Below are 115,343 nucleotides of genomic sequence, written 5' to 3'. Positions count from 1 at the left end.
GACTTGATGATGTAAGAAAGGAAGTAAAAGAAGTTATAGGGCTTGAATCTGTAAAACAGTATGTTTTAAGTCTTGAAGATAATTTAAAAATCCAAAAAATACGTGAAAATGCTGGATTTAAGGCTGCAAATATTTCAATGCATATGATATTTACTGGGAATCCTGGGACAGGTAAAACTACAATTGCACGTATAGTTGCAAAATATCTAAAGGCACTTGGTGTGTTATCGCAAGGACAATTAAGAGAAGTCACCAGGGCAGATCTTGTTGGGCAATATGTGGGACATACAGCAAAATTAACTAATGACGCTATAAAATCTGCGTTAGGTGGAGTTTTATTTATTGATGAAGCCTATGCACTTTGTAGAGATAAGCATGATGCTTTTGGACTTGAGGCAATAGATACATTGGTTAAAGGTATTGAAGATAACAGAGATGATTTAGTTGTAATTTTAGCTGGATATAAAGATGAAATGGGAGAGTTTTTAAAAACTAATTCAGGTTTAAAATCGCGTTTTCCAAATCTAATTGATTTTGAGGATTATACATCTGAAGAAATGTATGAAATTTCGCTTATTACAGCAAAATCAAAGGGCTATAAAGTATCAGAAGATTGCAAAGATCCACTTATAAAATTATTTGATAAGAAACAAATTAAAGGCAGAAATGATAGTGGAAATGGTCGTCTTGTTAGAAATGTTATAGAAAGTGCTATACTTAATCAATCCAAACGTCTATTAGTTGATGAGACTGCAGCAATGGACTTATTAACCTATGATGATTTTAAATTTGAAGAAACAGGGAATTTTGATTTGGAAGCAAGTCTTTCTAAGATTATTGGTCTTGAAAATGTTAAGGATTTTGTTAGAACTCAATATAAGTTATTAATTGCACAAGAAAAACGTAGAAAAGTAGGAATGATGATAGATGCATCACAGGCTCTAAATATGATTTTTAGTGGTAACCCGGGAACAGGGAAAACAACAATAGCAAGAATTGTTGCAGAGATGTTCAAGGAAATGGGACTTTTAAAATCTGGTCATTTAATAGAAACTGATCGCAGTGGCCTAGTAGCTGAGTATGTAGGGCAGACAGCTAAGAAAACTGAAGAAGTATTTAGGTCTGCTTTAGGAGGCATTTTATTTATTGATGAAGCATATGCATTAGCTAATGATGGTGGAAGCTTTGGAAAGGAAGCAATAGATACACTAGTTAAACTTATAGAAGATAGTAGAGGAGAAATAATTGTTATTCTTGCTGGTTATAAGAAAGAAATGTCAGACTTCTTAAAGAGTAATTCTGGACTTGAATCAAGATTTCCTCTTATGATTGATTTTCCAGATTATAGTGCAGATGATTTATTTGAAATAAGTTTAAAGATGATTAAGGATAAAGGCTTTGTATTAGATGATAGAGCCAATATACTTATGAAAGAACAAATCTCTCAATTGCATAAACAATCCAATGCACATTCTGGAAATGGACGTATGGTGAGAAATTATATTGAAGAAATAATGAGAAAACAATCATCTAGAATTGCAATGAATGATGTGTCAGTAGCTGAGATGAATATAATTATAAGTGATGATATAGAAGTTAAAAATAAATCAGTGGATAACTTCAATTTAGAGAATCAATTATCTAAAATAATAGGTCTTGAAGAAGTTAAAGATTATATACGTGGTTTAAGTGCAAGGCTTAGAATGCAAAATGAACGTAAAAAACTTGGACTTCCTGTTGATAGTAAACAGACTCTTCATATGATTTTTAAGGGGAACCCTGGAACTGGAAAGACTATGATGGCAAGAACAGTAGCTGAAGTTTTGTATAATATGGGTGTAATTAAAACAAGTAAACTTGTAGAAATAGATAGAGCTGGACTTGTTGCAGGTTATGTGGGACAAACAGCAATTAAAACAAGGGAAAAAATTATGGAAGCAATGGATGGTGTATTGTTTATTGATGAAGCATATTCATTATCTCAAGGTGGAGATAACGATTTTGGAAAAGAAGCAATAGATACATTAATAAAGCTTATGGATGATTATAGAGATAGACTAGTTGTAATATTAGCTGGATATAGTGATGATATGGATAAATTCCTTTTTATAAATGCCGGATTGAAATCAAGGTTTCCTAATATAATAAAATTTGAAGATTATTCTGGAGAGCAATTAGTAGAGATAGCTGAAATGTTATTTGAAGATAATGGATATGAAATTCATTCATCAGCTAAAAACAAGCTTAAAGATATATTTGATGCAGTAAGGCTTGAACCTCAATTTGGAAATGGGCGTTATGTGAGAAATCTGTATGAAAAAGCAGTGAATAATCAAGCAGTGCGCTTAAGTTCAGATATGGATTTAACAAAAGAAGAATTGATTACAATAGTTGATACTGATATAGAAAGGGTGTGATTTAGGTGAAATCTTTAAAAAAAATTTTAGGAAATACTGTAGCTGCTGTTTATTTTGTTTTTCCAATGTCTTTGGTATTACTTCTGTTAATTTTTATGCCCATTGCTTTTTTAATGGATATTAGCGCTGTAAGAGGTTCTGGATTTGCTGGACCGAATTCAAGTGCTGCATTTATAGGTTTTGGAGGATTATTTATTGGTTTATCTTTACTTATTCCACCACTTAGGAAAATGTATAGAGTATTTCCTTGGTTATATTCATTTACAAAGATTTTCTATGTAAATCTAATAATTCTTTGTATTGGAGAGTCAATATTAAACTTTGGATATGAGGTACAGAGCAATGCTCGTCATATTACCTTTTTTATTTTGATGATAGTACAATTATTTATTTGTAGAATAGGAATGTGTATTTATTTTAAGTTAAAGCCAGTAAAGCATATTGAAGAGAGGTAAATTTATGAGTAATGAACAACAGAATTTTAAAAATAACATTAAAAAGGATATTAAAACTCATTTAAATACGAATTATGATACAGATGAACAGTCAAATAGTTTTAGAAATCAGTCAGATGAGGAACAACTTGATGTTAACGATAAGGAAAATATCAGATTTGAAGACACAGAAAGAGAAGTTAATGAGAAAGCTAACAGAAAACAAATTGATAAGCCTCTTAAAATCTTTGGAATAATATGTATTGCTGTTTTTATAATTGCAATTACGTTATCAGGTACTTCAAAAGTAGATACTTCTGAATCTGCACAAAATGCATTAAAAAATGGAGCATCTACAACTGTTTCAGCAGGAACTATTTTATTATCAAAAGATGAAAATGCTGGACCTAAAGATTACACAATCACACATAAATCTGATGAGGAGGATACTAAAATTTGGGTATGGGATTATGCAGCAGAAGATGGAGACTATGTACAAGTACTTGTAAATGGTGCTCCAATAGGAGATGCTTTTATGATTAAGCATAAACCTAAAGAGATTAGTGTTTCATCGGTAGGTAAAGTTCAAATAAAAGGAATAAAAGATGGCGGCGGTGGCATAACTTATGCTGTTAGGTATGATATTAATGAAACAAGTTATTTTAATGGAACTCCTGAAGGGGAATCAAATACTTATACGTTAACTAATAAGTAGATAGATTCTAATTTTTAAAGTAATTGAATCGTTTCTAGCTGATTAGACAGTTGAAAAATTAATTAAATGAGATAAAACTTATTGGTGGATTTTAAAGGTCACGCTTCGCTTCAACCATTAAAACTCTGGAAAGAAATATCGTGGCTTAACTATCTTTCTATTAATTGACAAGGTATTTATTATAAGTTATAATAATTTAAAAATTAATGAAAAAATTATTTGTATAACCTCAAGAATATGGTTTGAGGGTTTCTACCAGGAACCGTAAAATCCTGATTACAAAGAAAATTGATGTGTCTTTTTTCTTTGCAATCAGGATTTTTTTATTTTACACAAAATTAAATTAGAAATTTATGGAAGGAGATTATTTTATGAAAATTGATATGAATTTATTAAAAAAAAGAATTAGGGTAGCTAATAAAGAGATAAAGGCAGATACTGTTGTGAAAAATGGGAAAATATTAAATGTTTTTACTGGAGAAATTACAGAAGGTGATATAGCTATTGTAGATGGAATTATAGCAGGTATTGGTAAGTATGATGGAAAAGAAAGTATAGATGCACAGGATAAAGTTATAGTTCCTGGGTTCATTGATGGCCATATGCATATAGAAAGTACAATGTTAACACCACATGAATTATCAAAGGTTCTTGTTCAACATGGTGTTACTACAGTAATGGCAGATCCTCATGAACTTGCAAATGTTGCAGGTACAGAGGGGATTGATTTTATGCTAAATGCATCAGAAGAATTGCCAATAGATGTGTTTATTATGCTTCCTTCATGTGTTCCAGCAACTTCTTTTGAAAATAGTGGAGCAAAACTTGATGCAGAAGATTTACAACCTTTTTATAAACATCCAAGGGTATTAGGACTTGCAGAATTTATGGATTATTCATCAATAGTGAACTTAAATGAAGAGATGTTACAGAAAATTATCAATGCTCATTCAAATGGAAGTATTATAGATGGACATGCTACAGGACTTAGTAAAGAAGAATTAAATGTATATGTATCAGCAGGAATTTATGCAGATCATGAATGTGCAAATGTAAAGGAAGCAAAGGAACGTTTAGAATTAGGTATGTATTTAATGATTAGGGAAGGAACAGCAGCTAAAGAATTAAAAAAACTAATTAAAGTTGTTACTCCAATAAATTCAAGGAGATGTATGCTAGTCACAGATGATAAGTTACTTGATGATTTGATTGCTGAAGGTAGCGTAGATCATAATGTTAGACTTGCAATAAAAGAAGGATTAGATCCAGTTACAGCAATTCAAATGGTAACAATTAATGCAGCAGAATTTTTTGGACTTCGTAGTTTTGGAGCAATTGCACCAGGATATCAAGCAGATTTATTAGTATTAGATGAATTACAGAATATTTCAATAAATAAGGTTTTAAAAAATGGAAAATGTGTTGTAGATAATGGGAAAATAAAGAAAGAAGCGTTTAAACTAAAGGATAATAGTAAAGAATTAGCTTTAAATTTACCTAAAATAAATATGAAAGAATTAAAAAAAGATGATTTTAAAATACAGTTAACGTCTGATTTATGCAATATAATAGAAATAGTTCCTAATAGTTTAATAACATATCATAGAGTTGAAAAAGTTGATATAGATAAAGGGGATTTTAGCACATCCATTTTTAATGATCAATTAAAGATGGCAGTAATAGAAAGACATCATCAAACTGGAAATATTGGACTTGGAATTGTCAAAGGATTTGGTATAAAAAATGGTGCAATTGCAACAACAGTAGCTCATGATTCACATAATATTGTTGTTGTTGGAACATCTGATGAAGAAATGTTTTTGGCAGTTAATCATCTTAAAAAGATGAATGGAGGAATTGCAATTGTTTCAGGCAAAGAAGTTATAGCATCACTACCTCTCTCAATAGGAGGATTAATATCTGAGAATAGTTATTTAGATGTTCAAAAGCAACTTAATAGTTTAAATCAAGCTTTAAGTGTAATAGGATTTGAAGGAGATTTTAATCCTTTTTTAACTTTATCATTTTTAACCCTTCCAGTTATCCCAGAAATTAAGTTAACAGATACGGGGTTGTTTGAATTTAAAACATTTTCTCATATAAAAGTTCAGGTTTAAAATTTTTTTACACTAGAATTATGATTTAATGAACATGTTAATTATTTCCTGAAAAATAACAAATAATATAATGAAATTCATAATATGAGAATGAAGATAAAAAATAATGATAAAAAATAGTGGATTTTACATGTCGCTTTTTACTTTTAGCATGAAACCTACGAAAATCTAGAATTTCGTAGGTTTTTAAATTTGCAATAATTTAGGCAAATATTCTATAATTTATAATGAACATAAAGTAATTTAATTAATAAGAATCTGTTAAATCCTACTGATGTAAAGGAAGTGTTATAAGAAATTGCATCTAAACTAATATAGGAATTTTACTAAGGTATTTAAGTAATACATACACAGATTCTGCAAGGGAGAGATTATGAATAAAATTAAGTTTAGAAATTTTATAAAAAAGATATTAGTATCATTATTGATGATTTTTGCAGTTAATGGATCAACCAGTGCATTTGCAAGAGCTGGAGGAGGTGGACATTCAAGTTCATCTCATAGTAGTTCATCAAGCAGCAGTTCTTCAGGAGGTGGTAATTTATTTGAACTTATAGGTATTTTTATTGTATTGCTTTGTATTTTTTCAGCTGTAAAATTTGTTTTTAAATTAATATTAGATAAAAGGAAAGCTAAAAGTATTTCAGTAATAAAGGAATTATCTCAAAATGATAATAATTGGAATTATAATAATATGGAGAAAGATATTGAAGAAGCTTTTTATAAAGTACAAGCTGCGTGGATGGAAAGAAATCAAGAGTTAGCAAGAGAATATATGAGTGATAAATTGTATAATAAACATAAATTAGAAACTAAAGAGATGAGAATTAAAAAAGAAATAAATATTCTTGAAGACATGACATTATTAAGTGATGCTCCTATTGGACTACAAGATTTTAAAGGTATTGATAAAGACTATATATGGGTTCATATTAGGGCAAAATCAAAGGATTATACAGTTGATGAAAAAACCAGTAAAGTAGTAGAAGGGGAAGCTCATAAGATTGTTCATTTTGAAGAATATTGGAAATTTATAAGAAATGAATATAGATGGGTATTAGATGAGATAAGGCAAACAGATGATATAAGAACTTTAAAGTTCTTTAAAATAAAAGTTGATAATTAGAAAATTTAATGATTAATTTAAAAGGTATGAAGGCAGTATAAGGGATATCTTTTATAGTTTTATGAGCTATTTTAACTTTATTAAAGAAGCATCTTTACATATAATATTCAATACATATATAATTTTAAATCTCTTACACTTATAAACGTAGTATAATTATGATTATAAGTGTGAGAGATTTTTTAGGAGGTACTATTTTGGAAAAGGAAGAAGTTGAATTTTTACCATCAGGACTCGTAAGTTGTTTATTAGATGACAGAGAAGTAAGTATATTAAAAATATCTCCTGAAAAGTTAACTATTCGTGTAACTGAGGAAATAGAAAAGATAGCTTATATAAAAGTAGCATTTTATATATTTGATGAATTTAGATACGAGGAAGTAATAATAAAAGACTACAGTATTATAGAAAAAAGTGAAATGAATTTTAGTTTAACATATGTTTTTTCTATTAAATCACAAGAATATGTACATAATGTAAGAAATATTTTTAAAAATTATTCAAGATATGTTGTGTTAAAAGCTTTTGGAGACGAAAACGAATTTTCAAAAGAAATGGTTGGGTATCCAGCAGAATTAGATTATGAATTTTATGAGTATTATTTAGAGCAAAAAAAGGATTGGATGACAGAATTAGATTATACAACTTGGAATGAAAATATTATTAATAAAGTAGAATTAGCTATTACTTTAGATAATTATATTTTATATAAAAACTATATGGACAAGGATATCAAGAATTTTAAGGATGATTATTTAAAGGGAAATTTTTTAGATAATTATAAGTTGTTTCAAAAAGATATTACAAGGCTTTATATTGGAAATCAATTTTGTCACAATTTATTTCCAGACATGAATTTATTAAAGAATATGCTTAAAAAAGGTAAAGAAGAAAAGCTTCAGATAACATTATGTTTTACATATATGAGAGAAAATTATATAGAAAAAACAAAAGATATTATAAATGAAGTATATAATTGGTGTGATGAAAATAATATGAAAATAGAGATCATAATAAATGATTTTGGAATGATAAAATTGGTTGAAGATAAAACAGATTATTTTAATTTATCACTAGGAGTTTTATTAAATAAGAGAAAGAAAGATCCAAGATATATTTATAAGAATGGATATATGGAGAATAAGGAACTTATATCAAAAAATAGCCTTGATAGTTCAATTTTTAATAAATTTCTTAAAGACTGTAATATTGAACGATATGAATATGAAAATTGTGGGTATAAAATTTCTATTGCAGAAGGATGCCATAGTATGCATATTCCTTTTTATCAAACAAATACATCACAATATTGTCCACTATATGCAATGTGTAAAACAATGGATAGAGGAAATCAAAAGCTTGTTGATGGCTGTCCAAATTATTGTAATGATTATGTATTTATGTATCCAAAACATTTAAAAATGATTGGAAGATATAATTCTTTATTTGGATTTGATGATACCTTACTTAAAAGTTCAAAAAAGTTAGAGCAATATATAAATAGTGGTATAGATAGAATAGTCTTAAATTTTATATGAATATAAGGTACAATTAAGAAAATAATAGACAAGCACTCAGGTCTATTATTTTCTTTCATTTACTTAGGAGGAAAATACAATGAAGATAGTAGCAGGATTAGGATGTATTGATGATTATATAACATTGGTAAAAGCAGGAGCAGATGAAGTATTTTGTGGGTATGTTCCTTATGAATGGAATAAAAAATATGGCAACCTGTTTCCTTTAAATAGAAGAGAAGTGCTTTATTATAATATTCAGATAAGTTCTTTTGAGGATATGAAAATACTAAGAAAAATGGTTGATGTATATAAGGTTCCTGTAAGTATAACTTTTAATTATTTATATTACCTAGAAGAACAATATGAAATGATAGCTAAAATAATAAAAGATTTAATACATATCGGTTTTAATGATTTTATTATAGCAGATATTGCACTTATATTATATTTGAAAGAAAATAATATAAAATGTTCTATACATTTAAGTGGAGAATGTGCTGAATTAAATAGTCTTTCTATTGATTTTTTTAATAAACTAAATCTATCCCGTTACATATTTCATAGAAAAAATTCAATTGAAGATATGAAATCATGTATAAGTAATAATACAGTAAAAAATCTAGAGTATGAAGCATTTATTTTAAATGAGAGATGTCATTATACTGGTGCTTTTTGCAATTCTCTACATTGTGATGAGATGATACATTTATGTAAAATTCCATATTATTTATCAAAAGTGAGTAAAGATATAGATAATTTCAAGGAAGTTGATAGGAAACTTGAAACTTATTATAAAGAGTTGGATGAGAAAGAGAATGAAGAATTTTATTTGAAAAACGAATATGATATAGAAAATGAAGATGAAACTGAAGATTTATATATTCTTGGAGGGACAGGCTGCGGATTATGTTCTTTAAAAAGATTAAAAGAATCTGGTGTTACGCATTTAAAAGTAGTTGGAAGAGGGAATTCTATTAATAATATGGAAAAGGATGTGCAAAACCTAAAAAAAGCTATAAATATGTTAGATAATATTAAGGATAATAAGGTTTATAAAGAAAGCGTAAAAGATAAGTTATTTAATGGTAAATGTAGTGGTGAATGCTACTATTTTTAAATCTAATGAAAAAAATATAAACATTTTTTTGAGAATAATATTATATATTTGCAAGTATTATTAATATACAATATAATGATTGAAGTTATATAAGTATTTAATAGTTTTTAGAAATTTATATAATTTTAAAATGGTGAGAGAATATATGAAGAGAAGAAATCTATATTAATAGGAGAGGGTTTCATGGAAGAAATTATTAATTTTGAATCTATTCTGATAATTTCAGTATTAGCATTTATAACACCATTATTGATTAATTCATTTAAAAAAGTAAAGATACCTTTTGTGGTTGGAGAAATATTTGTTGGACTTATCTTTGGAAAGAGCTTTCTTAATTTAGTACATGAAGATGTATGGATTATCTTTCTTTCTAATTTAGGCTTAGCTTATTTGATGTTTCTTAGTGGATTGGAGATAGATTTCAATCAATTTAAATCAGATGAAAATGGTAATAAAACAATAAAGACCTTATTAGTATGTTTTGCTATGCTTATAATTTCATTGGTTGTATCTTTTGGAATATCAGTTTATTTTGTTAGAGTTGGAATAATAAAAGATGTATTTTTTTCTACTTTTCTTTTAACAGCGACAGCACCAGGACTATTAGTTCCTTTACTTAAGGAAAGAAATTTACTTGATTCTGATTATGGTCAAACATTATTGATTTTTTCATTATTGTGTGAATTTGTATGTTTAATTGCAATGACAATTTTATCAACAATAATAGATTCAGGTCTTAGTTATAAGAACTTTTTATTTACGATATTAATTGCACTTGCTTACTTAATATATACTCTTATAAAGAAATCAATAAAAAAGCTTAGCTTTAGTATTGAAAATTTTAAAGGGCTTCACATAGAAGTAAGGGCTGCTTTTGCTTTGATTATTATTTTAGTTTCTGTATCTCATGCTTTAGGAGCAGAAATTATAATGGGATCTTTTTTAGCTGGGGTAATATTTTCACTTATTTCAGGATATAAGCGTGAAGATTTAAAAGAAAAATTAGATATAATAGGATATGGGTTTTTGATACCAATATTTTTTATACAATTGGGTGTAAATCTAGATATAAAAACAATGTTTAATAATATTAAAATGTTAGAATTTATACCATTATTACTTATAGCATTTTATGTAGTAAAATCTGTTGCTTCATTGTTATTATCTTTTTTATTTGGAACCAATAAAGCAGTAAGTGGTGGATTTATACTTTCAAGTCAATTAAGTTTGATGATAGTTGGATTACAAATTGCTCATTCTTTAAATATAATAAGTGATTCAGTGTATACCTTATTTATAGTAACTACCATAATATCTTGTTTTATATTCCCTATTTTATTTGACAAGATTTTTAAATATGATGGAATTGTAATAAAGAAATCATCTGCTTTAGATAAAATATGTATAAGGGAAAAAGTTTTAACGAACTCTGATTTATTTGATAAACCTCTTAAAGAAATTAAGTTTCCACCAAGTTGTAGAATAGTTATGATAATGAGAGGCTTTGAAGAGATTCTTCCAAATGGAGAAACTATATTAAAAAAAGGGGATATTCTTCTTTTAGCTGGAATTAAGGCTAATGAAGAAGAAATGGTAGATATGGTTACAAACTAACATAACTTATATAAAAAATATCAATAAAATTTATATAAATAATTTTGTTGATTTTTTTATGATAGAAACACCTTTCTTTTGTAAATTGTGTATGTAAACCAATTATATAAAAGAAAGGTGATTTTTTATATTTTAAAATGAGATTTGTAAAAAATAATTATTTTTATCAATAATTCATTAGTGATAAAAATGTTATGAATACAATATTATATCTATAACATTTATATTAAATTATATAGTATAATTTTTCTGTGTTCTTTAATACTATAAAGCTATTATTTGCAGTAGTTATGTCTAGATTTGTTATTTTATTATTTGATTTTCTTAATTTATAATTAAATTGATATAATATTAAATATTACTTTAACATATAATTGCATTTACAAGTAACAGTATGCATTTATGAATATTTCTACAATCTAATTTTCTAGCTTTAACTGCTTCAACGTAAGGGGTTACAAAAATTCTATTACTTCTAAATAACTCACAAGTATTTATACAATTAATTTCCTTAGGAAGAACTATAAATAAACTTTTCATATTTTCAAAATAGGCAACATGAACACTTTGAGTTTTTTCATCTGCTACATAAGTTATTTTTTCTTTAATATTTAATTCAATAATTAACTTATATCCAGCTAATCTTTGACCTTCATTAGAATATCCTTCTTCTGTTTCAATTAATTTCATACTTACTATTTTGGGATCTACTACTACATTCAATATTCTTTCAATATTTGGTTTTTCAGATATAATTGTTAATATTTCGTTTATTATTTCTTCTTTAAAATATTTTACCTGTGATGGCAATAGTTTTTGATTGATATTAGTTTGTACTTTGCATCTCATAATTTCAGCTCCTTATTATATATCAGCTATTAGTAGAATAGTTATATTGTTGTAAATACACTTATTATCTAATTGATCTGAAAATATATCTTCAATTAATATACTTGGATTTATTTTAATATTAGGATTAAAGTCTGATGGTAAAACTAAATAGTTACAGAAAGGAAAACAAAAATGTGCAGTATGAACTGTTTGAGTTGGCTCACATGCTATATATTTTACCTTGATTTTTATATCTCCACAAACTAATAATTTATAACCTGTCATAATTTGACCTTCTATAGATGAACCAATTGGTGTATTAACTATTTCATAATCTGTCACCAACCCTTTAACTGATACTGTATTTATTTGTTCCATATCTGGTTTTTGGTTTGGAATACATACTATCTGCTCTATATTAATTTGATTAAAGTTTTTCTTATTTTTTATTGGACATTTTTCTATTCCGATATATTCAATAAGTCCTCTTTTAACATTTTTCATAAAGCACCTCCTAATTTTTCATAGTATTAATATATGCGTTAATAAAAAATTGGTTAAATATATAATGTTGTTAAACTTAAAAGATTAATTTAAATTAGTAGTTTTGGTAGATTTCAAAAGATGAGAGTCTATTTATAGGTATTTGAATTTAAAATTTATATTATAGATGAATAGTTATAGAAATAATTTATATTAACTATCAGTTAAATTTGAATAATATATAACCAAAAATGAATTTTAGAATAATATAGATTAGAGTCTTTTTTAGGAAAAAAAAGTCTATGTAAAGAATTAAATAAGATTTTATTAAACATTATAGCATTAACAATTCTAAAATATCAAATGCAACTGTTTAAAGAAATTAACCGGGTTGATATGGCAAGTTAATACATTCTAATAGATTCTAATAGATTCTAAATTAATGTTTATATTGATACTGTAAAAAATATAAGTTAGATTGTAGCAGAATTTAGAAGTTTTTAATGCTATTTGTAAATGTTAAAATTTATTATTAAAGGAGTGATTAATATATGGCTGCAACTATTACTGGAAGAGTCTTTGATGACTTAAACCATAATGGTGTATATGATCCAGGTGAGCCTGGAATACCTAGTGCCTATGTAGTTTTGAGAAATCCTAATGGTGTATGTACAACAGTCCAAACTAATGTATCTGGTATATATACTTTTACAAATATTAATATAGCTGGAACTTATACTATCTATGAAACAGCTATAAATCCTGGAGCTACATGTCCACCAACAACTTTTGGCCAACCAGCAGGATTTACCAATTCAAGTACCTTTAGAACTGATACAGTTACTGTAACTGCAACCAATATAACAAATAATCAAACCGTAACTGCAGCAAATTTTGGTCATGATAATCCAGATACCTTTATTTGTTCAGCAATTGGATATCAAGTTGCTACCCCAGGTCCAGGTCTTAATAGCCAATTTTTAAAAATTAATTTAGTAACAGGTGATGTAACTCTTATAGACTCAAATATTGGATATAATATTAATGCTATTGGATATAATTCTTTAGACAATATGATATATGGTATTGATATTAATACTGAACATCTTTTAAGAGTGGCAGAAGATGGTACTGTAACTGATTTTGGAGTTGTTCCTAATTTGCCATCAAATCCAGCTAATTTTATTGTAGGAGATATAGATAATGATGGTCATCTATTTGTATATAATACTACAAATGACAGGTATTATGTAATTGATGTAGATCAAAATTCATCTACATTTGGTCAATTACTTGATCCTCAAAATGGCTATATAGTAGATACATCACCTTATGGAAATACACTTCAATCCTCTGTTACTATAGCAGACTGGGCATGGAATTTAAATGATGGTTATTTGTATTCAATAGATTATACAACTACTAATCCTGAAGTGATAAGAATAGATCCAACTACTGGTAGCGTAACAACTTTTACAACAACAGGTTTACCAACAAGTACTGCTGCATATGGAGCTATGTTTATGGATGCTAGTGGTACTTTATATGCTATCAATAATGATACAGGAGTTATTTATCGTATAACTTTTTCTGGTACTAATGCCACTGCTGAAACTTTTTCACAAACTGTTTCATCAAGTGGTAATGACGGAGCTATGTGTGCTAATGCTTTAGTTGAAATAGATTTTGGTGATGCACCTGACCCAACTGCTGGAAATGGTCCGGATGATTATTCAACACTACTTGCAAATAATGGTCCTAGACATCAAATACTGAATGGTTTAGTTTTAGGAACACAAGTAACAAGTGAGATTAATGCATATGCAAATACAACTACTGATGCAACAGGAGATGATATTCCACAAAATATTCAAGATGATGGTTTAGCAGTTCCTCTTCCTGACTTATTAACAATTAATACAAATTATTCCTTAACTGTAACAGTTACAAATCCTATAAATACGGGAGCTTCTGCTAATTTATATGCTTGGATAGATTTTAATCAAGATGGTATATTTGAAGGGAATGAAGCTGCTTCTGTTCAAGTAATTCCAACTTCTGCATCTACTCAACAGGTAGTTTTAAACTTTACTGTACCTGCTGGTATAACACCAGATCATACTTTTGTAAGACTAAGACTTACAACTGATAATTTAGTAAATGGTAATGCTGCAGATCCAACATTATTAGATACAAGAAGCATAGGCCCAGCAAATGATGGAGAGGTTGAAGATTACTATCTAGTAATAAGAGATCCCCTTGTTGAAATAAATAAATCAGTAGATAAAGCTTTTGCAAATGTTGGTGAAGTTTTAACTTATACTGTAACTATTAGAAATCCGGAAACAGTAGCTCTTAATAATGTATTATTTACCGATCCAATTCCTTCAGGAACAACTTATAATGATAATTTATCAGTCAGTACAGGATATACAGGCACTGATCCTCAAAGTGGCTTAACTATAACTACAATAAATCCAGGTCAAACTGTAACTATTAGTTGGGAAGTCAAGATAGGGGATGTGCTTCCAACTCCAAATCCTATTCCAAACACTGGAACAGCATCCATAGATGGTGGAGTTCCAATACAAAGTAACACTGTTTTTACAGCTGTTCTTGAAAATACTAAATCAGTAGATAAGGATTTTGCAAATGTTGGAGATATTTTAACTTATACTGCTACTATTACTAATCCTGGAACTGATCCAGTTAATAATGTATTCTTCCAAGATCCAATTCCAGCTGGAACAACTTATAATGATAACTTATCAGTAAGTACAGGTTATACCGGAACAGATCCTCAAACAGGACTAACTATAACTACAATAAATCCTGGAGAAACTGTAACTATAATATGGCAAGTTACAGTGGTAGACACTTCTGCAAATCCAATAACTAATATAGCTGAAATAACAGTACCTGGAGGAACTCCAACACCAACTCCACCTGTAGAAACAACAGTCCTTGAAAATACTAAATCAGTAGATAAAAGTTTTGCAAATGCTGGTGAAACTCTAACCTATACTGTAACTATTACTAACCCTGGAATTGGGGCAGTAAATAATGTATTTTTCCAAGATCCAATTCCAGCTGGAACAACTTATAATAATAATCTATCTGTAAGTACAGGTTATACAGGAACAGACCCTCAAACAGGACTTACAATAACAACTATAAATCCAGGTGAGACTGTAACTATATCTTGGCAAGTTATAGTTATCGATACTTCTGTAAATCCAATAATCAATATAGGTGAAATAACAGTACCAGGTGGGACACCATCACCAACACCCCCAGCAGAAACAACAGTAATTGAGATCTTAAAAGCAGTTGATAAAACTGTTGCAAATGTAGGTGAAGTAATAACTTATACTGTAAGTATAACCAATCCTGGTTCAACTGCAGTAAGTAATGTATTCTTCCAAGATCCAATTCCAGCTGGAACAACTTATAATGATAATCTATCCGTAAGTACAGGCTATACAGGAACAGATCCTCAAACAGGACTCACAATTACAACTATAAATTCTGGTCAAACTATAACTATATCTTGGCAAGTTAAAATAGGGGATGTGCTTCCAACTCCTAATCCTATTCCAAACACAGGAACTGTAACTATTCCTAATGGAACTCCAACTGACACAAATACTGTTTATACAGCTGTCCTTGAAAATACTAAATCAGTAGATAAGGATTTTGCAAATGTTGGTGAAGTTCTAACTTATACTGTTACTATTAATAACCCTGGAACTCAGGCAGTTAATAATGTGTACTTTATAGATGATGTACCTCAAGGAACTATTTATAATAATAATTTATCAGTAAGTACAGGTTATACAGGAACAGATCCTCAAAGTGGACTTACAATTACTACAATAAACCCTGGTGAAACTGTAACTATAACATGGCAAGTCACAGTTGTAGATACTTCTGCAAATCCAATAACCAATATAGGTGAAATAACAGTACCAGGAGGAACTCCAACTCCAACACCTCCAGCAACCACAACAGTTCTTGAAATTGCTAAAGCAGTTAATAAAGTTTTTGCAAATATAGGTGAAGTAATAACTTATACTGCCACTATTACTAATTCTGGAACTGAGGCAGTTAATAATGTGTTATTTACAGATCCAATTCCAGCTGGAACAACTTACAATGATAATTTGTCAGTAAATGTACCATATACTGGATTAAATCCTCAAACAGGAATTACAATTACTACAATAAATCCAGGTCAAACTGTAACTATTAGTTGGCAAGTTAAAATAGGAAATACTGTACCTAATCCTAATCCTATTCAAAACACAGGAACTGTAACGATTCCTAATGGAACACCAACTCAAACAAATACTGTTTATACAACTGTTCTCGAAAATACTAAATCAGTTGATAAATCATCTGCAGTTGTTGGTGAAGTATTAACTTATACTGTTACTATTACTAATCCTGGAACTGAAGCAATTAATAATGTATTATTTACTGATCCATTACCAACAGGAACTATTTACAACAATAACTTATCAGTAAGTACTGCATATACAGGAACAGATCCACAAACAGGACTTACAATTACTACAATAAATCCAGGTGAAACTGTAACTATAACATGGGAAGTTAAGATAGTAGATGCTACAGTAAATCCAATAACAAACATTGCTGAAATAACAGTGCCGGGAGGAACTCCAACTCCAACCCCACCTGTAGAAACAACAGCTCTTGAAATTGCTAAAACAGTTAATAAGTCTTATGCTGACTTAGGGGATATCATAACTTATACAGTTACAATTAAAAATTCAGGAACTGCGGCAGTTAATAATGTACTATTTACAGACTCTATTCCAAATGGTACAACTTATAATAATAATTTATCAGTAAATACTGCATATACAGGAACAGATCCACAAACAGGACTTACTATAACTACAATAAATCCAGGTCAAACTGTAATTATATCTTGGGATGTAAAAGTAGGAGATGAAATTCCAGATCCTAACCCAATAACTAATGTAGCCATAGTAACAGTACCAGGAGGAACTCCAATACCAACACCAGAAATACCAACAGAAATTAATAATGCTGATTTAGTATCACCAGGAAACTTCGTTAAATCAACAAATTTAGATTATGCAGATCTTGGAGATGAAATAACTTATACCTTAACAGTAACTAATACAGGAAATACTACAGCAAATAATGTTATTATAAATGATCCTATTCCAAATGGTACTTCATATGTTAATGGTAGCTTAGTAGCAAATGTTTCAGTTACAGGAGTTCCGGCTACAGGAATAAATGTAACTAATGGTATTGCACCAGGACAAACTGTTACGTTAAGCTACAAAGTGAAAGTAGATGAAATACCAAATCCAAATCCAATACCAAATACAGCAAGTATAAGCTACACTTATACAGTAGATCCAAATAATCCAAATGGAGCTAGTGGTGGTGGAAATACTAATACTGTATATACAGAAGTTAGACATGGCGAAATACCACCTGAAGAGGCAATAAAAACTGTAGATAGAAATCCAACAACTCCAGGTGATATTATAACTTATACTATTACAGCTAAAAATACTGGAAATGTTCCTGTTACTGATGTAATAGTTAAAGATGTAGTTCCTCAAGGAACAACTTTCGTAGCTGGTTCAGTAGTGGTAAATGGTTTATCTAAACCATCAGAAGACCCTAATATAGGAATCAATGTAGGAACTATAGATGCTGGAGATACTGCTATAATATCATTTGAAGTTTTAGTAGGAGATACTGCTCCAAATATATTAACTAATACTGCAGATATAGAATATTCATATACAGTAGATCCAGATAAACCACCAATAGATAATATTATTCCTACACCACCGGTTAATACTACGGTTTTAAAATCAAGTATTAAATTAGAAAAAGTTGCTGATAGAACGGGCGCAATAGTTGGAGATATAGTAAGATACTCTATTTTCGTTACAAATGATGGTGAAATTGATCTTGACAATATAATAGTCACAGACCCACTATCACCATCGCTACAATATTCAAACAATCTAACTATCAATGGTTTACCTTCTAATCAAAGCATTTTAACTGGAGTAAATATAGGCTCCTTAGTTATTGGTGCTGGAGCTACTATAGCCTTTGATGCTAAGATAATTTCTATTCCTGCTGATAAAACTATTAACAACACTGCTTCTGCAAAATTTAATTATACTGTATCAGGAGAAATTTTTAATGGAACTGATATAAGTAATGAAGAAACTGTTAGAGTTTATAATCCTGAATTAACTATGACCAAGGTGTCAAATAATCCTACTGTTAAAGTTGGTGACATCTTCCAATATACTATTACAGCAGAAAATACTGGTGATATTATTATAAATAATGTAATTGTTAAAGATGATTTACCACCTGAATTCAATGTTGTTCAAATCACTGTTAATGGTGCCGTTATTAATGGAAATATTGAAGCTGGCATAAATATAGGTAACCTTGCAATTGGTGAAAGCGTAGATATTGTTTTAACAATACAAGTGTTGGCTGATTTAACTAATACCTTCAAAAATGTTGCTATTGGTACTGGTACAAGTACAACAGATCCAAATAAACCACCAGTAATAGTCGAGGGAGAAGGAGAAGATCCTGGTGTTACAGTTTATAATCCTAAACTTGAATTAGTAAAATTAGTAGATAAACCTTATGTAATAGTTGGAGATACTGTAACTTATACAATAATTGCTAAGAATACAGGTGATATTATTTTAGGTAACGTAGAGTTAGATCCGATAATAATTTATGATTTATTAAGTCCTAGCTTAGAATTCGTTTCTGGTTCAGTTACTGTTGATGGTATACCTGATCCATTATCTGGAATAGTAACTGGTGTAAATATTGGTGTATTAAATGTTGGTGAAAGTAAAACTATAACTTTTAAAGCAAAGGTTATTTCTGCTGATATTTCACCAATAGAAAATACTGCTCAAGCAACATTTGGGTATCAAATACCTGGCGATGACCCAGAAACTGGTAATTCAACTAGCGATACAGTTCAAGTTGTTCCAGAAATAGCTAGACTTGAAATATTAAAGCAAGCTAATACAAACTTTGTAGTTATCGATGATGTAATAAATTATACCATAACTATAAAAAACACAGGAACGTTAGATGCTTACAATGTAATTTTTACAGATGTATTGTCTCCAGAAGTTGAATTAATTGATGGTTCATTCAAAGTAAATGGGATTAGGATAAATAATGTAGATTTAAGCAAAGGTATAAATATTGGAACAATTAAATCAGGTGAACAATCAATAGTGGAATATTCAGTTAAAGTTATAGCTAATAACTGTGAGCTTAAAATTATAAATTCTGTAACTGCTAAATTCCAATATAAATTGCCAAATGGAATTACTGGTATTGTTACTACGGATCCTTCTACTGTTGTTGTGAATCTTGGTATTAGCAACTTTAAACAATTATCTATAGAAAAAAATATAATAATTCCATCACAAAAACCAGATATAGAAGAGATTAATAAAGTAGATGGTGATATAGATATAATTAAATGTTATGTAATAGAAACTCCGATTTTAAAATCAAATGAAGGACAAATTTTGACAGGCTATAAGTTGATAATTCATGGTATTTTAAATGAAGTTATTGAGTATACAGCAGTAAATTGTGAGCAATCAGTTCATTCAGCGCATTATTCAATGCCATTTAGTACCTTTATAGTTCTTCCAGAAAATTATTGTCCTGGTAATGAAGATATAACCACTGAAATTGAGGATATTTACTTTAATCGCTTAAATTCACGCACACTATTTACTAATGCAACTATTTTAATAAAGATAATAGGATGTTGTTGTAAATAATTAAAATTAAGGTTGGTTCAAATTTTTGAACCAGCCTTATAATTATTTTTAAAATAAATTCTCCAAATATAATGTAAAAATACTTAAATACTTACAACCTTTTGGGGATATTTTTATTCGATTAATTAAAACGATAGTTGCCCCTATTGTATTTTCATCACTTGTTGTTGGTGTTGCCGGTGTAGGTGATGCAATGTTTTGGGTAACAAATCAAATTATGAAACTTGATCCATTAGGGGTGTTTGGTTTAATAGGTGTAACAGTTTCTAAATTTGGACTAGCTTCATTAATTCCGTTAGGAAAGTTAGTTATTACTGAATCTCAAGGGCCTTTTATTATTTTTTGAATATGTATAAAATTTAATCATTGCTATAAAATCTTAAAAATATGAATAATAGTCAAAGAGATGTTTATAATAACTTAGATTATAAATATATTTATAGGGATGATGATTATGGAAATTTTAGAAAAGTTATATTCATATGTATTTAAAAAAATATTAAAAACTGTAAATCCAATAAAAAAGAAAATAATAAAGGCTGAATGTATAGTTCATAAATTCATAAATACTCAATCTTTAATAGTATTAAAAAATGATGGACATATAGAGGCTTATAAACTTATGAAATCTTATATAAGCAATATTAATGAGGGAGTAGTTTGGGCTGATCAGGATTTAAAAAGCAGTAATCATTTTTATAATCCTGATATAAATAAAGGGTTATATGGTAATAGTGATGCAAAAAAGGAATGTATATCTTACTATATTAGGGCGTTAAATGAATATTTCCATGGTAATATTAAGGGTTCAATGTTTTATTTAGGTGCTGCTTGTCATTTAATTCAAGATTTGACTGTTCCTCAGCATGCTAATGTTAAATTATTAAATAATCATAAAAGTTATGAGAATTGGGTAATTAAAACTCATAGACATTATGATGATTTTAAAATTAAAAAAGGAGGAATATATTTTAAATCTTTAAAACATTATATTGATTTTAATAGTAAGAAGGCCATAAATATATACAGAAAACATTCTAATATGCAAAATAAACAAGTTAGATTTTATATAATTACTTCAAAGGTTCTAACAATGGCTCAAGCTACTACTGCTGGGTTGATGTTTAAATTCTATAAGGATACACAAAAAATTAATTTTTTTATAGTTAAAGACCATAAAAATCACTTTGAAAATTTATTAAGTAAATTGCTATAGTAAAATAAAAAATTTATTGATTTTGTTAATGTAAATTTAATGGAATGATTTTTTTTTTTTAATACATAATAAAACTAGAAACTAAATTATCTCTAAGTAGAGGATATTGATTCGAAAATTTTACAATTTGATATAAATATATTTACTATTAATAAAAGAAATATATTTATTTTAGTTTGACCTATTAGATAAATATCAGAATAATTAAAAATAAACTAAGGAGAATAATATGGGTGTATTAAAAAAAATATTAACAAGCATAACAGCTTTAATTATTATTTTAGTTATATTAGTAGGTAACAGTAAAAAAGTTATAAGTGTTACTAAAGACTCTTCAGCAAGACAGCTAGTTAATGTAGCTTTAATTGCAAAAGATCTTGCTAATGATGATTATCTTATATATATTTGTGAAGATTTTAAAGAAATTGAAAAAAAAAATCAAGGTAAGGTTAAATTCACCTGTTATGATTCAAAATCTAATTTGGCAATAGAAAATGAAATTATTGATAGAGTAGTTAAAGAAGGTGTTGACCTTATCTTATTAGATGCAACTGACACAAAATATTTACAAGAAACTATTAATAAAATTAAAATATATAATATTCCGGTAATAGTATTTAATAGAGAACCACTTACAATGGAGCCCATTAAATCTTATGCAAAAGCCTTATATATAGGAACAGATTCAAAACAATCTGGAATAATGCAAGGAAAAATACTTATTGATGCATGGAATGCTAATAAAGATTTAATTGATAGAAACAAAGATGATATAATGCAATATATTATGTTGCAAGGTGAACGTCATAATAGGGTACCACTTGAAAGAACAAAATATTCTATTTTAACAATTGAAGAAGCAGGAATAAAAACTGAAGAACTTGCATTGGTAGTTGGTCAATGGGATTTGGAATTAGCTAAAAATGAAATTAAGTCGTTACTTTTAAGATATGGTAATAAAATTGAAGTTATAATTGCAAATGATGATACGATGGCACTAGGAGCAATTGAAGCATTGCAAGAATTTGGATATAATAACGGCGATAAAACAAAAACAATTCCAGTTGTGGGAGTTGATGGAGTACCAAAAGCTAGAGAATTGATAGAGGAAGGAATTATGTTAGGTTCTGTTGTTCATGATCCAATGGATTTGGTTCAGGCTCTTTATAGCGTAGGTATGAATTTAGTTAATAATAAAAATCCAATTGAAGGCACTGAATATAAACTTGATGATACAGGAGTGGCAATTTATATTCCTTTTAGAGGTTACATAGATAACATTAACGGGTATGTAGAAGATAAAGAGTATACAATAAAATAAATATATGTAAAATATAAAAAATAAAAAAGGAAAACAAAATTTTTAGATTACTTCATATCATATGTTATTACAAGTGTTGATTATAAAGAAATCATATAAATTGAGTTAGAATATTTTTAAAATTAATACAAATCTTAAGATTAATGACTAAAATTAAACGATATATTGGAGGATGTTAATGAATAATTTGAAAAAAATAGTAATTTCTGTTATGCTTTCTATTATCCTTGTTTTATCAATAGTATGTTTTAATTTTAATGTATTTGCTAATTCAAATTTTAATACAGAAAAACCAGTTAAGATAGGTGTATTTTTAAGTGATTTAGAAAATATGTATGTTTCTTTAGTTAAACAAGATTTAGAACGTATAGAAAAGGAAAATAAGGATAAAGTTAAATTTACTTTTTTTGATGCAAAATATAATCAAAGTATACAAAATGAAAATATTGAAAAAGCTATTACAGAAGAATATGATCTTTTTATAATAAATTTAATTACTAATAACTTAAGTGATGTAGAAAATACTTTAATTAAAATTATGAAAAATAATATTCCCTTAATTTTAAGTCCAGGTCCATCTAAAGAAATAATAAATTTCCTTAAACCATATAAGCGATTTGTGATTGTTGGAGCAGATTATAAGCAAGCTGGTATCATAGAGGGAAAAATACTTGTTAATGAATGGAATTCTAATAAAGAGCTTATAGATAAAAATAATGATAATATATTGCAGTATATTATGTTAAAAGTTGGAACTGATAGTCCTTTAACATATTTGAGAAGCAAATACTCTGTTTTAACAATTAATGAGGCTGGAATAAAAACAGAAGAACTTGCATCTTCTAACTGTGAAGGGAAAGAAAATTGTGCTAAACTTTCTATTGAATCTCTATTTCTTAAATATGGTAATAGAATTGAAGCTATAATTTCTAATAATGATGATATGGCAGTAGGTGCTGTCAAAGCTTTACAAAAGTATGGATATAATAAAGGAAATAAATCAAAAACAATTCCAGTTGTGGGAATTAACGGAATTCCAGAGGCTAAAGATTTAATTGAAAAAGGGTTTATGACAGGGACTGTTATTTTAGAACCTCAAGATTTTGCAGAAGCTCTTTATTTTATTGGAATGAATTTAGCTTCTGATAGAGATCCTCTTGAAAATACAAACTATAAATTTGATGATACAGGATTTACAGTTAATTTAGATTATAAGGAATATATAAATGATAAAAAATAAATATCAAATTTGATAATAAAATACTTAAATATGTAGATTAAAGAGTTCGTTATTTGTATATTAAAGCCCATAAAAATCTAAAATTAAGATTTTTATGGGCTTATATTATTAATTTTTTTACATAAATAGCAACTTATTTTATATTTGCTTATTTAAAGTTACTTCTCAAAATGTGCATGAGTATAGTTTTTTATTTTATTCACGGATTCATAATGCAATATTAACAAAGTTTAAAAAAATTTATTTATATTTAAAAAGTAATTTTTATAAAACTACCTTCTTTCATAATAATATCCATATTATCAACAGCTATTTTGCGAATATTTTCTAAAGGATTTCCATTAATGACTAGAAGATCAGCAAATTTACCTTTTTCTAAAGTACCTGTAATCTCTCCTACATTAAGCATCTGAGCACCAACTTTAGTGGCAGCCATTATTGTATCCATAGGTGAAATGTTAGCTTTTTCAACAAATGAATACATTTCACCAATAGCAGTTGTACCATATGGTGTTAAACTTGAACAGAATGAATCAGAACCAATAGTTAAGCCTATTCCTTTAGATTTAGCTTTTCTAAGGTTGGCATAAATACGGTTTAGTTCTTTTTCAGCAACAGTATCACCTGAATATTGGTCATGTATCTCTTGTATATATGGTGGAGCATATGTCTTAAACCATTCATTAAGAAATTGAATAGTAGGGCAAAAATATATCCCCTTTTCTGCCATTATATCTAAACATTCATCGTTAAGTGTTTGTCCATGAATAATGAGATGAACACCAGCTTTAGCAGAATCAAGTGCTCCGCCATATCCTTCTGCATGTGACCATACAGGTATACCTACCATATTACATTCATCAACAACAGCTTGGATTTCTTCAAATGTATAGTGTTGATCAAGTTTTTTATCCCAACGCCAGATTCCACCACCTGTTGACCAAATTTTTATGGCATCAGGATTTTCTCTTAATCTTCTTCTAACAGCTTTACGAAGTTCCCAAGGACCGTCAATACGTTCAGCCCATGGATGTGATTGTTCATTATACCATAGAGGAACTTTATGTGAATCACCATGTCCACAAGTACGTGCAAAACCTAATCCAGTAGCGACTACACGAGGTCCTTGCATAATTCCCTTTTCAATCATATTACGGATGTGTAAACCTGAACGTGAAATTTCACCGACAGTAGTTAAACCATGTTCAAGACATTCATGAGCTTGTTGAACTGCAACGACTGTTTTTTGAATAGGATCTTCTAAAATCCAATCAGAATCATCATCAGTAAGATTACCAGAAAAATGTAAATGACTATCTATAAGACCCGGCATAATTGTTTTTCCTGATATGTTAATCTTTCTGTAATCTTCTTCAAAATCTTTTTTAGGACCAGCATATTTTATTTTCTTATCAACTATTAATACCAATGAGTCTTTAACAGGCTCCTTTCCAGTGCCATCAATAAGTAAACCACCTATAAAAGCAATTTTCTTCATGTATATAATCCTCCTTAATATATTATAAGTTTTCTTGCTCTCAAATTTCTTCTGTATAGAAGTAAGAAGTAAGAAGTAAGATCAAATTTATCTGTTCATAATAAATTTACTAATAAGTAATTTTAATAAACTATATTATTAATTATTAAAAATTTCTTAATAGAATTTATATTATTTACATTAAGCATTTTTATTTTTTTTACTTATATTTGTAAGTGTAGTAAGAATTAATCCTATTATGAGCCAGCCAATGACGATAACCCATTCTTGTGTTTTAAGAGCAGCAGGGCTTGAAGGTATAATCATTAAACCGATTATGATAGATCCTGCTAAACAAGCAGCAGAAATCCCAAATTTTCCACCAGGAACTTTATAAGGTCTTTTCAAATTAGGTTCTGTTTTGCGCATTCTAAGACAGGCAAAACTTACCATTGTACAAGAAAAAATAAATGCAAGTGCAGAAACATTAGTAAGTGGAACAAGCATATTCTTACCAAGGAAAGGTCCAACTAAAGTAAGAATTGCTAAAATAATGTTTGATGTAACAGGAGTACCACTTTTAGCATCTACTTTTGCAAATGATTTTGGAAGCTGATTTTTACGTCCCATAGCAAGCATTATACGAGAAGTAGCACCATAGAATGAATTCATAGGTCCCATAGGTCCTAAAGTAGCAATACAAAGCATGATGACATATAAAATTATATTGATATCTTTAAGACAAGAGAGAGCAGGAACAGTGTGTTTAACAAAATCATCCCATGGAAGAATAGTTCCAAATGAGTAAATACAAACCATATAAAAAATACCTGATGCAAGTAATGCTATAGAAATGACTTTACCAAATTTCTTCCAATTGAGTCCTTCAGCTGCTTCTTCAGCTTGTTGAGGAATAGTATCAAATCCTGCATAGAAGAATGGTGTCATAACTAAGACACTAAGAATACCTGAAAATATACTAGTAGCGGTTGTAGATGAACTTGTGGCATCTACTTGTCTGAAAATCGGATTCAAGTGAGAAGGACTACCTTTAAAAATAGAAATTCCCATAGCAAGTATCATACCTGCGAGTAAAGCCTTTGTTAAAAAGCCTTGTAATTTTGCTGCAGAAGAAGCACCTTTAAAGTTCAATAAAATAACATAAGCTGCAAAACAAAGCGAAATTAATGTTGGAAAAAGGTAAACGTCAGCACCTAGTATTGAGTAAAGCTTTACACTGCGTAGAAATGGGAAAAATTCTCCAAACATTTCAGATATTAAAGTAGAGATAGCAATTGCCTCCCAAGGACAAAGAATACCATTCCCTAATGAAAGGAACCAACCTGTAATATAAGACATTTTAGAACCAAAAGTTCTATCTACATATTCAACTATACCTCCAGAAATAGGAATAGCAGAGGTAAGTTCTCCAAATACAGCTCCAATAGGTAAAAGGAAAATTGAACCAATAATAAATGCAATCATAGCAGCTATAGGGCCACCACCGATAATCATCCAATCGCCTACTAGTAAAACCCATCCTGTACCAATAATAGCACCAAATCCAATAGTGAAAAAATTCCAAAGGGATAGAGTTTTTTTCATGTTTGTTTTTGGTATATTTGTTTGAGTTGAGTTTGAATTTTTCTTAGTAACCATTTAATAGCACCCCCTTAATATATTAATATATTATAGAATTGTGAAAAAATGTAAAAAGGTATTCGAAATATTTGATTTATATATTATTTGAAATAAAATATCAGATAGATTGTAAATATTTAAATAAAATATTAATTTGTTAATAATATAGAAAGTTAAAAAATTTTTGGTAGTTATTTAAAAATAAAAGTGTAAATTAAAAAATAATTCTTAGGGTAAAAAGAAATTATTGTTTATGATATAATACAGATACATTAAATACTTATTTAAGATATATAAGTTTCAATAAAGTTTGTTCATTAATATAAATCTTAGAATATTTATAAATGTTATTATTAACTAATTTAGTAAAAAATTTATGTAGAAAAATTTATGATATATATGATTTTAACTAGATATTACTAATTAATGTAATAATTCAATTAGAACATATATATTTTAAAGATAAGTTTATTAATAAGGGAGTAATTTTAATATGAAAAAGAATGATAAAATATATAATGCTTATGTCCAAATATTAAAAGAAGAATTAGTTCCAGCAATGGGATGTACAGAACCAATTGCGATAGCTTATGCAGGAGCTAAGGCGAGAGAAGTTTTAGGTGAAATTCCTGAAAAATGTAAAATAGAGGTAAGCGGTAACATTATTAAAAATGTGAAAAGTGTCATTGTACCAAATACAAATGGATTAAAAGGAATAGAAGCAGCATTAGCAGCAGGAATTGCAGTTGGTAATGAAGGAGCAGTTTTAGAAGTACTTGCAAATGTGAATGATAAAGATAAGCCTAAAATAAAAGATTATATGCTAAATCATGAAATAAAGGTAAGTCCAAGCAATAAAAATGTGACATTTTATATTAGTGTAACACTTTATAGCAAATCATCTTATGTTAATTTAATAATTGAAAATTATCATACAAATATTGTCTTTATTGAAAAAGATGAAAAAATAATCTTTAAATCAGGTATTGAAAAAGAGAATTCAGCTGGTATTACGGATAGAAGTCTTTTAAATGTTAAAGATATTGTTGAGTTTGCAGATATAGTATGTATTGATGATATAAAAGGTACAATAGTTCGTCAAATTGAATATAATATGGCTATTTCAAAAGAGGGACTTACAGGTAATTGGGGAGCTCAAATAGGAAAAATTTTATTAAAGACATATGGTAATGATATAAAAATTAGAGCTAAAGCTGCTGCAGCTGCTGGTTCTGATGCTCGTATGAGTGGTTGTGAACTTCCAGTAATAATTGTATCAGGAAGTGGAAATCAAGGAATGACAGCATCAATTCCTGTAATTGAATATGCAAAAGAGTTTAATGCTAGTGATGAAAAGTTATATCGTTCACTTGTAGTATCAAATCTTATAACCATTCATCAAAAAACTGGAATAGGTAGATTATCTGCTTTTTGTGGAGCAGTTAGTGCAGGGTGTGGAGCTGGAGCCGGAATAGCATATTTAAATGGGGGTGACAATAAAATTGTATCACATACTATTGTAAATGCGCTTGCAATTGTATCAGGAATTATATGCGATGGAGCAAAATCTTCTTGTGCAGCTAAAATTGCAACAGCAGTTGACGCAGGGATTTTTGGATATAATATGTATTTAAATGGTCAAGAGTTTTATAGTGGAGATGGTATTGTTGCTAAAGGTGTTGATAATACAATTGATAATGTAGGAAGAATGGCACGTGAAGGCATGAAAGAAACAGATAAAGAGATATTAAAAATAATGGTTGGAGAATAATTATTTTTAAAGGAGTTATTAAATGAAATATTATTTAGCACCAATGGAAGGAATCACTGGATACATATATAGAAACTCTTATAAAAAATTTTTTGATAATATTGATAAATATTTTACACCTTTTATTGTTACAAACAAAAGTAAAAGCCTTAAAACTAAAGAATTAAGAGATGTTTTACCTGAAAATAATAAAGGAATAAATATAGTACCTCAAATACTTACTAATGATTCGAAAGGCTTTATTATGACTTCTAGAAAATTACAACAATTAGGTTATAACGAGGTGAATTTAAATTTAGGATGTCCAGCAGGTACAGTTGTTTCTAAAAATAGAGGATCAGGATTTTTAGCTAAAAGAGAAGAACTTGATAAATTTTTAGAAGAAATATTTAAAATTGATGATATGAAAATTTCTATAAAAACTAGAATAGGAAAAGATAGTCCAGAAGAATTTTATGAGTTATTAAAATTATATAATAAATATCCTATAGAAGAATTAATAATTCATCCTAGAACACAAAAAGATTTTTATGGAAATAAACCTAATTTAGAGGTATTTAAAGATGCATTATCTTTAAGTAGTAATCCAATATGTTATAATGGTGATATTTTTACAGTTGATGATTATAATAAATTAATAAAAACTTTTCCAGAAGTAAAAACAGTTATGATAGGAAGAGGTATATTAGCTAACCCATGGTTAATGTATGAGATAAAAAATAAGACTGGTTTAGATAAAAAAGTGTTAAAAGATTTTCATGATGAAATTTTTAATAACTATAGAGAATTATTTAATGAAGATAGAAATGCAATATTTAGAATGAAAGAATTATGGGGATATATGATTTACATATTTTCAGATAATAAAAAATATGCTAAAAAAATAAAGAAGGCACAAAAGTTAAATGATTATAATGAGGCCGTATTAAGTTTATTTGAAGAGCAGGAAACCATAAAGGGTGCAGGGTTATTTTATAATGAATATTAACTTAACTAAGGTTATCTTTTATTAAATAAATATGTTTAAAAAGATTAAGACAATATAATTTTATATTATTTTACACTCAAAATAAATTGAATTAATTGGATTAATATGGTAAAATGGCAAAAAATATGTTTTAATATATTAATTTTAAATAAAGTTTCAATACTAATTATAGGCTTTAGTGTTATTACAGAGATCTTTTTTTATAAAAAGTAAATAAAAAGTTATAAATGTATTAATTTAATGAGAACTAAAAATTAAAGGGAGTGTATGAGAATGAAATTAGCCTTTTTAATAATCGATATGCAAAAAGGTTGTCGTGATTTTTGCAAATGTCAAAGAGAATTTGATGAAACAGTAGAGTATATAAATGAGGCGGCAAGTATTTTTAGAGAAAAAGGATATCCTGTTGTTAGAGTATCAGATATAGAAGTTGATGGAGGTCCTGGTTCAGAAAATTTTGAATTTGTTGATTCTATTGTTACAGATGAAAATGATATTATTATTTATAAAGAATATAACAATGCGTTTTTTAATACAAAACTTCATGACAAGCTTCAAGAACTTGGAGTTGAATTTGTTGTTATAAGTGGGTTTGCAGCAGAGTACTGTTTATTATTTTCTTATAATGGAGCAAAAGAAATGGGTTATGGTGTATCATTACTTCAAAATGGGGTGGCAGGTATTGACTATGAGGAAGTTAAAAAAATGCAACTTATAAGACCAGTAGTAAGTCTTGAGGCATTAGAATATTTATTAAAGTAAAATATTTATAGGAAATATGAAAATATAAAAAGCTATGGAGACTGTTTATATTTTTTGAATTTTTAAGAAAGTTTTAGATTTTAAAATAGGTTGCAACTAATAAAAATTATAATATAAAAAATATATTATTTATTTTTTATGAAATGATATTCTTATAGAATTTTTATTATATTATTTTAAAAAACTTAAACTATGTTTTAAAATGAAGTACATGATTTAAAACATAAAATCATAACATTAAGTTTAATACAACTATTGAATTTACTTATGATTAACGCATAAAATATTAAATTTTAATAACACTAAATTAGAATATTTTTTTTATTAATACAAATGCTAAGATTAATAATTGTAATTAAACATGTATCTTGGAGGAGTTAAATGAACATTTTAAAAAAAATATTAATAGTTATTATGATTCCAATTATAATAACAACGCTACCAATAGAAGTTTTAAAAACTAATGTATTTGCTAATTCAAATTTTAATAAAGATACACCAATTAATATAGCTGTATTTTTAGATAATTCTAATGCTATGTATATTTCTTTACTTAAACAAAATTTAGAACGTATAGAAAATGAAAACAAAGATAAAGTTAAATTTACTTTTTTTGATGCAAAAGATAATCAAAGTGTACAAAACGAGAGTATTGAAAAAGCTCTTACAGAGGATTATGATCTTTTTATTATAAATTTAATTAGTCAAAATTTAGATGAGGTAGAAAGTACTTTAGTCAAAGTTATGAAGAAAAATATTCCTTTTATTTTAAATCCAGATCCTACTGAAGAAATAATAAATTTTGTTAAGCCATATAAACGATTTGTGGTTATTGGAGCAGATTTTAAAGAATCTGGTATTATGGAAGGGAATATATTGGCTAAGGAATGGAATTCTAATAAAAAGTATATAGATAAAAATAATGATAATGTATTGCAATATATTATGTTAAAAGGAAGGATTGGGAGTGATTTAACAGCTTTAAGAACAAAATATTCTATTTCAGCACTTAACGAGGCAGGAATAAAAACAGAAGAGCTTTCTTCATCGAATTGTGAATGGATGCAAGATTGTGCTAAAAGTTCTATTGAATCTTTATTCCTTAAATATGGTAATAGGATAGAAGCTATAATTGCTAATAATGATGCTATGGCAGTAGGTGCTGTTGAAGCTTTACAAAAATATGGATATAATAAAGGAAATAAAGCAAAAACAATCCCGGTTGTTGGGATTGATGGAATGCCAGCTGCTAAAGATTTAATTGAAAAAGGGTTTATGACAGGTACAGTTGTTTTAGATCCTAAAGATCTTGCAGAATTACTTTATTCTGTTGGAATGAATTTAGCATCTAGCAGACCACCTCTTGAAAATACAAATTATAAATTTGATAATACAGGATATACAATTCATTTGAATTATCAGGAATATATAAAGTGATTAAAACAACTGTTTAGATAAAAAGTCTAAATAGTTGTTTTTTATTATACTTTTTACACATGAAGATTTAAATATTATGAAAGTAATTTTATATTAGTACCTAAGAATGTAATTTATTTAGCTACAAAGTCATTTATAAAACAATTTTACAGAAGGATTTTATATGTGAAACTTATTAATACAAATATAAAGATTTAAGTTGTATATCCTGTTTTTTGAAATCACATTTTTATAAAGTATAAGGTATGGATAGTGCTAATAAGAAATCTATAGGATATTAAAGTTTATGAATACTGATTATGCTGTAAATTTAGCTATAGATGGTTTAAAAAATAAAAAACTTAAATATGGGATTTATTGACTGGGAAATGTTAGCGTGATATTCTAGTTGTATAGAATACTAAAGAAAATCATTATATTAGAGTAAAAGGGGCTAAAATGAGATACTAGAAGAAAGGAAAAATTTTTATGAAGAAAAGAAAGTCACTAATTTTAATTTCAACATTATTAATACTCTCTATTATATTAGCAGGTTGCGGACAAGCATCTAAACCTACTACTGCAAATAATGAAAAGAATAAGTCTTTGTTGATTTATTGTGCCGCAGGTTTAAAAAAGCCAATGGATGAAATAGGTAAAAATTTTGAAGAACAAAATGGTGTTAAGGTTGAATTGACTTATGCTAATGCATCAGATCTTATAGGTCAAATGGAGATTTCACATAAAGGAGATATTTGTGTATTGCCTTCAAATAAAGACTATGAAATGGCAAATAAAAAAGAATTAACATTGGATAAAAAAGATTTAACATATCATATACCTGCAATTGCTGTACCTAAAGGAAATCCACTTAATATAAAAAATTTACAAGATTTTTCAAAGTCTGGAGTTAGAGTTATTTTAGGAGATCCTCAAGCATCACCATTAGGAAAATTGGCTATGAAATTATTTGCCAAAGTTGGTATTCAAGATGAGGTAAAACCTAATGTTGTTTCCACAGTTTCTACTGTAAATGAAATAGTAACTTATCTTTCTATGAAAAAAGCAGATGCTTCAATTGTTTGGGAAGATAATGCTCTTAATGCATCTAAAGATATAGATTGCGTTCAAATACCAAAGGAACAAAATTCGATTGAAAAAGTAAATATAAGCACTCTGAAAAGCTGTGAAGATAAGGAATTATGTCAAAAATTTATTGATTTTACTAACTCAGATGAAGGAAAGGCTATATTTACAAAAAACAATTTAAAACCTGTTGAAGAATAGGTGTATTGTAATTGTTTACTTTATAGTAGTATTGAGGGCCAACTAATGAGAATTAATAAAAATTTTAAAGATATTTTTTTTAAAACGTCTATATGTATATTTCTATTTGTCTTTATATTATTTATAATTTTTGCAATATTTGGAGTATTAATAAGAGGCATTCCTAATTTAATAGAAAGCCTCTTAGACAAAGAAATTCAGTTTGCAATTAAGTTAAGTTTTTTTACATCAACTATATCAACAATTATCTGTTTGATATTTTCTATACCTATATCATATGGATTGGCTAGATTTAACTTTTGGGGTAAAAAAATTATAAATGCAATAGTACAAATGCCAATTTCAATTCCACCAATTGCATCAGGAATAGCTCTTTTACTGCTATTTACTACAAAACCTATAGAAAATATCATTACTAAATTAGGAATAGATCCTGTTTTTTCTATATATGGAATAATAGTAGCTCATTTTTTTATTAATACTCCATATATGATAAGAATTTTAAAAGTAACTTTTGAAAGTATTAATCCTAAGTTAGAATTTGTTGCTAGAACACTTGGTTATAGCAGTTGTGAATCATTCTTTAAGGTAACGCTTCCTTTAGCTAGAAATGGATTGATTTCAGGAGTTATAATTGTATGGACTAGCGCATTGGGCGAATTTGGTACTGCACTTATGCTTGCAGGAGCTATTCGTATGAAAACAGAGACCTTACCAGCAGCAATATTTTTAAATCTGTCTGGTGGAGAATTAGATAAAGCTTTAGCAGCAGCAACAATATTAATAATTATGTCTATAGTCTGCTTGTCTGTTTTTCAATTGTTTGAAAAGAGAAATATAGAAAATATTAAATAATACGTAAAAGGAGCTATTTCATGCTTAAATTAGAGCATATTTATAAAAAACTTGGTAATTTTACAATTAAGGATATAAGCTTTGAAGTAAAAGAAGGAGAATATTTTGTTATATTAGGACCAACAGGATCAGGTAAGACTATAATTTTAGAAACAATAGCAGGAATTTATAATCTGGATAAAGGAAGTATATACATAAATAATAAAAATTTAAGTAATGTTCCGCCAGAGCATAGAAATATAGGATTTGTATATCAAGATTATTTGTTATTTCCTCATTTATCTGTAAGAGAAAACATCCTTTTTAGTTCTAAAGTAAAGAAGATGTCTAAAAGTAGTGCAGAGCAAGCTTTACTTGCTATATGTGAAATGCTTAATATAGAGCATTTATTAAATAGAAATACATCTGTGTTAAGTGGAGGAGAACAACAACGTGTTGCTTTTGCAAGAGCTATTATTACTTCTCCACAAATATTATTATTGGATGAAGTTAGTAGTGCACTTGATCCTTGTACTAAAGAAGTTTTTCAACAAAATCTAAAAACGTTGCATAAAAATCTAAATACTACAACTATTCATGTGACTCATGATTTTAATGAGGCTTTGTATTTAGCAGATAGAATAGCAGTTATGAATAATGGAGAGATTCATCAAATTGGAACTCCAGAGGAAATATTTAAACATCCTGCATCAGAATTTATAGCTAAATTTACTGGATTTAGTAATTTATTTAAATGTAAAGTAAATGATGGAAGAGCGATTTTATCAAATGGAATGAAGTTTGTTGTTAAAAACAATAAAGTAGTTAATGAGGGGTTAGCAGCAGTACGTGGTGAAAATGTTGTTCTGTTTTTAAACTCTAAAACCAAAAGTTTTGAGAATAAATTTAAAGGTAGAATTGTTGAAGTTATTAATCAAGGTTTTATAAAGAAAGTTATAATTGATATAGGAATTGAATTGAATTCTTTTGTAACAGAAAAATGTATTGAAGATTTAGAGCTAAATCCAGGAAAAGAAGTGTATGTAGGAATTAAAGATAGTGATATACAAATTTTATAATAAAATTATGGAGGCAATTATATGAAAGAAACAGAATTTTATAATACTTTATTTAATAAATTTATAAATATAGTTAATGATAACGATTTTTTAAATGATGAAGTTAAAGTAAAAGGAAAGGCTTTAAAGCCAGAGGAAGCTATAGGAAATCCAGAAAGAAAAGATTTTCCTATTATAAAGGGAAAGGAAAAATTGCTTGAGGCAGATTTTAGAGGACAAAAAGGTCAAGCTTTTACAGATATGCCTAATAATTTTGAAGGAACTTTAAAACAAATTGTTGAAATGCCTTTAAAAACTAATTTTGATACTGCTGTATACATTGCAACTTTAAATGCTGTATGCAGATATTTGAACTTAATAGACAAAACAATTCATTGTAAGGATGGAGAACCGGAACTATGTGCATTGGAGTTTGTTGATTATATTAAAAATAAGTATGATAATCCTAAAATAGCAATGATAGGATATCAACCTGCAATATTAGAAAATCTTTCTAAAAATTTTCCAGTTAGGATTGTGGATTTGGCTTCAGATACTATAGGTAAGATTAAATATGGGGTATTAGTTGAAGACGGAAATAAATCTACAGAAGATTTGTTGAATTGGTGCGATATAGTAGTTGCTACAGGTAGCACAATAGCAAATAAAACAATAACAAATTTTTTAATAGATAAGCCTACTATTTTTTTTGGCACAACTCTTGCAGGAGCAGCAGCTTTAATGAAGCTTGAAAGATTTTGTTCATGTTCAAAATAATAGATAAACTATTAATAAATACGGTATATGATTTGATGTAGTTATCTTTAGTGTGTAAATTAAATATTTAAGTTTAAATATAGCTAGAAAATTTATTTTTTAGTTATATTTTTTTTAGGTAAATTATTGATTTAAAGATTTTATATAGTTAAGAAATAATAATTTTACTCAAAATTTAATAATGATTAACATAAATAGATTTATCAAATTAACGTTTATAAATTTATAATTATTAAGGATAACATAATTATAAATGGTAAAAATAATTTATAAGAGGTGAGATAAATGAGTACAAAATATAAAAATACTAAAAAGAAAATGGCATCTTTAGGTCTCAAAAAGACTGAAAACGGAGATTATACGTATATAGATGTTAATGATAAAAATTCAGAATTTAAACCAGTAAGAAAAAGTCAAAATAAAAGTTAGATATGAAGTTTTATTAAAAAAATTTATATTATTTATTATGAATATAAAGAAAAATTTAATATAAATAAATTTATGATAATTAAGAAAAGATAATATGAGCTTGTAGAGTATTACATCTGCAATGAAACTCATAACAATACAGAAATGTATTGTTATGGGTTTTTATTTGTTTAATTAGAATATTTTTATTAATAACTCAGGATAATAATATAAAAATTGCACCTTTAAATAATGCAAAAATGTTACTAAAATATGATTAATAGTATAAAATTGCACTATTAATCGTGAAGACATTTAATATTTTAATAGTGCAAAGATTATATTAATATGTAATCAAGGAAGTGATTTTAATGATCTTAACTGAAAGACAAAAGTTGATTCTTCAAAGATTGTTGCTTTCTAAAAAAAGTATAACAGCCAAGAAGTTATCAGAAGAATTTGATGTATCTTTAAGAACTATAAGATATGATTTAGAAGATATAGAATATTGGATAAATCAAAATGGTGCAATAATTGAAAAAATACCTAGAGTAGGAATTGTAATTTCACAAAAAGAAAAAGCTTTAGAGGCGTTAAGCAAAATGAATTTAGGTGATAATATCATATTATCTACAGATGATAGAAAGATAATATTAATTAGCAAATTAGTTTATTCAGGTGGAATAATTACTTCTGAACAATTAGCAGATTTGATTTTTGTATCAAGAAGTACAGTACTTAGCACTATAAAGGATATAAATGAAGAACTTTTAGATCACTCTATTTCAATAGAAGGTAAGCCGCATCATGGTTTTAAATTATCAGGAGAAGAAGGAGCTATAAGATTATATATAAGAGAGGTTTTAATTCCATTAATAATAAAAGTATATGGAAAAAAAATATTTCAAACATCTTTTAATATTTTTGACACTAGTGAATGTGAAAGAATAGACCAAGTAATTGAGCATATAAAAGATGAATTCAATATAAGAATCGATACATCAGAAGAACTTAAATTAAAACTTATGATATTATCATTTGTAAAAAGAATTAGACTTTTTAAAAGTATAGAAAAATATAAAGAAGATGTAACAAGGTACAAAACTACTAAAATTTATAAGCAAGCCACAAAAATATATATGAAAATTCAAAGTCTTTTTAACATTCCATATGTGGAAGAAGAAATAGCATATTTTTCACACTTACTTCTCTCAGAAAATATATTTTTAATAACCATAGAAAAAACAGGGATAGATGAAGAAAAGTTAAATGTAGTATCTCAAAGAATAGTTGAATTTGTCTATGAACATTTGAATATAAAAGAAAATGAGTTAGAAACATTAAATTCAGAGATAATTAATCATTTGAGGCTTACAATAAAGAGATATGATTTAAATATAATAAGTAAAAATCCTATATTAGAACAAATTAAAGCAAAGTATGGAGAGGTATTTGAAATTGCAAGAAAAACAGCACAAATATTTAAAGATGAATATTTATTTGAATTAAGTGAAGATGAGATTGGATTTATTACTATGTATTTTGTGAAATCTTTAGAAAAAAGCAAAATATATGTAAAAAAGAATATAGTAGTAGTTTGTAATACTTCTAGAGGTACATCAAAGTTATTAGCTACAAGAATAAAAAATAACATTCCAGAAATCAACATAAAAGATATAGTTTCTATAATAAATATTGAAAAAGATAAAGAATTATTAGAAGATGTAGATTTAATAATAAGTACTATAAAAACTGATAAATTAGATAAGCCAACAATAACAGTTAGTCCAATAATAACTATGTATGAACTTTCAAAGATTAGAGATTTTCTTTATCTTGAAAATGAATATATAGAAGATGTATATAAAGAAGAAAAATATATAGACGAAGCACTTACAAAGATAATGCTAAAATATATACCTAAAAAACATGTTAATGAATTTTATAAGGAAATAAAAAATCTTGGAGGCTTTATATCAAATAAAAGATTAGACATAAAGGAAGATAACGTTTATGAATTTTCAGAATTTATGGGGCTGATATTAGTAGAATTTGGAGAGTTATTTCAAAAGATTTTTCCACATGGATTAGATGAAGAGGAGTTTAAACGAGTTTATGGTATATTAATTCATTTAATGATGGCTATTCCAAGATGGCAAAGAGGAGAGTTTACTGAAGAAAAACAATTAAAACATTATGAAAAGCAATATAAAACATTGTTTAGAACTATAGAAGAAACATTTAAAAACATACAAGAAAAATATAACTTAAAGATTAGTAAAACAGAAGTTGTATCCATACTAAGATATTTAAATTAGAAAGGAGAGTTAAAATGAATAAGCTGCTTATAAAAGGAGGGCGTTTATTAAGTTCTAAAAATGGATATTCATTTGATAAACTAGATATATTAATTGAAAATGGAATAATAAAAGTTATTGGAAATGATTTAGAAGAAAATGGGATAGAAATATTAAAGCTTAATGGAGAAATAATAGCTCCAGGTTTTATTGATATACATACTCATTGTTATAAAGGAAAGTCACCTATAGGGACAGAAGCAGATTTGTTAGGAATAGAAAGAGGATCTACTACAATATTTGATGCTGGAACATCTGGTCCGTTAAATTATATGGATTTTAAAGAAAATGTTATAAATAAAGTAAAAACAAAAGTATTTACTTGTTTAAATATATCAGATTACGGGTTGGATACACTAAATGAACTATCTAATTTAGAATCTATAAATGAAGAAAGAGTATTAAAAGTTGTAAATGAAAATAGAGACAATATAAAAGCAATTAAAGTAAGAGCGAGTGCTTCAGTAGTAGGCAAAAATGGATTAAAACCAATAGCTATTGGAAAAGAAATAGCTAGAAAGGTCCAATTGCCATTAGTAGTGCATATGGGGAATTATCCTCCAAGTGCTAGTGAAGTTTTAAATTTATTGGATAAAAATGATATAGTTACTCATTCATATCATGGTAAAAAAAATGGTTTATTTAAAGATGATGGAACATTAAAGGATGAAGTTATAGAAGCTAAAAAAAGAGGAGTAAAATTTGATGTTGGACATGGAAGTGCAAGTTTTAATATAAAAATTTTTAAAAAAGCTTTAAAAAATAATTTGATTCCAGATTTTATAAGTACTGATTTGTATCACACTAATATGGTTGAGCCAGTAGGAAGCATTTTAAATGTAATAAACAAGTTAATTAGTGCTGGATTAACTTTAGAAGAGTGTATACAAAAAGTTACATCAGATGTGGCTGATTTTTTTAACCTTGAAGGGATAGGAGAGTTAAAAGAAGGATATATAGCTGATCTTACAATTTTTAATATTAAACCATGTGATGAAATAGTAAAAGATTCAGAAGAAAATGAACAAAAAATTTTAGTGAAACTTGAACTAGGGTATGTGGTGCATACAGGAGGCAATGGGAGTGGAATACTTAAATTTAATAAAAAATAATCTTAAAATAGATGGAAATAAATTAAAAGATATAGAAAAAGATATAGAACATGTTAATAGTGTCTTAGTAAAATATAATATAAATTTTGAAGATCATTTTGCTATAAGTTTTTGGAATCATATTATTAGTTTTATAGATAGAGCTAAGAATAATGAGTTTGTAGATGTATTAGGAGAAGATATGGTGAGTGAATTATCAGAAGACGCAATAAAAATAGCTATAGAGCTTTTTTCAGATATATTTACTCGATATGGAAGAGAACAAAATCTATCAGAGATTTATTTAGTATCAATACATATACAAGTTGCAAAACAAAATTTATAAGAAAATAAAACTATAAATAATTAATAATTTTAAGGAGGAGTTTATAATGAAAAATCAAGTTGTAGTAGTAATTGGTCACAGATTAGGAAAAGGTCAAAAAGTAGCAGCTGGAGTAGAAAAAGCAGGTGGAAAAGCTATAGTTATACCAGGGATGGCGGCAGACATGAAGCTTGGTGATGCTATGAAGGAAAATAATGCTACTATAGGAATAAGTTTTTGTGGATCTGGTGGAGCAGGAGCTTTGATGGCAGCAAATAAATATGGATATAAGGCAAAACATCATTTACGTTCAGTAGAAGCAGGAGTAACAGCTTTAAAAGAAGGAAATACTGTATTAGGGTTTGGATTTATGGATGTAGAAGAACTAGGAGAAAAATTGGTAAAAGCATATATAGATTTAAATGAGAGGTAGAAAAGTTATGGAAACCAAAAGTGTTATGTTTCAGAAAGAAATTGATATAACTTTATCAAGTAAAGGTAAGAGTAAAGCGGATGCAATGGGTAAGATATTCTCAATATTAAGAAAAGAAGTATACAATCATGTAAACGGTATAGTGATACACATGGAACCAATAGATGTTTTTATAGAAGAATTTAAATCAAAAAAAATAAAAGAAAAATTTATGTTCATATTTATGCCAAGAGAAAAGGAAGAAGTTAAAGTAAGAGCAACAATTAGAATAAATGTAAAATATGTAGATTTTTAATCGGGAGGGATTAATATGTTTTTGATAATTATTAAATCGCTTATTATTGGGACATTGGGTGGAGCAGCTATAACAGCAGGAGCAGCAAGAATGTTCCATGCACCAGAGTCACAAGGATTAGGAGCATTTAGAACCTTAGGAGAATTAAATGCATGTAATGGAGATCCTATAGCACATTTTTCATTTGGACTAGGTTTTTTATTTAATTCTGCTGCATCAACAGTAGCATCAGGAGCATTAACTCAAGATGTATTTCATAGAATAATACCTAATTTTTCGGCAGCTATATTGTTATTAAAAAATAAAAACATAGAAGAAACATTACATAATCCTAAAAAAATGATGTTTGCTGGAGCAGGTGTAGGAGCACTAGTTGTAACATTATTAAATACTATATCATCAATAATACCTATGAAATTATCAACAATAGCTAAAGAAGTATTAACGCCAGCAGCTAATTTAATGATAAATCCAATAATGCCAGCGATATTTTGGTTAGCAGCATTAGATTCAGGAAAAACTACAGGAATATGGGCTACTATATTAGGTGGAGTATCGCATATGGTTACTGGAAATGGTACTCCGGGAATTGTATTAGGTATATTAGTTGGTCAAACTGTTGAAGAAAATGGATATAAGAATAGAACATCTCAAGTGTTAATAGTAATAGTTGTAATAATGTTCTTAGCGATAGCTTATTTTAGAGGATTTACTAAGAAATTAGGTTTACCATTTTAATATTAAAAAGTAAAGGAGAGAATTTATTATGGAAAATAAGAAAAAAGATAAATTATTATTATTTTTACTTAAAGATCTTTCGTTCCCTTTAATAGTTGGTATAGCATGTGCAGCTATATTTGCAGGAACTCATATGTATGTTATACATCATACTGGGGCATTTAATGAAATATTTGTAGTTCAAATGTTAGATGAGGGCTTAAATGGTGGAGATTATGCAGCAGCAGCAGGTTTTGCTACAGGTTTTTTGTTGGCTAGAATACTTGAAGGACCATTGGTTGGAATTTTAGATATAGGGGGATCACTTTTAACAGGTGTTGGTATTGGTATACCAGCTATGATGTTAGCCGCAGGTGTTGAAAGTCCAATTAATAGTTTTCCATTAGCATTAGCAACAGGTTTAGTAATTGGATTAGTAATTGGAGCTTTAATAATAATAATAAGAAAAATAATGCCAAATGGAATAGCAGCGGGTGGAACAGGGATTATGATGGGAGCAGGTAATGCTACTGGACGATATTTAGGGCCATTAATAATTCTTTCAGCCATACAATATTCAATACCTACGGGAATAGGAGCATTTGTTGGAGGAGCTATATTTTATAAATTTGAAAGACCAATAGCAGGTGGAGCAATAATTGGTGCAATGCTAGCAGGTGGATTGTTCTTATAATATTAGAAGAAGGTGAAATTTATGAACTGTTATGAAGATATAGGATTAAAAAGAGTAATAAATGCGTCAGGAAGAATGACAGCATTGGGAGTATCTACATTAAGTGATGAAGTAGCAGAAGCTACAAAAAATGGAGGTCAAAATTATGTTGTAATTGATTCTTTGATTGATAAAGCTGGAAAAATAATATCAAGTTATACAAAAGCAGAAGATTCTTGTGTAACATCATCTGCATCAGCAGCAATAGCTTTATCTATAGCAGGTTTAATAACTAAAGGAAAACTTTCATTAATAGAAAAACTTCCAGATACTACTGGATTAAAAAATGAAGTTATAATTCAAAAAGGACATGCTGTAAATTATGGAGCACCTATAACGACCATGATCAGACTTGGAGGAGGGAAACCGGTAGAAGTTGGTTACTCTAATCAAGTATTTAAAGAACATATCGAGGAAGCTATAAATGAAAATACAGTAGCACTTATGTACGTAAAATCTCATCACTGTGTTCAAAAATCAATGGTAACTTTAAATGAGATGATAGAAATAGCTCATAAAAATAATTTACCTATATTAGTGGATGCTGCAGCAGAAGAGGATATAACAAAATATTATAAATTAGGAGCAGATTTAGTAGTATACAGTGGAGCTAAAGCTATAGAAGCAACAACCTCAGGTTTTGTTACTGGGAAAAAAGAGTATATTGCTTATGCAAAAGCTCAGTATAAAGGCATAGGTAGAGCCATGAAGGTGGGAAAAGAAAATATAATGGGATTACTTAAGGCTTTGGAGATTTATGTAAATAAAGATAAGGAAAGAGAATTAGAATCTCAAAAAGAAATAGTTAATTATTTAGTTAAAGAAATAAATAATATTAATGGGCTTGAAGCACAGGTTACTGTAGATGAGGCTGGGCGAATAATCTATAGAGCAGAAGTTAAAGTTAAAGAAGAAATATTAGGAATAAATGCGTCTAAAGTGATGAAAATGCTTAATGAAGGAAATCCATCAATTCATGGAAGAAAGCACAAAGTAAATTTAGGATATATAACATTTGATCCTAGACCTATGATAGATGGTGATAAAGAAATAATTGTAAAAAAATTAAAAGAAATAGTAGAGGAGAAATAGATATGGCAGGACAAAAAATTAATTTTTATAATGGTAAAGTAGCAATAAATGTTTTAGCAAAGGATATAGATAATGCTAAAGAGATAGTACAAGCAATTGATGGACATGTAGCAGTTGGAGTACTTTCAAAACAATTTAATAATGCAGAAGAAGGCATAGTAGAAGTAAATAAATGGCTTAAAGAAATACCAACAGTTTCAGTAGGGCTTGGGGCAGGAGATCCAATGCAATGGGAAAAAGCTGCTAAAATAGCTGCAGCAACAGATGCTGGACATGTTAATGAAGTTTTTACAGGAGCTCCAGTAGCTGTGGGAATGCTTAGGGCAAACAATGCTAAAAATACAATGGTTAATTCACTTATATCACCAACTGGAATAGTAGGGAAAGTTAAAATTTCAACAGGTCCAGTAAGTCAAAATGGAGAAGCAGCTATAGTAGATGTTGAAACAGCTGTATTAATGTTAAAAGATATGGGTGTTCATGCAGTTAAATTCTTTCCAATGGGTGGATTAAAAAGTATAGAGGAGTTAAAAGTAGTGGCAAAGGCTTGTGCAAAACATGATTTACCATCATTAGAACCAACAGGAGGAATTGATTTAAATAACTTTAAAGAAATATTAAAAGTTTGTTTAGATGCTGGGTGTAAGAGAGTAATGCCTCATGTTTACAATTCAATAATTGACAAAGAAACAGGAAAAACAAGAGTTGAAGATGTAAAGCAAATTTACGAAATTATAAAAGAATTAGTTTAAAAGCTTACTAAAAAACTTAATATAAATTTTTATTTTATTTAAAAAGTAAGTTAACTTTAGAACCCCGCTAAGTAGTATAGCTTAAAAAGCTATCATAGTATCTACTTAGCGGGGTGATTTTTTTCAAATGTATTGATACATTTGAAATTTATTCAAGTAAATTATTGATTAAAAAAGACAAAACGTTTAAATATAAGCATAATGTTTATAAAAACATAATAAAATCAATGAATTATTAAGAAAACTATAAAAAATATGTTAAATATAAAATAAATACAAATTTACATGATAACCTCTAAATAGTAAAGTATAGAACGTTAATGAATTATGTGGAAAATATATATAAAGGAGTCGAGAATGGGTTTATTTAAGCAAAAGAATAAAAATAATTTTAAGAAGAAAGCAATATTTAAGTCAGTTGAAAGTAAATTTATGGTCATTGTTGGAGCTATATTAATAATTAGTTCAATAATTACTAATAGTATAATTTTAAAGTTTATGGAAAATAAACAATATAAACAAATATTAGCTAATTTTGAATCACAAGTAAGAGGAATGTCAACATCAATTGATTATTTATTAAAGAGTGAATCGGTAGAACTTAACGGATATCTTTATGATAAAAAGTTTATTGATTTTGCTAAAGTTGATATAAATGAGCTAAAAAATAGAAAGGATGATTTAGTTAATCTTCAAAATACATTAAATAATATATTCATAAAAAATATTAAAGATACCCATATTGAAAATGAATATTTAATCAATAAAGATGGGATAATCATTGCTGCTGCAAATGAAAAAGGATTATTATTAGATGTATCAAGTAGAGACTATTTTATCAACATAAAAAATGGAGAGGATACATATATTTCCGATATAATTAAATCAAATGAAACAGGAAATTGTATTAATGTTATAGCTAGAAGAATGTATGATGAAAATGGTAATTTTAATGGATTAATATGTAGGGATATTATTGCAGATGTATATAAACCTATATTAAGTGAATACAACAATGGAAGATATAATGTGTTTTTAACGGACTCAAATGGAAATATTATATACGATAAAGATAAAGAGTTAATTGGAAATAGAACAATATTATATGATTTAGATAATAATTTAAACCAAAAAACTAATGAAATTAATACAATTAGTTATAAATATGAAGGAGAAGATAAAATTGCTTTAAGTACAACAATTTCAAGTGTTGGTTGGCATGTTTATTCAGCAGGATATATAAAAGATATGTCTGCTCCAGTAAAAATAGCTTCTAATTATGCTAAAATTATATTAATAGTAGTACTAATAATATCATTAATAATTACTTATTATTTATCAAAGAAGTTTACTAATCCTATAAAAAAATTAACAGGGCATATGGATGTTGTTTCAAATGGAGATTTGAGTGTTAGAATTAAAGATATTTGTACAGGAGATGAAACAGAACAATTAGCTGATAAAATTAATTCAACTACTAAAAAATTATCAACTATAATAGGAAATGTTCATGATTCTGTAGTTATTGTTAATGAACAATCACAAAAATTATTTGTAATTAGTGAAGATGTTTCAGCTTCAAATATTGAAATAACTCAAGCGATGAACGGTATATCTGATAAAATATGTAATGTAGCTCAACAGGTAGAAGAGTGTAGAATACAAACTTTAGATTTAGATAATGCGATAAATAATCTTGAAGAAAAGAACAAGTCTATGATTATTCAAAATAACGAAGTAATAAATTCACTTAATGAAAATGAAAAAAAGGTATCTTCTTTAGTTGATTTAAAACAAGAATCAATTTATAGTTTTAATGAATTAAAAAATATTATGAAAAAGTTATTTGATGAAATAAATAATATATCTAACTTTTTAGAACTTATTAGTAATATTGCAAAACAAACTAATCTTTTATCACTGAATGCAGCAATTGAAGCAGCAAGGGCAGGAGAAGCAGGAAAAGGATTTGCAGTTGTTTCAAATGAAATAAAAAATTTATCCAATGAAACACAACAAGCTACAGAAAATATTTTTTCAATTATAGAAAATATTAATTCTTTAGTTAATACAACTAGAAGTACTTTAAATAATACAGAAGAAATAAGTAATCAAGAAAACAAAGCATTTGAGCTTATGCAAAATGCTTTTATAGAAATACAAAAAGTTTTAAATAAGATGGTTAAAACTACAACTGAAATATCAAATGATATCAATATAGTAAATGATAAGAAAACAAAAGGATTATCTGCAATTTTAGAAGTTACAGATTCAACTCAACAAATAGCAGGTATAACTGAAGAAGTAACTGCATCTGTAAATGAACAACAATCTTCATTTGAAAATGTAAATAATAGTGTTCAAGAATTACAGTATATGTCAGAAGAAGTATCTAAAAATATTGATGTATTTAAAATTTAATTAAAAAACAAAATAGAGTAATTTAATATAAAACAGAGTTTTAAGTTTAAATACTGTACAACCTATACTATATATAGTATTATATAAAAATATAAAATAGTAAAACCCATATATTTCTGATAATATGGTTCAGATGTTTCTACGAGATAACCTTAAATATTCTCGCTATGGGTAAATCACATTAGTATATGAATACTAGCATTTGGTTTACCTAAACTATATGCTAGTATTTTTATGCAAAAAAATAACATAATAAATTACACTGGAGGCAAATAACTAATGAAAGATTTACTAGAAAAACTATTTAAACTTAAGGAGAATGGTACTAATATTAAGACAGAAATTATAGGGGGGCTAACTACCTTTGTAACATTTGCGTATGCATTATTAGTAATACCTAACATATTAAAAATTGGAGGAATGAATGTAGAAGGAATAAAGGGGAATGCAGCAGAAGTTCTTAATATAGCATCAGATCCAATAATAGCATCTGCTTTTGCTTCAGTGTGCATTGCAGCAGCAGTTGGTACTTTTATAATGGCATTTTATGCGAATTTACCATTTGTTTTAGCACCAGGGCTTGGGCTTGTTGCATTTTTTGCATATAATATATGTTTAAAAATGGCATTTACATGGCAACAAGGATTAGCAGCTGTATTTATTTCGGGAATTTTATTTATTATAATTACGTTTACTTCTTTAAGAGAAAAAATAGTAATGGCAATACCTCAGAATTTAAAATTTGCTATTACAGCAGGAATAGGATTATTTGTATCATTAATAGGATTAAAAAGTGGTGGGATAATAGTTCCAAATCAAGCAACTTTAGTTGCTTTTGGTGATTTTACAAATAAGGCAGTAATTTTAACTTTAATAGGATTAGTTATATCGCTAATATTAATGGCTAAAAATATTAAGGGATCAATGTTAATTGGAATAATTATAACAACAATAATAGGAATTCCTATGGAGGTTACAAGCTTAGAAGGAGCAAAAATATTCTCACTTCCTCATATTGGAGAAACTTTCTTTGCAATTGACTTAAAAGGGCTATTAACACATAATGGAAATAGTATATTAGGAGCAATATTAACAGTATTTATGGTTGTAATTACATTAAGCTTAGTTGATTTATTTGATGGAATTGGTACATTAGTTGGAACAGCGCAAAGTTCAGGAATGATCGATGAAAATGGGGAAGCAAGAGGACTTAGAAAAGCACTAGCTTCAGATGCAGTAGCTACAACATGTGGTGCTATGCTTGGAACTACAACTTTAGCAACAGTAGTAGAGTCAGCAGCGGGAATAGCAGCAGGTGCAAGAACAGGTCTTTCAAATGTAGTAGTAAGTATTATGCTTTTAATATCTTTATTTTTTAGTGGAATAATTGGAGTTATACCACAAAATGCAACATCGCCAGCACTTATAATAGTTGGAGTTTTAATGATGGGTGCAGTAAAAGAAATAGAATTTTCGGATTTTACAGAAGCTGTACCAGCTTTTTTTACAATAGCCTTAATGCCATTTACATATTCAATAGCTAATGGAATAGCAGCGGGAATAATATTTTATCCTATTATGAAAATATCAACTGGTAGAGCAAAAGAAGTACATAAACTTTTATACATATTTGCAATATTATTTATTATCAGATTTATATTAATGCCAGATTAATTAAAGTATATATAATATTTAATAAGAATGGATTATCTTGAAAAGTATCTGTATATATTTAAAAAATATATTACATTTAGTTTGAGATAATCCATTTTGATTTTATATATGATTAATAACATAATTTTATATTTTAAATCTTGATATTAAAGTTTTTAGAGAGTCAGTTATTATATTCAATAATTTTGAATTTTGGTTTAATATATGAACTGTTTTTTCTTGTTTCATATTATAGTTTACTATATCATTTATAGAATTCTCTATTTTATTAGAAGATAAGGATATATCTTTTAAAGATTTCTTTACTACAGTACTTGTATTTTTTTGTAATTCTACTAAATTGCTTAAATTTTTTGCAAATTCTTCAAAATTATTTAAGTTTTCAGCTATATTATTTAAAGCAGATTGAGAATTTTTAATATTGTTTAATTCTTTTATACTGTCATTTATATCCATATTCATAAGTTTAGCAGTAGAATTAGATTCTCTTATTATTTCTTTAATAAGATTTTCTGTTTTTTGCAAGACTATTTCTGTTTCTTGTGAAAACTTTTTAATTTCTTTTGCAACTATAACAAACCCTTTACCAGATTCACCAGCTCTAGAAGCTTCTATACTTGCATTTAATGATAGAAGTTTTGTTTGTTTAGAGATATTTTTTACTAAATCTAAAGTTTCTTCTATTTGTTTTGTTCTTTCTTCTAATTTATTCATAGAATTTACTGCAAATTTTATTAAGTTTAGAACATTAGTTAATTCTTTTATAGAAGTTTCAGTAATGTTTTTAGTGCTATCAATAACTTTAACACTTTGTATAGTTTTCTTTAAATTTTCTTCTGATAAATCATAGATATTATCCATAAAAGTATCTATTTGATTAAAATTTTTATAAATTTCATTAATATTTTTATCTTGATGTGCTATGTCTGTTTGAACAGTTTTAATTTGAGTTGTTATATCATTAGATGCTGTAGATATATTTTTGCCACTGTTTTGTAATTCCTTTACTATTCCATTTAATTGAGTTATATCTTCATTTATGCTTTTAACTATATCTCTTACAGATTTAGACGATTCATTCATGGAATTTATTAAGATACCTATTTCATCTTTTGTTTCTAAATTAACATTATACGTTAAGTCTCCTTTAGAAACAGCATTTGATAATGCTACTCCTTTGTTAATATTTTTTAAAATATTTTTACTTATTAATATAGAAGTTAAAATTGTTAAAATACTTCCTATAAATAAACCAATTATATCACTAAATAATAAATCGTAAAGTTCATTAGTTATTATATCAACAGGATAAGCTACAACTAAATTCCAACCTGTAGAATCAATATTTTGGCTAAATACATAATATTTTTTATCTTCAATAATTATATCGCTAAAGCCTTCTATATCTTTATTTAATTTATCTGTTAAAACTGATAATGGATCATTATTATCTGATATATTTTTTCTTAATATATATTCTTTGTTAGGATGATATATATAATTTCCTTGATCAGAAACTATAAAACAAAAAGAACCATCCTTTAAATCTAAGTTGTTCATTATATTTTCTATTCTATTCATGTTTACATCTATGCCAGATACACCTATGAAAGTTCCATTATCATCTATCATTTTTTTTACACCAGATATAAGTTTTCTACCAGTAGCCTCTTCATAATAAGGTTCTGTCCATATATACTTATCATAACTTTGAGCTACTTTATACCAATCTTGTTCCCAATATTTAAAATCATTTATATCAGAAGGTTCAAAAGGAGATGCCTTCATATTTTCATCTCTCAATATGCATTCATAGGGTAATTCATTTTCTATTTTCATATCTGGTTTGAAAAAGGTATACACAGTTTCTAAATCATCATTACTTTCTAGAATCTTAGATAAAGATTGTTTAAGATATTGCTTTAATTCTATATAGTGTTCTCTATCATATTTGAAATTTTCATTCATTAAAGATATAGAAGCACCAATACTTTGAATTTCTTTCATATTTTTATCTATATCATTACTTATTTGTTCTGCAACAGCAATTTCATTTGCTTGTAATTGAGCTTTAAGTTTATTTTTTGTTAGATTAAAGTTTAGTATACAAGTAAAGATTAAAATCATATTCATAGATAAAGAAAAACCTAAAATTAATTTTTTCTTGACACTTTTCATATAGTCTATCTCCTTTTTCTTAAGTTAACATACAATTCTATCTAATAATAAAATATGTTTTAAAACTTATAATGTACTACTAAACTAATAAGTAAATTAAACTATATGATATATATAACAGCTTTTATATTATTTTTTAATTTGAAATTTAAATTAATGTGTATATAATATTTAAATTTATAGAATTTTTAATATATAAACCTATTTAAATTTAAGATTACTACTTGGACTAATCCAATTTCCAGTGGCAATTATCATAGCTAGAAGCTTAAGTGTATTCCCATAAAAAAATGAATTTTGGATTGGTGTGTTTATTAATAGTTTCCAAAGCTCTATTGTCCACATTTCGTTTTTTCTTTGAATAAGTGATGAAACTAAAAATGGAGCAATAAAAGATAAGTCATTAGGAACACCAAAAGACTCCCCAGGAGTGGAATTAGCTACATAGTAACCAGAAACTATATTTTTAGGATTAGAATTTGTTTTTGTAATTATCCAATTATTTAAAGTAGATAACTGATTTGTAATAGGAGTATTGTTTAATAAAATATCCATTGAATAACGCCAAGGCGTTTTGCAGCTGTTATAATAATAATCTCCATCATGAATTGTTTCTAGAATTTGTCCTTTCGGTGCTATAAATTGATTTCTATCTTTAATAAAAAAATCTGGCATAAGTCCGTTCTTTTTACTTTCTCTATTCATTTGGTTATTTATTATATTGTTATTTTTTTTAATTATATTTCTCCAAGATTTATTATTTTTAACATCAACATTAACAAATTCTTTTAAAATATAAATACTAAAATCTGAGCTTCTAGTTATACCTTTAAATTTACTATTAACATTTGTATTAACCCAATCACCTAAATTCAATATATAATCTTCTTTATCAACACAACTATCCATTAATGCATTAATTCTTTTAAGAGCTTCTAGTCTATAATCTATATTATATTTTTTTCTCCAAAGTTTATTGGCAATAAGGAGTCCATAACATATATCCATATCACCATTAGTAGTAGAAGAAGTTTTGGGAGTAGTGTTTATTATTTCTCCACTGTCAGTAATAATTTGTTGCCAGGCCATGAGGTTATTATTATAAATACTAGGATAAGTTTTTATAAAATTATAGATATTGTTAAAATGTTCTCTAGCTGTAGAATCAAAGTTACTCATAATTGAAAAAATTACCATGCCATATCCCATTGCAACAGAAGATGTAACTGCATTATTTTCAGTAGGAGCTTCTAAAGTATCAAAGAGATATTCTTTTTTAGGAGAAGAGTTTTTAACCGTTCTTAAGTAGAGTTTTTTCCATTTGTCATAAAAAGAGAGAAGTTCCAATGTAAGTTCTTTATTAGAGTATTTTTTCATAATAATATTTTTATAAATTTTTATCACCTCAATAAAATTATATTATTAACATATGTATTAGAGTAAAAAATGAGGACAAAAAGTTTAATTGTTTTGTAGGCACATTTATCTAAAAAAGTATTAATATACATTGAATAAATAAGAAGTGTATGATATTATAAATCGGAAATATAAAGAAAGCAGAGTTTTGTAAAGTTAGTATAGATTTTAAAAGATAGTCTAAATTAAACAACAGACGATAAGTATTTAAGGAGAACAGACGATTATGAAAAAAAATGAATATGGATTATTTACAGCAATAACCATGATTATAGGAATAGTTATTGGATCAGGAATTTTTTTTAAAAGTGATAATATACTAGTTGCAACTGGTGGGAGTGTTAGTTTAGGTGTATTAGTTTTTTGTATTGCATCGATAGCTATTATATTTGGTAGTTTAACAATTGCAGAGTTAGCCTCAAGAAATTCTAAAGAAGGTGGAATAATAGCATATGCAGAAGAGTACTATAGTAAAGCAGTTGCTTGTTCATTTGGATGGATGAATACATTTATATATTATCCGGCATTACTTGCAGTTGTTGGATGGGTAACAGGAATATACACATGTATGTTATTTGAAATAGAAGGGACACTAGAAAAGCAAATAGGTATAGGAATATGTGTTATTTTACTATTCTTTTTATTGAATATTTTATCAGCTAAGCTAGGAGGATATTTTCAAAATTTAGCTACAGTTATAAAATTAATACCGTTAATATTAGTTGCAGTTATAGGAGTTACGTTTGGACATGCTAGTAATATAAAAATAACTGATGTTACTAATATGCAATCATTTGCTTGGATTTCAGCAATAGCTCCAATATCATTTTCATTTGATGGGTGGATAATAGCTACATCTATTGGGCATGAAATAAAAGATTCCAAAAAGAATTTACCAATAGCACTAATTGTAGCTCCAATAGTTATTCTAATTATATACATAGTATATTTTGTTGGAATATCTCTATATATAGGGCCAGAAAAAATTATAAGTTTAGGAGATGCTCATGTTGATGTTGTAGCAAATAGTTTATTTGGTTCTATGGGTGCTAAAGTATTATTAATATTTGTTATTACTTCAGTTTTAGGAGCTGCCAATGGATTAGTATTAGCAATGTTAAGAATGCCATATTCTTTAGCTAAAAGAGAAATGTTCCCGTATTCTGATAGGGTATCTGAATTTAATGAAAAATTAGGTATTCCTTTAATTTCAGCTTTTATTGCTATTGGAATTTGTTTTATAGTAATTATTATGCATTATTTAACTCAGAAGTTTAATCTATTACCAAACTCAGATATTTCAGAAATCGCAGTTACAATAAATTATATCATATATATACTTTTATATTACAAAGTATTAAAGATGGGATTAAGAAAAGAAATTAAGAATAAATTTAGGGGGATTGTATGTCCTTCTATGGCTATATTAGGTTCAGTTATTATTTTATTAGGAAGCATATCTAATCCACTATTTATTTTATATGCAATAATATGTGGTATAGTTACAGGTTCAGCTGTTTTATTTTGGAAAATCAAAGAAAATAATGGGGTTAAACATATAAACAAAAAAATAATGGAAATTTAATAAGGAAAGATGTTATTATGAAATAACTTTTAGATTATTTTATAATAACATCTTTTATATTTTTATAACTTAATATTTTCACTTAATGCTATAGTAGCACCTAATTGCAATACAGCAGATGAGGAATTGAAGTTATGTAGCTTAAAAATATACAATACAATTAATAATTACTCTAAAGTATATAACAATAACAACGAAAATTGATTTATAGATAAATTTCCCATTATATTTTAATTTATTAGATAGGAGTATTTTAATGAAATTATTAAATTTAAACAAAAGAATATTATATTGTACATATGTTTTAATGATTGCATTATTATTTTCTGGATGTTCTAAAGATAAATCTTTAGGTTTAAGTTCAGAATCTAAAAATGAGGAGACTAAAACTTATTTAGAAGAAACTAATAGTCAAAATGGAAATGAGATTATGGATTTTAATAAGACATTACAATTAAAAAAACCCAAAAAGCCTATTAGTAAAAGTCCTTCAATATTATTTTTAGGTAATAGCTTTTTATTTGTAAATGATTTACCATCAATGTTTACTAAGCTTTCAGAAAGTGGAGGTATTAGTCCTAATATTTATGATCTTTCAGAAGGTTGTTATCGCTTAGAATTATTTGCAGATAAAAAAGATGAAGTAGGATCAATTGCTTATGATGCTTTAGAAAATTATCAGTGGGATTATGTAGTTTTACAAGAGCAAAGTAGAATTCCCACTGTAGATGCTGAAAACAGCATGTATCCAGCATCAAGAAAACTTAATAAACTAATAAAAGATGGAAATGGACAAACTATCTTTTTTATGACATGGGCTTATAAAAATGGAGATGATTTATCTGAATTTGGAATAAATCAAAAAACAACAAGAGAAGAAATGCAAACACAAATTGCTAATAGTTATTTCTCTATTTCAAAAGAGTTAGATTCACTTCTTTCTCCAGCAGGAATAGCATTTATGAGATGTGCAGAAAAATATCCCGAAATTAATTTATGGGATGAAGAAGATTTAATGCATCCTAGTGTTTATGGAACATATTTGGCATCATGTACTTTATATGCAACTCTTTATGATGAATCTCCAGTTGGACTTAAATACACAGCTGATTTAGATTCAGATACTGCTCTAAAGTTACAAAAAATAGCGTATGATACTATCTTTAATTAATAGAAATTTATAAATAAACTAGTTATAATAGTAAATAAGTTTATAAAATAAAAATCTGATTAGGAGAAAACAATGTATATTGATGCACATACTCATTTAGATTTCTTTAAAGATAATATAGATAATGCTATAGATGAAATTAATAATTTAAAAATTTTAACTATTACAAATGGTATGGACCTAGATAGTTATTTGAAAAATAAGGAATATAGCAAAAAGAGTAAATATATTAAAGCAACTTTTGGAATACATCCTTGGAAGGCATATGAATACCAAGGCAAACTTAAAGATCTAATTCCTTATATTGAAGAAAGTGAATTGATTGGTGAAATAGGTTTAGACTTTTTTTGGATAGAAGATAAAAAAACTTATGAGGCACAGAGAAGAATTTTTAAGTTTATATTGGAAGAAAGTATTAAAAGGAATAAGGTTATATCTATACATACAAAGGGGGCAGAAAAAGAAATTTATAATATTCTTAAAAAATATAATTATAGTAATATAATTATTCACTGGTATAGTGGTGATTTTGAAACTTTAGATAATCTTATAAAATTAGGTTGTTATTTTACAGTAAGTGTTGATGTAGGATATTCAAAATTAACAGAAGAAGTGTTAATTAAAATTCCAATAAATAGATTACTTGTAGAAACTGATGGACCAACAGCCTTAGAATGGGTAAATGGAGAATATGGATATCCAAGAGTAATAATGGATGTTATGAAAAGTGTATCTAAAATAAAGAAAATTCCAATTAAAGAATTATCAAAAATTATAGAGAAGAATTTTTTTAGATTAACAAGATTTTGAATTAAAGATATAATAAAAAAGTAACAGCTATTTAAAAGATATATAAGGTATAAAAAGCGGTATAGACTAATTAATAAAAATTGTTAATTATATTGACACAATAGGAAAAAAAATATATAGTTAACTTATAATAACATAATAACAGCTGGGGAGTTAGTAAACTATCTGAGAGGAAATTATTTAAAATTTCGACCCATAACCTGATTTGGATAATGTCAACGTAGGGAGACTGTATTATTTAAGTATAATATTGAATTAGTAACCACAAGCATAAAATTGTCTGGATTAGATGATTTTATGCTTTTTTTATTTCTAGGAATTTGTATTAAAAAATTTACAAATAACTTAAATTATAATTTTGTTTTAAAATATAGTTTAAAAATTAGGAGGATTAATATGACAGTATGTAATGTGAGCTTACAAGTAATACCAAAGGTACCAGATGAGATGACATATCAAGTAGTGGATAAGGTTATAGAATACATTCAATCAACAGGGGTAAAATATGAAGTAGGTCCGATGGAGACAACAATGGAAGGGGAGCTAGACTTTCTTCTTCAAATTGTAAAAAGAGCACAAGAAATTTGCGTAGAAGAGGGTGCATCTAGAGTAGCTTCTATTGTTAAGATTGACTATAAAAAAGAGGGCGTAACAATTGATGAAAAGATTAAAAAATATAGGGGATAAGTTAATACCAATAGGTTTTGTTATTGGACTTTTGATATTATGGGAAATAATTATTTCATTAGGTGGAATTGAAAAATATATTATGCCAGCACCAAGTGATATTATTAAAGTTCTTATAAAGGATTTTAGTGTAATGCTTCCTCATATATTAATTACAGTATACGAAGGTATAGTAGGATTTGCTTTAGCTATAGTAGCAGCATTAATTTTAGCAATATTTATGGATATGATTCCATTAGTAAGAAGAACTCTTTATCCTATATTTGTAATATCACAAACGATACCAATAATTGCATTAGCGCCATTGTTTATAATATGGTTTGGATTTGGAACTTTACCTAAAATAATAGTTGTAGTATTAGTATGCTTTTTTCCAATTGTTATCAGCATATCAGATGGTTTGAATTCTGTAGATAACGATTTTATAAATCATTTTAAATTAATGGGTGCATCAAAATTAAAGGTATTTTTACACTTAAAACTTCCTTATGGAATTCTAAGCTTTTTTTCTGGAATGAGGATTGCAGCAACTTATAGTATTATGGGTGCGGTAATTGGAGAATGGCTTGGAGGGGATAAAGGACTTGGTGTATATATGACGAGAGCTAGAAGTTCATATGCACTAGATAAAATGTTTGCAGCGATAATTGTAATTGTTGCAATTAGTATGGGAATATTTATTTTAGTTACATTTATTGAAAGAAAATTTACACCGTGGAAAAGAGTACAAGATTAGAATTTATTTAAATCATGCAAAAAATGAATAAGTTAAGATTTAAGGAGGACCATTTATGAAAAAGAGAAGATTACTAGCATTAGCAATGTCAGCAGTGCTAATTTCTGCTGGATTAGTTGGATGTAATTCAACTAAAAAGAGTGCCAAGAAGGAAGATTTACAAAAGGTTAAGTTAATCTTAGATTATACACCTAATACAAATCATACAGGTATTTATGTAGCACAGGAAAAAGGATATTATAAGGAACAAGGACTAGATGTTGAAATTATTCAACCATCAGAAGGAGCAGCATTACAATTAATTTCAGCTGGAAAAGCAGATTTTGCTATAAGCTATCAAGAAGATTTAACGTTTGCTAGAACTTCAGATATTCAATTACCAGTTAAAGCTATCGCTACAATTATTCAAAATAACACATCAGGATTTGCATCACCAAAAGAAAAGGGAATAAAAACAGTAAAAGATTTTGAAGGAAAAGTATATGGTGGATGGGGAAGTCCTAGTGAAGAAGCAATTTTAAAGACTGTAATGGAAAAATGGGGAGCTGATTTTTCAAAACTTAAGAGAGTAGATGCAGGTACAGAAGATTTCTTTATAGCTACAAAGAATAATATAGATTTTGAGTGGGTTTTTGAAGGATGGACTAATATAGAAGCTAAGGAAAGAAACTTTGATATAAATTACATACCACTTAGAGAATTAGATGAATCATTAAATTACTATACTCCAATTATAGCAACCACAGAAGATCATATTAATAATAATTCAGAATTGATCAAGAAATTTTTAAAGGCTACATCAAAAGGATATGAAGAATGTATATCAAATCCAGAAGAATGTGCAAAATTATTAGTTTCAAAAGTGCCAGAAATTGATGAAAATTTAGCAATAGATAGTATGAAATTCCTAGCTAAAGAATATAAGGCTGATGCAAAAAGATGGGGTGAAATGAAGGATAGTGTTTGGGATAATTACACAAAATTCCTTTTAGATAATGGAATTATTACTAAGGATATGAAAGCAAGTGAGGCTTATACAAATGAATTCTTACCAAAATAAAATAGAACTTTCAAAGGTTAAAAAAAGCTTTGGTGAGTTAGAAATATTAAAAGATATAACATTTAATGTAAGAGAAGGTGAGCTTATTTCAATTGTAGGCCCATCAGGAAGTGGGAAAAGCACTATCTTTAATATTATTACTAAAATAATAAATGAGGATAGTGGAAATATAGTTGTTAATGGCAATGCTAGCTATATGTATCAAAAAGATATGATGGTTCCTTGGAAAAAGGTAATAGATAACATAGGAATACCACTTATATTTAGAGGATCTAATAAGAAAAATGCTAGAGAAATTGTATTAAAATATATTGATATGTTTGGTCTTAAAGGTTTTGAATATAAATATCCAACTCAATTATCAGGAGGAATGAAGCAAAGGGCAAATTTGTTAAAAACTTATTTGACATCAAAAGATATAATGTTGTTAGATGAACCATTTGCAGCACTAGATTCAATAACTAGAAAGAAAATGCAAAAGTGGCTTTTAGATTTAATTAAAGAAATGAAGACTACGATATTATTTATAACACATGATATAGAAGAGGCTATATTTCTTTCAAATAGAATATATGTAATTTCTCAAAAACCAGCAGTAATAAGGGGAGAAATTAATGTTAACCTAGGTGGAATTAGAGAAGAAGATATTGTAACAGATGATAAATTTATAAAAATAAAAAAAGAAGTGTTAAATTTAATGAAATCTTAAAAATTGTTTTTAATAAAATTAAGTTTAAATATATTTATAAAAGAAGGCTATGTTTTAAGTAAATACTATAATATTCACACTATTTTAAAACACATCTATGTAATAAAGAATGAACTATTTAAAAATAATGTTTATGCATTTAAAATAGTTCATTCTTTATTTTTTAAAAAATTATATTATTCAATAGATTGTAATAAATTAAATTACAATTTTGTTTTAAGTTAAAGAAATAAAAACTAACGAATAAAAAATTATATGGCGTATTATATATATGTTTGAAAAATTTGATGTATAAAAAATTAATATATTGTATTTATTAATTTTTTACGATATACTTTAAACATAAACTTTAAAAAGTTTATTCAAAAAGTTTTGAAAGCGTGGAATATACATGAGTAAAATATCTGGTAAACCAAAAGAATTAAAAAGAGTAAACATTTCATTAATATTAGAATTTATAAGAAATAATGGTAGTGCAAGTAGAACAGAAATTGTTAAAGGAACTGGTATTAGTCAAACTACAGTTGGAAAATTATTATTAGAATTACAAAGTAGTAATGACATAATAAATACAGGCTTAGATAAATCAAGTGGTGGACGAAGAGCAGAAAGGTATTCATTAAATAAAAATAAAAGTTATATATTATCTCTACTTATAAATGGAAAATACGTAATATATAACTTAGTGAATGGTATAGGTGATATTATAGAGAGCAATAAAATAGAAACAAGTGAGCTCTTAGACAAAATTATTATAGATAATCTGATAGAAAGTTTTATAAAAAATGATAAAGATATAAAAGCAATAGGAATATGTGTACCAGGAATTGTTAGTGAAAATGGTTACTTATCTGGAAGAACTTTTTCTGAACTAAAGGAAATAGATATAAACATTCATATTCAGGAAAAATATAATATACCTGTAGTTTTGGAAAATGATTTAAATTCAGCTGCTTTAGGATTTTTAGATGAATATGTAAACAATCAAAAAAATAATATAAAAGAATGTTTGAATATGGTATATATTAATTTTAATAAATTAGGAGCAGGGGCAGGAATAATAATTAATAACAAATTAGTAAAAGGAAAAGATAATTTTGCTGGAGAGATTGGGTTTATAAAATTAGGAGATCAACGAGTGAATGAACTATTGCAAAACAACCCAACTGATAAAGAGTATATAGATATAGTAGTAAATATATTATCAATAATTAACTATATACTTAATCCTTCATTAATAGTGTTAGGAGGAGATGATTTTAGGTACAATTTAATTGAAAAAATTAAGAAAAATTATAAAGAAAATAATATTAAAACAGAAATATTTATAGTTAAGGATGATATTGGCATTTCTTTTAAAGGAATTAATAAAACACTTTTAAATTTAATAAACAATGATGTAAAATTGATAAAAAATTTATAGATAAAATTTAAATGGGGGTAGATAATATGTATAAGTATATTATATTTGATATTGATGGAACTATTTTAGATACTGAATTAGCAGTTCTTTCATCACTTCAAAAAGTAGTTTTAGAGGAATTAAATAAAAAGGTAGATACAGAACAACTTAGATTTGCATTAGGAATTCCAGGAGAGGCAGCGTTAAATCAATTAGGAATACATAATATTGATGAAGTAAACAATAAATGGAATGAATACTTAAAAGAATATTTTCATACTATAAAAGTTTTTGAAGGTTTTAAAGATACTTTAGAAGAATTGAGTAATAGAAATGTAAAAATGGGAATAGTTACTTCGAAAAGTAAAGTTGAGTATATAAATGATTTCGAACCATTTGGTTTAAATAATCATTTTGATTTAGTAATTTGTGCAGATGATACAAAAAAACACAAACCTAATCCAGATCCAATTTTAAAGTTTATTGAGTTATCAAATGTTACTAAATCAGAGGCTATATATATAGGAGATACTAAATATGATATGGATTGTGCTTCAAGTGCTGGAATAGATTTTGCATTAGCATCATGGGGATGTAAATCACCTGAAAATATTATTACAAAGTTTAATTTCAATGGGCCTAAAGATATTCTTAAAATTTTATAAAAATAGATTTTTCAAACAACATATTTAAGGTAATATTTTATTTACTATGTTTTAAGTTATTGTTGATATTAAAGATAATAGTGAAGGGACATTTGTCCATGAACTTTTATATTTAATATCAACTATTTTTTATGGTATATTTATATTATAATATATTAGTTTTATATATTTTTCTACATATAAATTATCAAACTTGTATTTATGGAATAAATTGAAAGTTCTATGCTTATCTTGTAATTTTGTATTAAAATATATAGATTTAATGATTAGTGAGGTGTCCATTATGATAAAAAATTCATCAAAAAAAGATAAGTTATTAAATAAACAATTTAATAAAATAAATAAAATAGAAGAAAAAATATTAACTAAAAAAGAAAATGGATTTATAAAAAATAGATTAAATCCATATAAACAAAAAGTTGAAGAAAAAATACCTAAAAAACTTCAAAGTACTCTAGAAAAAGCTTTTGAAAAAGGATTTAAAATAGTTTTTCAAAAAGGAACTAGTCTTATTGAAAAGAGCTATAATAAAGAAAAGATAAAGAATGAATTTGATATAAATAATTATGGTTTTGATAAACAAACAACAAAAAAGAATTTAAAAAAGATAGATAGAAACTCTCAAAATAAGCTTATTTTAAATAAATCAATAAGTATTTTAGAAGGAGGCTTACTGGGAATATTAGGCATTGGTTTACCTGATATACCATTATTTATCGGTGTTATATTAAAGACTATTTATGAAATATGTTTAGGATATGGATATAATTATGATACTAATCAAGAAAAGGCATATATTTTAAATATTATTTGTGCTGCTGTAACTACTGGGGATACACAAAAGAGATATTTAGAAGAAATCGACTTAATAGGGTCAGAAATAGACAATGGAATTGTAAAACAATATTTTCTTGATGATTTAACCCAGCAGTGTTCTAAATATATGGCAAGTTCAATGTTAACTTCAAAATTTATTCAAGGGTTACCTTTAATTGGTATTATAGGAGGAATTACTAACTATAAAACGATTAAAGACATAAGTAATATAGCAAAGATTAAATATAAAAAGAGATATTTAAATAAGATAAGAAATAATTAAAAAATCTCAAAATGAATATAGTTATATTTTTTACATACATGTCTTTTAAATCATATGTAATAAAAGCCATATATGTTTTTATATAATTATGCTATACTACTTGAAGGAAGATATATTGAAAGGAAAAAGTAACGAATGAATAAAAGACAAATAGTTATAATTTCTAGTAGTGAAGAATATTTTTTTAAGTTACCTGATAGATTTATAAATAAAGGATATAAATTAAAAATACATAAAGATATAAATGAAATTATTGAAGCTGATATAAATTTAATAATAATAGATATTAATATAGGACATAAAGAGTGTATTAATAGCATAAGGAAGATAAAAAGTCAATTCCTAAAAGTTAAGTTGGGAATAATAGTATGTTTAAATAAAGATAATATCCAATATTTAGAAGAATATATAGAAGCTGGAGCAAATGATTATATATTAAAACCATTTATGTTAGAAGAAATAAAATTAAGAATAAATAATCAGCTTAAATTAATGGAAGCTGAAAAAAATTTTAAAATGAAAGATATACAGTTTGATGCATTATTAAATAATACTCCTTTTATGGCTTGGTTTAAAGATAAAGATAGTAATTACATAAAAGTAAACAATGAATTTATGGAGCATAGTGGGAAATCTATGGATGAGATAAAAGGCAGAGGAGATCATTATGTATGGAACGGAAATGTAGGGGATAGATGTAGAGAATTTGACTTAGAGGTTATGAATAAAAGAAAACAAGTAGTTTTTGATGAAATAATTCTAGGTAAAAAAGGATTTAAACAATTTAACATGTATAAAGCACCTGTATTAGATGAATTTGATGATGTTATAGGAACTATTGGAATAGCTAGAGATATTACTGATTTAAAAAATAAAGATGCAAAATTGCAAATACTTATGGATAATTTACCATTTCCAGTATGGCTAAGTGATGCAAAGGGTATATATGTTAATGGAAATAAAAAATTTGCAGATTACTTTAATTTAAGTATTGATGAATTAATAGGAAAAACACCTGGAGATGTTTATAAAGAAGATCTTGTAAAGAAGATTTATGATGAAAATGAAAAAGTTATTAGTAGTAGGAAGCCAATGAAGTTTGACTCTATTATAAAAACTAATAAGGGAACTAGAATAGTAGAAATTTATAAAACACCTGTATTTGATATAGGAAATCAAGTTATAGGAATTACTTGTGCACTTGTAGATCTCACCGAGATTAAAGAAGCACAAAAAGAAATAAAGAAACAAGCATTTACAGATGCACTTACTGAGATAGCAAATAGAAGAGCATTATATGATTATATGGAAAAAGAGAAGGATTATAGCAAAATAGGTATGATGCTTGTAGATATCGATAATTTTAAAGATATAAATGATTATTATGGGCATCATTTTGGTGATAAGATTATTATATATGTAGCAAATGAACTTAAAAAAAATTGTAAAGATACTTTTATATGTCGTTTTGGTGGAGATGAATTTTTAGCAGTTTTTAAAGATGTAGAAGATGAAAAAATTATATGTGATAAGGCAAAACAAATATTAGAAAAAGTGCATTTGTATAAAGAACATGATTTTTCTGTTAGTATAGGAATAGGAATGGGAGATAATGCAATAGATATAGATAAATTACTTATAAAAGTAGATATAGCAATGTATAAATCAAAAGAATTAGGTAAAAACAGATTTATGATTTATACTAAAGAATTAGAAGAAGAAAAGAATTTAATTTTAAATATAGAAAAAGATCTAAAATGTTCAGTTAAAAAAAATGAAGTAGAATTATTTTATCAACCTCAATATACAATAGATAAAAAATTAAAAGGATTTGAGGCATTATTTAGATGGAAGAATAAAAAATATAAAGATGTTAGTGTTATTAAGTTAATAGAGATTATGGAAAATAGTAATTTAATAATAGATATAGGATATTATATAATGAGTGAAGCATGCAAATTTGCTAAAAAAATAAATCAAAATAGAAAAGAAAAAATTGTAGTTTCAGTAAATATATCAGCAATTCAAATAATGGAAAAAGATTTTATAAATAAGGTAAAATCAATAATAAGTGAAACTGGTGTAGAAATAGATTGTATTGGAATGGAAATAACAGAAACAATATTAATTAAAAATATAGAGGAAAATACAATTAAAATTAAAGAGTTAAAAGATATGGGAATAATGATTAGCTTGGATGATTTTGGCAGTGGATATTCATCTCTTAATTATATTGTAAATATGCCTTTATCGATAATTAAAATAGATAAGAGTTTTATATGGGGAATGGATGTAAAAAAAGAGTACATAAAACTTTTAAAATTAATGATAGATTCATCTCATTCATTAAATTTACCAATAGTAGCAGAAGGTGTTGAAACTCAAGAACAATTAGATAAATTAAATAAAATGAATGTAGATTATGTTCAAGGTTATTTATTTTCAAAACCATTAGAAGAAAAAGAAGCATTAAAGTTAATATAAAAAAATGATTATGTTTTAAGTAGATATTTATACTAAAGTTAAAGATTATATACAGGATTTAAATAGGAAACTTGATATTAGTCCTATAAGTTTGAAGAAAGAAGTATAAAATTAGAGTATTTACTTTTGACCTGTACTTAAGAACTTCAAAAATAAAGAGTATTAAACCATAGATTGTACAATTTGTAGAGTCTATGGTTTATTATTTTTTTATATGATTTCCTCATTATACTGCAAAGTCATAATATTTATAAATATTTTAAGATTTATATTAATGAAGAAACTTTATTGGAATTTATACAATAAGAATATTGATTGCATAGTAATAAAAAAGTATGAAAAACTAAGAGTGTATAAAATTATAAGAGGTGTGTAATCATGAAGAATATATTAGGATATTATTTAATGCCACATCCACCTATAATAATTCCGGATATAGGAAAAGGTGAAGAAAAAAAGCTTGAATCAACTTTAAATGCATGTAATAAAATAGCTAAAGAAATCTCAGATATAAAACCTAATACAATAGTAGTTATAACTCCACATGCTACTATGTTTTCAGATGCTATAGCTATATCAAATGAAGAAAAAATTAGTGGTGATTTAAGCAAATTTAATTGTTCAAATATAAAAATGAATATTTTAATAGATATGGAATTTAATAATAAAATTATTCAATTATGTGCAGATGAAGAAATTCCAGCAGTACCTGTTGATTCAAAGTTTTTATTACAATTTGATAGAAAATATGAATTAGATCATGGAACTATGGTACCTTTATATTTTGTAAATAAATATTATAAAGAATATAAATTAGTTCATATAACTTATTCTATGATAGGGGATTTGAATTTGTATAAGTTTGGTATGAATATTAAAAAGGTAATAGAAGAATTAAATAGAAAAGTTGTAATTATAGCTAGTGGTGATCTTTCTCATAAACTTAAGGAAGAGGGACCATATTCATATTCTCCATATGGAGAAAAGTTTGATAAAGAAATTTTAAATAATTTAGAAAAAGGGAATGTTTCAGAGATATTTAATATGAATAAAACTATGATAGAAAAAGCAGGAGAGTGTGGATTAAATTCTATCTTAGTACTTCTTGGAGTTACGGAAGGAAGTAATATTAAAGGAAATATTTTATCTTATGAAGGACCTTTTGGAGTTGGGTATGGTGTAATGAAATTTGATTTAGAAGATGGAAATAATAATACTTTAGAGTATATAGCAAAAAGGAAAGAAGAAAATTTAAGAAAAAAATTAACTAATTTAAATCCATATGTAAAATTGGCAAGAGAAAACTTAATTTATTATTTTACACATGGAAAGAAAATTAAAGATTTATCTAATGTATCTAATGAGCTTCTAAATCAAAAACATGGTGTTTTTGTATCATTAAAAAAGTTTGGAAATTTAAGAGGATGTATTGGTACTATATTGCCAACAACAAATAGTGTAGGTGAAGAAATAATAAAAAATTCTATAGAGGCTGCAATACATGATCCAAGATTTAATCCAGTATCAGAAAGTGAATTAGAAGATATAGAAATATCTGTAGACGTACTTATGGATTCTCAGCCTTGTAGAAAAGAAGAATTAAATCCTAAAAAATATGGAGTAATAGTTAGTAATGGATATAAAAGAGGACTATTATTACCAGATCTTGAAGGAGTAGACACAATAGAAGAACAATTAAAAATTGCATGTAAAAAAGCAGGATTATGGCAAAATGAAAATTATAATATAAAAAAGTTCGAAGTTGTACGATATAAAGAAGGTGAGTAAAATTTGGATTGCGAAATAGCATTTTATGATGAGTCAAATAAGGGAGTTAGATGCAATGTATGTCCACATAAATGTATGTTAGAAGAAGGAAAATTCGGTTTATGTGGAATTAGAACTTTAAAATCTAATGTACCAATTGCAATAAATTATGGAGAAGTAACTTCTATGGGTGCTGATCCAATAGAAAAGAAACCATTATATCATTTTAAACCTTCTAAAAGTATATTATCTATTGGAAGTTTTGGATGCAATATGAGATGTAGTTTTTGTCAAAATTATGAGATATCTCAAAATAAACCACAAACTCAATATATTAGTATAGAAGAATTAATTAAGATTATATCTAAATTAGAAAATAATGTGGGTATTGCTTTTACTTACAATGAACCATTTATGTGGTATGAGTATATTTATGATGTTGCTAAGAAAATAAAAGAATATGATAAAAACATAAATATAGTTATAGTAACCAATGGATATATAAATGAAGCACCATTAAGTAAACTAATTCCATTTATTGATGCCATGAATATTGATTTAAAAGGATATACAAATAGATACTATAATAAAGTATGTGGTGCAAAATTAGAACCAGTATTAGAAACTATAAATACATGTAGTAAACATTGTCATGTAGAAATAACAACATTATTAGTTAGTAACGAAAATGATTCATTAGAAGAAACAAGAGAAATAGCACAGTTTATATCAGGTATAGATAAAAATATACCATTACATTTAAGTAGATATTTTCCAAGATATAAGATGCAAAATAATGCAACTGAGATAGAAAAAATAATAAAATTTAGAGAGGAAGCTAAGAAATATTTAAATTATGTATACATTGGAAATGTTAATGGTGTAGATAATAATACTTATTGTTCAAAGTGTGGAAAGTTACTTATAGGCAGAGAGGGATATGATACTCAAGTTTTAACTAATAAAACTAAGTGTAAAGAATGTGGTGAAAATATAAATATTATATTGTAAATAAAAATTTATAATTATATTTCAATCTAATATAATTATAAATTTTTTTACTTTTAATATATATTTTAAAATGAGAGTGAAAAATTAGAATAAAATTAAAGATTGTTTAGTTTATACATATGATTAAAATAGCATTATATGTTTTAAATTTAAATTATATTTTTATGTCAGATTTTTTTGAGGTAATACGAATAGTATTGTGTAAAGATAATTTTTTAAATGTTTATATATAATTAATAATATTAAAAATAAAAAATATATATTTATTTGTCAGATTTAATTTAATTAATACGAATAGTATTATGAAAAGATGATTTTCAAGGAGGTGTATCATAATTACTGATATTCAGTTATTAAATTTACTAGACTCTGATCCAGAAAAAGGATTAGATCAGATGATGAATTGTTATATGCCACTTATTTATACAATAGTAGCTAATAAAGTTTCAGGAATATATTCAAGAGAAGATATAGAGGAATGCGTAAGTGATGTATTTATAGATGTATTTAATAATAGAAATAGAATTGATATTAATAAGGGATCTATTAAAGCTTTTTTAGCAGTTATAGCAAAAAGAAGAGCGATAGATTTATATAGAAAGAAAGAAGGAAAAAGGAATTTACATAATATTCCTATAGACGATTTGTTTGATATTGGTACTGAGGAAGATATTACTAATTTAGTTGCTAAGAAAGAAGAAAATTTAAAATTGATAGAAGCGATAAAAAAATTAGAACAACCAGATAGAGAAATAATTATAAGAAAATATTATTTAAATCAAAGTTCAAAAGAAATTTCTAAAGCTATTAATTTAAAAGTTAATACAATAGATAAAAAGGCATCAAGATGTTTACAAAAGTTAAAAAAAATATTAGGGGGTGTTTTATAATTTGGAGAAGAGATTAACAGAGGTATTAGATGAAATAAATATAGAAGATACCAGTGTCCTTTTAGAAGATGATATTAATTTACGAATGAATCCATTTGTAAAAAGAAATATTATGAAATCAGTAAAGAAAAAAGTTGAAAACAAAAAAGAAAATTATACTATAAACAAAAGAAAAAATCATAATTTTATGAATGAATTGTTAGGGGGATTTTTTATGAAAAGAAAATTAATTTTAAGTGCAGCTTTAATAGTAGGAATTATGACAGTTGGAATAGGGGGATATTCTTATGCTACAACTCCAAAAGCTTATGTAAGTCTTGATATTAATCCGAGTGTCGAATTAGGTGTAAATGCATTTGATAAAGTTGTTTCTGTTGAAGGTTATAATGAAGATGGTGAAAAAATATTAGAAAATGAAGATTTAATTAATGAAAATATCAATGATGCAGTTGAAGAATTAATTTCTAATGCTATTGAAAATGGATATGTAACTCCTGATAATGAGGCGGTTATATCAATTACAACAGCTACAGATGATATTGCAATGTCAGAAGAACTTCAAAGTTCATTAGAAAATGTTACAAATGAAGTTTTAGAAAATAATAATATTGAAGCAGAAATTCAAGAAGATAATGTAGCTTTACAAAGAAGAGAAGAAGCAAGACAATTAGGAATAACGCCAGGAAAATTAAATCTTATACAAAAGCTTCAAGCATTAGATCCAAATATAAAAGTGGAAGATTATAAAGATACTTCTGTAAAAGAAATACAAAAGAAGAATAAAGAATTAAGGAAAAATAATATAAATACTGAAGAAAATAATGATGATGTGTTAAATAAAGATGAAACTAATATTCAAAATGAGGAGAAAAATAAGCAAGATTTAAATAAGGATATAAATGAAGCAGAAGAAAATCAAAATAAGGAAAAAAATAATAATAAAAATCAAGAAAAAGAATATAATGAAAAAAAACCAGAAAATGATAACTCAAATAAAGAAAAAGATAATATAGATAACGGAAACAGTAATTCAAATAAAGCAGAAAAAGGCAATGTAGATAAAGGAAACAGTAATTCAAATAAATCAGAAAAAAATAATAATTCATCAAATGGACAAAATAAAAATCCAAAAAAACAATAGTAAATAATTTAATAAGATATCAATACGTATTTAAACATAGTAAGTAAATAAAAGGATTATCTCAAATGTAAAAAGATATTTTTGAGATAATCCTTTTTAATGTATAGTAAAAATTTAAGATTATAAAGAGATTTTTGAATTATTGATTTAAGTGTAATGTAGTCACTTTGGTATATAGATTAAATATTTTATGTTAAAATTATAATATGAAAGTTAAAAGATATATTAAGGAGTGATATTTATATATAACTATCCATTATATAGACCACCTAGTGAGAGCAATAGTCTTATAATACAAGCAACACTAGGATGTTCACATAATAAGTGCAACTTTTGCAATATGTATAAATCAAAGAAATTTACAATAAGACCTTTAAAAGATATTAAAGAGGACATAATTTATTTTAGGCAATTATATGGATATGTAGAAAAAGTATTTTTAGCAGATGGAGATGCGCTTATTATTAATACCGAAGATTTAAAGGAATTATTAAAATATATAAAAGATGTATTTCCAGAATGTAAGAGGATAACCCTTTATGGTTCACCTAAATCTATATTGCTTAAAACTCTAGAGGAATTAAATGACCTTAAAAATTTAGGATTATATATGATATATATGGGAGTTGAAAGTGGAGATGATTATGTTTTAAATGATATAAATAAAGGGATGAATTCTAAAGAATTAATTATGGCAGCTAATAGGGTTAAAAGTTCAGAGATATTATTATCGGTAACAGTTATAGCAGGAATTGGAGGAGTAGATAATAGTAAAACTCATGCTATTAAAACTGGAGAACTTATAACTAAAATAAATCCTGATTATTTAGGGGTATTGACTCTTATGGTAGAAGAAGGAACTATTTTATATGATAAAATTTTAAATAAAGAATTTAAAGTTTTAAATGACAAAGAAATTTTGAATGAAACTAAGATATTAATACAAAATATTAATGTAAATACCACTATGATATTTAGATGTAATCATGCATCAAATTACATTTCACTAAAAGGATCTTTACCGAAAGATAAGCAAAACTTATTAAATCAGATAAATTATTATGAAGAAACAAATAGACTAAAACAAGAAAAGTATAGAAGGCTTTAAGATAATTCTATTAAATATCTCAATAAAAAAATTCACTAGATGCATAGTTTTCTAGTGAATTTTTTTATTATGCATTAATAAAGTTTACAAAGATTAACTAATTACATACACTGATTATTAAATAAAACTTTAAATAATTTTAGGAAATAAAAATATGAAGAAGAAAAAGAAAAACAGAAATAATGAGAAATTATCATGTGAAAAAAAAGTAGAATTATTAAAACAGTATTCTGATTATAAGCTAATATTGAATATGCTTAATGCAGTTGTTATTGCAGTACTTTTAAATAGAGAATTTGTTAAGAATGAAATTGTAAAAATTCAAGATGAATTAAATCAAAAGTCTAGTGGATTATATAATGAAAATCTACAAGAAATTCCTAAAAAAACAAATATAATATATGTTATAGTTTCAGGCCTATTTTTTTTAATAGAATATGGACGTTATGAAGAGGAATTAAAGAAAGCAAAAGAAAGTGAAAATTATGAAGAGCTTAAAAATACTTGGATTAATGCACTTTCAGCTTTATTAGTTTTTATTGCAGTTAATATGTCATATACTAATTTAGAAATATAGTTAAGTAAATATAATAAGAAGTCCTAATTCATATTTAATGAGGTAATAGGGATACGTCTTAAATTTACCTCATTTTCTATTTTTACATATTAGTTATGTTATTCATCAGAGTAATAATGTTTATCTTACAAAAATGTAATTTTACTGAAAGGTAAATAAATATGTAGTTATAATTAAATATAATAAAATGATTATATGTTAATGCTTAATAAGCTATAGGGATAATACCATTTAACAATTAGCATAATAATCATTATGTGTAGATTAAATTTTATAAGTTTAAAAATTATTAAAAAATGAGGAGACATACAATGAAAAATATATTAAGTGTAGAAAAAATAGAAAAATATTATGGAAATAAAGCAAATGTAACAAAGGCAATTGATAATATTAGTTTTAAGGTGGACGAAGGTGAATTTGTCGGAATAATGGGACCATCAGGAAGTGGTAAGACAACGTTACTTAACTGTATATCAACAATAGATAATGTTAGTACTGGTAATATACTAATTAATGATAAAGATATTACAAGACTTAAATCAAAAGCATTAGAAAAATTTAGACAAAATGAATTGGGATTTATATTTCAGGATTTTAACTTATTAGATACCTTAACAGCATATGAAAATATAGCATTAGCATTAACTATAAAAGGTGAAAAAGTTTCTAAAGTGGATAAAAAGATACAAGAAGTTGCTAAATATTTAGGAATTGAGCAGGTTTTAAACAAATATCCATATCAAATGTCAGGTGGACAAAAACAAAGAATAGCATGTGCTAGAGCTATAGTTAAAAATCCATCATTAGTTCTTGCAGATGAACCAACAGGAGCACTTGATTCAAAAGCAGCGAGATTATTACTTGAAAGATTTGAATGTTTAAATAACGAATTAAATACTACTATTCTTATGGTTACTCATGATGCATTTACTGCAAGCTATGCACATAGAATTCTCTTTATAAAAGATGGGAAAATATTTACTGAGTTAGTAAGAGGAAATGATACTAGAAAAGAGTTTTTTAATAAAATTATAGAAGTTATAACCCTTTTAGGAGGAGATGATAATAATGTATTCTAAAATTGCCATAGGAAATGTAAAAAAAAGTTTTAAAGATTATGCTATATATTTTTTAACGTTAACGTTAGCTGTATGCATATTTTATAGTTTTAATTCAATAGAATCTCAAAAAGCTATTCTTGAAATTAATAAGTCAGATGCACAATATATTAAATTATTAAATGATGTTATATCAGGTATATCAGTATTTGTATCTGTGATATTAGGTGGATTAATATTATATGCTAATAATTTTTTAATAAAAAAGCGTAAAAAAGAATTAGGAACTTATATGATATTAGGTATGGGAAAAAATAAAATATCTAAAATATTAATTTTAGAAACATTTTTAGTTGGACTGTTATCTTTAGCTAGTGGACTTTTATTGGGTTTCGTAGCAGCACAAGGTTTATCTGTTTTTACTGCAAAGCTATTTGATGTAGGAATGAGTGAATATAAATTCTCAATTTCCACTTTTGCTATAGTTAAAACAGCACTATATTTTGGGATAATCTTTTTACTAGTTATGATATTTAATACAATTGTTATATCAAAATATAAAATAATAGATTTATTAAGAGCAGGTAAAAAAAATGAAAGTATAAAATTTAAAAACCCAATTATATATTTAATGAGCTTTATAGTATGTATAGTATCTCTTGGATTTGCCTATAAAATGATATTATCAGTAGGACTAGATGTTAAAGATATAAGATTTACGTTATCAATTTTACTAGGGATAATTGGAACTTTATTATTTTTCTTTAGTCTTTCAGGATTTGGACTATACATAATAGAGAAGAATAAAAAAATATATTTTAAAGAATTAAATATATTTATATTAAAACAAATAAATAGTAAAATTAATACAAACTTTTTATCAATGGCTATAATGTGTTTAATGCTATTTTTAACTATTACTATATTATCAACAGGAATTGCTTTTAAAAGTGCATTAGAATCAAGTCTTAAAGATACAACACCGTTTGATGCAAGTGCTACTTTATATATAGATGAAAATAATAATTTTGATAATATAGAAGAAAACCTAAAAAATATTGGATTTGAATTTGATAACGGAGAAAAATACATATATTTTAAAGAATATGATTCAAAGATAGATATAAAAGAGTTAATAAGTGCACATGTAGAGGATAAAAATAAAAACAAATTAGATAACTATAAACTTTCAAATGTACATCTTATTAAATTATCAGATTATAATAAAATAAAAAAATTTAAAGATAAAGAACCAGTAACTCTAAAAAATAATGAAGTCTTAATATTATCTAACAATAGTGATACAGTATCAATTATCAATAAATTTTTAGAAAATAACCATAATATTAATGTAAATAAAAAAGAATATACTATAAAAAATGATAAAACAATAGAAGATTCTCTTATTACTAATTTAGTTAAAAGCAATATTTGTACTTTAATAGTTAATGATGAAGTGACAAATAATTTCAAACCATTATCAGATAATTTAAATATAAAGTATAGTGAAAATGGTAAAGAAAAATCACAAGAAAAAATATCTGAATTTTTTAATAGTTTTAAAAGTGAAAAGATAGATTTTAATAAGACTGATTTTATAAATGGAATAACAAAAGAAGAAGTATATTCTGAAAACAAAGGTATGACAACAGTAATATTATTTGTTGCAATATATTTAGGAATAATATTTTTGATATCTAGTATGGCAGTACTTGCATTACAACAATTATCGGAAGCTAGTGATAGTGCAGATAGATATAAATCATTAAAGAAAATTGGTGCAAATGATAGGATGATCAATAAAACTATATTTATTCAAACTTTAATATATTTTAGTCTTCCAGTACTTCTTGCTTTGATACATTCAGTTATTAGTGTAAAAGTGTGTAACAATTTTATATCTATGTTTAATAATACTAATATATTAGGAAATTCATTAATTACAGCTTTAGTGTTTTTAATTGTTTATATTGGATATTTTTATGCTACATATACAGGATATAAGAATATAATTACAAGTAGCAAATAAAACAATATATTTAAAATATAACCTAAAAGAGCTGCTTTAATATAAATATACTATGTTTTTTAGGTTAATTTTAAGTTATATTATAATATTAGAAATAACAATAAATTTATTAATAATAGTAAATATAATGGCTATCTAAAATACATAAATATGTTTTTAAGATAGCCTTTTAAATCTAAAATTTAAATTACTGTTTAAATTTAAAATTTTTATTGAAATAAATTTAAAGGACTTAATTGCAGTATACGAGATATAATTATAAAATACATTACATAAACTAAGGTTAAATAAAAATAGATAGGATGAACGAGATTATGAAAATAATTATTGTTGAAGATGATCAAGTAATCAGAGAGGAACTTGAAAATCTTTTAAATAGATATGGATATGAAGTTAAATCACCAAGTGATTTTAGTAATATTATAGATTATATAGAAAAAGAAAATGCTAATATTATATTACTAGATATTAATCTTCCATTTTTTGATGGTTATCATATTTGTAGAGAGATAAGAAAAAAATCAGATGTACCAATAATTATAGTAACTAGTAGAGATAGTCAAGTGGATGAACTTATGAGTATGAATTTTGGAGCAGATGATTTTATAACTAAGCCATACAATACAGAAATATTATTAGCGCGTATAAGTTCTATTTTAAAAAGGACTTATGGAAATAATTCATTACAGGATACTTTAACATATAAAAATTTAAATATAAATTTAGCCAATGCTACTATTAAGGTAGGAGAAAAATCATTAGAATTAACTAAAAATGAAATTAAGATACTTTCATTTTTAATAAAAAATAAAGGAAATATAGTATCAAGAGAAACTCTTATGAATTATTTATGGAATTCAGATTGTTTTGTAGATGATAATACTCTTTCAGTAAATGTTACAAGATTAAGAAAGAAGCTTATTGATATAGGAGCAGAGAATATTATAGAAACTAAGAGAGGATTAGGTTATATAATTCAATGAGTATAGAAGAATTTTTAAAAGAAAAAGCTCCTTTTTTATTTTTAAATTTAGTCTTATTTATTTTTGCTGCAACTATAATGATTTTAATAGATACATCTGTAGTTATAATTTTTTTAACTTTTTGTATTTGGTTTGTACCATTAGTTTCATATATCATCATAGAATTAATAAAACATAAGAGATATTATGATGAGATTCAGGGAATATTAGAAAATTTAGAGAAAAAATATTTATTATCAGAAGTTATAAATGAACCAAATTTTATTGATGGAAGAATTATTTATAATATACTTAAAGAGACATGTAGATATATGAATGAAAATGTGAAATATTATAAAGATATGCAACATGATTATAGAGAATATATTGAAACTTGGGTACATGAAATAAAGACGCCAATAGCATCAACAAAATTAATTATAGAGAATAATAACAACCAAGTAACAGATAGAATAAATATTCAAGTAAATAGAATTGAAACATTCATAGAACAGGTATTATATTATTCAAGAAGTAATGATGCTAATAAGGATTATATTATAAAAGAAGTTGAATTAAATAAAGTTGTAATGAATGTTATAAAAAGAAATTCTAGAGATTTTATTAATAAAAAAATAAAATTCGATGTGAAAAATATAGATAAAACAATATATAGTGATATTCAATGGATTGAATTCATATTAAATCAGATAATATTGAACGCTATTAAATATTCAAAGGAGAGAGATGGAAAAATAGCTATTTATTCATCTCAAAATTCAAATTCTATAATATTAACTATAGAAGATAATGGGGTTGGAATAGTAGAAAAAGATATAAATAAAGTTTTTGAAAAGGGTTTTACTGGTGAGAATGGAAGAAAGTTTGGAAAAGCAACGGGAATGGGATTGTATTTATGTAAAAAACTTTGTAATAAATTGGGTTTAGGAATTAATATTGAATCAACAGTAAATGAGGGAACTAAAGTTCATATAAATTTTCCTTTAAGCAACTTTATGAATTTTTAATAATTAATCATTTGTTAAGTGAAGGTTGGTGTTAGTATAAAGCAAATTCAAATTTTAATTCTCCAAGTTTTATAAAGTCTTGGCAATAGTTTACACTTATATTATAATATTAATTTTCTTAAAACATAATCTTATTAAGAACATTTATATTACAATAATGAAAGATAAGTGTAAGACTAATAAATATAAGATAATTTTAAAATCAGCTATAATTAATTCATAAGATAAAACAAGGAGCTGATTTAAATGAAAAACATTTTTGAAGTAATAAAAATAATTGCTTTAGTAATATTTGTAGGCTACGATGAAGAAAATTTTGAAATGATATAATAAGTTAAAATAAAAAAATGATATTAATAATTTAAATATTCTCTGTAAATAACACAAATATAAAGTGATATTTACAGAGTTTTTTTAGGTGCGTTTATTTTAAAAATATTAACTTACAAAAATGTAATCTTAATGAAATGTAAAACAATATGTAATTAAGTATAAATAATTTAAAATCGTTAGTGTAATAAATTTAGAAATTGTTAGGAGGAAAATAGATGAAAAGATTTAATACTTTTATATTAAAAATTATGGCAATTATATTTATGACTTTAGATCATGTTTATACTTATATTGCAGGTAAAGGGGATATAAATATTCCAATATGGTTTGGATACTTAGGAAAATTAGCAGCACCAATATTTTTCTATTTAATAGTAGAAGGATTTTTTCACACAAAAAGTAGAAAAAAATATAGTGGAAGACTTTTGGGAGTTGCAGGGTTAATGGCAATAATAGATATTATTTTAGATATACATAATAATATATTTTTATCATTAGGATTAGGTGTAATACTAATGAGCGTTATAGAATATTGTAAAGAAAATAAAAGAAATAGTAAGAAATTAATATTTGGAGTATTAGTATCTATATTAGTATCTGTATTAATGATGTTTACAGAAGCATCATATTATGGTTTAGCAATGATATTAACGTTTTATTTTTTTAGAGAGAAGAAAGTTATTATGTCTATAGTTTATATAGTATTTAGTTTGTTGCCGGTTTTAGGAAATCTAAGTTTAGGAGAATATTTTACTGAATCTATATTTTTATGGGATTATCAATGGATGATGGTATTTTCAATAATCTTTATTAATATGTATAATGGGAAATTAGGATTTAATAATAAGTTTATAAAGTGGTTCTTTTATGGTTTTTATCCTATTCATTTAATGATTATTATATTGATAAGTAATGTCTATTAAATGTTAAAAAAATGTACACAACACTTTTTAATTAATCATATTTTAATAAAATAAAGTATTATATAAATACTAAATATTTATAGAAGGTGAGATATATGTGTGGTATTGCTGGTTTAGTAAATTTTAAACAAAATATAGTATTAGATAAAAAAATATTAGAAAAAATGGTGAAAACTTTAGATAAAAGAGGTCCTGATAGTTCAGGTTATTATATTAGTAAAAATGTTTTGTTAGGACATAGACGATTAATAGTTGTTGATCCAGAGGGTGGAATTCAACCTATGACTAAGATATTTGAAGGAAACAAATTTACAATTGTGTATAATGGAGAATTATATAATACAGAAGATTTACGAAAAGAATTAAAAAATAAAGGATTTAAATTTGATTCTTATTCAGATACAGAAGTATTACTTACTTCATATATATATTGGGGAAAAGAATGTGTAAATAAGTTGAATGGAATTTTTGCTTTTGGAATTTATGATGAAAAGAATAGTCAAGTATTTTTAGCAAGAGATCAAATAGGAGTAAAGCCATTATTTTATACAGTACATGATGGCACAGTAGTATTTGGATCAGAAATAAAAACAATTTTGGCAAATTCCAAAATTAAAAGAGAAGTTGATAAAGAAGGTTTAACTGAAATTTTTGCACTAGGACCATCTGTATCTCCAGGAAATGCTATATTCAAAAATATAAAAGAGATTGCTCCTGCAAATTGTATGCTTATATCTAAAGATATGAGTATTAAAAAATGGGAGTATTGGAAGTTGGAAGCTAAGGAATTTACAGAAACTCCAGAAGAAGCCATAGAGCATGTTAGGTATTTATTGATAGATGCAATAAAGAGACAATTAGTTGGAGACGTACCTGTTTGCACGTTTTTATCAGGTGGGTTAGATTCATCAGCTATTTCAACTATAGCATCAAAAGAGTTTAAAAAGCAGGGTAAAATTCTTACAACTTATTCAATAGACTATGAAGATAATGATAAATATTTTAAATCATCATTATTTCAGCCTACATCTGATGAATATTGGGTAAAGATTATGTCTGACTCCATTAAAAATAATCATAAAAGTGTAGTATTAAATCATGAAGATTTAGCAAATGCGTTAAAAGATTCTGTTATAGCAAGAGATTTACCAGGTATGGCAGATATAGATTCCTCTTTATTATTATTTTGTAAACAAATACGTAAGGATTTTGTTGTAGGATTATCGGGAGAATGTGCAGATGAAATATTTGCTGGATATCCTTGGTTTACAAATGACGAAATGTTTTATTTAGATACTTTCCCTTGGTCCAGATTTGTTAGTGACAGAAAAGTTATAGTTAATGAAAACTTAAAGAACATGCCTATTGATGAATTAGTAAGATATCAGTATGAAAAATCTTTAAGCAAAGTACCTCATATTGATGGAGAAAATAAAAAAAATTATAGAATGAGAGAAATATCTTATTTAAATTTGAAATGGTTTATGGTTAATCTTTTAAATAGAAAAGACAGAATGAGTATGTATAATAGCTTAGAAGTAAGGGTACCATTTGCAGATATAAGATTAGTTGATTATGCATTTAATTTACCAGCAGAAGTTAAATTATATAAAGGTAGAGAAAAGGGAGTACTTCGAGCAGCGTTAGAAGGAATACTTCCTAACAATATAATATATAGAAAAAAGAGTCCGTATCCTAAAACACATAATCCAATATATACTGAAATAGTTTGTAAAATGATGAATGATTTATTAGATAAAAAATCATCACCAATTCACGAGATTATTGATGAGAAGATTGTAAGACAAATTGTTGATAGTAAAGGTTCATCATATAAATCACCTTGGTATGGTCAATTAATGACAGGACCTCAGTTAATTGCTTATTTAATTCAAATAAATATATGGCTAGAAGAATATAATATTAATATTTTAATCTAATATATTAAAAAAGATATCTAAAAAGCATATTATTTTTAGATATCTTTTTTAATGTACATTACTCGTATTTAAATTTAATAGATATTTCTTTAATTTCACCTTTAGAATTTTTTCTAATATTAAATTGCTTTATATCAATAAAATCATTATTTAATTGATGCGTTAATTCTGTAATAGTAGCTTTAGTTTTTTTAGTTAACTCACCATCTTCTATTACTTTAAATCTAGACTTTCTACAAGTGGTTTCTTCACTTTTATCATCAATAATAACAAAATATTCTGGGGCTTCCTCAATAACTAAATACTCTTTGCCCAAAGTTAAAGTCGAACATAAATTATTATCTATACATTTAACTATCATAATAAATACCTCCTAATGTTAAATTCATATATATAGTAGTATAAAAACTAATTAATTGATACTAGCAAAATGTATAAAAATAATAATTAAAAATAGTAAAATCTTATAAGTACAAAAGTAATAATATAAATTAAAAAGTAAAATAATAAGAAAAGTTTCACTTTTATATAGTAATGCATATATTGAAATATAAAGAATCTCTTTGCACTGCATATAAATCTACAGTACAAACTGATCAGGCGATGGACTAATGTAATTCCATGAGGCCGGGCTGCAATTGGCAGCAGCAGATGAAACATGCACATCTGCGGGACAGTAGTATGTTCCGCAGGTGTGTTTTTTTATTATTTAGAAAGTAAAGAAATTAAATTTATAGATAACTTTTATGAAAGTTTAATTTATAAATACGAAGAAATTGTCTAAAGAATAAAAAAAATATACACGCGGAATAATAAAAAATTATGTTGGATGTATGAAGTGCCATAGAGCTATCTTAAAACGCCAGTTAGGCAATAAGGAGGTAACTTTTATGACAAAAGAACAAATTATAACTAATGGCTTAACTAGTACAGAAGTAAAAAAACTACAACAGAAATATGGAAAAAATGAACTGATACCAAATCAAAAACAAAGTTTTTTAAAAAAAGTTATTCACATTATATGTGAACCTATGTTTTTACTATTACTTTTAGCAGCAGTAATATACTTTATTTTAGGAGAACCACGAGATGGAGCTGTTATGCTAATTTTTGTGGTTGGTGTTATAAGTATAGACGTAATACAAGAATGGAAAACAGATAAGACATTAAATGCACTTAAAGATTTATCTGAACCAAACATCACTGTGATTAGGGATGGAAAAGAAATTTTAATTGCTAGTATAGATTTGGTTCCAGGTGATTTAATGATTATTACAGAGGGAATAAAAATTCCAGCAGATGGAGAAATACTTAAAGCAAGTGATTTATGTATTGATGAATCTTCGTTAACTGGTGAAGCTGAAGGTGTTTGGAAAACAACTATTGAGAATTCAGAATTTTCTACAGGCTATTGGAGAAACGATTATTGTTATGCAGGAACTTTAGTTATACAAGGGAGTGCTTACGTATTAGTAGATAAAATAGGTTTATCTACTGAATATGGAAAGATAGGAAATGATGTGGCATCAGCACCAGAAAAACCAACGCAACTTCAAAAACAGACTGGTAGCTTAGTAAAACTATGGTCAGGAATCGCTGCTGTATTATTTATATTGGTTGGTATAATCACCTATTTTAATATTTCAGATCATGAATTTAAAGATAGAATTATTGAAAGTATTTTATCTGGTATAACTCTTGCAATGGCAATGATACCAGAAGAATTTCCAGTTATTCTTACTGTATTTTTATCTATGGGAGCATGGAGGCTTGCTAAAAAAAAGTCACTTGTTCGTAGATTGCCATCGGTAGAAACATTAGGAGCTGTTTCAGTACTTTGTGTTGATAAAACTGGAACTATTACAATGAATAAGATGACAGTGTGTGATACTTGGTCATTTAATAAAGAAGATAACAAACTATGCTTATGTGAAATAATGGGTTTAGCATGTGAGACTGATGCATATGATCCAATGGAAAAAGCAATGTTAAATTATTGTGAGAATCTAGGAATATTAAAAAATCATTTATTTGGAGGGGAACTAATAACAGAGTATGCTTTTACTAATGAGTTAAAAATGATGGGACATGTTTGGAAGCATGATGGAGAAATTATAATTGCAGCTAAAGGGTCTCCTGAACGTATTTTAACAATTTGTAATCTTTCAGAAAAAGAACTTAAATTAACAGAAGATAAAATTATAGATATGTCTAAACGTGGATTAAGAGTTATAGCGGTAGGAGAAATGCATGTGCAAAATGAATCTGAAATACCAACAAAACTTACAGATTGTACTCTTACATTATCAGGATTGATTGGACTTGCTGATCCTCCAAGAAAATCGGTAAAAGAGGATATCTATCATTGTACACGTGCAGGAGTAAGAGTAGTTATGATTACTGGAGATAATGGTATTACTGCAAGTAGTATAGCAAAACAAGTTGGTATGCCTAATAGTGAAAATATTATTACAGGTGATGAACTTAATAATATGAGTGACGAAGAATTACGTAAACGTGTAAAAGAGGTAAGTATATTTTCGCGTGTTGTGCCAGAACATAAAATGCGTATTGTTAGGGCTTTTAAAGATAATGGAGAAATTGTAGCAATGACTGGTGATGGTGTAAATGATGCACCAGCTTTAAAATATGCTGATATTGGCATAGCTATGGGAAAACATGGGTCTGAAGTTTCTCGTGAAGCTGCTGATTTAATCCTTATGGATGATAATTTTTCTGTAATTGTAGATACTATAAAAGACGGACGTAGAATATATGATAATATTCGTAAGGCTATGGGGTATGTGTTTACTATTCATATTCCAATTGCATTTGCGTCATTATTAGCACCAATGCTTAAAATTAGTTCAGTTAGTCTGTTTTTATTACCAATTCATGTAGTTCTTTTGGAACTTATTATAGATCCTACATGTTCAATTGTTTTAGAACGTCAACCAGCGGAATATGATATTATGGAACGTGCACCTAGAAATTCAAATGAAAAAATTTTGAAAGCAGGTACACTTGTTAAAAGTATTTTGCAAGGAATTGTGGTTTTTGTAGCTTCATTTGGTATGTATTTTATAATTCTTAATAAAGGAATTAAAAATCCAGAAATTGCTCGTTCAATGGGACTTGTAATAATTATGTTAGCGAATCTTTTTCTTGTACAAGTTAACAGTTCTGATTCAGTATTTGTGTTGCAATCAATGAAGTATTTAATAAAAGATAAAATTATGTGGGTTGTTAATATAGGAACAATACTAGGTATATTAATAATTCTATATACTCCTTTAAATGTTTTTTTGAAATTAGCACCACTTAATATAGGACAATTTTTACTAAGTTTTGGAATTGCAGGAGTATCAGTGCTGTGGTATGAAGTTGTTAAGTTTATTAAAAAAATATATTCTAGAATCCAATAAAGAGTATAAAATATTATAAATCTTTAAATTTGATTTAGATAAAACTCGTTGTATATTTTAATTTACAATGAGTTTTATATTATTTAAATATATTTTTGTTTTTTGCAAATAATTTATACGATATAATATAATAAAGAAAAATGGAGAAACATTAATTTTTTTGTTATAATTAGACTTAAAGAAAGGATTGAATTGTTATGGAAATAGGGAGAGTACGAAGTGGAAGTGTAACATCTGAAAGAAAAATTGTATCAGAAAAAAAAGATTTCTCACAAAGTTTTAATCATGCTAAGGAAAGAAAATCAGAGGAACAACTTAGAAAATTGATGGATGATATAAAGAAAAGAGGAAATAAGCTTGTATTAACAAAAACATATGTTGATGTTGTTATGTATAAGAAGATGATAAAAGAGTATTTAGAATCTATCTTAAAATTTATGTATGACACTAAAAAAGATATTAGTTTTTGGCAAACACAATATTTCGTTACAGTAGATACTATAGATGGAAAACTTGAAGAATTAACTAATTTACTTTTATCAGAAGAAAAAGAAAATATAAATATTGCTTCAACTATAGATGAAATTCAAGGATTAATTGTAGATATATATAGATAAATACAATTTAAAATTAAGGTTATGTTTAAAACATAGAATAAATAAAAGATAAAGTTTTTATTTAAATTAAGATTTATAGATTTAAAAGAATTAGATTACTAAATGATATTAACTTTAAATTAAGCTAATATCATTTTTTTTATTCTTTAGAATATACCATATCATTATTCCTGTACTACGTTTGAAAAAGGTGCATGCTTAAGGTTTTTAAGGGGAAATTAAAATAGGAAGAACATAATTTACTATTAGTATAAATGTAAAATAATACATTTAATTATTGTTTTTTGGATATACTTAATTTGGGGTTTTAATATAGTTGTGTTATTATAATCATTATTAAAGATAATTTAAGGAAGTGAAATTTAAATGAAAAAAATATCGATATTTTTAGTATTACTCTTATCAATTTTTATGTTTACAGGATGTACTGGTTCTAGCATGACAGATGATACTAAAGAAGTTAACTTTATAGTTCCAGACGGTCTTCCAGCGATATCAATAGCTAAAATTATAAAAGAAAGACCAGAAATTAAAAAGGGATATAATGTTAAATATAATATAGAAAAAACAACAGATAATGTAGTTACATCTGTTATGAAAGGAGAAGCTGATATTGCAATAGTTCCTTCAAATTTAGCAGCTACATCTTTTAATAAAAATGGAGATTATGTAATAGCAGGAACTGTAGGTTGGGGATCATTCTTTTTAGTTTCGACTGAATCTAATCAAACAGTTGAAAGTTTAAAAGGTAAGGAACTGTATAATATTGGAAAGGGATTAACTCCTGATATTATAACTAAATCGGTTTTAAAAAATAAGGGTATAGATATTGACAAAGATATTAACTTTAGTTATGTAGGTGGAGTAACAGAACTTGCACCAATAATATTATCTGATAAAGCTAAGTATGTAGTATTACCAGAACCAGCTTTATCTAATGTTTCAAGTAAAAAAGAAAACCTAAATGTGATTTTAAATCTTAATGAAGAATGGAAAAAAGAAAATAATATAGAATATGGATTCCCACAATCAACAATAATAATAAAAAAAGAATTAGTAAAAAAAGATAAAAAATTTGTAGATAATATTTTAAAAGAAATTGAAAATAGTACTATATGGGCATATGAAGATAGAGAAGGTTTAGGAACATATTGTGAAGAAATAGGAATTTCTGCAAAAAAACCAATAATAATTTCAGCAATGGATAAATCCAATATAAAATATGTAAACATTAAAGATTCGCTTAAAGAATATCAAACTTATTTTAATAAACTATATGAATTTGATAGTAATACAGTTGGAGGAAAAGTACCGGATGAAGGAATATACATGGAGAAGTAAATTAGGCATCTTATTATCATGTTTATTTTTTTTAATAGTATGGCAAGTTTTAGCAACAATAATTAATAATGATATATATATTCCAACAATAAATCAAATAATAAGTGAAACTAGAAATATTATTTGTAATGATAATTTCTTAAAAATGCTTTTAAGTAGTTTATATAGAACAGCATTAAGTTATATATTTGCTGTATTATTAGCTGTAGTTTTAGGGGTACTAACATTTTTGTACCCCTTTTTTAGATATTTAATGGCACCTATTAATGCTTTTGCAAAAACTATTCCGACAATGGTACTGGTTGTTTTGACATTAGTTTGGTTTAATAAAGATAAAGCACCATTTGTAGTAGGTTTTGCTATAACGTTCCCAATATTATATGAAGGTATATTAAGTAATCTTATAAATTTTGATAAAAAGCTGATTGAAATGTTAGATATATATGAGGTGTCATTGAATGATAGAATAAAAGGAGTATATTGGCCAGTTATAAAATTTTATTTAATAAGTATATTTGTATCAACATTTTCATTGGCTTTTAAGGTTGTTATTGCTGGAGAAGTACATGGACAACCTAAATTTGGGATTGGTTCTGCAATACAATTAGAAAAGGTTAATTTTAATACAAGTGGAATATTTGCATGGATAGTTATAATTGCTGTAATATCAATAATTTTTGAATTTATTAATAAAGTCTTTAAAAATAGTACATATAGGTGGAAGAAAAATGAAATTGGAAGTTAGAAATTTAACAAAATCCTATGATAATGAAAAAATATTTAAAAATTTTAATTTACAATTTTCTGATGAAAAAGTTAATTGCATAATAGGGGAATCAGGATGTGGTAAAAGTACTTTGTTAAATATTTTAGCACATTTGATTTCAGTAGATGATGGTAAAATATTAGGAATATCTAAACAAGATATAAGCTATATTTTCCAAGAAGATAGGTTAATAGAATGGCTTACAATTAAAGAAAATTTAAATATTGCTTTAAAAAGATATTATGATGATTCAGAGATAGAAAGTAGAATTAATAACTTACTTTTATCTTTAGGTCTTGAAAATGTAAAAGATAAATATCCAAGTGAATTAAGTGGAGGAATGAAACAAAGAGTAAATATAGCTAGAGCTTTTGGAAAACCATCAAAATTAATTTTGATGGATGAGCCATTTAAATCATTAGATTATACATTAAAGTATAAAATTATAGATGAATTTAAGTATATGCTTTTAAAGGAAAATAGAATGGTTATATTAGTAACTCATGATGTTGAAGAGGCAATATATTTTGATGGGAATATAATAGTATTAGGAAAAAGACCTGTTGAAGTAAAAAAAGTTTTTTCTAAAGATTTATATAACTCTAAAGAAGAAATCATTAATTTAATAAGATAGAAATTAATTAAAATATGTTTAAGGGAGGAAGGACTATATGATAAAAAAATTTATTGGTTTTTATAAACCGTATAAAAAATTATTTGTTTTTGATTTGATTGCAGCATTTATAGCGGCACTATGTGATTTAGTATATCCAATGATGACTAGAAAACTTATAAATGACTCTATTCCTAATAAAAATATTAGGTTAATAGTAGTATTTGCAGTGGTATTATTACTTATATTTATAGTTAAAGCTTTGTGTGGATACTTTATGCAATATTGGGGACATGTTGTTGGGGTAAGGATGCAGGCAGATATGAGAAGAGATGTGTTTAAGCACTTACAAAGGTTACCTAATAAGTATTTTGATAATAATAAAACTGGAGATATAATGTCTAGAATAATAAATGATTTAATGGATATTTCTGAACTTGCTCATCACGGTCCAGAAGATATATTTATATCTATTATTATGCTTATAGGATCATTTATTATACTTTGTACAATAAATATACCACTTACATTAATTATATTTGCTTTTATTCCACCGATAGTAATTTTTACAATGTTTCAAAGAAAAAGAATGAATAAAGCATTTTTAGATACAAAAGTTGAAACAGGAGCAGTAAATGCAAATCTTCAAAATAGTATTTCTGGAATAAGTATTTCTAAAGCATTTGTAAGTCATAAATCAGAAGAAGAAAAATTTGAAATTGGAAACAGGAAGTTTATAAATGCTAGAGAAAGAGCTTATAAGGTTATGGCAGAATATTTTGCCGGGGCTGGATTAGGTATCGATGTATTAAATTATATAGGATTAATTTTTGGTGGAATCTTTACGTTTGTTGGGATTATAGATATTGGTGATTATATGGCATATATGCTATATATAAGACTTTTTACAGAGCCAATTAAAAAATTAATAAACTTTATGGAACAGTTTCAAAATGGCATAACTGGATTTGAAAGATATATGCAAATTATGAATGAAGAACAAGAAAAAGATAAAGAACAGGCAATAAATCTATCAAATGTAAAAGGTGAAATAGAGTTTAAAAATATAGATTTTAGTTATGATGGACAAGATATTTTAAAAGGTTTTTCTATCAAAATTGAGCAAGGAAAAATGCTAGCTTTAGTTGGACATTCAGGAACAGGTAAGACAACAATTTGCAATCTTATTCCTAGATTTTACGATGTAAAATGTGGAGATATATTGATAGATGGAAAGAGTATATATGATGTAAGCTTAAATTCTTTAAGAAGTAACATTGGAATAGTACAACAAGAGGTATTTTTATTTACAGGAACAATAAGAGATAATATTTTATATGGTAAAAATGATGCTACTGAAGAGGAAATATTATCTGCTGCTAAGATGGCTAACATACATGAATTTATTGAAAATTTACCGCAAGGTTATGATACATATATTGGTGAAAGAGGAGTTAAATTATCAGGAGGACAGAAACAACGTATTTCTATTGCAAGAGTATTTTTAAAGAATCCATCTATTTTAATACTTGATGAAGCAACATCTGCATTAGATAATGCAACTGAACATATAATACAAGAATCACTTAAAAAATTATGTAAAGATAGAACTACAATAGTAGTAGCTCATAGATTATCAACAATTAAAAATGCAGATGAAATAGTTGTTATAGGAAATAAAGGAATAATTGAAAAGGGAACTCATAAAGAATTAATTATTAAAAATGGAGAATATAATAAATTACAAAGTATAGCTTCGATTTAATATAGTGATTTAAATTAGTATATAAATATTAAAAATATTTACTTAGGATTAATTATATTAAATTAATTAATAAAAGTGTATTTAAACTTATAATTAAATTAGAACAATAATTGATGCAAGTGAATATTTTGATAGAAGAGATATAAAATATAATTAATATTATATTTTATTTTAAAATTAAATTGGAATAAAATAGATAAAGATATATACTTATATATAGATATAATTAAGGAGGAGAATTATGATTAAGCATATAAATGATTCAGATTTTGAAAATGAAGTTTTAGATTGTGATGAGTTAGTTTTAGTAGACTTTTGGGCTACTTGGTGTGGACCTTGTAGGATGTTGGCGCCAGTTTTAGAAGAGTTAGATAAAGAATTTAAACATGTTAAATTTACAAAAGTAGATGTTGATAAAAATCCATTAACATCTATGCAACATGGAATTCAAAGCATACCAACTATTAAATTATTTAAAGGTGGAAAGCCAGTAGAAACATCAGTCGGATTTTTACCAAAAGAAGTTTTGGAAAATTTAATTAAAAATAACCTATAGAAAATAAGGTGGTAACTATGGAAAAAAGATATGATATAGCAATAATAGGAAGTGGACCAGCAGGTCTTTCAGCAGCATTAAATGCTAAGATAAGAAACAAAAGTTTTATTATATTTGGAAATAAAAATTTAAGCTCTAAATTGCAAAAAGCTCCTAAAGTTAATAATTATTTAGGTTTTTATGGAGTAACAGGAGAAGAATTAAAAGAAAAATTTATAGATCATATAAAATCTATGGATATAAATATTCAAGAAGAACGTGTAAATAATATTTATGCAATGGGAGAATATTTTACTTTAATGGTCAATGAAAAGATGTATGAGGCTAAAGCAGTAATTCTTGCTACTGGAGTAGAATATACAAAAGCACTTGAAGGTGAGGAAGAATTTTTAGGAAAAGGAGTTGGATATTGTGCAACATGTGATGCACCTTTATATAAAGATAAAGTAGTTTCTATAATATCTTATAATAAAGAAGGTGAAAAGGATGCTTCATATGTTAGTGAATTAGCTAAATCTGTTTATTATATACCTATGTATAGAGATGTATATAATATAAATGATAAGGTAAATATTATAGAAGATAAACCAATAAAAATTAAAGGAAATCAAAAAGTAGAAAAACTAGTGTTAAAAGATAATGAACTAGAAACAGATGGGGTTTTTCTATTAAAAGATTCTATATCACCTAAACAACTAGTACCGGGGCTTAAAATATTAGATGGCCATGTTGAAGTAGATAGAAATATGCAAACTAGTATAAAAGGTTGTTTCGCTGCTGGAGATTGTGTTGGTAAGCCATATCAATATATTAAAGCGGCAGGAGAAGGTAATATAGCATCCTTAAGTGCAGTAGCATATTTGGATTCTTTAAAATAGTAAGTCATAATCAAGAAAATAATAGTAGCATTTTGAACTTGATATTTTCTTTAATATACCTAAATAGCTGTATTTATTACTAAATACAGCTATTATTTTTAGAGTCGCCTGAATGAATTTTTTATTTGTTTTTCAAAGTTCGTACAGTTTTAATTTTATTGTACAAAGATTCTTTATCAATTTCCAAAGAGTCAGATAAATTATCAATATCAACTAAACTTTTAGAAATATCATCAATATCGATCAATCCTTTATTTGCTGAGATGAGTTTATCTAATAAAGATTTATTGTTCCTTAAAGAAATAAAATCATTTAAAGTTTCTTTGAATGATTTATTATAATTCATTTTTTTATTTGTATAATAAAGTGAATTAAAAGTATGGCGATCTAAAATTTTATTAGTACCTTCTATTTTAGGTATTAAGTAGTCGTTATCAGTATAATAATTAGTATTAATCATTTTACATACCTCCTTCAAATTACTCTACATTATATATATTCGAATGAAATTAGTAAAACTTTACAAAATAAATATTTATATTAATGGACAAAATTTACATTAAATGATTTAATATTTGGTAAGGGGTTTTTTAGTTTTATTTATATAATGGTCAAAATCAAAACGTATTATATGAATTATGGGAGGGTAAAATGAATAAAAATGAAAAGGATGATATCAAGGAATTAAAGTATTTTAAATTATTGGCAAAACAATATCCTACTATAGCAGCAGCATCAACAGAAATTATAAATTTAGAAGCTATATTAAATTTGCCTAAAGGTACAGAACACTTTTTAAGCGATATTCATGGAGAATATGAACATTTTATTCATGTATTAAGAAATGCATCAGGTGTTGTAAAAAGAAAAATAGAAGATGTATTTGGAAATTCTTTATTAGAAAGTGATAAGAAAAGTTTAGCTACTTTAATATATTATCCAGAACAAAAATTAGATATAGTACTAAAAGATGAAAATGACATTAATGATTGGTATAAAATAACTTTAAATAGGCTTATAGAAATATGTAGATATTCTTCATCTAAATACACGAGATCTAAAGTAAGAAAAGCATTACCAGTTGATTTTGCTTATATTATAGAAGAGTTACTGCATGAACAATTTAATGGTATAGATAAACAAGAATATTATGATAGAATAATAACTACAATTATTGATATAGGAAGAGCTAAAGAGTTTATTATTGCTTTATCGAAACTTATTCAAAGGTTGGTTATAGATAGACTTCATATAATAGGAGATATATATGATAGAGGACCAAGACCAGATATAATATTAGATACACTTATAGACTATCATTCAGTTGATATTCAGTGGGGTAATCATGATATACTTTGGATGGGAGCAGCGGCAGGAGTAAAACCATGCATAGCAAATGTTGTAAGAATATCTACAAGATATGCAAATTTAGATTTAATAGAAGAAATATATGGAATAAATTTATTACCATTAGCAACATTTGCTTTAAAATATTATAAAGATGATCCTTGTAAAGGTTTTATGCCTAAAGTAAAAGAAGAAAATTCAGCTTTAAATCAAGAAATAGAACTAGTTTCCAAAATGCATAAGGCAATTACTGTGTTGCAGTTTAAACTAGAAAAAGAAATTATAGATAGAAGACCGGAATTTGAATTAGAAAATAGATTATTATTAGATAAAATAGATTATAAAAAAGGGACTATAAAATTAAAAGAAAAAGAATATAAATTAAATGATACTAATTTTCCAACAATAAATCCTAATGATCCTTATGAACTTACAACAGATGAATCTATTCTTATAGATAAATTGGTATTTTCTTTTACCAATAGTGAAAAATTACAAAAACATATTAGATTCCTTTTTTCAAAAGGAAGTATGTTTTTAAAATGTAATTCTAATCTTTTGTTTCATGGATGCATTCCATTAGATGATAATTTAAACTTTAAGAGTATGAAAATACATGGCAAAGAATATAAAGGTAAAAAATTGATGGAAAAGTTTGATTCTTTATCAAGAGAAGGTTATTTTGAAAAAGTTGATAATCAAGGCAAACTTTATGGGATGGATATTATGTGGTACTTATGGACAGGCACTGTATCACCGCTATTTGGTAAAGAACAGATGAGAACTTTTGAAAGATATTTTATTGATGATAAAGAATCTCATATAGAAAAAAAGACATCATATTATAATCATAGAGATAGTGAAAAAATGTGCAACATAGTATTGGAGGAATTTGGATTAAATACTAAAGAATCAATAATAATAAATGGACATGTACCTGTTAAGAAGAAAGAGGGTGAGAGTCCGATAAAAGCTAATGGAAAATTAATAGTAATAGATGGAGGATTCTCTAAATCTTATCAAAAACAAACAGGAATAGCAGGATATACACTTATATATAATTCATATGGATTACAAATAGTATCTCATGAACACTTTTCTTCTACAGAGGAATCCATAATGCAAGAAAAAGATATTTTATCAACGATAATGGTAGTAGAGCAAAAATTAAAAAGGAAAACTGTAGGGGATACTGATATAGGTATGGAATTAAAGAATCAGATTAAAGATTTGAAGGCATTATTAACAATTTATAGAAAAGGTTTAATAAAAGAAATGAGATAAATTAATATTTATAATAAAATGAGGATATCTAAAACAACTTTTTTAAGTATTTTAGATATCCTTTCTATTGGGATAAGTATATAATAGAAAGGATATCTCTAAAATTATTTTTAAATAAATAAGTATTTTATTAATCATATTCATCTTGAGATATTATTTTATTTAAGTAAAAATAAAATTCTACACCATTTGGAATATTTCTAAAACTAAATTCACTATTATGAAGTTGTAATATATTTTTTACTATTGATAATCCAAGCCCCGTACTATTCTCACATCTTTGTCTAGATTTATCAATTCTATAAAATTTATCAAATAGTTTATCAATCTCCTCTTCAGGTATATTAATTCCCATATTTTGAATTGATATTTTAAATTTATCATCCTCTTCATTTATACTTATATTTATAGAATTTCCATCAGGAGTGTATTTAATTGCATTAGTAATAAGGTTAGTTAATACTTGTTCCATTTGGAAAGTATCAGCATAAACATAACTATAGTCATTTGAAAAAGAAAAATTTATAGTGAGATTATTTTCTTCAATATTTAAACTATGTTTTTTTAGGATTTTATTTATTAATCTATTAATATTAAAAGCTTCTGGAGCAGGTTTTACAGTACCTGATTCAAGTTTTGAAAGCTCTAACATATTTGTAACTAAAGTTCCCATTTTTTGAGATTCTCCTATTATAGTTTCTAAATAGTTTAAAGCATCATCTCCAGTAACTATACCATCTTTAATTCCCTCAGCATATCCTTTAATTATTCCAATAGGAGTTTTTAGTTCATGACTAACATCAGCTATGAAGTCTTTTCTCATATTTTCTAATTTTCTCTCTTTTTCAATATCTTCTTCTAACTTTTGATTTTTCTGTTGCAAATCTAATAATGCTGATTGAAGATTTTTTGATAAGAAATTTAATGTTCTGGCTAAGTTACCAATTTCATCTTCGCTATTAATATCACATGAAACATTAAAATTCATATTAGACATTTTATTAGCAACTGAATTTAATGTTATTAATGGTTTAGAAATTAAATTAGAATAAATTGAAGATAATATAATTGCAATAATAGTTAAACCTAAGAATAAATATATATAAAATTCATCAATAACTTTTGATGCTTCTTCAATTGGCTGAATAGAAGAAACGGATATTATGATACTATCATTATGAGATTTTAAGGACATAGGTGCAATTATTCCTATTTTTTGAGTGCTATTATTTTGATTATAAAAATTAGTAACTTTAATTTTTGAAGAATTAATGACGTCTAAAATTAAAGATTTATTATTGATTAATTCAGTACAAAAACCCGTTAATATATTAATATCCTCTTCATTTTCGAATTTACTAGGTAAATACATTAGTTCTCCATTTAAAGAGAATATCGCTATTTTAGAGTTATTATCATTTTCAAATTTTCCAAGTGCTTGATATAAAGTATAGTCATTATTATTTTGATAAGAATATAGTGTTTGAAATTTACTAATTTCTTTAACTAAAAATGAAGTTTTTCTATAAAAATAAAATTTTTGAAACAAAAATGATTGAGTAAAGTAAATTAATAACATTAAACCTGACATAAGACCAAGTGTTATTATAAATAATCTTTTTGATAAACTTTTTTTCATTTATTTTACCTCGAATTTATACCCGCTACCACGTACAGTAACTATATAAGATGCTTTATCTAATAATTTTTCTCTTAATCTTTTGATATTTGTATCTACAGTACGAATATCTCCATAATAATCAATACCCCATACATTATCTAATATATTGTCACGACTTAGAGCTATCCCTTGATTATTAATTAAATAGATTAAAAGCTCATATTCCTTTGGAGATAAAGTGATATCTATATCATTAATTTTAACTTCATGAGAAAGTTGATTAATACTAAGATCATTAAAATTTTGTATACTAGAATCTAAGTTTTGTCGTGTTCTTTTAAGTAAAACTTTAACTTTAGCTATTAAGACTTTAGGACTGAATGGTTTAGTTACATAATCATCGGCACCATAATCATATCCTTCAAGTTTATTTTCTTCTTCTCCTTTAGCGGTAAGTAAAATAACAGGAATGCTAGAAACTTCTCTAAGCTTTCTAAGCATAGTTAAACCATCCATTTTTGGCATCATTATATCTAAAATTATTAAGTCGATTTTTTCTTTACTAAAGGTTATTAATCCTTCTTCACCATTAGAGGCTTCAAATACATTAAATTCATCTTTTACAAGATAGTCTCTAAGTAAAAATCTAATTTTAAGTTCGTCTTCTACAATTAAAATAGACTTTTTCATAATATTCATCTCCCTTTTAAAGTTAAATAGCAATACTTTTCTCTATATTTTAGCATTACTTTAAGAATATATCTACATATAAGAATCTATATATATTAATGAAGTTAAAATAATGTGTTATAATTTTATTTTAGGAAGCTTAAAGAATCATATAAAATATGATATAAAAATATTAGGAGAGAATAAATGATAAAATTGAATTTTAATGCCAAGAGACACAAGTTAAGTAATGGGTTAGAGGTAATAACTATAAATAAAGATACACAAATAGCCTCAATAAATATAGGAATTAAAGTTGGAGCTTTATATGAATCTTTAGAACAAAAAGGAATAAGTCATTTTGTTGAACATTGTTTATTTAAAGGAACTAATAATAGAGATGATGAAAAGCTTAATGAGGATTTGGAGGCTTTAGGAGGAGAATATAATGCATATACTGATTATGATGCAACTGTGTACACGATAAGTTGTTTAATAGAAGAATTAAATAATGGTATTTCTATATTAAGTGATATGGTTATAAATTCTAAATTTGAAGAAAGCGAACTTGAAAAAGAACGTGGCGTTATACTTGCTGAAATAAGAACAGGTAAAGACGATTTAGAAGATTATAGTTTTAAAAATGTAAATAATATTGCATTTACCAAAAGTGCGCTTAAGTATGATGTTACAGGTATTGAAGAAAATATAAAGAAGTTTACTCAAAATCAAATAATTAATTATTATAAAGAACATTATACTCCAAAAAATTCTCTTATTACTATGGTTTCATCATTAAGTCATGAAGATGCAATAGAATTAATAAATAAAAATTTTGAATTATGGAGTGGTGATAAGCCTAAAGTATTAAATTGCATAAAAGAGAAAAATAAAAATGTAACAAAAGTTACTTATAAAAAGGATATAGAACAAAGTACAATAGTATATTTATTTACATTTAATGAATTAGAAAAAGATGATGAATTACCTCTTAGAATATTAAATCATAGATTAGGAGAAAGTGCCAACTCATTACTTTTTAGAGAAGTTAGAGAAAATAGAGGTTTAGCTTATGATATATATACTCATCTAGAAATAACAAACAATATAAAAACTTTGTATATATACACTTCTGTAGGAGAAGAAAATGTAGAAGAGGCTAAAATGGCAATTGATGAAACATTGAATAATGTAATTAATGGCAAGATTGAAATAGGTGATAGAGATTTAGAAATCATGAAAAAGGTGCATAAAACAGCTGTTATATCAACTTTAGAAGATTCTTCAGAATTATGTAATTATATATTACATCAAGCTCTTGAAGATGAAGATATATTTGAATTTGTAAAGGATATGGAAAGATTAAATAATGTTGATAAAGGTAAAATTAATGAAGTTGCCAAAAAAGTATTGTTGAACCCAACAATCCACATATTGAAATCAAATTAACTAGCAATTACAATAATAATTAAAGAAAATAGGATGGAAATTTACTATGGCAAAGATAACAAAATTGGAATTTCAAAAAAGAAACAAAGAAAGAGTAAATGTATTTTTAGATGATGAATATGCTTTTTCAATAAGTGCAGAATTAATATATAAAGAAGGAATTAAGTTAAAAGATGAAGTTGATTTTGAAAAGCTTAAAATTTTAGCTTATAAAGATCAACTTATGAAATGTAGAGAAACTGCTATAAGGATAATAGAAAAAAGTCATAAAACAGAGAAGCAAGTTAGAGAAAAATTGATTTTAAAAGGATATGAAGAGGAAGCTATCGAAAAGGCAATTGATTTTTTAAAGCAATACAATTATTTAAATGATGAGTATTATACACAACTTTTTGTTAAAGAAAAACTAAAATCTCAAGGGAGCAACAAAATTAAGTATTCTTTAATTCAAAAGGGAATATCGAAGGAAATAATAGAAGAAGAGCTAAATAATGTAAATATAGAAAATGAAAAATCTATAGCGATAAACTTAGCTCAAAGAAAAATAGTAACTATTAAAAAATCTGAAAATGATAAATATAAGATATCAAATAAATTGTATAGATTTTTACTTTCTAAAGGATATGGATATGACATCGTTAATGAAGTTGTTAAAGAAGTTATAAATGAAAAAAGTTTTAACTAAAGGAGAAGTTAAATGGATAAAATTCTTTTATACAAAATAATAATTTTTGGTATAATAGGGACATCGATACTAATTAGTATAAGAAGAGTACTAAAAAATTCTAATATTGATTATGCAATTACTCCTATACTAGATATTATATCTAGTATAGCAACATTTGTAATAATTTTAACTAAATATGATAAATTAAATAGTGTTTTATCATATTTAATTAACAATTTCTTTACAGGTAGATATTTAACTAAAGGAATAGTTAAGATATTGGGACTTATGATTGTATTTCTTATTATAAGATTTGTAATAAGGCAAATATTACAAATGATACAAACTTTTATTTTTAGTGGTGGAAAAAGGATTATAAATCAAAGTAAAACATTATTAATTATTTTTTCAATTATATTTGGAATAATTAGATCAAGCATTTTTATTTTAATAATGTTTGTTCCAATAATAATGTTTAATTCTATTCCAAACAATAATTTTAAGATAGATGTTTTTAATAATATTGAGGCATTTAATAGAATAGAAAATATTATAGATAAAAATAAAATAAAGATTATAAATAATGGATTAATTCAAGATATAGCTTCAAATAAAATTATATATTATAATGGTGTTACTTTAGATGAAGGTGTGAAATCCAATAATAATATCGATGAGAAAGCAAAAAAATTAACAACTTCAAGTAGTACTGATAGAGAAAAAGCAAAAAAATTATATTCTTGGATTGGATCTAATATAACATATGATTATGATAAAGCAAATAAAGTATTGAATTCACAAGATGTAAAAAATAGTGGAGCCATATCTGCATATCAAGAAAAGAGAGGTATATGTTTTGACTATGCATGTCTTTATGTAGCTATGTCAAGAGCCGTAGGACTTAATATAAGATTAATAACAGGGGAAGCTTATAATGGTGAAAGTTATGTGAGTCATGCATGGAATGAAGTATATTTAAAGGATGAAAATAAATGGATTAAAGTAGATCCAACATTTTATAATGCGGGTAATTATTTTGATTCAAATAATTTTGATGAGATACATAAAAAAACTAATATTGCTGGTGAATGGTAAAGACTATAACCAGTAGCAATATTAGTCACATTTAAAAAGATGATAGAACAATATGTTTGTTTATTTTGTATCATACTGCGTTAGTAGGTTTAGCTAATAAAATGTATTATGATTTTTTAAATTACATGAAACAGAATATACAATGCCAATATGATCTATTATTTTATTATGTGTGCCTTAATAAAAAAGTTTAAAATAAATAAGAGGTATATAATTAAAATATCTCTTATAAGTTGTTATGGATAATTATTTAAATTATATTGATATTTAAATAATTAAATTTTACTAAGTTTAGGTAAAAGAAGGTTAATAGCCTTCTCACAATCAGTATCAGTGTCATTAAGGCACCAAGCGATATTAAAAAATTGGAGAGCTTTATTTAAATCTTCTTTCATAGTATAGCAATAGCCTAAATTAAAGAAGTATTTACTTTCATATTGAATTGCTATGGCGTTTTTTAGCATAATTATTGCTTTATTAAAATCTTTTAATTTAATAAAACAAACTCCAGCATTATAATATGAACAAGCTTCATTTTGCTTTTGAATAGCAGACTTTTTATAACAATCTATAGCTTTAATATAATCTTTAGAATTGTATAATTTATTTCCTTCATTAAAGTAGTTCATTTTAACCTCCAAAAATGTATATAGTATTAAAAAATTACAATAAAAACATTAAATTATATTTTAAGTATAGACAGGTATAATAATGTATATACATATATTTAACTGGTTAAAGGAAATTTTATATATACATATAAAGCTTATAGAAAATTTGTATGAAATTAGAGTAGGTGAATTTTAATGAATAACTATAACATAGGGCTAGATATAGGATCAACAACAGTAAAGTTGGTAATTCTTAATTCTGAAAATATAAATGTATATAGTAAATATACAAGACACTTTTCAGATATTAAAAGCACAATCGTAGAATTAATTGAAGAAAGTTATGAAAAATTAGGGGATATTAATTGTACATTAAGCGTGACAGGATCAGGTGGATTGTCAGTTTCAAAATGGTTGAATGTAGAATTTGTACAAGAAGTAATTGCTTGTTCTAAGACTGTAGAAACAATTATTCCTAAAACTGATGTTGTAATAGAATTAGGAGGAGAAGATGCTAAGATAACATATTTTAGAGGTGGATTAGAGCAAAGAATGAATGGTAGCTGTGCAGGGGGGACAGGTGCTTTTATTGATCAAATGGCAGTTTTACTTAATACAGATGCTATGGGATTAAATGAATATGCAAAGGAATTTAAAGTATTATATCCAATTGCATCTAGATGTGGAGTTTTTGCAAAAACAGATATACAACCACTTATAAATGAAGGAGCAAATAAAGAAGACATTGCAGCATCAATATTTCAAGCAGTAGTTAATCAGACTATAGGCGGTCTTGCATGTGGTAAACCAATTAAAGGAAATGTAGCATTTTTAGGAGGACCATTATGTTTTTTATCAGAGCTTAGAAAAAGATTTATAGAAACATTAAATTTAACAGAAGAACAGATTATTTTCCCTAATAATTCTCATTTATTTGTTGCACAAGGAGCAGCACTTTTATCTAAAAATACTAAATCTATTACTCTTAAAGAAATAGTTAGCAAAGTAAAAAAAATATCTGAAATACAGGATAATGATTGTGAAAGATTGGAACCATTATTTAAAAGTGAATTAGATTATTTGGAATTTAAAGAACGACATGATAAAGAAAAAGTAAAAAGAGGTAGTCTTAGTTTATATAAAGGTGATGCATTTTTAGGAATAGATGCTGGTTCAACAACAACCAAAGTGGTTCTAATAAATAAATCGGGAGAGCTTTTATATTCTTTATATGAAGGAAATGAAGGAAATCCATTAAAAAAAGTTGTTGAAATGTTAAAAAAATTATATTCTAAGATACCTAAAGAAGTTAGAATCGTAAATTCTGCTGTAACAGGATATGGAGAAGCATTAATTAAATCAGCTCTTCACATAGACATTGGAGAGATAGAGACGATTGCACATTATAAAGCAGCGGAATATTTTCTACCAGGAGTTGACTTTATATTAGATATTGGTGGACAAGATATGAAATGCTTAAAAATAAAAAATGGAACAGTAGATAGTATTTTATTAAATGAAGCATGTTCATCAGGGTGTGGTTCATTTATAGAAACATTTGCAAAATCTTTAAATATGAAAGTAGAAGATTTTGCTAAAGAAGCTATATATTCAAAAGCACCAGTTGATTTAGGTTCTAGATGTACAGTATTTATGAATTCTAGAGTTAAACAATCCCAAAAAGAAGGGGCAGAAGTTTCAGATATATCGGCAGGGTTATCATACTCAGTAATAAAAAATGCTTTATTTAAAGTTATAAAGGTAAGAGATGAAAAAGAAATGGGAAATAAAATTATAGTACAGGGTGGAACTTTTTATAATGAAGCAGTACTTAGAAGTTTTGAAATAATCTCTGAAAGGGAAGCAGTTAGACCAGATATTGCAGGACTTATGGGAGCATTTGGTTGTGCATTGATTTCAAAAGAAAGATATATTGAAGGAAGTAAATCAACCATACTCAATAAAGATGAAATAGATGAATTTAATATTAAATCTTCTTTTAAAAGATGTGGAAAATGTGGAAACAATTGCTTATTAACAATCAACAGATTTTCTACAGGTGAAGAATTTATTTCAGGAAATAGGTGTGAAAAAGGTTTAGGAATAGAAAAGATCGAAAATAATATACCTAATTTATATAAATATAAATATAAAAGAACATTTAATTATATTCCACTTAAAGATAGTGAAGCTAAAAGAGGAGTTATTGGAATTCCAAGAGTGCTTAATATTTATGAAAATTATCCATTTTGGTTTACATTATTAACTGATCTTGGATTTAAGGTGAAATTATCACCTTTATCAAGTAAAAAATTATATGAAATGGGGATTGAAACTATTCCATCAGAATCAGCTTGTTATCCAGCAAAATTAGTTCATGGACATATTATGTCGCTTATACATTCAGGAGTAAAGACAATATTTTATCCATGTATATCATATGAGAAAAAGGAATTTAGTGATGTAAATAACAATTATAATTGCCCTATGGTAATTTCTTATCCAGAATTAATTAGAAATAATGTGGATGAACTGAATAGGAAAGGAATTAATTATATAGCACCATTCTTTTCATTAGATAATGAAAAAGAATTAGCAAAAAGAATTGTAGCAGAATTTAAAGAGTTTAATATTACATTAAAAGAGGCAGAACATGCTGTTTCATTAGCTGCTAAAGAAAGGCAAGCTTATAAGAAGGATATTCAAAATAAGGGAGAAGAAGTTTTAAAATATTTAAAAGAAAATAATAAATATGGTATTGTTTTATGTGGTAGACCTTATCATATAGATCCAGAAATAAATCATGGGATTCCTGATGTAATAGCGTCATATGGAATGGCTGTATTAACAGAGGATAGTATATCACATTTAGGTGTTTTAAAAGATAAACTTAGAGTTGTAGATCAATGGACTTATCATTCAAGATTATATAGGGCAGCAGAAGTTGTCTCAGAAAATGATAATCTTGAGATAATACAACTGAATTCTTTTGGTTGTGGATTAGATGCAGTTACCACTGATCAAGTAAATGAAATTATAAGTTCAAAAGGGAAAATTTATACATTACTTAAAATTGATGAAGGAAATAATTTAGGTGCTGCTAGGATAAGAATAAGATCATTAAAGGCAGCTATTGAGGAGAGAATTAGAAAAAATTACAGACCTATAAAAGAAAAAATAGAATATAAGAATCGGGTATTTACTAAAGAAATGAGAAAAAAACATACAATTTTATGTCCTCAAATGTCTCCTATTCATTTTGATTTAATACAGGAGGCAGTAAGAGCTAGTGGATATAATTTAGAGGTACTTCCATCAACAGATTCAAAAGCTATTGATGAGGGATTAAAGTATGTTAATAATGATGCGTGTTATCCATCTATAATAGTTATTGGTCAAATAATTAATGCTTTAAAATCAGGTAAATATGATTTAAATAATACATCAGTTATAATAAGTCAAACAGGTGGGGGATGTAGAGCAACTAATTATATAGGATTTTTAAAAATGGCATTAAAACATGCAGGATTTGAAAATATACCTGTAATTTCATTAAATGCAGTAGGTTTAGAAAAACAACCAGGTTTTAAGATAACATTAAAACTTATAAATAGAGCTCTTATGGCTTTAGTATATGGAGATTTATTTATGAAAACTTTATATAGGACAAGACCTTATGAGAAGATTAAAGGCTCTGCAAATTCCCTATATAAGGAGTTTAATAAAAAAGTAAAAGAAAATTTAAGAAATGGAAGTAAGAGAGAATTTAAGAAGAATATAAAAAACATTATTGAGTCATTTGATAATTTACCTTTACTTGATGTTAAAAAACCACGTGTTGGGCTTGTAGGAGAAATACTAGTTAAATTTCATCCTACAGCTAATAATGATATAGTAGGAACTTTAGAAAAAGAAGGTGCCGAGGCTGTAGTACCTGATTTATTAGATTTCTTTTTCTATTCAGCACTTGATGCTACTTTTAAACATGATTATCTTGCAGGAAGTAGAGTGGAAAAAAATTTAAATAATATTGCAATTGCTTTTATGGAAACTTATAGGAAGACTATGAAAAAATATCTACAAAGTAGCAAAAGATTTAGTCCACCTAAGCATATAGTTGAACTTGGAAAATTAGCATCACCGATATTATCGCTTGGAAATCAAACTGGAGAGGGATGGTTTTTAACAGCAGAAATGATTGAATTAATTGAAAGTGGTGCTGAAAATATAATATGTATGCAACCTTTTGCTTGTTTACCTAATCATGTAACAGGAAAAGGTATGATGAAAAAACTTAAGGAAATATATCCAGAATCTAATATAGTTGCTATAGATTATGATCCAGGTGCTTCAAATGTAAATCAATTAAATAGGATTAAACTAATGCTTTCCGTAGCATTTAAAAAACTAGAAGAAGAAACAATACAATATAAAGAATATGAAGAAACTGAAGAAGAAAATGGACTTAATAATCAAGTTAGCCTAACCTAAATAATAGAAAGACTTCCTATCAATGATTATTGTAAAAGGAAGTCTTTCTGCTGTCACATCATTATTCCTGCATTATGTGTGGAAAGAGTGCATAGCTTAAAAATTATAAACGTATTATTTTAATTTTAACAGATATATTTTTAAAAACATAACTTAAAATTTAAAATACTTAGTGAATAAAAAGGGGAATTAGAAAGATGAAATTAGAGTTAACAATATTTGAACTAGGTCAAATTCTAAAAAAATTAGAAAAAAAATATAAATTAGATTTATTAGTAAAATCTAATTTGAGTGGTGGATGGATGACGATAAAAGGACAAGCAAGCATTGAAAAAATTCCAGGATTAAGTTTAGATTGTACTAGTAGAGGAAACAATATTATAGATATAAAAGTTAAGGATCAAGTAGAACAAGGGGCTACAATAAAGCTTACAGGTGCTAAAGATAAAAAATTTATTTTAGATATTTCATCAGCAAGGTATAAAGAATTATCTAAAAATAAATGTTTATCAAATGAAATAAAAGTAAATAATAATGAATGCAAATTAAGAATAGATGAAAATATGATATTTACAATAAAAGCGAGTATTGATGAAATTAAGAATATTATTAAATAATTTTTAGGATTTGTTTTAACTAAAATTTTATAAAAGTACATCGTATAAAATGTTAATATAAGCACATCATATCAATGAGTGAGGTGAAATATCATGGATAATAATAAAAGTAGGTTAAAAGAAAGACCAAGATCTAATGCAGATCGTAGAAAAATGGATCCAAAAGGTAATTCGGATTTGGGAATTATTGATGGTAAAAAAATAGGAGCACCACCACATAAAGAAAAGGATCATTTATAAAAATTAAATAATATCTAATCTAAAAAAGAAAGTATGGTTTAAAAATTACTTAATGACATTTAACCATGCTTTTTTTATGTTTAGGTAGTTTTAAGTGAAAATTAATATTTTAAAAGATAGCTTTTTTATTTATATATGTTGTAATAAGTTAAATGAAATAAATTAAAGAACCGTATAGTCTCTTTTTTCACATTTAAATTTGTAATATATATTAAATTTAAGCAATCCTAAGGAATAAAACATAAATACTTTTTTGTATTAGTATTTATTTAAAAGCATAATTAAATATAAAGCATATTAGAAGTATAAAATAAGTACAAGTGTACACCATAATGTTGAGGTGATATTAATGAGTAATAAAAGTAACAAAATGAAAGCAGATAATAAAAGAAAAAAGAAAAATGTAAATCATAATCCTCAAGTAGAGAGCGTGAAGGCTGTCTTTGGAGAACCAAAGGCTAAATCTCATGATCCTAAAGATTTTCAAATTTAATACTATATTATAAATAAGGTAATATTGAAATTAAATGATTTCAATATTACCTTATTTGATTATTATACAAAATTCAAATATTTTTTAATTTGTATCAAAATTAAGAGTATAAGTTCCTTCTAGCCATTTATCTAATCCTTCTTTAGTAAAAAAACATCTACTTTTACCAACTTGAAAGTGAGGAATTTTAGACTCAGGATCATTAACAACCTTCCATAATTCATCAGGAGCAATTCCTAAATAAGTAGCAGCATCTTGAATTGATAAAGTATGCTGTGAAATATCTTTAGGTTCTTTGACTAAATGTGAAAAATTAGTGATCAATAAATCAGGTAAATCAGAAATATCACTAGATATCATATGAAAGCTATTATTGAAGGAATATTTTAAGTTTTGTATACTATTACTTAGAATTATTGCACTAATTAACAAAGAAAGTGAAAATATAACTATTGCAATACAGTATTTTGTATCTCTATTTAAATTATTAAATTTATTTTTATCTGAAGTATTTGGATTTTTTAGATTCTCCTTATTATTACACAAACTAAAGCCTCCTATAAAAATTTCTTATATAAACATTATACTATATATTACTGGAAAATTTTTAGGATTAGGAGTAATATAATATGATTGTGTTAAATCAATACTTAAAAATTAGTAAATCATTCTAAAAAAGAATAGTATAGTTATTAGAGGGGGAAGAGGGCTTATTATGTTCATAAGAAAAAATGTTTTAAAATTAGCTATACCAATAATAATAGAGCAAACATTTGTTATGCTTTTAGGTGTATGTAATACAATGATGGCAGGATATATAGGGGAAGAAGCTGTTTCTGCAATTGGAATGGTAGATTCAATAAATAATATGTTCATATCTTTTTTTGCGGCTTTATCTGTTGGAGCTACTGTAGTTGTTGCACAGCATATTGGAAAAGAAAATCATAAAAAAGCAAATGAAACAGCTAGACAAGCTCTGGTATCTGGATGTTGTTTGGCTGTTTTGATAAGTATTTTAATGTGGAGTTTGCGTGTTCCGATGATTAATTCTTTGTATGGTACTGCAGAAGAATTAGTAAAATTAAATGCAAAAATATATTTAGAACTTACACTTATTACATATCCTTTTATTGCAGTACAGCAAATTGCAAATGGAGTATTAAGAGGATGTGGAGATACAAAAACACCAATGTATATTACAATGTTTATGAATATTATCAACATAATTTTGGGATATATATTAATTTACGGAATAAAAGATGTTAAATTATTAGGATATGTTTTAAATACAACATCATATGGAATAGAGGGTGCTGCCATATCAATTGCAATTGCAAGATTGGTTGGAACAATCCTTATAGGATTTGTTTTATTTAGAGGAAGTAGAGTTATAAGAATAAGAAAAATTTTCCCATTTAAATTTAATTTAGAAATACAAAAGAGCATATTTAACATAGGAATACCAGCAGGTGTTGAGCAAGTACTTTTTAATGCAGGAAAATTAATAGTTCAAATATTTATAGTAACTATGGGAACAAAATCAATAGCTGCAAATGCAATAGGTTCATCAATAGCAACTATTGTTGCAGTCCCAGGAAATGCACTATGTTTAGCTGCAACAACTTTAGTAGGTCAATATGTGGGAAGAGATGATACAAAAGGTGCCAAAAATACACTTATTTATTTAACTAAATTTGGAACAGTATGTTTAGTAATAATAGGTTTAATCTTTATTCCTATTGCAGAATTGGTATCTTCTTTTTATACAGATAATAGAGAGGTAATAAAACTTTCAGCTACATTAATTAAAAGTAATAGCGTAGCTTTAATAGTATGGCCTATTTCTTTTATATTATCATCAGGGTTAAAGGGAGCTGGAGATACAAGATATACTATGTTAACAGCTTTTGTGGGAATGTGGATTTTTAGAATATTTACAGGCTATATTTTAGCAATAGTATTTGAAATTGGTGTTTTAGGAATTTGGATTGGAATGTATACGGATTGGCTGATTAGAGGAATAATGTATTGCTTTAGGCTTAAAGGTGAAAAGTGGTTTAAACATAAAGTTGTATAAGAAATTTAAATAATAATTTTAAAACATAGCCTAAAATTAAAATAAAGTATCAAATATAATAAGGAGATAATTTATTTAAATAGTGTACAATGTTTTAAGTAGAATTTTTAAGTTTATGTGTAATATGATATGATTATATATATGTTTCTAACTAGATATTGTTTATTAAAGAGATAATTTTCTATAAAAATTATATAAAAGATTATAAATGTATTAACATTATTTAGAACATATAATTAAATTAGATTTAAGCAAAACTAGTAAATAATAATATGCAGAGGATGATTTAATATGGAAGAAGTTATAATGTTAGAAGGATTAAGTGCAAAAGAAATATGGGAAAAGATATATAACAAAGAATTGAATTGTAAAAAAAATATATTGGAATATATAGAACTTACAAAAATACTTAAAAAGTCTAATGTTAATGAAAAACAATTTCAAGATACTTATAATTTTATTTATGATAGCATAGATGCTATGGCTGATAAAATAAAACCAAATACCATTATGTATTTAAAAAATCAACTTAAAGCTCAACTTGGAAAATATGTTGCAATAAAAGATCCTAAAAAAGAAAATGGATTTATAAAATTTTTTAAAGAAGCATATCCAGAAAAGAATAGAAGGAAGGACTTTACGTGGGTATTAATGGATATTAATAAAATAACAGAAGAACAAATTTGGAATACCCTAACTTATATTAATAGAGAATGTTTAAAAAATAATTGTAAATTAAGTGATGAAGAAAAATCTGATATTATTAAGATAGTAGAAAAATTAATTGCAAAAAATAACATAAAATATATAAATCAAGTTAAAAGTTTAGAGAAACTCCTTAATGTTTTGAAAATTAAAGTTATGACAGTAAATAACAGATATAGTCTTAAGTCTATGAATTAGTTAAGACTTATATCTATTTATAAATTCTAATTTTGTTAGCTATGTTGTAAAACATAGCTTTTTTCTTTAATCAATGACTATAAGAAATTTATTATATATATGCTTATAACTAAATATTGTTAATTAACCATATAATTTATAAAGAGATTTTAGAAATATTTAATTTACAATATAGGTAAAAATATCCTAAAGAAATAGACTTTAAAGACGAAAATTATATGTAAAAAATTAGATAAAAAGAGGTAGTTAATGGATATAAAGATATATGATAAAACTATAAATAATACTTTGAGTAGTTCAAAAAAAATATCTAGAAATAATGTAAATATATTCAAAAAGGAATTTAATAAAGCTTTATTAGAAGAAAATAATAAAAAAGTACCTAATATTAAAGGATTAAACAAGAATATTAATGCTCCACAAAATATATGTAAAAAGTTAAGTATTAAAAATGATGTAATTAAAAATTATGGGAAAAATAATGAACTTATAGTAAAAAATATAAAAGATATGGAAAGAATACTTGATATAAAGATAATAGGAAATGAGGATAAATATTTTAAAGAAGATAATAAAATAGATATTTTTAAAATTATAGATAACTATGGAAGTAATGTAAGTAGTAATGAGTTAGAAGATTTTCAAAGAACAGTAACAACATTATGGGAAGAAGGAATGATTACTGATGAAGATTATTTTTATGCAATAAAATGGATAGCATTAAAAGTAGAGCAGAAATCAATTAAAATAAAATTAGAAAATGTGAAGAAGAAAACAGAAGATTATATATACTATAAATATTTTAATAAACAGAAAGTCAAAAACATATTTAAATAAAAAAATCCTTATTAAATATTAAGATGATTTTTTATGAATAATTTAGCTTAATAGTTAAATACTATTAATAAACACTTGATAAATAATTTATAGTATAGTTGATATATGATAACCTATAAAAATATAATAAAGAATACTCTTTAAAGGTATTATTAAATATATTTATGGAGGATAAAATCAAATGATAAAAAAATTATTAAAACTTAATATATTTGTAATTATAATAATTTTAATATTTAATGGATGTAATTCAAATTCAATAACAACGAATTTAAATTTTGAAGTAGAAAAGCCAGTTAAAGTAGGAGTATTATTATATAAAGCTGATGATGAATATATTTCTTTAATTAGTGAAAATTTAAAAGAAATTGAAAAAGGAAATCAAGGTAAAGTTGAATTTATTTTTTTTGATGCAGAAAATAATCAAGTTAAGCAAAATCAGCAACTAAGAACAGCATTAAGCCAAGATATAGATTTATTATTAGTAAATTTAGTTGATGTGAGTGAAAACTCAACACAAACAGTTATAAATAGAATTAAAGAAAAAAATCTACCTGTAATTATATTTAATAGAGAACCAATTTCAAAAAATCCTATTAAATCATATAATAATGCTATTGTTTTATCAACAAATTCTGAAGAAGCTGGAATTTTACAAGGAGGAATTATTGTTGATTTATGGAAGGAAAATAGATTATTATTAGATACTAATAGAGATAATATACTTCAATATGTTATATTAACAGGTAATAAAGATAATATAGATGCGATTGCAAGAACTAAGTATTCTATTGAAACTATTGAAAAAGCAGGAATAAAAACGCAAGAACTTGCATTAAGGATTGCTAACTGGGATTCTAAATTAGCACAAGAGGAAGTTAGACAATTATTTTATCAATATGGAAATAGAATTGAAGCAATAATTTCTAATAATGATGCTATGGCAGAAGGTGCTATTCAAGCATTACAAGAATTTGGCTATAACAAAGGGGATAACAGAAGAACCATTACTGTTGTTGGGGTTGATGGAACGCCAGAAGCACAAAAATTAATTAAACAAGGTTATATGGCAGGTACTGTTATTCAAGATCCTAAAGCAGAAGCACAAGCACTTTATACTTTAGGAATGAATATGGTTGAAGATAAAAGTCCTATTGAAGGCACAGATTATAAGTTTGATGAAAGTGGAGTAGCAGTTCGTCTTTCATTTGAAGAATATATACAGAATCAACAATAATTTTATCTATATAAAATTTGTTAATTATATTTCTAATTATATCAGATTGATTATTGTTAAAAATAAGGTAGAGATTATTCTTTTCTACCTTATTTTTTTGCACAAATTTTAATATTGTCATTTAATCTGATATAAATTTTAGTCTAATAATTAAAAGAATTTAATAAATAAAATAACAGATTAATATTATAGTAATAAATGTTGATAATATTTTTCATTAAATGCGTATATTTATATAAAAACACCATATTTAGGTAAAGAAAATCTATTATTTATCGAGAATAAAGTAAGATTTAATATAAATCTACTAAAGAAAGTTGCAGGTGAAATGATATGAAAATTTTATTTAAATATGATCAAAAAGAAAATTTAAATATTAATACAGTATCTGTTATAGGAGATTTTAATGAATATAATCCTGATAAAGGGGTAATGGAAAAAGAAGAGGGAAGTTGGATTTTTTATTGTGACATTAAAGAAGGAGAATATAAATATAAGTTTTTAATAAATGGTGAATTAAAGTTAAATGATCCAACTGCCAATATATATTTGCCTGATGATAATGAAGAACTTTGGTCAGCTATAATAATAAATGAAAATGATCAAAGGCTTTACAATAATACCCAATATAATGTAAATATAGATAAATATAATATAACTTGTAATATAAATGAAGAAAAGGAGGTTGTAAATAAAAAAGCATTTAATATTTTATCTGATAAAAAAGTTGTAGTGAGATTTGATTTCACTCAAGTAACAGGTCTTCATTGTGTAACAGTTGCATGGTTTAATCCATTAGGGGAATTATTTCAATTTGCTGAAAATAGTTTATTTACACCCAAAAATAATAATGATCCAATAAAGTTATGGTTTTGGATGGATTTAAATGATTCAAATATGAAACAATTATGTGGAAGTTGGACTTTAAAAATGTTTGTAGATGGAGAGTTTATATTAGAAGATGAATTTAAGCTTAATCAATTAAATGCATATTCATCATTAGGAAAAATGATGTAAAGTTTATATAGTATTTATTTATATATTTTAAGAAGGGTGGTATAAGTAATGAAATGTAACATAATAAATAATGCTAATACAATTAGTAATATTAATAACAATAATAATAAGGTTTTGAAAAATAATTCGCAAGAAAAAGTAGTAGAAAATAATTTGGATTTAGAAGATAAAGTTGAAATAACTAAATTACAATTAAATAAAAATGATAATAATAAAGAAAATAAATCAACTAAGAGTTCAGTAGGAGAATCTATTTTTTCAGCAGCACATACTGTTATGTCAGGTATTAAAGCAGCAGTAAAAGTAGGAACATCTATAATTGATAATACTAGCAAAGCAATAGTTTCAGTTAGTGAAAGTGTAGCAAATACAGTTACTAAAGTTTCAAAAAGTATTATTAAAGGATCAAATTCAATTACTAATACAATACAAAAAACAGCAGAATCAGTAAAAAACAATATAACTAATACTACTGAGAAGATATCGACTACAGTAAAGCAAGTTACAACTACTGCAGGACAATTAAAAGAAGCAGCAAAAATTGTACGTGATTCAGCTACCGATTTAGTAAGTACATTATCAAAGAGTACCATATCACTAGGTGCAGATGTGGCAAGCTGTGTAGCTACAGTAGGAAAAACTGCAACAGCAATAGGATTGATAATAAATAATCCGGCATCAGGTCCTATAGGGAAAATAGTACAAGCAGGAGCTGCAATAAAATTTGGAATAGATGAAATAAAAACTCCTATAACTAGGATTCCAGAAACAGTAAAAAATGCCTATAAGAATATAAGCAAAGATTATAATACTATTGCTGATACTGTAAATAATTCAATGTCAACTATTAATGAAGTTAAGAGTAATATAATAACAGCAAGTAAGAGTGTTATTTCTAATGTTAAAACAGTAGTGAAAGATGTTAAGGAAGCTAGTTTAAGTGTTGTGAATGATTTAACTGAAATGAAAAAAGATGTAGTAACTTCAATAAAGACAGGTACTAATGAAGTAACAAGTGCTGTTAAAGAGGCTTATATAAACATTAAAACAGATATTAATGAAGCTTTTAACCAAGATGAATATAATGGTATTTATCAAACATCTATGGCATAAAAGTTAGGTAATAAATATTATTTTGTTTTTGAGTATAGCTAAGTATAAATAAGATAAAAAAAACACATCCTTATATAATAGAAATGTTATAAGGATGTGTTTATTATTATGTATTGGTTCATTATTTTAGTAGTATTTATTATAGTATGTTTATTAGGAGCATGGATATTTAGTCATTATAAAAGAAATTAAAATAAAAAAGTGTGCACTTAATTTTTAAGTGTACACTTTTTAAAATTTATGAGAAAGTATAGAATTTTTGAAGATTGAAAGGTTGATAGAATCTAAGGTAAATGAGATATTTTAAATATATATAATTACTAAGTTTAATCTCTTTAATACATTTTGGAATTATTTTAAATGAATTGTTGTATTTAAAAACGACTATGTAGTACAATAAATGAAGAAAAACTTGTCGAAAAAGGAGAAATAATGAATAAGAATTTGTTGCTAAAAAAAATAATGGTTTTAATCATATTTTTTAGTTTTTTAATAAATACTCAAAGTAGTGTTAAAGCATATAACAATATTAATTTTAAAAACATTAGTATAGATGACGGATTATCACAATCTAGTGTAGAAGATATTGTTCAAGATAGTAGGGGTTATATTTGGATAGGAACTCATGATGGATTAAATAGATATAATGGAAAAGAATTTAAAGTCTATAAATATGAAGAAAATTCAAGTAATAGTATATCGAGTAATAGTATAACTAAAATTGTAGAAGACAAAATGGGAAATTTATGGGTAGGAACAGCAAGTGGATTGAGTAAAATCAATTTAAAAGATGATAAAATAACTAATTATTATGATAAGGAGTCAAAAGGAAATTTATCTAATTATAATATTTGTGATATTTTAATTACTCATGATCAAAAAATATTAGTTGGTACAGCTTATGGACTAAATATTTATAATAAAGATGAAGATAAATTTGAAAGAATTTTATATGATGATAATAAGCAAGTTCTTACTAATCAAGTTATATATAGTTTAGATGAAGATGAGTATGGGAATATATGGATAGGTACTGAGAATGGGCTAAATAAAGTAAATATGGAAACTCAAAAGGTAGAATTCTTATATAATGTTAATAATAATGAAAAAAATTCTATAAAGAAAGTGTATTCAGATAAAAATGGTGAAGTTTGGGTAGGAACATCAGGCGCAGGGTTATTAAAGGTAGATATAAAAAGCAATAAGATAATTGAGTATAAACCTAAATGTATTAAAGAAAAAAAAGAATTTCAAGATGGAACTTTGCAAGGAGGAGTAGTTAAAGATATTTTAAGAGATAGTAGAGGAGTAATATGGGTATGTACAGATTGCGGACTATCTATGTATGATGAAGAAAAAGGGAATTTTATAACTTACATAAATAAAATTTATGATAAATTTAGTTTAGTAAATAAAACAACTTTTTCTATAATGGAAGATTCTACAGGATTGATATGGGTAGGAACAAATTCAGGAATAAGTACTTTTGATCCTAATAATGGAATAAGACATTATAAATATGATCCTTTTTTAAAAAATACATTAAGTGATAATTCTATACAAGGTATTTATGAGGATAATGATGGATTTGCTTGGATAGGTACAAGTAATAAAGGTCTAAATATCATGAATCCTAAAACAAAGAGTATAACAAGAATAAATTCTAAAAATAGTGATCTCATAAATGATAAAATTAAATTTATAACTGGAAGGAAAAATGAAATTTGGGTAGGAACAGCGAGTGGTTTAAATAAAATTAATAAAAGCACTAATGAATTTAAATCTTATTCAACTGAAAATGGATTAACTAATTCTAATATAAGAACTTTGTTTATAGATAATAAAGATTCTTTGTGGATAGGAACCACTGATGGAATTAATATATTAAATTTAAAAGATGATACTATATCTGATATTACTTATATTTTAAAAAATAATAATATAGTAGATACATATATTAGCAGTATATATCAAGATAAAGAAGGAATGTATTGGATAGGATTATATATGAATGGAGGATTAGTAAAATTAAATCCATATGATATGAGCATAAAAAATTATACCAAAATTGAAGGCAACACTGATACAATAAGTTGTAATGCTATAACGACAATAGTTGAAGATGGAAAGAATAATATTTGGGTAGGAACAAAATATGGATTAAATAAATTAGATAAGAATACAGAAAAATTTACAAGATATACAGAAAAAGATGGACTAGTTAATAATAATATTTATGGAATATTAATTGATAATAATGGTAATCCATGGACAAGTACTAATAATGGTATATCAAAATTGGATATAAGTAATAATACATTTACTAATTTAAATGTATCAAATGGACTTCAAAGCAATGAGTTTAATGGAAACAGTTCTTTTAAAAATGAAGATGGAGAATTTTTATTTGGAGGTATTAATGGATTAAATATATTTGACCCATTACAAATAACTCAAAATAAAAGTTTATCTAAAGTTTTTTTTGAAAGTTTTGAAGTAAAAGGTAAAACATATAAAAATATAAATGGATTAAAATTTAATTCAGATGAAAATATAATTAAAGTTAAATTATTTGTTCCAGATTATAAAAATAAGGATTCTATGAAGTATTTTTATAAGTTAGAGGGAATAGATACAGAGTGGAATATTGGAAAGGTTAATGAATTTACTTATAATAATATAAAACCAGGAAATTATACATTAAAAGCAAAGGTTGAAAAACCAGATGGTAGTATAAGTGAAGAAAGTCAAATTATCTTTACGATAAAACCACCATTATGGAGAAGCAAACAAGCAATTATATTATATATAATTTTATTTATACTAATAATTTATCTAAATATTAATAAAATGAAGAAACTTGATAAAATGGTTGAAAAAAAGACAAGTCAATTAAGAGATGAAATGGATAAAAGCAGTAAATTATTAAATAAGGTTATTAATTTAGAGAGAAATAAGAATAATTATTTTGTTAATCTTTCTCATGAATTGAGAACACCACTAAATGTGATTTGTTCTACTGAACAATTAATTTTTGAACTAAATAAAAATGATAGTGGTATAAATAAAGAAAAATTAGATTATTATATGGAAGTAATAAGAAGAAATTCAAACAGATTATTAAAGTTAATCAACAATATCATAGATACTAATAAGATTGAAAGTGGACGATATGAGATAAATTTCAAAGAAAATGATATAGTGTATTTAGTAGAAGAAACTGCACTGAGTTTAAAGGATTATATTGAAAATAAGGGAATAAATTTAATTATAGATCCTGAGATGGAAGAAAAAATAATAGAATGTGATAAATATGAAATAGAAAGATGTATAGTAAATTTAGTAAGTAATGCAGCAAAGTTTACACCAGAAGGAGGAAAAATAGAAGTTATATTGAAAGAATTAACAGAGGGTATTATGATAAAAATTAAAGATACAGGTATTGGTATAGATCCTAAATATCATAAAGCTATATTTGACAGATTTAATCAAATTGTAGATGTTAATTCAGAATTAAAGGGTGGAAGTGGATTAGGTTTAACAATAACTAAACAGATTATAGAACTTCATAAAGGTAAGATTTATCTTGAAAGTGAAGTTGGAAAAGGAACTGAATTTATAATAGTATTACCCAATAATATAAATAAGAATAAGGAATCTATATAATTAAATTTATCTATAATTTAATTTTGAATATACTATTTATACAAGAAGGATGGTTATTAGATGAGAATAAATAAACTTCTTAGCAATTTAGGTGTTTGTTCAAGAAGAGAAGCTAATAGATTGATTGAAGAAAATAGAGTAATTGTAAATGGTATAATTTGTATACCGGGACAATGGGTAGAGGAAGATGATAATATTCTTATTGATGATAAGCCTATTCCAGTAAAGAAAAAAGTTTATATTGTATTAAATAAACCAGTAGGAATAACTTGCACAGCAGCAAAAGATGTAGAGAATAATATTATAAGTTTTCTTAATTATCCAGAATACATTTTTCCAGTTGGAAGATTAGATAAAGCTTCTCAAGGCTTAATTTTATTAACCAATGATGGTGATTTAGCTAATAAAATTTTAGAATCAGAGAATAAGCATGAAAAAGAATATATAGTAACACTAGATAAAGATTTTGATGATAATTTTATTGATGGAATGTCAAATGGCGTTGAAATATGTGGGGTAAAAACTAGAAAATGTACTGTTACTAGAATTTCAAACGACACATTTTCTATTATATTAACTCAAGGTTTAAATAAACAAATTCGTAGAATGAGTAAGAGTTTTGGGTATACTGTACAAAGGCTAGAAAGAGTTAGAATTATGAATATAAAAATTGATGGAATAGAAATAGGAAAATGGCGTTACTTATCGCATGAAGAAATAGAAGGACTAAAAAATGGGTAAATTATAGTTATGTTTTAAGTGACTGTTAATATTTTGAAATATAACTATAATTAATATATATAAGGGGAGAAAAATTATGGAGAATTTTAATTATTCAATACCAACTAAAATTT

At 26.0% G+C, this 115,343-nt stretch carries 92 protein-coding genes, 1 pseudogene and 4 riboswitches (2 of these 97 cut by a window edge); of the genes and pseudogenes, 81 read left to right on the top strand and 12 right to left on the bottom strand.

The window, feature by feature from the left end; genetic code table 11:
* From KYD98_RS18415 to KYD98_RS08500, 8 genes are all read left to right on the top strand, one after another.
* Positions 1-2,417 carry the 3' portion of an AAA family ATPase gene (locus KYD98_RS18415; RefSeq protein ID WP_219779216.1) on the top strand. 1,222 nt of this gene lie to the left of the window's left edge, so only the last 2,417 of its 3,639 coding nucleotides appear in the window; its start codon lies off the left edge, out of view; its stop codon occupies positions 2,415-2,417.
* 5 nt (positions 2,418-2,422) lie between these two features.
* A complete protein-coding gene (locus tag KYD98_RS08530; protein WP_219779214.1) occupies positions 2,423-2,872 on the top strand; it encodes a hypothetical protein in 450 nt (149 codons plus the stop codon).
* Between the two features lie 4 nt (positions 2,873-2,876).
* A complete protein-coding gene (locus KYD98_RS08525; protein ID WP_219779213.1) occupies positions 2,877-3,566 on the top strand; it encodes a hypothetical protein in 690 nt (229 codons plus the stop codon).
* A gap of 199 nt (positions 3,567-3,765) precedes the next feature.
* Positions 3,766-3,865: riboswitch (purine riboswitch) on the top strand.
* Between the two features lie 72 nt (positions 3,866-3,937).
* Entirely contained in the window at positions 3,938-5,683 is a 1,746-nt protein-coding gene (ade, locus tag KYD98_RS08520; RefSeq protein ID WP_219779211.1) for an adenine deaminase, read from the top strand.
* 373 nt (positions 5,684-6,056) lie between these two features.
* Positions 6,057-6,809: a Tim44 domain-containing protein gene (locus tag KYD98_RS08515; protein ID WP_219779210.1), complete on the top strand. Its 753-nt coding sequence runs from the start codon at positions 6,057-6,059 to the stop codon at positions 6,807-6,809.
* 197 nt (positions 6,810-7,006) lie between these two features.
* On the top strand, positions 7,007-8,347 hold the full coding sequence (locus KYD98_RS08510; protein ID WP_219779208.1) for a hypothetical protein: 1,341 nt from the start codon (positions 7,007-7,009) through the stop codon (positions 8,345-8,347).
* Between the two features lie 79 nt (positions 8,348-8,426).
* On the top strand, positions 8,427-9,446 hold the full coding sequence (locus KYD98_RS08505) for a U32 family peptidase (RefSeq protein ID WP_219779207.1): 1,020 nt from the start codon (positions 8,427-8,429) through the stop codon (positions 9,444-9,446).
* Positions 9,447-9,629: 183 nt separating this feature from the next.
* Complete coding sequence (locus KYD98_RS08500) at positions 9,630-11,060, top strand: cation:proton antiporter (RefSeq protein ID WP_219779206.1); 1,431 nt, start codon at positions 9,630-9,632, stop codon at positions 11,058-11,060.
* 363 nt (positions 11,061-11,423) lie between these two features.
* Here KYD98_RS08500 and KYD98_RS08495 read toward each other — a convergent pair whose 3' ends face one another.
* Positions 11,424-11,909 (bottom strand): hypothetical protein, encoded by a 486-nt coding sequence (locus KYD98_RS08495; RefSeq protein WP_219779204.1) that lies wholly within the window; start codon positions 11,907-11,909, stop codon positions 11,424-11,426.
* Between the two features lie 15 nt (positions 11,910-11,924).
* Positions 11,925-12,395: an SPOCS domain-containing protein gene (locus KYD98_RS08490; protein WP_219779202.1), complete on the bottom strand. Its 471-nt coding sequence runs from the start codon at positions 12,393-12,395 to the stop codon at positions 11,925-11,927.
* A 530-nt stretch (positions 12,396-12,925) separates the two neighbouring features.
* Between KYD98_RS08490 and KYD98_RS08485 the strand changes: the two genes are divergently transcribed.
* From KYD98_RS08485 to KYD98_RS08465, 5 genes and pseudogenes are all read left to right on the top strand, one after another.
* Positions 12,926-20,239: a CLIPPER-2 domain-containing protein gene (locus tag KYD98_RS08485; RefSeq protein WP_219779201.1), complete on the top strand. Its 7,314-nt coding sequence runs from the start codon at positions 12,926-12,928 to the stop codon at positions 20,237-20,239.
* Positions 20,240-20,309: 70 nt separating this feature from the next.
* Positions 20,310-20,555: pseudogene (locus tag KYD98_RS08480) on the top strand (cation:dicarboxylate symporter family transporter); the annotation flags it as partial.
* A gap of 138 nt (positions 20,556-20,693) precedes the next feature.
* Entirely contained in the window at positions 20,694-21,455 is a 762-nt protein-coding gene (locus KYD98_RS08475; protein ID WP_219779200.1) for a zinc dependent phospholipase C family protein, read from the top strand.
* A gap of 229 nt (positions 21,456-21,684) precedes the next feature.
* Positions 21,685-22,776, top strand: coding sequence for a galactose ABC transporter substrate-binding protein (locus KYD98_RS08470; RefSeq protein ID WP_219779198.1), 1,092 nt, complete (start codon positions 21,685-21,687; stop codon positions 22,774-22,776).
* A 178-nt stretch (positions 22,777-22,954) separates the two neighbouring features.
* Positions 22,955-24,016, top strand: a complete 1,062-nt coding sequence (locus KYD98_RS08465; protein ID WP_219779197.1) for a galactose ABC transporter substrate-binding protein — start codon at positions 22,955-22,957, stop codon at positions 24,014-24,016.
* A 250-nt stretch (positions 24,017-24,266) separates the two neighbouring features.
* Here KYD98_RS08465 and KYD98_RS08460 read toward each other — a convergent pair whose 3' ends face one another.
* Positions 24,267-25,514: a metal-dependent hydrolase family protein gene (locus KYD98_RS08460; protein WP_219779195.1), complete on the bottom strand. Its 1,248-nt coding sequence runs from the start codon at positions 25,512-25,514 to the stop codon at positions 24,267-24,269.
* A gap of 180 nt (positions 25,515-25,694) precedes the next feature.
* On the bottom strand, positions 25,695-27,152 hold the full coding sequence (locus KYD98_RS08455) for an APC family permease (protein ID WP_219779194.1): 1,458 nt from the start codon (positions 27,150-27,152) through the stop codon (positions 25,695-25,697).
* 475 nt (positions 27,153-27,627) lie between these two features.
* On the opposite strand from KYD98_RS08455, the gene KYD98_RS08450 reads away from it, so the two are divergent.
* From KYD98_RS08450 to KYD98_RS08355, 20 genes are all read left to right on the top strand, one after another.
* Positions 27,628-28,905, top strand: coding sequence for an L-cysteine desulfidase family protein (locus KYD98_RS08450; protein ID WP_219779192.1), 1,278 nt, complete (start codon positions 27,628-27,630; stop codon positions 28,903-28,905).
* 22 nt (positions 28,906-28,927) lie between these two features.
* Positions 28,928-29,893 carry a tRNA dihydrouridine synthase gene (locus KYD98_RS08445; RefSeq protein WP_219779191.1) on the top strand — a complete coding sequence of 322 codons (966 nt, stop codon included), beginning with the start codon at positions 28,928-28,930 and terminating at the stop codon, positions 29,891-29,893.
* Positions 29,894-30,166: 273 nt separating this feature from the next.
* Positions 30,167-30,655 carry a cysteine hydrolase family protein gene (locus KYD98_RS08440; RefSeq protein ID WP_219779189.1) on the top strand — a complete coding sequence of 163 codons (489 nt, stop codon included), beginning with the start codon at positions 30,167-30,169 and terminating at the stop codon, positions 30,653-30,655.
* A 381-nt stretch (positions 30,656-31,036) separates the two neighbouring features.
* Positions 31,037-32,092, top strand: a complete 1,056-nt coding sequence (locus KYD98_RS08435; protein ID WP_219779188.1) for a galactose ABC transporter substrate-binding protein — start codon at positions 31,037-31,039, stop codon at positions 32,090-32,092.
* Positions 32,093-32,560: 468 nt separating this feature from the next.
* On the top strand, positions 32,561-33,358 hold the full coding sequence (modA, locus tag KYD98_RS08430) for a molybdate ABC transporter substrate-binding protein (RefSeq protein WP_219779187.1): 798 nt from the start codon (positions 32,561-32,563) through the stop codon (positions 33,356-33,358).
* Positions 33,359-33,403: 45 nt separating this feature from the next.
* Entirely contained in the window at positions 33,404-34,213 is an 810-nt protein-coding gene (locus KYD98_RS08425; RefSeq protein ID WP_219779185.1) for an ABC transporter permease, read from the top strand.
* A 20-nt stretch (positions 34,214-34,233) separates the two neighbouring features.
* The gene (locus KYD98_RS08420) at positions 34,234-35,271 is read left to right on the top strand and encodes an ABC transporter ATP-binding protein (protein ID WP_219779184.1); all 1,038 of its coding nucleotides are present in this window, start codon (positions 34,234-34,236) and stop codon (positions 35,269-35,271) included.
* A gap of 21 nt (positions 35,272-35,292) precedes the next feature.
* Positions 35,293-36,027 (top strand): Rossmann-like domain-containing protein, encoded by a 735-nt coding sequence (locus KYD98_RS08415; RefSeq protein ID WP_219779183.1) that lies wholly within the window; start codon positions 35,293-35,295, stop codon positions 36,025-36,027.
* 285 nt (positions 36,028-36,312) lie between these two features.
* Complete coding sequence (locus KYD98_RS08410; RefSeq protein WP_219779181.1) at positions 36,313-36,456, top strand: hypothetical protein; 144 nt, start codon at positions 36,313-36,315, stop codon at positions 36,454-36,456.
* Positions 36,457-36,806: 350 nt separating this feature from the next.
* A complete protein-coding gene (locus KYD98_RS08405) occupies positions 36,807-38,753 on the top strand; it encodes a BglG family transcription antiterminator (protein WP_219779180.1) in 1,947 nt (648 codons plus the stop codon).
* Between the two features lie 14 nt (positions 38,754-38,767).
* On the top strand, positions 38,768-39,904 hold the full coding sequence (locus KYD98_RS08400) for an amidohydrolase family protein (protein ID WP_219779178.1): 1,137 nt from the start codon (positions 38,768-38,770) through the stop codon (positions 39,902-39,904).
* The gene (locus tag KYD98_RS08395; RefSeq protein WP_219779176.1) at positions 39,876-40,229 is read left to right on the top strand and encodes a PRD domain-containing protein; all 354 of its coding nucleotides are present in this window, start codon (positions 39,876-39,878) and stop codon (positions 40,227-40,229) included. Before KYD98_RS08400 ends, KYD98_RS08395 begins: the two co-directional genes overlap by 29 nt.
* A gap of 46 nt (positions 40,230-40,275) precedes the next feature.
* Entirely contained in the window at positions 40,276-40,641 is a 366-nt protein-coding gene (locus KYD98_RS08390; RefSeq protein ID WP_219779175.1) for an SFCGS family glycine-rich protein, read from the top strand.
* A 7-nt stretch (positions 40,642-40,648) separates the two neighbouring features.
* Positions 40,649-40,936: a DUF4312 family protein gene (locus KYD98_RS08385; protein WP_219779174.1), complete on the top strand. Its 288-nt coding sequence runs from the start codon at positions 40,649-40,651 to the stop codon at positions 40,934-40,936.
* Between the two features lie 15 nt (positions 40,937-40,951).
* The gene (locus tag KYD98_RS08380; protein ID WP_219779173.1) at positions 40,952-41,674 is read left to right on the top strand and encodes a DUF4311 domain-containing protein; all 723 of its coding nucleotides are present in this window, start codon (positions 40,952-40,954) and stop codon (positions 41,672-41,674) included.
* 28 nt (positions 41,675-41,702) lie between these two features.
* The gene (locus tag KYD98_RS08375; RefSeq protein WP_219779172.1) at positions 41,703-42,347 is read left to right on the top strand and encodes a DUF4310 family protein; all 645 of its coding nucleotides are present in this window, start codon (positions 41,703-41,705) and stop codon (positions 42,345-42,347) included.
* 21 nt (positions 42,348-42,368) lie between these two features.
* Complete coding sequence (locus tag KYD98_RS08370) at positions 42,369-43,478, top strand: DgaE family pyridoxal phosphate-dependent ammonia lyase (protein WP_219779171.1); 1,110 nt, start codon at positions 42,369-42,371, stop codon at positions 43,476-43,478.
* A gap of 2 nt (positions 43,479-43,480) precedes the next feature.
* Entirely contained in the window at positions 43,481-44,230 is a 750-nt protein-coding gene (dagF, locus tag KYD98_RS08365) for a 2-dehydro-3-deoxy-phosphogluconate aldolase (protein WP_219779169.1), read from the top strand.
* A 357-nt stretch (positions 44,231-44,587) separates the two neighbouring features.
* Positions 44,588-46,651 carry a methyl-accepting chemotaxis protein gene (locus tag KYD98_RS08360; protein WP_219779168.1) on the top strand — a complete coding sequence of 688 codons (2,064 nt, stop codon included), beginning with the start codon at positions 44,588-44,590 and terminating at the stop codon, positions 46,649-46,651.
* Positions 46,652-46,737: 86 nt separating this feature from the next.
* Positions 46,738-46,839, top strand: a riboswitch (purine riboswitch).
* 91 nt (positions 46,840-46,930) lie between these two features.
* A complete protein-coding gene (locus KYD98_RS08355) occupies positions 46,931-48,325 on the top strand; it encodes an NCS2 family permease (RefSeq protein ID WP_219779167.1) in 1,395 nt (464 codons plus the stop codon).
* Between the two features lie 126 nt (positions 48,326-48,451).
* Here KYD98_RS08355 and KYD98_RS08350 read toward each other — a convergent pair whose 3' ends face one another.
* Positions 48,452-50,503 carry a methyl-accepting chemotaxis protein gene (locus KYD98_RS08350; RefSeq protein ID WP_219779165.1) on the bottom strand — a complete coding sequence of 684 codons (2,052 nt, stop codon included), beginning with the start codon at positions 50,501-50,503 and terminating at the stop codon, positions 48,452-48,454.
* A gap of 201 nt (positions 50,504-50,704) precedes the next feature.
* Positions 50,705-51,880 (bottom strand): glycosyl hydrolase family 8, encoded by a 1,176-nt coding sequence (locus tag KYD98_RS08345; protein ID WP_219779164.1) that lies wholly within the window; start codon positions 51,878-51,880, stop codon positions 50,705-50,707.
* A 265-nt stretch (positions 51,881-52,145) separates the two neighbouring features.
* On the opposite strand from KYD98_RS08345, the gene KYD98_RS08340 reads away from it, so the two are divergent.
* From KYD98_RS08340 to asnB, 23 genes are all read left to right on the top strand, one after another.
* On the top strand, positions 52,146-53,504 hold the full coding sequence (locus KYD98_RS08340; protein WP_219779163.1) for an APC family permease: 1,359 nt from the start codon (positions 52,146-52,148) through the stop codon (positions 53,502-53,504).
* A gap of 256 nt (positions 53,505-53,760) precedes the next feature.
* Positions 53,761-54,675, top strand: coding sequence for a DUF4886 domain-containing protein (locus KYD98_RS08335; RefSeq protein WP_219779161.1), 915 nt, complete (start codon positions 53,761-53,763; stop codon positions 54,673-54,675).
* Between the two features lie 72 nt (positions 54,676-54,747).
* The gene (locus KYD98_RS08330; protein WP_219779160.1) at positions 54,748-55,485 is read left to right on the top strand and encodes a TatD family hydrolase; all 738 of its coding nucleotides are present in this window, start codon (positions 54,748-54,750) and stop codon (positions 55,483-55,485) included.
* 136 nt (positions 55,486-55,621) lie between these two features.
* Positions 55,622-55,730, top strand: a riboswitch (TPP riboswitch).
* A 151-nt stretch (positions 55,731-55,881) separates the two neighbouring features.
* Positions 55,882-56,172, top strand: a complete 291-nt coding sequence (locus KYD98_RS08325) for a thiamine-binding protein (RefSeq protein WP_219779158.1) — start codon at positions 55,882-55,884, stop codon at positions 56,170-56,172.
* Positions 56,144-56,908, top strand: a complete 765-nt coding sequence (locus KYD98_RS08320; RefSeq protein WP_219779285.1) for an ABC transporter permease — start codon at positions 56,144-56,146, stop codon at positions 56,906-56,908. Before KYD98_RS08325 ends, KYD98_RS08320 begins: the two co-directional genes overlap by 29 nt.
* A gap of 55 nt (positions 56,909-56,963) precedes the next feature.
* Entirely contained in the window at positions 56,964-57,968 is a 1,005-nt protein-coding gene (locus KYD98_RS08315) for an ABC transporter substrate-binding protein (protein WP_219779156.1), read from the top strand.
* Positions 57,949-58,677 carry an ABC transporter ATP-binding protein gene (locus tag KYD98_RS08310; protein WP_219779155.1) on the top strand — a complete coding sequence of 243 codons (729 nt, stop codon included), beginning with the start codon at positions 57,949-57,951 and terminating at the stop codon, positions 58,675-58,677. The genes KYD98_RS08315 and KYD98_RS08310 overlap by 20 nt, the downstream gene beginning before the upstream one ends.
* 391 nt (positions 58,678-59,068) lie before the next feature.
* Positions 59,069-60,100, top strand: coding sequence for an ROK family protein (locus tag KYD98_RS08305; RefSeq protein ID WP_219779153.1), 1,032 nt, complete (start codon positions 59,069-59,071; stop codon positions 60,098-60,100).
* A 26-nt stretch (positions 60,101-60,126) separates the two neighbouring features.
* Positions 60,127-60,744: an HAD family hydrolase gene (locus tag KYD98_RS08300; protein ID WP_219779152.1), complete on the top strand. Its 618-nt coding sequence runs from the start codon at positions 60,127-60,129 to the stop codon at positions 60,742-60,744.
* 283 nt (positions 60,745-61,027) lie between these two features.
* The gene (locus tag KYD98_RS08295) at positions 61,028-61,843 is read left to right on the top strand and encodes an EcsC family protein (protein WP_219779150.1); all 816 of its coding nucleotides are present in this window, start codon (positions 61,028-61,030) and stop codon (positions 61,841-61,843) included.
* 135 nt (positions 61,844-61,978) lie between these two features.
* Positions 61,979-64,327, top strand: a complete 2,349-nt coding sequence (locus KYD98_RS08290) for an EAL domain-containing protein (RefSeq protein ID WP_219779149.1) — start codon at positions 61,979-61,981, stop codon at positions 64,325-64,327.
* Positions 64,328-64,705: 378 nt separating this feature from the next.
* A complete protein-coding gene (gene amrA / locus KYD98_RS08285; RefSeq protein ID WP_219779148.1) occupies positions 64,706-66,115 on the top strand; it encodes an AmmeMemoRadiSam system protein A in 1,410 nt (469 codons plus the stop codon).
* 3 nt (positions 66,116-66,118) lie between these two features.
* A complete protein-coding gene (amrS, locus tag KYD98_RS08280; protein WP_219779147.1) occupies positions 66,119-67,105 on the top strand; it encodes an AmmeMemoRadiSam system radical SAM enzyme in 987 nt (328 codons plus the stop codon).
* 332 nt (positions 67,106-67,437) lie between these two features.
* A complete protein-coding gene (locus tag KYD98_RS08275) occupies positions 67,438-67,995 on the top strand; it encodes an RNA polymerase sigma factor (protein WP_219779284.1) in 558 nt (185 codons plus the stop codon).
* A 1-nt stretch (position 67,996) separates the two neighbouring features.
* A complete protein-coding gene (locus tag KYD98_RS08270; RefSeq protein WP_219779145.1) occupies positions 67,997-69,136 on the top strand; it encodes an anti-sigma-I factor RsgI family protein in 1,140 nt (379 codons plus the stop codon).
* A gap of 241 nt (positions 69,137-69,377) precedes the next feature.
* On the top strand, positions 69,378-70,244 hold the full coding sequence (locus KYD98_RS08265) for a radical SAM protein (RefSeq protein ID WP_219779282.1): 867 nt from the start codon (positions 69,378-69,380) through the stop codon (positions 70,242-70,244).
* Positions 70,245-70,398: 154 nt separating this feature from the next.
* Complete coding sequence (locus KYD98_RS08260; RefSeq protein WP_219779144.1) at positions 70,399-70,821, top strand: hypothetical protein; 423 nt, start codon at positions 70,399-70,401, stop codon at positions 70,819-70,821.
* 311 nt (positions 70,822-71,132) lie between these two features.
* Positions 71,133-71,900, top strand: coding sequence for an ABC transporter ATP-binding protein (locus KYD98_RS08255; protein ID WP_219779143.1), 768 nt, complete (start codon positions 71,133-71,135; stop codon positions 71,898-71,900).
* Positions 71,890-73,908 carry an FtsX-like permease family protein gene (locus KYD98_RS08250; RefSeq protein WP_219779141.1) on the top strand — a complete coding sequence of 673 codons (2,019 nt, stop codon included), beginning with the start codon at positions 71,890-71,892 and terminating at the stop codon, positions 73,906-73,908. The genes KYD98_RS08255 and KYD98_RS08250 overlap by 11 nt, the downstream gene beginning before the upstream one ends.
* A gap of 311 nt (positions 73,909-74,219) precedes the next feature.
* Positions 74,220-74,891: a response regulator transcription factor gene (locus KYD98_RS08245; RefSeq protein ID WP_219779281.1), complete on the top strand. Its 672-nt coding sequence runs from the start codon at positions 74,220-74,222 to the stop codon at positions 74,889-74,891.
* The gene (locus KYD98_RS08240; protein WP_219779139.1) at positions 74,888-75,898 is read left to right on the top strand and encodes a sensor histidine kinase; all 1,011 of its coding nucleotides are present in this window, start codon (positions 74,888-74,890) and stop codon (positions 75,896-75,898) included. The genes KYD98_RS08245 and KYD98_RS08240 overlap by 4 nt, the downstream gene beginning before the upstream one ends.
* Before the next feature lie 548 nt (positions 75,899-76,446).
* On the top strand, positions 76,447-77,154 hold the full coding sequence (locus KYD98_RS08235) for a TraX family protein (protein ID WP_219779138.1): 708 nt from the start codon (positions 76,447-76,449) through the stop codon (positions 77,152-77,154).
* Between the two features lie 95 nt (positions 77,155-77,249).
* Entirely contained in the window at positions 77,250-79,094 is a 1,845-nt protein-coding gene (asnB, locus tag KYD98_RS08230; RefSeq protein WP_219779137.1) for an asparagine synthase (glutamine-hydrolyzing), read from the top strand.
* A 58-nt stretch (positions 79,095-79,152) separates the two neighbouring features.
* On the opposite strand, the gene KYD98_RS08225 is transcribed toward asnB, so the two are convergent.
* Positions 79,153-79,455: a hypothetical protein gene (locus tag KYD98_RS08225; RefSeq protein WP_219779136.1), complete on the bottom strand. Its 303-nt coding sequence runs from the start codon at positions 79,453-79,455 to the stop codon at positions 79,153-79,155.
* A 221-nt stretch (positions 79,456-79,676) separates the two neighbouring features.
* Positions 79,677-79,773: riboswitch (NiCo riboswitch) on the top strand.
* A 211-nt stretch (positions 79,774-79,984) separates the two neighbouring features.
* Here KYD98_RS08225 and KYD98_RS08220 point away from each other — a divergent pair.
* From KYD98_RS08220 to KYD98_RS08185, 8 genes are all read left to right on the top strand, one after another.
* Positions 79,985-82,519: a cation-translocating P-type ATPase gene (locus KYD98_RS08220; protein ID WP_219779135.1), complete on the top strand. Its 2,535-nt coding sequence runs from the start codon at positions 79,985-79,987 to the stop codon at positions 82,517-82,519.
* A 197-nt stretch (positions 82,520-82,716) separates the two neighbouring features.
* Positions 82,717-83,136, top strand: a complete 420-nt coding sequence (locus KYD98_RS08215; RefSeq protein WP_219779134.1) for a YaaR family protein — start codon at positions 82,717-82,719, stop codon at positions 83,134-83,136.
* A 366-nt stretch (positions 83,137-83,502) separates the two neighbouring features.
* Positions 83,503-84,477: an ABC transporter substrate-binding protein gene (locus tag KYD98_RS08210; protein ID WP_219779133.1), complete on the top strand. Its 975-nt coding sequence runs from the start codon at positions 83,503-83,505 to the stop codon at positions 84,475-84,477.
* Positions 84,452-85,222 (top strand): ABC transporter permease, encoded by a 771-nt coding sequence (locus KYD98_RS08205; protein WP_219779132.1) that lies wholly within the window; start codon positions 84,452-84,454, stop codon positions 85,220-85,222. Before KYD98_RS08210 ends, KYD98_RS08205 begins: the two co-directional genes overlap by 26 nt.
* Positions 85,206-85,877, top strand: a complete 672-nt coding sequence (locus KYD98_RS08200) for an ATP-binding cassette domain-containing protein (RefSeq protein ID WP_219779131.1) — start codon at positions 85,206-85,208, stop codon at positions 85,875-85,877. The genes KYD98_RS08205 and KYD98_RS08200 overlap by 17 nt, the downstream gene beginning before the upstream one ends.
* A 37-nt stretch (positions 85,878-85,914) precedes the next feature.
* Positions 85,915-87,621, top strand: coding sequence for an ABC transporter ATP-binding protein (locus tag KYD98_RS08195; protein ID WP_219779130.1), 1,707 nt, complete (start codon positions 85,915-85,917; stop codon positions 87,619-87,621).
* Between the two features lie 241 nt (positions 87,622-87,862).
* The gene (trxA, locus tag KYD98_RS08190) at positions 87,863-88,177 is read left to right on the top strand and encodes a thioredoxin (RefSeq protein ID WP_219779128.1); all 315 of its coding nucleotides are present in this window, start codon (positions 87,863-87,865) and stop codon (positions 88,175-88,177) included.
* A gap of 17 nt (positions 88,178-88,194) precedes the next feature.
* Complete coding sequence (locus KYD98_RS08185) at positions 88,195-89,055, top strand: NAD(P)/FAD-dependent oxidoreductase (RefSeq protein WP_219779127.1); 861 nt, start codon at positions 88,195-88,197, stop codon at positions 89,053-89,055.
* Positions 89,056-89,176: 121 nt separating this feature from the next.
* On the opposite strand, the gene KYD98_RS08180 is transcribed toward KYD98_RS08185, so the two are convergent.
* Positions 89,177-89,515: a hypothetical protein gene (locus KYD98_RS08180; protein ID WP_219779126.1), complete on the bottom strand. Its 339-nt coding sequence runs from the start codon at positions 89,513-89,515 to the stop codon at positions 89,177-89,179.
* A 191-nt stretch (positions 89,516-89,706) separates the two neighbouring features.
* Here KYD98_RS08180 and KYD98_RS08175 point away from each other — a divergent pair, with 191 nt between their 5' ends.
* Positions 89,707-91,686, top strand: a complete 1,980-nt coding sequence (locus tag KYD98_RS08175; protein ID WP_219779125.1) for a fructose-1,6-bisphosphatase — start codon at positions 89,707-89,709, stop codon at positions 91,684-91,686.
* Between the two features lie 130 nt (positions 91,687-91,816).
* On the opposite strand, the gene KYD98_RS08170 is transcribed toward KYD98_RS08175, so the two are convergent.
* Positions 91,817-93,325, bottom strand: a complete 1,509-nt coding sequence (locus KYD98_RS08170) for a sensor histidine kinase (protein WP_219779124.1) — start codon at positions 93,323-93,325, stop codon at positions 91,817-91,819.
* Positions 93,326-93,997, bottom strand: coding sequence for a response regulator transcription factor (locus KYD98_RS08165; protein WP_219779123.1), 672 nt, complete (start codon positions 93,995-93,997; stop codon positions 93,326-93,328).
* 186 nt (positions 93,998-94,183) lie between these two features.
* On the opposite strand from KYD98_RS08165, the gene KYD98_RS08160 reads away from it, so the two are divergent.
* From KYD98_RS08160 to KYD98_RS08150, 3 genes are read left to right on the top strand one after another with little or no spacing between them, the layout of a single operon-like run.
* Entirely contained in the window at positions 94,184-95,425 is a 1,242-nt protein-coding gene (locus KYD98_RS08160; protein ID WP_219779122.1) for a M16 family metallopeptidase, read from the top strand.
* Positions 95,426-95,471: 46 nt separating this feature from the next.
* The gene (gene recX / locus KYD98_RS08155; protein WP_219779121.1) at positions 95,472-96,110 is read left to right on the top strand and encodes a recombination regulator RecX; all 639 of its coding nucleotides are present in this window, start codon (positions 95,472-95,474) and stop codon (positions 96,108-96,110) included.
* A 12-nt stretch (positions 96,111-96,122) separates the two neighbouring features.
* Positions 96,123-97,187 carry a transglutaminase-like domain-containing protein gene (locus KYD98_RS08150; RefSeq protein WP_219779120.1) on the top strand — a complete coding sequence of 355 codons (1,065 nt, stop codon included), beginning with the start codon at positions 96,123-96,125 and terminating at the stop codon, positions 97,185-97,187.
* Between the two features lie 275 nt (positions 97,188-97,462).
* On the opposite strand, the gene KYD98_RS08145 is transcribed toward KYD98_RS08150, so the two are convergent.
* Entirely contained in the window at positions 97,463-97,816 is a 354-nt protein-coding gene (locus KYD98_RS08145) for a tetratricopeptide repeat protein (RefSeq protein WP_219779119.1), read from the bottom strand.
* 177 nt (positions 97,817-97,993) lie between these two features.
* Between KYD98_RS08145 and KYD98_RS08140 the strand changes: the two genes are divergently transcribed.
* From KYD98_RS08140 to KYD98_RS08125, 4 genes are all read left to right on the top strand, one after another.
* Positions 97,994-102,289 (top strand): 2-hydroxyacyl-CoA dehydratase, encoded by a 4,296-nt coding sequence (locus tag KYD98_RS08140; RefSeq protein ID WP_219779118.1) that lies wholly within the window; start codon positions 97,994-97,996, stop codon positions 102,287-102,289.
* 197 nt (positions 102,290-102,486) lie between these two features.
* The gene (locus KYD98_RS08135) at positions 102,487-102,906 is read left to right on the top strand and encodes a UDP-N-acetylglucosamine pyrophosphorylase (protein WP_219779117.1); all 420 of its coding nucleotides are present in this window, start codon (positions 102,487-102,489) and stop codon (positions 102,904-102,906) included.
* Positions 102,907-102,999: 93 nt separating this feature from the next.
* Positions 103,000-103,146: a hypothetical protein gene (locus tag KYD98_RS08130; RefSeq protein WP_219779116.1), complete on the top strand. Its 147-nt coding sequence runs from the start codon at positions 103,000-103,002 to the stop codon at positions 103,144-103,146.
* Between the two features lie 349 nt (positions 103,147-103,495).
* Positions 103,496-103,639, top strand: coding sequence for a CPC_1213 family protein (locus tag KYD98_RS08125; RefSeq protein ID WP_219779293.1), 144 nt, complete (start codon positions 103,496-103,498; stop codon positions 103,637-103,639).
* Positions 103,640-103,723: 84 nt separating this feature from the next.
* On the opposite strand, the gene KYD98_RS08120 is transcribed toward KYD98_RS08125, so the two are convergent.
* Positions 103,724-104,185: a helix-turn-helix domain-containing protein gene (locus KYD98_RS08120; protein WP_219779115.1), complete on the bottom strand. Its 462-nt coding sequence runs from the start codon at positions 104,183-104,185 to the stop codon at positions 103,724-103,726.
* Positions 104,186-104,354: 169 nt separating this feature from the next.
* On the opposite strand from KYD98_RS08120, the gene KYD98_RS08115 reads away from it, so the two are divergent.
* The 9 genes from KYD98_RS08115 to KYD98_RS08075 form a co-directional block, all read left to right on the top strand.
* Positions 104,355-105,716, top strand: coding sequence for an MATE family efflux transporter (locus tag KYD98_RS08115; protein WP_219779114.1), 1,362 nt, complete (start codon positions 104,355-104,357; stop codon positions 105,714-105,716).
* A gap of 291 nt (positions 105,717-106,007) precedes the next feature.
* On the top strand, positions 106,008-106,619 hold the full coding sequence (locus KYD98_RS08110; RefSeq protein WP_219779113.1) for a hypothetical protein: 612 nt from the start codon (positions 106,008-106,010) through the stop codon (positions 106,617-106,619).
* A gap of 249 nt (positions 106,620-106,868) precedes the next feature.
* Positions 106,869-107,456 (top strand): hypothetical protein, encoded by a 588-nt coding sequence (locus tag KYD98_RS08105; protein WP_219779112.1) that lies wholly within the window; start codon positions 106,869-106,871, stop codon positions 107,454-107,456.
* 181 nt (positions 107,457-107,637) lie between these two features.
* Positions 107,638-108,693: a galactose ABC transporter substrate-binding protein gene (locus KYD98_RS08100; RefSeq protein WP_219779111.1), complete on the top strand. Its 1,056-nt coding sequence runs from the start codon at positions 107,638-107,640 to the stop codon at positions 108,691-108,693.
* A 333-nt stretch (positions 108,694-109,026) separates the two neighbouring features.
* Positions 109,027-109,710 (top strand): early set domain-containing protein, encoded by a 684-nt coding sequence (locus KYD98_RS08095; RefSeq protein ID WP_219779110.1) that lies wholly within the window; start codon positions 109,027-109,029, stop codon positions 109,708-109,710.
* Between the two features lie 48 nt (positions 109,711-109,758).
* Positions 109,759-110,823, top strand: a complete 1,065-nt coding sequence (locus KYD98_RS08090; RefSeq protein ID WP_219779109.1) for a hypothetical protein — start codon at positions 109,759-109,761, stop codon at positions 110,821-110,823.
* 432 nt (positions 110,824-111,255) lie between these two features.
* A complete protein-coding gene (locus KYD98_RS08085) occupies positions 111,256-114,489 on the top strand; it encodes a ligand-binding sensor domain-containing protein (RefSeq protein WP_219779108.1) in 3,234 nt (1,077 codons plus the stop codon).
* Between the two features lie 60 nt (positions 114,490-114,549).
* Positions 114,550-115,230 (top strand): pseudouridine synthase, encoded by a 681-nt coding sequence (locus KYD98_RS08080; RefSeq protein WP_219779107.1) that lies wholly within the window; start codon positions 114,550-114,552, stop codon positions 115,228-115,230.
* Positions 115,231-115,306: 76 nt separating this feature from the next.
* On the top strand, positions 115,307-115,343 hold the 5' portion of the coding sequence (locus KYD98_RS08075; protein ID WP_219779106.1) for an iron-containing alcohol dehydrogenase. Its footprint extends 1,127 nt past the window's final position; the window shows 37 of its 1,164 coding nt (coding positions 1-37); its start codon is at positions 115,307-115,309; its stop codon lies beyond the right edge, outside the window.

The organism is Clostridium weizhouense, from assembly GCF_019431045.1.
Lineage (GTDB): Bacteria > Bacillota > Clostridia > Clostridiales > Clostridiaceae > Clostridium > Clostridium weizhouense.
Note: the sequence above shows the minus strand (reverse complement) of the source record. Positions and strands in the feature narration are given on the sequence as shown.

Bases quoted from the DNA above. Each gene is read 5' to 3' on its own strand.
- KYD98_RS08525 (WP_219779213.1), top strand. From the start codon at position 2,877: ATGAGTAATGAACAACAGAATTTTAAAAATAACATTAAAAAGGATATT.
- ade (WP_219779211.1), top strand. From the start codon at position 3,938: ATGAAAATTGATATGAATTTATTAAAAAAAAGAATTAGGGTAGCTAAT.
- KYD98_RS08515 (WP_219779210.1), top strand. From the start codon at position 6,057: ATGAATAAAATTAAGTTTAGAAATTTTATAAAAAAGATATTAGTATCA.
- KYD98_RS08505 (WP_219779207.1), top strand. From the start codon at position 8,427: ATGAAGATAGTAGCAGGATTAGGATGTATTGATGATTATATAACATTG.
- KYD98_RS08500 (WP_219779206.1), top strand. From the start codon at position 9,630: ATGGAAGAAATTATTAATTTTGAATCTATTCTGATAATTTCAGTATTA.
- KYD98_RS08495 (WP_219779204.1), bottom strand. From the start codon at position 11,909: ATGAGATGCAAAGTACAAACTAATATCAATCAAAAACTATTGCCATCA.
- KYD98_RS08490 (WP_219779202.1), bottom strand. From the start codon at position 12,395: ATGAAAAATGTTAAAAGAGGACTTATTGAATATATCGGAATAGAAAAA.
- KYD98_RS08485 (WP_219779201.1), top strand. From the start codon at position 12,926: ATGGCTGCAACTATTACTGGAAGAGTCTTTGATGACTTAAACCATAAT.
- KYD98_RS08475 (WP_219779200.1), top strand. From the start codon at position 20,694: ATGGAAATTTTAGAAAAGTTATATTCATATGTATTTAAAAAAATATTA.
- KYD98_RS08470 (WP_219779198.1), top strand. From the start codon at position 21,685: ATGGGTGTATTAAAAAAAATATTAACAAGCATAACAGCTTTAATTATT.
- KYD98_RS08465 (WP_219779197.1), top strand. From the start codon at position 22,955: ATGAATAATTTGAAAAAAATAGTAATTTCTGTTATGCTTTCTATTATC.
- KYD98_RS08460 (WP_219779195.1), bottom strand. From the start codon at position 25,514: ATGAAGAAAATTGCTTTTATAGGTGGTTTACTTATTGATGGCACTGGA.
- KYD98_RS08455 (WP_219779194.1), bottom strand. From the start codon at position 27,152: ATGGTTACTAAGAAAAATTCAAACTCAACTCAAACAAATATACCAAAA.
- KYD98_RS08450 (WP_219779192.1), top strand. From the start codon at position 27,628: ATGAAAAAGAATGATAAAATATATAATGCTTATGTCCAAATATTAAAA.
- KYD98_RS08445 (WP_219779191.1), top strand. From the start codon at position 28,928: ATGAAATATTATTTAGCACCAATGGAAGGAATCACTGGATACATATAT.
- KYD98_RS08440 (WP_219779189.1), top strand. From the start codon at position 30,167: ATGAAATTAGCCTTTTTAATAATCGATATGCAAAAAGGTTGTCGTGAT.
- KYD98_RS08435 (WP_219779188.1), top strand. From the start codon at position 31,037: ATGAACATTTTAAAAAAAATATTAATAGTTATTATGATTCCAATTATA.
- modA (WP_219779187.1), top strand. From the start codon at position 32,561: ATGAAGAAAAGAAAGTCACTAATTTTAATTTCAACATTATTAATACTC.
- KYD98_RS08425 (WP_219779185.1), top strand. From the start codon at position 33,404: ATGAGAATTAATAAAAATTTTAAAGATATTTTTTTTAAAACGTCTATA.
- KYD98_RS08420 (WP_219779184.1), top strand. From the start codon at position 34,234: ATGCTTAAATTAGAGCATATTTATAAAAAACTTGGTAATTTTACAATT.
- KYD98_RS08415 (WP_219779183.1), top strand. From the start codon at position 35,293: ATGAAAGAAACAGAATTTTATAATACTTTATTTAATAAATTTATAAAT.
- KYD98_RS08410 (WP_219779181.1), top strand. From the start codon at position 36,313: ATGAGTACAAAATATAAAAATACTAAAAAGAAAATGGCATCTTTAGGT.
- KYD98_RS08405 (WP_219779180.1), top strand. From the start codon at position 36,807: ATGATCTTAACTGAAAGACAAAAGTTGATTCTTCAAAGATTGTTGCTT.
- KYD98_RS08400 (WP_219779178.1), top strand. From the start codon at position 38,768: ATGAATAAGCTGCTTATAAAAGGAGGGCGTTTATTAAGTTCTAAAAAT.
- KYD98_RS08390 (WP_219779175.1), top strand. From the start codon at position 40,276: ATGAAAAATCAAGTTGTAGTAGTAATTGGTCACAGATTAGGAAAAGGT.
- KYD98_RS08385 (WP_219779174.1), top strand. From the start codon at position 40,649: ATGGAAACCAAAAGTGTTATGTTTCAGAAAGAAATTGATATAACTTTA.
- KYD98_RS08380 (WP_219779173.1), top strand. From the start codon at position 40,952: ATGTTTTTGATAATTATTAAATCGCTTATTATTGGGACATTGGGTGGA.
- KYD98_RS08375 (WP_219779172.1), top strand. From the start codon at position 41,703: ATGGAAAATAAGAAAAAAGATAAATTATTATTATTTTTACTTAAAGAT.
- KYD98_RS08370 (WP_219779171.1), top strand. From the start codon at position 42,369: ATGAACTGTTATGAAGATATAGGATTAAAAAGAGTAATAAATGCGTCA.
- dagF (WP_219779169.1), top strand. From the start codon at position 43,481: ATGGCAGGACAAAAAATTAATTTTTATAATGGTAAAGTAGCAATAAAT.
- KYD98_RS08360 (WP_219779168.1), top strand. From the start codon at position 44,588: ATGGGTTTATTTAAGCAAAAGAATAAAAATAATTTTAAGAAGAAAGCA.
- KYD98_RS08355 (WP_219779167.1), top strand. From the start codon at position 46,931: ATGAAAGATTTACTAGAAAAACTATTTAAACTTAAGGAGAATGGTACT.
- KYD98_RS08350 (WP_219779165.1), bottom strand. From the start codon at position 50,503: ATGAAAAGTGTCAAGAAAAAATTAATTTTAGGTTTTTCTTTATCTATG.
- KYD98_RS08345 (WP_219779164.1), bottom strand. From the start codon at position 51,880: ATGAAAAAATACTCTAATAAAGAACTTACATTGGAACTTCTCTCTTTT.
- KYD98_RS08340 (WP_219779163.1), top strand. From the start codon at position 52,146: ATGAAAAAAAATGAATATGGATTATTTACAGCAATAACCATGATTATA.
- KYD98_RS08335 (WP_219779161.1), top strand. From the start codon at position 53,761: ATGAAATTATTAAATTTAAACAAAAGAATATTATATTGTACATATGTT.
- KYD98_RS08330 (WP_219779160.1), top strand. From the start codon at position 54,748: ATGTATATTGATGCACATACTCATTTAGATTTCTTTAAAGATAATATA.
- KYD98_RS08325 (WP_219779158.1), top strand. From the start codon at position 55,882: ATGACAGTATGTAATGTGAGCTTACAAGTAATACCAAAGGTACCAGAT.
- KYD98_RS08320 (WP_219779285.1), top strand. From the start codon at position 56,144: ATGAAAAGATTAAAAAATATAGGGGATAAGTTAATACCAATAGGTTTT.
- KYD98_RS08315 (WP_219779156.1), top strand. From the start codon at position 56,964: ATGAAAAAGAGAAGATTACTAGCATTAGCAATGTCAGCAGTGCTAATT.
- KYD98_RS08310 (WP_219779155.1), top strand. From the start codon at position 57,949: ATGAATTCTTACCAAAATAAAATAGAACTTTCAAAGGTTAAAAAAAGC.
- KYD98_RS08305 (WP_219779153.1), top strand. From the start codon at position 59,069: ATGAGTAAAATATCTGGTAAACCAAAAGAATTAAAAAGAGTAAACATT.
- KYD98_RS08300 (WP_219779152.1), top strand. From the start codon at position 60,127: ATGTATAAGTATATTATATTTGATATTGATGGAACTATTTTAGATACT.
- KYD98_RS08295 (WP_219779150.1), top strand. From the start codon at position 61,028: ATGATAAAAAATTCATCAAAAAAAGATAAGTTATTAAATAAACAATTT.
- KYD98_RS08290 (WP_219779149.1), top strand. From the start codon at position 61,979: ATGAATAAAAGACAAATAGTTATAATTTCTAGTAGTGAAGAATATTTT.
- amrA (WP_219779148.1), top strand. From the start codon at position 64,706: ATGAAGAATATATTAGGATATTATTTAATGCCACATCCACCTATAATA.
- KYD98_RS08260 (WP_219779144.1), top strand. From the start codon at position 70,399: ATGAAGAAGAAAAAGAAAAACAGAAATAATGAGAAATTATCATGTGAA.
- KYD98_RS08255 (WP_219779143.1), top strand. From the start codon at position 71,133: ATGAAAAATATATTAAGTGTAGAAAAAATAGAAAAATATTATGGAAAT.
- KYD98_RS08250 (WP_219779141.1), top strand. From the start codon at position 71,890: ATGTATTCTAAAATTGCCATAGGAAATGTAAAAAAAAGTTTTAAAGAT.
- KYD98_RS08240 (WP_219779139.1), top strand. From the start codon at position 74,888: ATGAGTATAGAAGAATTTTTAAAAGAAAAAGCTCCTTTTTTATTTTTA.
- KYD98_RS08235 (WP_219779138.1), top strand. From the start codon at position 76,447: ATGAAAAGATTTAATACTTTTATATTAAAAATTATGGCAATTATATTT.
- asnB (WP_219779137.1), top strand. From the start codon at position 77,250: ATGTGTGGTATTGCTGGTTTAGTAAATTTTAAACAAAATATAGTATTA.
- KYD98_RS08225 (WP_219779136.1), bottom strand. From the start codon at position 79,455: ATGATAGTTAAATGTATAGATAATAATTTATGTTCGACTTTAACTTTG.
- KYD98_RS08220 (WP_219779135.1), top strand. From the start codon at position 79,985: ATGACAAAAGAACAAATTATAACTAATGGCTTAACTAGTACAGAAGTA.
- KYD98_RS08215 (WP_219779134.1), top strand. From the start codon at position 82,717: ATGGAAATAGGGAGAGTACGAAGTGGAAGTGTAACATCTGAAAGAAAA.
- KYD98_RS08210 (WP_219779133.1), top strand. From the start codon at position 83,503: ATGAAAAAAATATCGATATTTTTAGTATTACTCTTATCAATTTTTATG.
- KYD98_RS08205 (WP_219779132.1), top strand. From the start codon at position 84,452: ATGAAGGAATATACATGGAGAAGTAAATTAGGCATCTTATTATCATGT.
- KYD98_RS08200 (WP_219779131.1), top strand. From the start codon at position 85,206: ATGAAATTGGAAGTTAGAAATTTAACAAAATCCTATGATAATGAAAAA.
- KYD98_RS08195 (WP_219779130.1), top strand. From the start codon at position 85,915: ATGATAAAAAAATTTATTGGTTTTTATAAACCGTATAAAAAATTATTT.
- trxA (WP_219779128.1), top strand. From the start codon at position 87,863: ATGATTAAGCATATAAATGATTCAGATTTTGAAAATGAAGTTTTAGAT.
- KYD98_RS08185 (WP_219779127.1), top strand. From the start codon at position 88,195: ATGGAAAAAAGATATGATATAGCAATAATAGGAAGTGGACCAGCAGGT.
- KYD98_RS08180 (WP_219779126.1), bottom strand. From the start codon at position 89,515: ATGATTAATACTAATTATTATACTGATAACGACTACTTAATACCTAAA.
- KYD98_RS08175 (WP_219779125.1), top strand. From the start codon at position 89,707: ATGAATAAAAATGAAAAGGATGATATCAAGGAATTAAAGTATTTTAAA.
- KYD98_RS08170 (WP_219779124.1), bottom strand. From the start codon at position 93,325: ATGAAAAAAAGTTTATCAAAAAGATTATTTATAATAACACTTGGTCTT.
- KYD98_RS08165 (WP_219779123.1), bottom strand. From the start codon at position 93,997: ATGAAAAAGTCTATTTTAATTGTAGAAGACGAACTTAAAATTAGATTT.
- KYD98_RS08160 (WP_219779122.1), top strand. From the start codon at position 94,184: ATGATAAAATTGAATTTTAATGCCAAGAGACACAAGTTAAGTAATGGG.
- recX (WP_219779121.1), top strand. From the start codon at position 95,472: ATGGCAAAGATAACAAAATTGGAATTTCAAAAAAGAAACAAAGAAAGA.
- KYD98_RS08150 (WP_219779120.1), top strand. From the start codon at position 96,123: ATGGATAAAATTCTTTTATACAAAATAATAATTTTTGGTATAATAGGG.
- KYD98_RS08145 (WP_219779119.1), bottom strand. From the start codon at position 97,816: ATGAACTACTTTAATGAAGGAAATAAATTATACAATTCTAAAGATTAT.
- KYD98_RS08140 (WP_219779118.1), top strand. From the start codon at position 97,994: ATGAATAACTATAACATAGGGCTAGATATAGGATCAACAACAGTAAAG.
- KYD98_RS08135 (WP_219779117.1), top strand. From the start codon at position 102,487: ATGAAATTAGAGTTAACAATATTTGAACTAGGTCAAATTCTAAAAAAA.
- KYD98_RS08130 (WP_219779116.1), top strand. From the start codon at position 103,000: ATGGATAATAATAAAAGTAGGTTAAAAGAAAGACCAAGATCTAATGCA.
- KYD98_RS08125 (WP_219779293.1), top strand. From the start codon at position 103,496: ATGAGTAATAAAAGTAACAAAATGAAAGCAGATAATAAAAGAAAAAAG.
- KYD98_RS08115 (WP_219779114.1), top strand. From the start codon at position 104,355: ATGTTCATAAGAAAAAATGTTTTAAAATTAGCTATACCAATAATAATA.
- KYD98_RS08110 (WP_219779113.1), top strand. From the start codon at position 106,008: ATGGAAGAAGTTATAATGTTAGAAGGATTAAGTGCAAAAGAAATATGG.
- KYD98_RS08105 (WP_219779112.1), top strand. From the start codon at position 106,869: ATGGATATAAAGATATATGATAAAACTATAAATAATACTTTGAGTAGT.
- KYD98_RS08100 (WP_219779111.1), top strand. From the start codon at position 107,638: ATGATAAAAAAATTATTAAAACTTAATATATTTGTAATTATAATAATT.
- KYD98_RS08095 (WP_219779110.1), top strand. From the start codon at position 109,027: ATGAAAATTTTATTTAAATATGATCAAAAAGAAAATTTAAATATTAAT.
- KYD98_RS08090 (WP_219779109.1), top strand. From the start codon at position 109,759: ATGAAATGTAACATAATAAATAATGCTAATACAATTAGTAATATTAAT.
- KYD98_RS08085 (WP_219779108.1), top strand. From the start codon at position 111,256: ATGAATAAGAATTTGTTGCTAAAAAAAATAATGGTTTTAATCATATTT.
- KYD98_RS08080 (WP_219779107.1), top strand. From the start codon at position 114,550: ATGAGAATAAATAAACTTCTTAGCAATTTAGGTGTTTGTTCAAGAAGA.